This is a genomic window from Nostoc commune NIES-4072, assembly GCF_003113895.1.
In the GTDB taxonomy this organism is placed as follows: Bacteria; Cyanobacteriota; Cyanobacteriia; order Cyanobacteriales; family Nostocaceae; genus Nostoc; species Nostoc commune.
In genome coordinates this window covers 2438924-2554266 of the sequence record NZ_BDUD01000001.1, presented here as the reverse complement: position 1 = coordinate 2554266, position 115343 = coordinate 2438924, and the positions used below count along the sequence as shown (strand labels likewise).

Annotated in this window: 97 protein-coding genes and 3 pseudogenes (1 of these 100 cut by a window edge); 50 read left to right on the top strand and 50 right to left on the bottom strand. The window is 40.8% G+C overall.

Annotated elements, in window-relative coordinates:
* Both pyrG and CDC33_RS11295 read left to right on the top strand, forming a co-directional pair.
* Nucleotides 1-1297, top strand: partial view of a CTP synthase gene (pyrG, locus tag CDC33_RS11300; protein WP_109008563.1) — the 3' portion only. Its footprint begins 341 nt before the window's first position; only the last 1297 of its 1638 coding nucleotides appear in the window; the start codon falls outside the window, past its left edge; the stop codon is at nucleotides 1295-1297.
* 94 nt (nucleotides 1298-1391) lie between these two features.
* Nucleotides 1392-1814: a hypothetical protein gene (locus CDC33_RS11295; protein WP_109008562.1), complete on the top strand. Its 423-nt coding sequence runs from the start codon at nucleotides 1392-1394 to the stop codon at nucleotides 1812-1814.
* Nucleotides 1815-1823: 9 nt separating this feature from the next.
* Here CDC33_RS11295 and CDC33_RS11290 read toward each other — a convergent pair whose 3' ends face one another.
* A complete protein-coding gene (locus CDC33_RS11290; protein WP_109008561.1) occupies nucleotides 1824-2459 on the bottom strand; it encodes a type I restriction endonuclease subunit R in 636 nt (211 codons plus the stop codon).
* A 565-nt stretch (nucleotides 2460-3024) separates the two neighbouring features.
* Between CDC33_RS11290 and CDC33_RS11285 the strand changes: the two genes are divergently transcribed.
* Nucleotides 3025-4080, top strand: a complete 1056-nt coding sequence (locus CDC33_RS11285; protein ID WP_109008560.1) for an FG-GAP repeat domain-containing protein — start codon at nucleotides 3025-3027, stop codon at nucleotides 4078-4080.
* 780 nt (nucleotides 4081-4860) lie between these two features.
* Here CDC33_RS11285 and CDC33_RS11275 read toward each other — a convergent pair.
* The 3 genes from CDC33_RS11275 to CDC33_RS11265 form a co-directional block, all read right to left on the bottom strand.
* Nucleotides 4861-5763 (bottom strand): ROK family protein, encoded by a 903-nt coding sequence (locus tag CDC33_RS11275; protein ID WP_109008558.1) that lies wholly within the window; start codon nucleotides 5761-5763, stop codon nucleotides 4861-4863.
* 89 nt (nucleotides 5764-5852) lie between these two features.
* Complete coding sequence (locus CDC33_RS11270; protein ID WP_109008557.1) at nucleotides 5853-6062, bottom strand: hypothetical protein; 210 nt, start codon at nucleotides 6060-6062, stop codon at nucleotides 5853-5855.
* Nucleotides 6063-6142: 80 nt separating this feature from the next.
* Complete coding sequence (locus CDC33_RS11265) at nucleotides 6143-7039, bottom strand: ABC transporter permease (RefSeq protein ID WP_100901440.1); 897 nt, start codon at nucleotides 7037-7039, stop codon at nucleotides 6143-6145.
* A gap of 130 nt (nucleotides 7040-7169) precedes the next feature.
* Here CDC33_RS11265 and CDC33_RS11260 point away from each other — a divergent pair, with 130 nt between their 5' ends.
* Both CDC33_RS11260 and CDC33_RS41205 read left to right on the top strand, forming a co-directional pair.
* The gene (locus CDC33_RS11260) at nucleotides 7170-7571 is read left to right on the top strand and encodes a four helix bundle protein (protein ID WP_109008556.1); all 402 of its coding nucleotides are present in this window, start codon (nucleotides 7170-7172) and stop codon (nucleotides 7569-7571) included.
* The gene (locus CDC33_RS41205) at nucleotides 7564-7686 is read left to right on the top strand and encodes a hypothetical protein (protein WP_280524407.1); all 123 of its coding nucleotides are present in this window, start codon (nucleotides 7564-7566) and stop codon (nucleotides 7684-7686) included. Before CDC33_RS11260 ends, CDC33_RS41205 begins: the two co-directional genes overlap by 8 nt.
* A 110-nt stretch (nucleotides 7687-7796) precedes the next feature.
* Here the strand turns inward: CDC33_RS41205 and trxB are convergent, their stop codons facing one another.
* Nucleotides 7797-9167 (bottom strand): thioredoxin-disulfide reductase, encoded by a 1371-nt coding sequence (gene trxB / locus CDC33_RS11255; RefSeq protein WP_109008555.1) that lies wholly within the window; start codon nucleotides 9165-9167, stop codon nucleotides 7797-7799.
* A 178-nt stretch (nucleotides 9168-9345) separates the two neighbouring features.
* Between trxB and CDC33_RS11250 the strand changes: the two genes are divergently transcribed.
* The 13 genes from CDC33_RS11250 (at nucleotide 9346) to CDC33_RS11190 (ending at nucleotide 26630) form a co-directional block, all read left to right on the top strand.
* Nucleotides 9346-9912, top strand: a complete 567-nt coding sequence (locus CDC33_RS11250; RefSeq protein ID WP_109012538.1) for a Uma2 family endonuclease — start codon at nucleotides 9346-9348, stop codon at nucleotides 9910-9912.
* Nucleotides 9913-10099: 187 nt separating this feature from the next.
* Nucleotides 10100-10651 carry a type IV pilin-like G/H family protein gene (locus CDC33_RS11245; RefSeq protein ID WP_109008554.1) on the top strand — a complete coding sequence of 184 codons (552 nt, stop codon included), beginning with the start codon at nucleotides 10100-10102 and terminating at the stop codon, nucleotides 10649-10651.
* A 117-nt stretch (nucleotides 10652-10768) separates the two neighbouring features.
* Complete coding sequence (locus CDC33_RS11240; protein ID WP_109008553.1) at nucleotides 10769-12976, top strand: O-linked N-acetylglucosamine transferase, SPINDLY family protein; 2208 nt, start codon at nucleotides 10769-10771, stop codon at nucleotides 12974-12976.
* 471 nt (nucleotides 12977-13447) lie between these two features.
* Nucleotides 13448-14218 carry a glucose-1-phosphate cytidylyltransferase gene (gene rfbF, locus CDC33_RS11235; protein WP_109008552.1) on the top strand — a complete coding sequence of 257 codons (771 nt, stop codon included), beginning with the start codon at nucleotides 13448-13450 and terminating at the stop codon, nucleotides 14216-14218.
* Nucleotides 14219-14220: 2 nt separating this feature from the next.
* A complete protein-coding gene (locus CDC33_RS11230) occupies nucleotides 14221-15201 on the top strand; it encodes a GDP-mannose 4,6-dehydratase (RefSeq protein ID WP_109008551.1) in 981 nt (326 codons plus the stop codon).
* Nucleotides 15202-15207: 6 nt separating this feature from the next.
* A complete protein-coding gene (gene rfbH, locus CDC33_RS11225) occupies nucleotides 15208-16527 on the top strand; it encodes a lipopolysaccharide biosynthesis protein RfbH (protein WP_109008550.1) in 1320 nt (439 codons plus the stop codon).
* Nucleotides 16524-17570 (top strand): NAD-dependent epimerase/dehydratase family protein, encoded by a 1047-nt coding sequence (locus CDC33_RS11220; protein ID WP_109008549.1) that lies wholly within the window; start codon nucleotides 16524-16526, stop codon nucleotides 17568-17570. The genes rfbH and CDC33_RS11220 overlap by 4 nt, the downstream gene beginning before the upstream one ends.
* Nucleotides 17563-19074 carry an N-acetylneuraminate synthase family protein gene (locus CDC33_RS11215; protein WP_109008548.1) on the top strand — a complete coding sequence of 504 codons (1512 nt, stop codon included), beginning with the start codon at nucleotides 17563-17565 and terminating at the stop codon, nucleotides 19072-19074. Before CDC33_RS11220 ends, CDC33_RS11215 begins: the two co-directional genes overlap by 8 nt.
* A gap of 22 nt (nucleotides 19075-19096) precedes the next feature.
* A complete protein-coding gene (locus CDC33_RS11210) occupies nucleotides 19097-19684 on the top strand; it encodes a hypothetical protein (protein ID WP_109008547.1) in 588 nt (195 codons plus the stop codon).
* Nucleotides 19685-19689: 5 nt separating this feature from the next.
* On the top strand, nucleotides 19690-21495 hold the full coding sequence (locus CDC33_RS11205) for a thiamine pyrophosphate-binding protein (RefSeq protein ID WP_109008546.1): 1806 nt from the start codon (nucleotides 19690-19692) through the stop codon (nucleotides 21493-21495).
* 56 nt (nucleotides 21496-21551) lie between these two features.
* A complete protein-coding gene (locus CDC33_RS11200) occupies nucleotides 21552-22541 on the top strand; it encodes a radical SAM/SPASM domain-containing protein (protein ID WP_109008545.1) in 990 nt (329 codons plus the stop codon).
* A gap of 54 nt (nucleotides 22542-22595) precedes the next feature.
* Nucleotides 22596-23786 carry a class I SAM-dependent methyltransferase gene (locus tag CDC33_RS11195; protein ID WP_109008544.1) on the top strand — a complete coding sequence of 397 codons (1191 nt, stop codon included), beginning with the start codon at nucleotides 22596-22598 and terminating at the stop codon, nucleotides 23784-23786.
* A gap of 120 nt (nucleotides 23787-23906) precedes the next feature.
* Complete coding sequence (locus CDC33_RS11190; protein ID WP_109008543.1) at nucleotides 23907-26630, top strand: glycosyltransferase; 2724 nt, start codon at nucleotides 23907-23909, stop codon at nucleotides 26628-26630.
* A gap of 524 nt (nucleotides 26631-27154) precedes the next feature.
* Here CDC33_RS11190 and CDC33_RS11180 read toward each other — a convergent pair.
* The gene (locus tag CDC33_RS11180; RefSeq protein ID WP_109008541.1) at nucleotides 27155-27577 is read right to left on the bottom strand and encodes a tetratricopeptide repeat protein; all 423 of its coding nucleotides are present in this window, start codon (nucleotides 27575-27577) and stop codon (nucleotides 27155-27157) included.
* A gap of 849 nt (nucleotides 27578-28426) precedes the next feature.
* Between CDC33_RS11180 and CDC33_RS11175 the strand changes: the two genes are divergently transcribed.
* Nucleotides 28427-28645 (top strand): DUF4327 family protein, encoded by a 219-nt coding sequence (locus tag CDC33_RS11175; protein WP_012407469.1) that lies wholly within the window; start codon nucleotides 28427-28429, stop codon nucleotides 28643-28645.
* A 95-nt stretch (nucleotides 28646-28740) separates the two neighbouring features.
* Here the strand turns inward: CDC33_RS11175 and CDC33_RS11170 are convergent, their stop codons facing one another.
* Both CDC33_RS11170 and CDC33_RS11165 read right to left on the bottom strand, forming a co-directional pair.
* Complete coding sequence (locus CDC33_RS11170) at nucleotides 28741-30006, bottom strand: protein kinase domain-containing protein (protein WP_109008540.1); 1266 nt, start codon at nucleotides 30004-30006, stop codon at nucleotides 28741-28743.
* Between the two features lie 202 nt (nucleotides 30007-30208).
* Nucleotides 30209-32203, bottom strand: a complete 1995-nt coding sequence (locus tag CDC33_RS11165) for a serine/threonine phosphatase (RefSeq protein ID WP_109008539.1) — start codon at nucleotides 32201-32203, stop codon at nucleotides 30209-30211.
* Nucleotides 32204-32723: 520 nt separating this feature from the next.
* Between CDC33_RS11165 and CDC33_RS11160 the strand changes: the two genes are divergently transcribed.
* The gene (locus tag CDC33_RS11160; RefSeq protein WP_109008538.1) at nucleotides 32724-33926 is read left to right on the top strand and encodes an aminotransferase-like domain-containing protein; all 1203 of its coding nucleotides are present in this window, start codon (nucleotides 32724-32726) and stop codon (nucleotides 33924-33926) included.
* Nucleotides 33927-34483: 557 nt separating this feature from the next.
* On the opposite strand, the pseudogene CDC33_RS11150 reads toward CDC33_RS11160, so the two are convergent.
* The 4 genes and pseudogenes from CDC33_RS11150 to CDC33_RS11135 form a co-directional block, all read right to left on the bottom strand.
* Nucleotides 34484-35647, bottom strand: a pseudogene (locus tag CDC33_RS11150) (IS5 family transposase); the annotation flags it as partial.
* A gap of 254 nt (nucleotides 35648-35901) precedes the next feature.
* Entirely contained in the window at nucleotides 35902-36528 is a 627-nt protein-coding gene (locus CDC33_RS11145; RefSeq protein ID WP_109008537.1) for a J domain-containing protein, read from the bottom strand.
* A gap of 240 nt (nucleotides 36529-36768) precedes the next feature.
* Nucleotides 36769-37380, bottom strand: a complete 612-nt coding sequence (locus tag CDC33_RS11140; RefSeq protein ID WP_109008536.1) for an ATP-dependent Clp protease proteolytic subunit — start codon at nucleotides 37378-37380, stop codon at nucleotides 36769-36771.
* Nucleotides 37381-37498: 118 nt separating this feature from the next.
* A complete protein-coding gene (locus CDC33_RS11135) occupies nucleotides 37499-38161 on the bottom strand; it encodes an ATP-dependent Clp protease proteolytic subunit (RefSeq protein ID WP_109008535.1) in 663 nt (220 codons plus the stop codon).
* A gap of 238 nt (nucleotides 38162-38399) precedes the next feature.
* On the opposite strand from CDC33_RS11135, the gene CDC33_RS11130 reads away from it, so the two are divergent.
* Both CDC33_RS11130 and CDC33_RS11125 read left to right on the top strand, forming a co-directional pair.
* A complete protein-coding gene (locus CDC33_RS11130) occupies nucleotides 38400-39656 on the top strand; it encodes a vWA domain-containing protein (protein WP_109008534.1) in 1257 nt (418 codons plus the stop codon).
* Nucleotides 39653-40933, top strand: a complete 1281-nt coding sequence (locus CDC33_RS11125; protein ID WP_109008533.1) for a vWA domain-containing protein — start codon at nucleotides 39653-39655, stop codon at nucleotides 40931-40933. Before CDC33_RS11130 ends, CDC33_RS11125 begins: the two co-directional genes overlap by 4 nt.
* Nucleotides 40934-41470: 537 nt before the next feature.
* On the opposite strand, the gene CDC33_RS11120 is transcribed toward CDC33_RS11125, so the two are convergent.
* The 6 genes from CDC33_RS11120 to CDC33_RS11095 form a co-directional block, all read right to left on the bottom strand.
* Nucleotides 41471-41962: a DUF4174 domain-containing protein gene (locus CDC33_RS11120; protein ID WP_109008532.1), complete on the bottom strand. Its 492-nt coding sequence runs from the start codon at nucleotides 41960-41962 to the stop codon at nucleotides 41471-41473.
* Between the two features lie 129 nt (nucleotides 41963-42091).
* Nucleotides 42092-43813, bottom strand: coding sequence for a precorrin-3B C(17)-methyltransferase (gene cobJ / locus CDC33_RS11115; RefSeq protein ID WP_109008531.1), 1722 nt, complete (start codon nucleotides 43811-43813; stop codon nucleotides 42092-42094).
* Between the two features lie 295 nt (nucleotides 43814-44108).
* The gene (locus CDC33_RS11110; protein ID WP_109008530.1) at nucleotides 44109-45401 is read right to left on the bottom strand and encodes a DNA methyltransferase; all 1293 of its coding nucleotides are present in this window, start codon (nucleotides 45399-45401) and stop codon (nucleotides 44109-44111) included.
* Between the two features lie 123 nt (nucleotides 45402-45524).
* Complete coding sequence (locus tag CDC33_RS11105) at nucleotides 45525-45680, bottom strand: type II toxin-antitoxin system HicB family antitoxin (RefSeq protein ID WP_109008529.1); 156 nt, start codon at nucleotides 45678-45680, stop codon at nucleotides 45525-45527.
* Between the two features lie 79 nt (nucleotides 45681-45759).
* Nucleotides 45760-46149: a hypothetical protein gene (locus CDC33_RS11100; protein WP_109008528.1), complete on the bottom strand. Its 390-nt coding sequence runs from the start codon at nucleotides 46147-46149 to the stop codon at nucleotides 45760-45762.
* 40 nt (nucleotides 46150-46189) lie between these two features.
* A complete protein-coding gene (locus CDC33_RS11095) occupies nucleotides 46190-47689 on the bottom strand; it encodes an acyl--CoA ligase (protein ID WP_109008527.1) in 1500 nt (499 codons plus the stop codon).
* A 224-nt stretch (nucleotides 47690-47913) separates the two neighbouring features.
* On the opposite strand from CDC33_RS11095, the gene CDC33_RS11090 reads away from it, so the two are divergent.
* Both CDC33_RS11090 and CDC33_RS11085 read left to right on the top strand, forming a co-directional pair.
* Nucleotides 47914-48990, top strand: coding sequence for a glycosyltransferase family 4 protein (locus CDC33_RS11090; RefSeq protein ID WP_109008526.1), 1077 nt, complete (start codon nucleotides 47914-47916; stop codon nucleotides 48988-48990).
* Nucleotides 48991-49056: 66 nt separating this feature from the next.
* Nucleotides 49057-49842 carry a WecB/TagA/CpsF family glycosyltransferase gene (locus CDC33_RS11085; protein WP_181373968.1) on the top strand — a complete coding sequence of 262 codons (786 nt, stop codon included), beginning with the start codon at nucleotides 49057-49059 and terminating at the stop codon, nucleotides 49840-49842.
* 514 nt (nucleotides 49843-50356) lie between these two features.
* Here the strand turns inward: CDC33_RS11085 and nifH are convergent.
* A pseudogene (gene nifH / locus CDC33_RS11080) lies at nucleotides 50357-50756 on the bottom strand (nitrogenase reductase); the annotation flags it as partial.
* Between the two features lie 535 nt (nucleotides 50757-51291).
* On the opposite strand from nifH, the gene CDC33_RS11075 reads away from it, so the two are divergent.
* The 4 genes from CDC33_RS11075 (at nucleotide 51292) to CDC33_RS11060 (ending at nucleotide 55190) form a co-directional block, all read left to right on the top strand.
* Nucleotides 51292-51642, top strand: a complete 351-nt coding sequence (locus CDC33_RS11075; protein ID WP_109008525.1) for a hypothetical protein — start codon at nucleotides 51292-51294, stop codon at nucleotides 51640-51642.
* A 77-nt stretch (nucleotides 51643-51719) separates the two neighbouring features.
* On the top strand, nucleotides 51720-52094 hold the full coding sequence (locus CDC33_RS11070; RefSeq protein WP_109008524.1) for a hypothetical protein: 375 nt from the start codon (nucleotides 51720-51722) through the stop codon (nucleotides 52092-52094).
* A gap of 900 nt (nucleotides 52095-52994) precedes the next feature.
* Nucleotides 52995-54494 (top strand): SIMPL domain-containing protein, encoded by a 1500-nt coding sequence (locus tag CDC33_RS11065; protein WP_109008523.1) that lies wholly within the window; start codon nucleotides 52995-52997, stop codon nucleotides 54492-54494.
* 465 nt (nucleotides 54495-54959) lie between these two features.
* A complete protein-coding gene (locus CDC33_RS11060) occupies nucleotides 54960-55190 on the top strand; it encodes a DUF6737 family protein (protein WP_109008522.1) in 231 nt (76 codons plus the stop codon).
* Nucleotides 55191-55306: 116 nt separating this feature from the next.
* Here the strand turns inward: CDC33_RS11060 and CDC33_RS11055 are convergent, their stop codons facing one another.
* The 5 genes from CDC33_RS11055 to CDC33_RS11035 all read right to left on the bottom strand — a co-directional run bounded on the left by CDC33_RS11055 (nucleotide 55307) and on the right by CDC33_RS11035 (nucleotide 60656).
* A complete protein-coding gene (locus CDC33_RS11055; RefSeq protein ID WP_109008521.1) occupies nucleotides 55307-56275 on the bottom strand; it encodes a TauD/TfdA dioxygenase family protein in 969 nt (322 codons plus the stop codon).
* A gap of 284 nt (nucleotides 56276-56559) precedes the next feature.
* Entirely contained in the window at nucleotides 56560-58596 is a 2037-nt protein-coding gene (gene ligA, locus CDC33_RS11050; RefSeq protein ID WP_109008520.1) for an NAD-dependent DNA ligase LigA, read from the bottom strand.
* An 86-nt stretch (nucleotides 58597-58682) separates the two neighbouring features.
* The gene (locus CDC33_RS11045) at nucleotides 58683-59747 is read right to left on the bottom strand and encodes a vWA domain-containing protein (protein WP_109008519.1); all 1065 of its coding nucleotides are present in this window, start codon (nucleotides 59745-59747) and stop codon (nucleotides 58683-58685) included.
* A gap of 346 nt (nucleotides 59748-60093) precedes the next feature.
* Nucleotides 60094-60399 carry a type II toxin-antitoxin system RelE/ParE family toxin gene (locus CDC33_RS11040; protein ID WP_109008518.1) on the bottom strand — a complete coding sequence of 102 codons (306 nt, stop codon included), beginning with the start codon at nucleotides 60397-60399 and terminating at the stop codon, nucleotides 60094-60096.
* Nucleotides 60399-60656 carry a type II toxin-antitoxin system ParD family antitoxin gene (locus tag CDC33_RS11035; RefSeq protein WP_109008517.1) on the bottom strand — a complete coding sequence of 86 codons (258 nt, stop codon included), beginning with the start codon at nucleotides 60654-60656 and terminating at the stop codon, nucleotides 60399-60401. The genes CDC33_RS11040 and CDC33_RS11035 overlap by 1 nt, the downstream gene beginning before the upstream one ends.
* A 736-nt stretch (nucleotides 60657-61392) precedes the next feature.
* On the opposite strand from CDC33_RS11035, the gene CDC33_RS11030 reads away from it, so the two are divergent.
* The 4 genes from CDC33_RS11030 to CDC33_RS11015 all read left to right on the top strand — a co-directional run bounded on the left by CDC33_RS11030 (nucleotide 61393) and on the right by CDC33_RS11015 (nucleotide 64594).
* Nucleotides 61393-61755, top strand: a complete 363-nt coding sequence (locus CDC33_RS11030; protein ID WP_109008516.1) for a hypothetical protein — start codon at nucleotides 61393-61395, stop codon at nucleotides 61753-61755.
* A gap of 373 nt (nucleotides 61756-62128) precedes the next feature.
* Entirely contained in the window at nucleotides 62129-62572 is a 444-nt protein-coding gene (locus CDC33_RS11025) for a retroviral-like aspartic protease family protein (RefSeq protein ID WP_109008515.1), read from the top strand.
* A gap of 331 nt (nucleotides 62573-62903) precedes the next feature.
* Nucleotides 62904-63398 carry a tetratricopeptide repeat protein gene (locus tag CDC33_RS11020; RefSeq protein ID WP_244919198.1) on the top strand — a complete coding sequence of 165 codons (495 nt, stop codon included), beginning with the start codon at nucleotides 62904-62906 and terminating at the stop codon, nucleotides 63396-63398.
* A 77-nt stretch (nucleotides 63399-63475) separates the two neighbouring features.
* Nucleotides 63476-64594, top strand: a complete 1119-nt coding sequence (locus tag CDC33_RS11015) for a DUF3466 family protein (RefSeq protein WP_181373965.1) — start codon at nucleotides 63476-63478, stop codon at nucleotides 64592-64594.
* Between the two features lie 127 nt (nucleotides 64595-64721).
* Here the strand turns inward: CDC33_RS11015 and CDC33_RS11010 are convergent, their stop codons facing one another.
* The 4 genes from CDC33_RS11010 to CDC33_RS10995 form a co-directional block, all read right to left on the bottom strand.
* Nucleotides 64722-65417, bottom strand: coding sequence for a class I SAM-dependent methyltransferase (locus CDC33_RS11010; protein WP_109008512.1), 696 nt, complete (start codon nucleotides 65415-65417; stop codon nucleotides 64722-64724).
* A gap of 224 nt (nucleotides 65418-65641) precedes the next feature.
* Nucleotides 65642-66748, bottom strand: a complete 1107-nt coding sequence (locus tag CDC33_RS11005; RefSeq protein ID WP_109012536.1) for an iron-containing redox enzyme family protein — start codon at nucleotides 66746-66748, stop codon at nucleotides 65642-65644.
* Nucleotides 66749-67029: 281 nt separating this feature from the next.
* Complete coding sequence (locus CDC33_RS11000) at nucleotides 67030-68865, bottom strand: peptidoglycan D,D-transpeptidase FtsI family protein (RefSeq protein ID WP_109008511.1); 1836 nt, start codon at nucleotides 68863-68865, stop codon at nucleotides 67030-67032.
* Between the two features lie 149 nt (nucleotides 68866-69014).
* Nucleotides 69015-69716, bottom strand: coding sequence for a hypothetical protein (locus tag CDC33_RS10995; protein ID WP_109008510.1), 702 nt, complete (start codon nucleotides 69714-69716; stop codon nucleotides 69015-69017).
* Between the two features lie 497 nt (nucleotides 69717-70213).
* Between CDC33_RS10995 and CDC33_RS10985 the strand changes: the two genes are divergently transcribed.
* The 4 genes and pseudogenes from CDC33_RS10985 to CDC33_RS40330 form a co-directional block, all read left to right on the top strand.
* Nucleotides 70214-70462, top strand: coding sequence for a hypothetical protein (locus tag CDC33_RS10985; protein WP_109008508.1), 249 nt, complete (start codon nucleotides 70214-70216; stop codon nucleotides 70460-70462).
* 798 nt (nucleotides 70463-71260) lie between these two features.
* Nucleotides 71261-71593, top strand: a complete 333-nt coding sequence (locus CDC33_RS10980) for a hypothetical protein (RefSeq protein ID WP_109008507.1) — start codon at nucleotides 71261-71263, stop codon at nucleotides 71591-71593.
* A 200-nt stretch (nucleotides 71594-71793) separates the two neighbouring features.
* Entirely contained in the window at nucleotides 71794-74085 is a 2292-nt protein-coding gene (gene glgB, locus CDC33_RS10975) for a 1,4-alpha-glucan branching enzyme (protein WP_109008506.1), read from the top strand.
* Nucleotides 74086-74342: 257 nt separating this feature from the next.
* Nucleotides 74343-74573, top strand: a pseudogene (locus tag CDC33_RS40330) (protein kinase domain-containing protein); the annotation flags it as partial.
* A gap of 57 nt (nucleotides 74574-74630) precedes the next feature.
* Here the strand turns inward: CDC33_RS40330 and CDC33_RS10965 are convergent.
* Entirely contained in the window at nucleotides 74631-75155 is a 525-nt protein-coding gene (locus tag CDC33_RS10965; protein WP_109008505.1) for a cysteine hydrolase family protein, read from the bottom strand.
* A gap of 102 nt (nucleotides 75156-75257) precedes the next feature.
* Between CDC33_RS10965 and CDC33_RS10960 the strand changes: the two genes are divergently transcribed.
* From CDC33_RS10960 to CDC33_RS10950, 3 genes are all read left to right on the top strand, one after another.
* Nucleotides 75258-76325 (top strand): mevalonate kinase family protein, encoded by a 1068-nt coding sequence (locus CDC33_RS10960; RefSeq protein ID WP_109008504.1) that lies wholly within the window; start codon nucleotides 75258-75260, stop codon nucleotides 76323-76325.
* A 359-nt stretch (nucleotides 76326-76684) separates the two neighbouring features.
* A complete protein-coding gene (locus CDC33_RS10955; RefSeq protein ID WP_109008503.1) occupies nucleotides 76685-77161 on the top strand; it encodes a hypothetical protein in 477 nt (158 codons plus the stop codon).
* Between the two features lie 246 nt (nucleotides 77162-77407).
* Nucleotides 77408-78097, top strand: coding sequence for a hypothetical protein (locus CDC33_RS10950; protein ID WP_219930011.1), 690 nt, complete (start codon nucleotides 77408-77410; stop codon nucleotides 78095-78097).
* A gap of 283 nt (nucleotides 78098-78380) precedes the next feature.
* Here CDC33_RS10950 and CDC33_RS10940 read toward each other — a convergent pair whose 3' ends face one another.
* The 6 genes from CDC33_RS10940 to CDC33_RS10915 form a co-directional block, all read right to left on the bottom strand.
* The gene (locus CDC33_RS10940) at nucleotides 78381-78743 is read right to left on the bottom strand and encodes a CpeR family transcriptional regulator (protein WP_109008501.1); all 363 of its coding nucleotides are present in this window, start codon (nucleotides 78741-78743) and stop codon (nucleotides 78381-78383) included.
* Nucleotides 78721-79344, bottom strand: a complete 624-nt coding sequence (locus CDC33_RS10935) for a chromophore lyase CpcT/CpeT (RefSeq protein ID WP_109008500.1) — start codon at nucleotides 79342-79344, stop codon at nucleotides 78721-78723. The genes CDC33_RS10940 and CDC33_RS10935 overlap by 23 nt, the downstream gene beginning before the upstream one ends.
* 238 nt (nucleotides 79345-79582) lie before the next feature.
* Complete coding sequence (locus tag CDC33_RS10930; protein ID WP_109008499.1) at nucleotides 79583-80113, bottom strand: phycobiliprotein lyase; 531 nt, start codon at nucleotides 80111-80113, stop codon at nucleotides 79583-79585.
* Nucleotides 80114-80231: 118 nt separating this feature from the next.
* Nucleotides 80232-80990 carry a phycobilisome rod-core linker polypeptide gene (locus tag CDC33_RS10925; RefSeq protein WP_109008498.1) on the bottom strand — a complete coding sequence of 253 codons (759 nt, stop codon included), beginning with the start codon at nucleotides 80988-80990 and terminating at the stop codon, nucleotides 80232-80234.
* 281 nt (nucleotides 80991-81271) lie between these two features.
* Nucleotides 81272-82021 carry a phycobilisome rod-core linker polypeptide gene (locus CDC33_RS10920; RefSeq protein WP_109008497.1) on the bottom strand — a complete coding sequence of 250 codons (750 nt, stop codon included), beginning with the start codon at nucleotides 82019-82021 and terminating at the stop codon, nucleotides 81272-81274.
* A 40-nt stretch (nucleotides 82022-82061) separates the two neighbouring features.
* Complete coding sequence (locus CDC33_RS10915) at nucleotides 82062-82922, bottom strand: phycobilisome linker polypeptide (RefSeq protein WP_109008496.1); 861 nt, start codon at nucleotides 82920-82922, stop codon at nucleotides 82062-82064.
* Nucleotides 82923-83476: 554 nt separating this feature from the next.
* Here CDC33_RS10915 and gloA2 point away from each other — a divergent pair.
* From gloA2 to CDC33_RS10900, 3 genes are all read left to right on the top strand, one after another.
* Complete coding sequence (gene gloA2, locus CDC33_RS10910) at nucleotides 83477-83872, top strand: SMU1112c/YaeR family gloxylase I-like metalloprotein (RefSeq protein WP_109008495.1); 396 nt, start codon at nucleotides 83477-83479, stop codon at nucleotides 83870-83872.
* A gap of 358 nt (nucleotides 83873-84230) precedes the next feature.
* Nucleotides 84231-84446: a hypothetical protein gene (locus CDC33_RS10905; RefSeq protein ID WP_109008494.1), complete on the top strand. Its 216-nt coding sequence runs from the start codon at nucleotides 84231-84233 to the stop codon at nucleotides 84444-84446.
* Between the two features lie 177 nt (nucleotides 84447-84623).
* Complete coding sequence (locus CDC33_RS10900; protein ID WP_501193669.1) at nucleotides 84624-84815, top strand: Rpn/YhgA-type helix-turn-helix domain-containing protein; 192 nt, start codon at nucleotides 84624-84626, stop codon at nucleotides 84813-84815.
* A gap of 64 nt (nucleotides 84816-84879) precedes the next feature.
* On the opposite strand, the gene CDC33_RS10895 is transcribed toward CDC33_RS10900, so the two are convergent.
* Nucleotides 84880-85956, bottom strand: coding sequence for a PIN/TRAM domain-containing protein (locus CDC33_RS10895; RefSeq protein ID WP_109008493.1), 1077 nt, complete (start codon nucleotides 85954-85956; stop codon nucleotides 84880-84882).
* A 390-nt stretch (nucleotides 85957-86346) separates the two neighbouring features.
* On the opposite strand from CDC33_RS10895, the gene hemW reads away from it, so the two are divergent.
* Nucleotides 86347-87528, top strand: a complete 1182-nt coding sequence (gene hemW, locus CDC33_RS10890; protein ID WP_109008492.1) for a radical SAM family heme chaperone HemW — start codon at nucleotides 86347-86349, stop codon at nucleotides 87526-87528.
* A gap of 51 nt (nucleotides 87529-87579) precedes the next feature.
* A complete protein-coding gene (locus CDC33_RS10885; RefSeq protein ID WP_109008491.1) occupies nucleotides 87580-88467 on the top strand; it encodes a UTP--glucose-1-phosphate uridylyltransferase in 888 nt (295 codons plus the stop codon).
* 105 nt (nucleotides 88468-88572) lie between these two features.
* Here the strand turns inward: CDC33_RS10885 and CDC33_RS10880 are convergent, their stop codons facing one another.
* Entirely contained in the window at nucleotides 88573-89970 is a 1398-nt protein-coding gene (locus CDC33_RS10880; RefSeq protein ID WP_109008490.1) for a hypothetical protein, read from the bottom strand.
* A 306-nt stretch (nucleotides 89971-90276) separates the two neighbouring features.
* Here CDC33_RS10880 and CDC33_RS10875 point away from each other — a divergent pair, with 306 nt between their 5' ends.
* The 3 genes from CDC33_RS10875 (at nucleotide 90277) to CDC33_RS10865 (ending at nucleotide 92222) form a co-directional block, all read left to right on the top strand.
* Nucleotides 90277-91401: a THUMP domain-containing class I SAM-dependent RNA methyltransferase gene (locus tag CDC33_RS10875; protein WP_109008489.1), complete on the top strand. Its 1125-nt coding sequence runs from the start codon at nucleotides 90277-90279 to the stop codon at nucleotides 91399-91401.
* A gap of 93 nt (nucleotides 91402-91494) precedes the next feature.
* Nucleotides 91495-91728, top strand: coding sequence for a UPF0175 family protein (locus CDC33_RS10870; RefSeq protein WP_109008488.1), 234 nt, complete (start codon nucleotides 91495-91497; stop codon nucleotides 91726-91728).
* Nucleotides 91729-91736: 8 nt separating this feature from the next.
* A complete protein-coding gene (locus CDC33_RS10865) occupies nucleotides 91737-92222 on the top strand; it encodes a PIN domain-containing protein (protein ID WP_109008487.1) in 486 nt (161 codons plus the stop codon).
* Nucleotides 92223-92356: 134 nt separating this feature from the next.
* Here the strand turns inward: CDC33_RS10865 and CDC33_RS10860 are convergent, their stop codons facing one another.
* The 9 genes from CDC33_RS10860 to CDC33_RS10820 all read right to left on the bottom strand — a co-directional run bounded on the left by CDC33_RS10860 (nucleotide 92357) and on the right by CDC33_RS10820 (nucleotide 106309).
* Nucleotides 92357-93976, bottom strand: a complete 1620-nt coding sequence (locus CDC33_RS10860; protein ID WP_109008486.1) for an NAD(P)/FAD-dependent oxidoreductase — start codon at nucleotides 93974-93976, stop codon at nucleotides 92357-92359.
* A gap of 656 nt (nucleotides 93977-94632) precedes the next feature.
* On the bottom strand, nucleotides 94633-95115 hold the full coding sequence (locus CDC33_RS10855; RefSeq protein WP_109008485.1) for a hypothetical protein: 483 nt from the start codon (nucleotides 95113-95115) through the stop codon (nucleotides 94633-94635).
* 232 nt (nucleotides 95116-95347) lie between these two features.
* Entirely contained in the window at nucleotides 95348-95803 is a 456-nt protein-coding gene (locus tag CDC33_RS10850; protein ID WP_109008484.1) for a CAAD domain-containing protein, read from the bottom strand.
* A gap of 634 nt (nucleotides 95804-96437) precedes the next feature.
* Nucleotides 96438-97463: a S66 peptidase family protein gene (locus tag CDC33_RS10845; RefSeq protein WP_109012535.1), complete on the bottom strand. Its 1026-nt coding sequence runs from the start codon at nucleotides 97461-97463 to the stop codon at nucleotides 96438-96440.
* Between the two features lie 418 nt (nucleotides 97464-97881).
* Nucleotides 97882-100086, bottom strand: a complete 2205-nt coding sequence (locus tag CDC33_RS10840; protein ID WP_146195802.1) for a beta strand repeat-containing protein — start codon at nucleotides 100084-100086, stop codon at nucleotides 97882-97884.
* Entirely contained in the window at nucleotides 100070-100723 is a 654-nt protein-coding gene (locus CDC33_RS10835) for a filamentous hemagglutinin N-terminal domain-containing protein (protein ID WP_369694295.1), read from the bottom strand. Before CDC33_RS10835 ends, CDC33_RS10840 begins: the two co-directional genes overlap by 17 nt.
* 221 nt (nucleotides 100724-100944) lie before the next feature.
* Nucleotides 100945-101547 carry a hypothetical protein gene (locus CDC33_RS10830; protein WP_109008482.1) on the bottom strand — a complete coding sequence of 201 codons (603 nt, stop codon included), beginning with the start codon at nucleotides 101545-101547 and terminating at the stop codon, nucleotides 100945-100947.
* 816 nt (nucleotides 101548-102363) lie between these two features.
* Nucleotides 102364-103320: a calcium-binding protein gene (locus tag CDC33_RS10825; protein WP_109008481.1), complete on the bottom strand. Its 957-nt coding sequence runs from the start codon at nucleotides 103318-103320 to the stop codon at nucleotides 102364-102366.
* A 556-nt stretch (nucleotides 103321-103876) separates the two neighbouring features.
* Nucleotides 103877-106309, bottom strand: a complete 2433-nt coding sequence (locus tag CDC33_RS10820; protein WP_109008480.1) for a dynamin family protein — start codon at nucleotides 106307-106309, stop codon at nucleotides 103877-103879.
* A gap of 135 nt (nucleotides 106310-106444) precedes the next feature.
* Between CDC33_RS10820 and CDC33_RS10815 the strand changes: the two genes are divergently transcribed.
* A complete protein-coding gene (locus CDC33_RS10815) occupies nucleotides 106445-106882 on the top strand; it encodes an HPP family protein (RefSeq protein ID WP_109008479.1) in 438 nt (145 codons plus the stop codon).
* Nucleotides 106883-107165: 283 nt separating this feature from the next.
* Here CDC33_RS10815 and sppA read toward each other — a convergent pair whose 3' ends face one another.
* From sppA to CDC33_RS10800, 3 genes are all read right to left on the bottom strand, one after another.
* The gene (gene sppA / locus CDC33_RS10810; RefSeq protein ID WP_109008478.1) at nucleotides 107166-109001 is read right to left on the bottom strand and encodes a signal peptide peptidase SppA; all 1836 of its coding nucleotides are present in this window, start codon (nucleotides 108999-109001) and stop codon (nucleotides 107166-107168) included.
* A gap of 82 nt (nucleotides 109002-109083) precedes the next feature.
* Nucleotides 109084-110133: a type 2 isopentenyl-diphosphate Delta-isomerase gene (gene fni / locus CDC33_RS10805; RefSeq protein ID WP_109008477.1), complete on the bottom strand. Its 1050-nt coding sequence runs from the start codon at nucleotides 110131-110133 to the stop codon at nucleotides 109084-109086.
* 611 nt (nucleotides 110134-110744) lie between these two features.
* On the bottom strand, nucleotides 110745-113285 hold the full coding sequence (locus tag CDC33_RS10800) for a calcium-binding protein (protein WP_109008476.1): 2541 nt from the start codon (nucleotides 113283-113285) through the stop codon (nucleotides 110745-110747).
* 459 nt (nucleotides 113286-113744) lie between these two features.
* Here CDC33_RS10800 and CDC33_RS38575 point away from each other — a divergent pair, with 459 nt between their 5' ends.
* A complete protein-coding gene (locus CDC33_RS38575; RefSeq protein ID WP_181373964.1) occupies nucleotides 113745-113990 on the top strand; it encodes a hypothetical protein in 246 nt (81 codons plus the stop codon).
* Between the two features lie 258 nt (nucleotides 113991-114248).
* Here CDC33_RS38575 and CDC33_RS38570 read toward each other — a convergent pair whose 3' ends face one another.
* Nucleotides 114249-114410: a hypothetical protein gene (locus tag CDC33_RS38570; RefSeq protein WP_181373963.1), complete on the bottom strand. Its 162-nt coding sequence runs from the start codon at nucleotides 114408-114410 to the stop codon at nucleotides 114249-114251.
* Between the two features lie 120 nt (nucleotides 114411-114530).
* Between CDC33_RS38570 and CDC33_RS10790 the strand changes: the two genes are divergently transcribed.
* A complete protein-coding gene (locus tag CDC33_RS10790) occupies nucleotides 114531-115175 on the top strand; it encodes a transposase (RefSeq protein WP_109008475.1) in 645 nt (214 codons plus the stop codon).
* Nucleotides 115176-115343 lie beyond the last annotated feature (168 nt).

The following is a 115343-nucleotide window of genomic DNA, read 5'->3' as shown; positions in this document are numbered from 1 at the left end:
TATCCCTCATATTACTAATGAAATAAAAGAACGGATTCTGCGAGTTGCCAAAAGTACAAATCCATCTGTCGTAATTACAGAAATTGGCGGTACGGTGGGAGATATTGAATCACTGCCGTTTTTGGAAGCAATTCGCCAGTTCCGCAAAGAGGTAGGAAGGCAAAATGTGCTGTATATGCACGTAACGCTAGTACCGTGGATTGCTTCTGCGGGTGAAATGAAAACGAAGCCAACACAGCATTCAGTTAAAGAACTCAGATCCATTGGCATTCAACCAGATATTTTAGTTTGTCGGAGCGATCGCCCCTTACCCAAGGGATTAAAACAGAAATTGTCTGGATTTTGCGATGTGCCGGAAGAATGCGTCATCACCTCCCAAGATGCCAAAAGTATCTATGAAGTGCCCCTGAATCTAGAACGGGAAGGAATGGCAGAACAAGTGCTGAACTTGCTGCAAATGGAACAGCGTAAACCAGATTTGACGCAGTGGCAAACCTTGGTACAACGGTTACATAGTCCCAAGCATGAGCTAGAAATTGCCATTGTCGGTAAATATGTGCAGTTAAGTGATGCTTACCTATCTGTAGTAGAAGCATTAAACCATGCGGCAATTTCCACTTATGGCAAACTGCGCCTGCGTTGGATAAATTCAGAAAATTTGGAAACCCAACCGCCCGAAACTTATCTTGAAGGTGTCGATGGCATAGTTGTGCCAGGAGGTTTTGGGGTTCGGGGGGTGGATGGTAAAATTGCCGCCATTAAATACGCCCGCGATCGCCAAATTCCCTTTTTGGGTTTATGCCTGGGGATGCAATGTTCTGTAATAGAATGGGCCCGGCACGTAGGGGGATTAACAGGTGCTAATAGTGCTGAATTTGACCCTCATACATCCGATCCGGTAATTAATTTATTGCCAGGACAGCAGGAAGTAGTCGATTTAGGGGGTACAATGCGCTTAGGGCTATATCCTTGTCGTGTTCTTCCTGATACACTAGCTTTCAAGCTTTATCAAGAAGATGTGATTTATGAACGACATCGACATCGGTATGAGTTCAACAATTCTTACCGCGATTTGTTGTTAAAGTCTGGCTATGTAATCAGTGGTACTTCTCCTGATGGACTCTTAGTTGAAATTGTGGAATTACCCAAGCACCCATTCTTTCTTGCTTGCCAATTTCATCCAGAATTTCAATCGCGCCCCAGTAGCCCTCATCCTTTATTTAAAGGATTTATTCAAGCAGCGATCGCTCTTTCTCTTTCAACTTTAGGTACACCAACACCATTGGAGGTTTCATAACAATTCATAATTAATTGCAACATTAACTTAAGGCTACAGTAGATTTGGATATACAGGGTGCATCATTTGTAAATTTCGGACTTGGGGAGATGTTGTGGCGTACTGGGTGAAAATCCTTTACGAAAGGAGAGAATATGTAGTTAATTTTGAACGTGTCCATGCTTTTTGTTATGAACTGAACGGTAGGGTTACTTTTTGGTTACCCGATAGTGCCATACCGATAGTGATTAACCCGCAAAGTAACTTGGAAGATTATCAAAAAATTCTCTATTATTTAGAATGTGTGATTGGATTGGAATTAGATCATGCCCACTGGGTAAAAATCTATTACGATAAAAACGAATATGTAATTAATCTCAACTGCATCAGTTCTTTTTGTCATGAACCGAATGGCAGGATAACTTTTTGGTTGCCAGATGGCACTATCCCCATCATCATCAACCCTGTGAGTAATCCTGAATCTTATGAAAAAGTTGTAAAATACGTTAAGAAAGCAACTGGATATTCTTTGTCTTAGTATTACAAATTACGAATTACGAATTACGAATAATTCTCCAACGCGCTTCAATACACTGAGTACTTGCTGTAGTTCTGCATCACGTTCAATTGATAGCGCATCAGATCGGGCATACCAAGGATGTTCTTGTTGAATCAATTTGACAAAAACAAATTCCCTACCGTTGATTAGTAAACCAAAAGTTGGTTGTGCAGGATTTGGACAATCAAGCATATAAGTGAGTGCTTGAGGTAGGGCTGTCATCACATCAAATTTACTGCTTTTAGATTCGATGATAAGTACCCAAAAACGTTTTTGGATAACAAGAACATCAATGTTTCCTTTAACGATAAAACTTTCGTCTTCAGCAGAAATCTCAACAGAAGTCTCGGTTTCGATTTCAAAAGGAAGTTGATAAAACCCAGCTAAATCGAGTAAAGGAGATAGCACTACCATTTTTACCGTCTCTTCTGACATCAGACGGTGCTTACTCAAATTTAAATAGTTACTTTTTACTCGTGCGATCGCTTGCTTTTGGGCATCAGTCAGAGTGGGTAAATTTTCTGTCCATTCTGGAAAAAAGTTGGTGTCTGTGGCTAGTTGCAAACCAAATTTTTCTTCTAAGTCGTAAAGACTGATGTCTCTAGCTGGGATTGTTTGAACCATAATTTTAAATCGTGAATATTGTTTAATCGCAAAAATCAAAGAACATAGGCTCTTCGTACTTGTTATGCTAAATTACTTTGATAAAACCCTAAAAACCTTATTTTTCAAGATAATTAACATTTTATGATTTACTCAATGATTTTAGCTTTTAACCTTATTTTTTAAGTCAATTGTTGATGTTTAACTAATAATTTGGCATAACTGGTACTGAAGAACCAGAATATATCCTTAAAAAGGAGCGATCGCTTTTACAAAAATGCTCTTTACATCCTGACTAGCGATCGCACAAACCCCTATTTTATCGTCAGTTTCCGAAAATTTGTAATCTACTGAATGTAAAAGTTTGTAACCGATTGCATAATCCCTAAAACTCAGCTGTAGTTCTATATATAGGACTCCTATTTGATTTTTGAAATAGACGTAGGGTGTATTAAGAAAACGTAATGCACTTTAAACATACTTAGACAGACTTTTTTAAAAATCAAATGGATTGCTATAGCTTTATCTTGCAATATTACTATGTGCAAGTTTGGTATTGGTAGTGTCTTAATTAAGAAAAACAGCTATGCAACAGAAAATTGACTTTAATGGCGACGGTTTAAGCGATTTTATCCGCCAAGAAAAAGGTACATGGGTCGATGGTGTTCGTGATGCTGAAGTCTATCTGTCTAGAGGAGACGGTACTTTTAATCCGGGACTAGCGTTGACGGATACCTCAGCAGTCAACGGCAACTTTGTGAATCTGATTGCAGGAGACTACAATGGCGACGGCTTAAGCGACTTTATCCGCCAAGAAAAAGGTACATGGGTCGATGGTGTTCGTGATGCTGAAGTCTATCTGTCTAGAGGAGACGGTACTTTTAATCCGGGGCTAGCGTTGACGGATGCCTCTGCGGTGAACGGGAATTTTGTGAATCTAATTGCAGGAGATTACAATGGCGACGGTTTCAGCGACTTCATCCGCCAAGAAAAAGGTGCATGGGTCGATGGTGTTCGTGATGCTGAAGTCTATCTGTCCAGAGGAGACGGTACTTTTAATCCGGGGCTAGCGTTGACGGATACCTCAGCAGTCAACGGGAACTTTGTGAATCTAATTGCAGGAGACTACAATGGCGATGGTTTTAGCGACTTCATCCGCCAAGAAAAAGGTGCATGGGTCGATGGTGTTCGTGATGCTGAAGTCTATCTGTCCAGAGGAGACGGTACTTTTAATTCAGGCATAGCGTTGACGGATGCCTCAGCAGTGAACGGGAACTTTGTGAATCTGATTGCAGGAGACTACAATGGCGATGGTTTCAGCGACTTCATCCGCCAAGAAAAAGGTGCATGGGTCGATGGTGTTCGTGATGCTGAAGTCTATCTGTCCAGAGGAGACGGTACTTTTAATCCGGGGCTAGCGTTGACGGATGCCTCAGCAGTCAACGGCAACTTTGTGAATCTGATTGCAGGAGATTACAATGGCGACGGCTTAAGCGACTTCATCCGCCAAGAAAAAGGTGCATGGGTCGATGGTGTTCGTGATGCTGAAGTCTATTTGGCAAGAGGAAACGGCATCTTTGATTCAGGCATAGCGTTGACGGATGCCTCAGCCGTGAACGGGAACTTTGTCAATCTCGTATAGGGGCTAAACCTAGAGAAACTGTTATCTAGTGCCAAGTAGCCTAAAAGTGTTGCTCTGAATGGCTTTTGGTAGTATGCACTACACAAGTTGAGAACTTTTTCACAAGTTCGGGCTGGGGCAATACGGTTCGGTTAAGATCCCTCCGCCTACTGCGAACCCGATAAATTAGGGATAAAAGAGGGTTAGAAGTAAGCCTTTTTAACGAGAGTCGGGGGATCTTCAAAATATGAAAACGTTAACCGAAGCGTATTGCGGGATGGGGGAACGTAGCTGAAAGCCACATTCAACACAATAAAGTTGCCTTACACTCCCCCGACGGATGAGATGTGGGGCAACTTTAGGGGCTTCCAAATAAAAAATATCCCAAAACTCACGCAAAAATTTTCTATATTTCTCCTATCTCTGTATTCTCTGAGCCTAATAAGGTTAGTTTATTTGGATAATTTATTTCTTGGAAATTCCTTATTGTTAGGACTTACGCAAAAACCCTTTCAAACTCTCATTCTTGCGTGACGCATCATTTGCTTAGGGACTTCCAGAAATTAAATTATTCAATTTTCTGAGCGAAGATGATTGTCAGATTCTTCCTCCCCTGCTTCCCCTGCTTCCCCTGCCTCCCCTGCTCACCAAAGCGATTGTATATTTTTTTAGTTGGAAGTCCCTTAAAGTCGGGGAACCGCAAGGGTGCACTGGCTTCTCTGCGCCTTCTGTGGTAGCCTGCGGCAAGCCGCTTTGCGTCTACGTTTTCCGTTACCCGTGCGTAAGTCCTAATTGTTTTAGCTAAAATTCCGAATAGTGTTCCCATGCCAACTTTGCCGCACCCACTATCCCTGCAAAATTACCTAACTCTGCTGGCAATATTTGTAAACCCACGCGTGATAAAGGCTGAACTCGCTTCTCAATTTCTGCCTTCACTGCTGGTATAAAAAATTCAAAGCTGCCACTTATACCGCCACCAATAACGATCGCTTGCGGTGTGAGTACATAAATTAAACTCGTCAAACCAATCCCCAAATACTTACCATATTCTTGCCAAAAAGTCAATGCTGCGGTATCTCCTTGTTGGGCAAGAAAACCCAATTCGACGGGTTCCTTGAGAGTGCGACGGCGAATTGCAGTAGCACAAGCATATTGTTCTAAAGAGCCTTGATTGCCACTATTACAAATTGGGCCATCAGGATTTAATGAAATTAAACCCAATTCCCCGGCAGCTCCTTGATGTCCAACAAATAGTTTGCCATCAAGGATAATTGCGCCACCAACCCCAGTACCTAAAGTTAGCAGAATCAGATTTTGAAAATGGCGACCGGCTCCCAGCCAAGCTTCTCCTAAAAGAGCGCAATTAGCATCATTAGCGATCGCAGTCGGTTTGCCAGTTTTTGCTTCTAACCAGTCTGCTAAAGGCACATCGACCCATCCAGGTAAGTTAATGGCGATTTTGGCAATGCGTCTTGCTGCATCGGATGGGCCAGGAGTTCCAACACCAATAGCAACAGCTTGATTATCTGGATCAATTTGAGCGATCGCATCTACGAGCGCCGCCAAGACAGCCTCCGGTGTCGTCGGCTGGGGAGATGCCACAGTCAAAGATAAGAGACAAGTACCATCAGCTGCAAAACGCCCCAGCTTAATTGCCGTTCCCCCCACATCAATGCCAATTAGTTGAATTTTGTCATTAGTCATTAGTCATTAGTCATTAGTCATTTGTCATTGGGCATGGGGCATTGGTGAACAGTTATTCCTTATTCCCTATTATTGGGCGTGAGTTGTTTTCATCCTCGATCTGTTGGCGCAGTGTCTTTGCTTGGGAGAAGACGCGCAGCTTTCAACTCTGATTTTTGTAAATTAGCAAAAGTTGTGCTGCGGAAACTCGATTGCTCTTGCCAACCTGTAACTGGCGCACCTCTTAAGATACCAGCAAGAGCAACGGAAAGGATAAACCCGCCTGTAGCAGCAGCAATTAACGTTAAATTATCTTTCATACAAATCTCTCTATTGTTTATTTGTCCTTTGTCCTTTGTCAATTGTCCTTTGCTAATGACTAATGACTAATGACCAATGACTACTTTCGGATTCTATTTTCTCTTCGTAAACGGGGATTGACAAATTCATTTAACCCTTCACCAAGTAGTGATAACCCTACCACCATGAATGTCATGGTTAAACCAGGGAAAAGTGTAGTCCACCAAATGCCAGTAGGTAGAGCTTCTAAGGCTTGTTTTAAATCATGTCCCCATTCTGCCACTTCTTCGGGAAGTCCTAGCCCCAAAAAACCCAAACCGCCCAACACCAAAATTGCATCAGCAGCGTTGAGTGTAAATAGGACGGGTACGCTTTGAATGACGTTGAAAAATAAATAACGAGAAAGCACAACCCAAGTGGAAGCGCCCATTGCTTGAGCAGCTTCGATGAACACTTCAGTTTTCACGCTCACGGTGTGGTTGCGAACGACGCGGTAATATTGGGGAATGTAAGCAATGCTAATAGCGATCGCTGCATTTAATATTCCACGCCCCACTACAAACGCCAGTGTCACAGACAGCAGTAGTCCCGGTAGAGTGTAGATGCTATCCATAATAAACAGCAACACTTTATCCAATTTACCGCCGAGATAACCACTCAGCATCCCCAAAGGCACACCGATAATCATACTCAACGCTGTTGCCAAAATCACCACCTGCAAAGCAGCTTGAGCGCCGAACAATGTCCGGGAAAACACATCATAACCCAAACGACTAGTACCAAACCAATGTTTAGCTGAGGGTGGCTCGTGAATTGGATTAGAAAGAAAATCTTTGGGGTTTTGCAGCCATCCCCAAGCCTGGAATACGGGAGCGAAGAATGCCAGGAAGATGAAAAATAGGGTAATGGCTAACCCGATGAGCATGAGTTTTTGCGAAAGATTGAGACTGTTGCCAAACTGTAAAAATGTCGGTAGTCGCCGTTTTGTAATGGCCATAAAGCGATCGCCTGGATCAAAGCTTGATACGCTGACTATTTTACATATTAGGGTCTGGGGATTGGGAACTGGGGACTGGGTATTTGGTAAAAATGTCTCATAAAATTGAGGGACTTTAGATTGGGATGATATGCAAGATAGAGGCTTTGAGTCTTTAGACTTCTACCAAGATAGCCTCAAGCTGCTAAAAGCGGCTTATCGATTAGCAAATAGTTTGCCGGGTTGTGAGCGTTACAATTTGAGCGATCAATTACGAAGAGCAGCTTGCAGCGTTTTACTGAACATAGCTGAGGGCTATGGACGCTATCACTATTTAGATAGATTGCGTTTTATGTACATTGCTCGCGGTTCATTGACTGAAACCAAAAGCGCTTTCATTATTGCTGAGAGCTTGGGCTACTGCAATACAGAACAATTAAACTGGGTCAGTCAGCTTAAAGACCGGATTGAAAAAGGTCTTAACGGTTACTGTCGTTTTATTCGTTCCCAACAGCAGGGTAAAGAAGAGTACGGTACTCGACTGAGTGATTAGTGATTGGGGATTGGGGATTGGGGATTGGGGATTGGGGATTGGGGATTGGGATTGGGATTGGGATTGGGGATTGGGGATTGGGGATTGGGATTGGGGATTGGGTATTAGCAGTTAAAAGAATTATTTCCTAGTCCTCAGTCCCTAGTCGCCAGTCCCTAGTCGCCAGTCCCTAGTCCCCAGTCCCCAGTCCCCAGCCCCCAGTCCCCAGTCCCCAGCCCCCAATCCCTACAGATTACTTTCAATCAACTGGCGGTATTCGCTCTTTTGCTTCACACCTTTTACTTCCTGCACCAGTTCCTTATTTTTGAACAATTGAACCGTTGGTGTTCCTGTCACACCTGCATTTTCAGCAATATCTCGGTCTTTGTCGATGTCAATTTCCACAAAGTGAATAATGCTTTCAAATTCATCCACCACTTTATTTAAAATCGGCTTCAGGGTATGGCAAGGGCCACAACCAGGAGAGACGTATTTAACAAGAAGTAAGCGATCGCTTTCATGGAACAATTTCCGTAAAGCATAACCTCCCTCATGGCGCGTCGCATCCAATTTAAATCCAGCTTCTTCCTCGGCTTCAGTCTTTTTGGCTGGCTGATGTTCTAATTCATTAGCTGCTGTTTCTGGCTGTTGATGGAATTCTTGAATCAAGCCAGTGGACGACAACCAACGTTCTGCCAACATCGCCGCCATACAGCCAGTACCCGCAGCCGTAATTGCTTGCCGAAACTCATGATCTTGGACGTCGCCAGCAGCAAAAACGCCTTCTACACTGGTTTCTACAGAACCAGGTTTAGTGACAACGTAACCGACCTCATCCAGTTCTAACTGACCTTTAAATAAAGAGGTGTTGGGAGTGTGACCAATGGCGTAAAATAAACCTTTAGCGTGCAATTTGCTCTCTTCACCAGTTTTGGTATTGCGGACTTTCACTCCTTCCATGTGACCATTACCGAAGATATCCACGGCTTCTGTGTTCCAATGCACTTGGATTTTCGGGTTACTCAAAACGCGGTCTTGCATGGCTTTAGAAGCCCGCATTTTATCGGTGCGTACTAACATATTTACCTTAGAGCCGTATTTGGTGAGGTAAATTGACTCTTCCGCCGCCGAGTCACCAGCACCAATTACAGCCAATTCTGCACCGTGGAAAATTGGTGTCGCACCATCGCAAATTGCACAAGCGGAAATACCCCGACTCCAAAATTCATGTTCATTGGGTAAACCTAAACGCTTTGCAGTTGCACCCGTAGCAATAACGATGCTATTGGTTTTTATTTCCCTCTCTTGCGATCGCACTGTAAATGGACGCTGACTCAAGTCAACTGATATAACATCTTCAGTATATAGTTCAGCCCCCCAGCGCTCCGCCTGCGCTTTCATCTGATCCATCAGTTCCGGCCCGGTAATCCCTTGGGGAAACCCTGGAAAATTCTCGACTTCCGTCGTTGTCATTAATTGCCCACCAGGTAATCCCCCGGCTTGGAAACCTTCAAATACAACGGGTTTCAGGTTAGCGCGTCCAGCATAAATAGCTGCTGTGTACCCTGCTGGGCCAGAACCGATAATTACCAAGTTTTCTGTTGTTGTGTTAGCCATGAAAATATACGAACTCATAACGACTACGTTTAATATAGCATAACAAACTATGATTGGCTACGCCAGATGGTAAGCGATGTCTGCGACGGGCTATGACGCTCGCGGACTCGCTTTGCGCGTCGCTATCGGCGTCGCCAGAGGTACTTATGATATATATAAAAGTATTTTCTGTAATATTATGTGTTTCACCATTACAGACTTAGAGGAGCTACAAACCGAGCATCCAGAATGGCAAATGGAGCTGGTAGAAGGGAAAATCATAGTTATGGGGCCATCAGATTACGAGTCAGAGGAAATTGGCACTCGGTTGAGTACCTTCTTGAATATTTGGGTAATGTCGCGCAAGCTAGGGCGAGTAACTGGCTCTAGCGCAGGCTTCATATTACCTAGAATAGAAGAGGACGACTCGGAAAAAAGAAACCTTCGTGCCCCTGACGTGTCTTTTGTTCGCGCTGACCGATTGAAAAAGACCAAGCGCGACTTTGTAGAGTTAGTTCCAGACTTGATGGTTGAGATTAAATCTAAAAGCGACAGAATTAAACCACTTGAAGAGAAGATTCAGCTATTTTTGCAACTTGGGTCTGTAGTTGGCATATTGATTGACCCTGACAAATTGACAGTAACGGTTTATCGAATAAACCAAACTCCGGTGGTATTGCAGAATGGAGACATGCTTACACTACCGGACTTGCTACCAGGTTGGGAACTGGCGGTATCAGAATTGTGGCCACCTGAGTTTGAGTAAGGCATTCTCATAAACGAAATTGGGAATAAAGCCCCTGGTTTAGGCTAGGGGCTTTTAGATGCAAGGATTTTGGATTGTGTAACCGAATTTCGCCAAACTTTTTTTATCAAGGTGATAGGAAAGCGATCGCAGTTGGGTAAGTTATATCTAGAACACGCAACCACTTCCTATACCAGGGAAAACACTTATGAAAACCGAATTGAAAGCAAAGTTTCTCCAACACATCATCGGCAAAAAAAAGGAAAACGAAGGTTTCACACTTATTGAATTACTAGTAGTAATTATTATTATCGGTATTTTGTCTGCGATCGCACTACCTTCTTTCTTGAACCAAGCTAACAAAGGTAAGCAGTCAGAAGCTAAACAGTACTCAGGTTCTATGAACCGCGCTCAACAAGCATACTTTTTGGAAAATGCAGCATTCACTACTGTTATGGATCAGTTAGGGCTTGGTATTAGAACCCAGACTGAGAATTATGTTTATAGTGTGACCGGGAGTGATACTCTAGTTACCAATAATGCTTTATCTAGCAAAGCACCTCTCAAATCCTACGCAGGGGTTGTTCTTAAATCAACAGTATTATCTACCAGTGAAGCAACTACTCTAGCTGTGTTATGTCAATCAAACAATGTTGGTCAGCTAACAACTGCTGTAAATGGATCAGCGTCAACAGCGACAGCAACTTCCCCATCACTACCAACATGTCCCAGTAGTTTTGCAGAGTTGACATCGAAGTAAAAACTGGATTGATATATTTAGTTGCAAGCTTTGTAAAGTGGGTAGTTTAGACTACCCACTTTAATTTTGTTCTCAATTCTGGGAATAGTACTAGTACTATCCTGAAAATTCTTAACTATGACTTCTGTGCAAATTCCTACTGACATCACCCCATCAGAGCAGCAAGCCCAGCAATATTTTATTAAAGGTAACTATACTCAAGCTGCTAGCTACTATGAACAAGCTATCGAAACAGAGCCAGAAGTGAAATCTCACTACTGGAACTTAGGATTAATGTTGCTCTTGCAGGGACAAGAAGCAGAAGCGCAAATGACTTGGCTGCTGGGTATGGAGGAGGGAGAAGTCCAACAGGTTGAGCAATGGACTGTAGAATTGATAAAGGTTCTGCAAACCGAAGCCGAACGCAGAGAAACACTAGCAGATTATTCAGTTGCTTGGGCAATTCGCCAACATATACGAGAAATTTCTCCTATATATGTGAATAATCTTCTCTATTTGATTGAGCTATCTATCAAGCTAAAAACTTTTACTGGTGATGAATTAACTTCTCTAGAGGTAATTGAGTTAATTCAGTCAGAAGCAATTATAGATATTGAGTTATTGTTGCAAGTATTAGGGAGTATCATCAATGACGACCCTTTGCATTCCTCTGTCCTAGAGTTTGCAAAATGTTGTCTAACCCATGTTAGTGAGCCTCAATCTTTCATTAATATTTTGCTGCCAGCCGCAGTTAAAATCGCCCATTCTATGCAGCAGCCTAAGGTAGCAATATCATTGATTGAGCTATGTTTACGGCTGGAACCTGAAAATACAGAACTTCTGCGTCATCTCGCTAGTTTTTATTTAAGAGATTACAATTATTCTCAAGGAATAGAAATTGCTAAATTATGCTACTCACTTTCAAAGAGTTTAACCGATCAAGTCTTTGCTAAACACCTAATACAGCGAGGATTAATGGAAGCTCCTGCTTATTGGAACGAAGCGTGTACAGTTTCCCTAGAGCAGGAATCTTTACTAAAATCTTTAATCGAAGAACAACCTATAAATCTTGAATCAGCTAGAGTATTGCGTCTATTTAATGCTAACTATTATGCACCTTACTTACAAGATAATCCGCATAAAAATAGAGAAATTCAGAATCAAGTGGCGCAACTATGTCAGCTTAATGTGCAAGAATATGCTACAGAAAAAGTTCAGCAATATAAACAACGTATTTTACATAATAGAAATAAGCAAATAAAGATTGGCTATTTATCCCATTGTTTATCTAGGCATTCAGTTGGCTGGTTAGCTAGGTGGCTAATTCAACACCATACCCGTGAACAGTTTGATATTTATGGATATTTTATAAATTATAAACAAGTAGATGATTCATTGCAGGGATGGTATGTCCAGCAATTTAATCAAGCTTATCTAGGGGGAATTTATAGTGATGACATTGCTGAAAAAATCTACGAAGATGAAATTGATATTTTAATCGATTTGGATAGTATTACTCTAGATGTTACTTGTGAAATAATGGCGCTTAAACCTGCACCTGTACAAGTAACGTGGTTGGGTTGGGATGCTTCGGGTATACCAGCAGTTGATTACTTTATTGCTGACCCTTATGTTTTGCCCGATTCTGCTCAGGAGTACTATACAGAAAAAATCTGGCGATTACCGCAAACTTATATAGCGGTGGATGGTTTTGAAATCGGTGTACCAACTTTACGACGGGACTCTCTAGCTATTCCTAGTAATGCTGTAGTTTTTCTAAGCGCTCAAAGAGGATTTAAGCGCCATCCTGATACAGCACGGCTGCAAATGAGAATTATTAAGGAAGTTCCTAATAGCTATTTTTTAATTAAAGGGATAGCAGATTCTGAAGCTGTGCAGAAGTTTTTTATGCAGTTAGCAGAAGAAGAGGGTGTAGAGTATTCACGTCTACGATTTTTAGACTTAGATCCTTCTGAGTCTGTCCACAGAGCAAATTTAGCCATTGCTGATGTTGTATTAGATACTTTTCCCTACAACGGAGCTACGACAACGCTAGAAACACTCTGGATGGGTATCCCATTAATAACTAGAGTTGGACAGCAATTTGCCGCTCGCAATAGTTACACCATGATGATGAATGCTGGGATTACAGAAGGTATTGCTTGGACAGATGAAGAGTATGTACAGTGGGGTGTGCGTTTGGGTAAGGATGAAAAATTGCGAGAACAAATTTCTTGGAAGTTACGTCAATCAAGGCACACAGCACCGCTATGGAATGCCAAGCAGTTTACCCGTGACATGGAAAAGGCTTACGAGCAGATGTGGCAGAGGTATCTTGATATTTAATCAGCTTTTAGTGAGGGCTTGAGAAACCAGCTCTTTCAACACAAACAAATGAAATTCTTACATCCTCACCCATTTTGGGATGGGGTTTTACGCTGAATTCATAAAAGTCTGAATCTGGCTAGGTTTTAAGGCATAAAGCAGTTGAAAGCAGACATGAAAAGACAAAGAATCATCTTCAAAATTTAAGTTAAAACCCCGATTTCGGCAATACTCTAAGTACTATTGCTTATTGACAAATACTACGTGACGTTAAGCTATCACTAATCCTTCGAGGTACATTATCTGCAAGGCTTAACTCTGCAATGTTTTGTCTTCTTCTAAAGTCAGCCAAATTCTTAATTGTGCTGATATTTTCGAGCGTCTATTGCTTTTCGCTCTTATTTTATAATTTTTCGTGTCCCAGTATTTATACGGATGGCAATTGTAATTTGCCTTTATATTATGATGTCCATTGGCTAAAGAGAAAACAAAATGAAAGTTGTAATTTTAGCTGGAGGATTAGGAACTCGTCTAGCAGAAGAAACAGAAATCATCCCAAAACCAATGGTAGAAATTGGTGGTCGCCCTATACTTTGGCATATTATGAAAATCTATGCTCATTATGGGTATAAAGATTTTTACATTGCTTTGGGCTATAAAGGCGATTATATTAAACGCTATTTTTTGGAGTATTACAATCTAAATTCTAGTATGACTATTAATTTACAAAATGGTCATGTAGATATTCATAATAATGCAGCCGAGGATTGGATTCTCCATCTCATGGACACAGGGTTAGACACCATGACAGCAGGTAGAATCAAAAGATTACAGCCTTGGTTAGATAATGAAACATTTATGGTTACTTATGGTGATGGAGTTGCTAATTTAAACATTAAAGAATTATTAGAATTTCATAAATCTCATAAATGTTTAGCAACCGTAACCGCAGTCCGTCCTCCAGCCCGTTTTGGGAGTTTAAGATTTCAAGGCGATTTAGTAGATGAATTTCTAGAAAAACCTCAAATGGGAGAAGGTTGGATTAATGGAGGGTTTTTAATTTTTGAACCTAAGATTTTTGAATATTTAAAGGGCGATGATGAAATATTAGAAGTTGCCTTATTAGAAAAACTAGCTAATGAAGGACAATTAGCTGCTTATCGTCATTATGATTTCTGGCAGTGTATGGATACTTTAAGGGACAAATACAGATTAAAAGATTTATGGGACAGTGTTAATCCCCCTTGGAAAGTGTGGAATTAAGTATGAGTAATAGTTCTAATTTTTGGCAAGATAGACCAATTTTTATTACAGGTGCAACCGGATTGGTTGGTGGTTGGTTAGTTAAACATCTATTAACCGTTGGTGCGGAGATTGTTTGTTTAGTTCGAGACTGGATTCCTCAAAGTTTTTTGATACAAAGTCGAGCCTTAGAAAAAGTTAAAGTTATTAGAGGTGATATTTGTGATCAAGTTCTGTTACAAAGAATTTTAGAAGAATACGAAATTAATACGGTTATTCATTTAGCCGCTCAAACCGTCGTAGGAGTTGCTAATCGTAACCCTATTTCTACTTTTGAAACTAATATTGCTGGTACTTGGCGTTTGCTTGAAGCTTGCCGTCATAGTTCTACAGTCAAACAAATTATAGTGGCATCTTCAGATAAAGCTTATGGGGAACAGATACAGTTACCTTATGAAGAAAATGCTCCTCTAAAAGGTATACATCCCTACGATGTAAGTAAATCTTGTGCTGATTTAATTACTCAAACTTATGCCCATACTTATAATTTACCAGTAGCGATCGCCCGTTGTGGTAACTTTTATGGTGGAGGTGATTTAAACTGGAGTCGAATTGTACCAGGAACTATTAAATCTATCTTAAAAGAAAAAGCTCCTATAATCAGATCTAATGGTTGTTTTGTCAGAGATTATCTATATGTAGAAGATGGTGTTAAAGCTTATATGTTATTAGCAGAAAATTTATCACAGCACCCTGAATTGATTGGCGAAGCATTTAATTTTTCTTTAGAGATAAAATTAACAGTTTTAGACCTAGTAGAAAGAATATTAACATTGATGAACTCAGATTTGAAACCAGAAATTTTAAATCAAGCAAGTAATGAAATTAAAAATCAATATTTATCTAGTCAAAAATCGAGAAAAATATTAAATTGGTATCCCTCCTTTGATCTAGATACAGGATTAGAAAAAACCATTGATTGGTATCAACATATTTTAAAGTAAAAATGAATGGAAAAAAAACAACTATTGCGATCGCAAATTCTCCAATTAGTAGGAGAATATTACTCAGAAGCATTTCCGCAACGTGAATTTATACCAGGAGAAACACCTGTACCAGTATCAGGGAAAGTATTTGATCAACAAGAACTACAGTATTTAGTAGATTCATCTCTAGACTTTTGGTTAACAACCGGACGTTTTGCAGCCGAATTTGAGGAAAAATTTGCCCAATGGATAGGGGTTAAACACTGTTTATTAGTAAACTCAGGTTCCTCAGCTAATCTATTAGCATTAACCGCATTAACATCTCCAGAATTAGGAGAGAAAAGATTAAAACCTGGAGATGAAATAATTACTGTGGCTGCGGGGTTTCCTACCACAGTAAATCCGATTTTTCAAAATCAATTAGTCCCAGTATTTTTAGATATAGAAATTCCCTCTTATAACATAGATATCACTCAATTAGAAGCAGCATTATCAGAGCGCACTCGTGGGATAATGATCGCTCATGCATTAGGTAATCCATTTAATTTAAAGATAGTAACTGAATTTGCTCAAAAACATAATTTATGGTTAATAGAGGATAATTGTGATGCATTAGGAAGTTTATATCAAGGACAAAAAACAGGAACATTTGGACATATAGCCACAGCAAGTTTTTATCCTGCTCATCATATTACTATGGGAGAAGGGGGAGCAGTATTAACTAATGATTCTAAATTAAAAAAAATCCTAGAATCCTTGAGAGACTGGGGAAGGAGTTGTTGGTGTCCTCCTGGGGTAGATAATACTTGTAATAAAAGATTTGGTTGGCAATTAGGAGAATTACCTTTTGGGTATGATCATAAATATACTTATTCCCATATTGGCTATAACTTAAAAATGACCGATATGCAAGCTGCGGTCGGCTTGGCACAATTAGAAAAATTGCCTCAATTTGTGCATAAAAGAAGACAAAACTTTGACTTTATATATCAACAATTAGTAGATTTACAAGATGTATTAATTTTACCAAAGCCTACCGATGAATCTGAACCAAGTTGGTTTGGCTTTCTGATTTCAATCAAAGAAAATGCTGGGTTTAATCGCTATGAATTGGTGAAATATTTAGAACAAAATAAAATAACAACAAGACTATTGTTTGGAGGTAATTTAATTAAGCAGCCAGCCTATAAAGGCTTAAAGTATCGAACAGTGGGGGATTTAATAAATACTGATTATGTAATGAATAACAGTTTTTGGGTTGGAGTATATCCTGCTTTAAATGAAAATATATTTTTATATATAGTAAAACACCTATATAAATTCTGTGGACGAAAGGGAATATGACCAAAATATTAATAGAGGATTTACAACATATTCTCATCCATACAGAATTATTATGGGATGAAATGAATGAAAAGCGGATATTTATTACCGGGGGAACAGGTTTTTTTGGCTGTTGGTTGCTAGAGAGTTTTACTTATATAGTTGAGCAATTAAAATTGTCTGCTCAAGCAGTGATTCTAACAAGAAATCCAGAGAGATTCAAACAAAAATGTCCTCATTTATTTAATCACCCTGCTTTAAAATTTCATCAAGGGGATATCTGCAACTTTTCATTTCCTAAAGGAGAGTTTTCTCATTTAATTCATGCAGGAACTTCCACTAACGCTAAGTTATATCAAGCTCATCAATTAGAAATGTTCAATGAAATCATAGAAGGTACAAGAAGAACCTTAGAATTTGCGAAAGTATCAGGAGTAAAAAAATATTTATTAACTAGTTCAGGGGCAGTTTATGGCAAACAACCTAATATAATCTCTCATATTCCTGAAACCTATCAAGGTTCTCCCGATCCTTGTAATATATCATCCAGTTATGGAGAAGGGAAAAGAGCTTCTGAATTACTTTGTACACTATATCATCAGCAATATGGTATGGAAACTAAAATTGCTCGATGTTTTGCATTTATAGGAGCATATTTACCCCTTAATCTTCATTTTGCTATTGGTAATTTTATTCGAGATGCAATCGAAGGAAAAAATATTGAAATTAAAGGAGATGGAACACCCTTAAGATCGTATTTATATGCATCAGATTTGATGATTTGGTTATGGAAAATTTTATTTAAAGGTAAAAGTTGTTTTCCCTATAATGTTGGCTCAGATCAGGCAATATCCATTAGTGAATTAGCTAAGACGGTGGCGGAAGTATGTTCACCAACCACAGATATTTACATAGCTGAAGCTCCACTAGATGGTCAAATTCCTGAAAGATATATACCTTCGGTTCAAAGAGCTTATTTAGAATTAGAATTAAAGCAAAAAATTGACTTAAAAGTGTCGATAAAAAAATTTATGGATTCACAAACGGAGATAAATTATGAATAATATCGATAAGAGGCTATTGTTTATATTAGAAATAGCAAATAATCACAATGGTTCTGTAGAACATGGTTTAGAAATCATTCGTCAATTTGGCGAAATAAAAGAAAATTTTAGAGAGATATTCCAATTTGGATTTAAACTTCAATATCGTGATTTAGATACATTTATTCATCCTGATTTTCAAAACAGATTTGATTTAAAATATATTAAGCGTTTTTCCGATACAAGACTAACAGAAACAGAATTTAGATTGTTAGTAGAAGAAATGGAGAAATTAGGATTTATCAAAATTTGTACTCCCTTTGATGAAAATTCAGTTAATAAAATAGAAGATCATAATTTTGACATAATTAAAATAGCTAGTTGTTCTCTAACAGATTGGCCTTTATTAGAAAGAATAGCTCAAACTAATAAGCCCATTATTGCTTCTACAGCCGGAGTAGAGTTAGAAGCAATTGATAAGGTTGTAAGTTTCTTTTTACATCGAGAAAAAGATATATCTCTAATGCACTGTGTAGGTGAATATCCCACAAAAGATAATCATCTGCAATTGAATCAAATTGAATTATTAAAGCAACGTTATCCACAAATTAAAATAGGTTATTCTACTCACGAAGACCCTGATAATATTGAAGCAGTTAAAATCGCCATAGCTAAAGGAGCTACTATTTTTGAGAAACACGTTGGTGTAGCAACAAAAACTATATCTTTGAACAATTATTCAGCCAACACTACCCAAATAAAAAAATGGTTAGAATCAGTACAATTGGCCTTAAATATGTGCGGAGTAGTAGGTCAAAGGCAAAAATTTAGTCAAACCGAACAGTATAGTTTATTCTCTTTGAGAAGGGGAGTATTTGCTAAACATCCAATTAAAAAAGGCGAAAAAGTTGATTTAAGCAATACTTTTTTGGCAATTCCCACTATAGAAAATCAAATCACAGCTAATGATATGTCTAAATATACATATTTTTACGCTGAAGAAAATTTCCCAATAAATCAAGCAATTATGTCAGTAAATACTAGGAGAGTAGAAATTAGAGAACAAGTATACGAAATTATCCAAAAAGTCAAAAAACTGCTCAAAAAAAGTAGAGTAGTTGTACCACAACAATTAGAATTTGAAATATCTCATCATTATGGTATTGAAAAATTTTATCAATTTGGCTGTACGATCATTAATTACATCAATCGTGAATACTGTAAAAAATTAATTGTAGTTTTGCCTGGACAGAGCCATCCAGAACAATATCACAAGGTCAAAGAAGAAACATTCATTGTACAGTATGGCGATGTCAATATAATTATTAATGGCGAAGATAAAAAATGCACAGCAGGCAATATTGTAACTATAGAGAGAGGTGCTAAACACACTTTTAGTAGTGAAAATGGAGCAGTATTAGAAGAAATTTCATCAACTCATCACCAAGATGATTCTTATTATACAGATTCAAATATTGCAGCTAAAAAAGACAGAAAAACTCAACTAACTTACTGGATTAATTAGCTGATTAAAGGAAGTATTACTAATGTTAACAATAGTTTGGGACGTAGATGACGTATTAAATAATTTAATGCTGATGTGGTGGGAGCAGTCTTGGTTAGTTTCTCATCCTACTTGTACTATCAAATATACAGAATTTAATCAAAATCCACCTCATTTAATACTAGGAATTCAGAAAGAAGATTATTTAAACAGTCTAGATGATTATCGGTTATCAGGAGGAATATCTCAATTAAAACCAGAGCCAGAAGTATTAGAATGGTTCAAAAAATCGGGCAGTTATTTTCGTCATATTGCCTTAACAGCAACACCGATAAAAACAGCATCTTTGATGGCAAATTGGGTAATTAAGTATTTTGGTAAATGGATTCGGTGTTTTGCCTTTGTTCCCTCCTACCGAGTTGGTGATTTAATTCCTGAGTATGATCAAGATAAAGAATCATTTTTAACTTGGTGGAAACAGGGGCAAATAATGATTGATGATAATCCTAATCATATTCAAGCAGCCCAAAAATTAGGAATGAAGACATTTTTAATGCCTCAACCTTGGAATAACTCTACGATGACGAGAACAGAAATACTTGATTCTTTGACAAATTTGGGTAGAGATTAATAAAGATGATCAAACTTTCTGATTATGTAATTCAGTTTATTGCCAATTTGGGTGTAGAGCATATTTTTTTATTGCCCGGAGGAGGATCTATGCACCTACTAGACTCTGTAGGTAGGTGTCAACAATTAAAATATATTTGCAATCTTCATGAACAAGCTTGCGCGATCGCAGCCGAAGCGTATGGACAGTACACCAACAACTTAGGAGTAGCTTTAGTCACCACAGGGCCGGGGGGAACCAACACTCTCACTGGAGTTGCTGGAGCTTGGTTAGATTCTACACCTTGTTTATTTATATCAGGTCAAGTTAAAACTGCTGATTTAGTAGGTACGCGTGGTGTACGGCAGATGGGGTTTCAAGAGATAAATATCGTAGAGATGGTGAAACCAATTACTAAATATGCTGTAGTAGTGACAGACTCCAAAACCATCCGCTATCATCTAGAAAAAGCTGTTTACCTGGCTAAAAATGGTAGACCTGGGCCTGTGTGGATTGATATTCCCTTGGATATTCAAGCTGCCCAAATAGAAGAAACTGAATTAGTTGGCTTTGAGAAGCAGGAAGTAGAAAAGCCAATTGATCGCAGTTTACTACAACAACAGATTAGTGAAACTATTAGTCTATTAAATCAGGCAAAAAGACCCTCTATTTTAGTGGGTAATGGAGTGAGATTAGCTGGAGTAATAGAAGATTTCTTGCAGCTAATTGAGATCCTCCAAATTCCTGTTCTCACCACATGGAAAACCATTGATTTTTTGCCGGAATCTCACTGGTTATTTGTCGGTAGACCTGGAGCAATCGGACAGCGAGGAGCTAACTTTACTCAACAAAACTCTGACTTATTAATAACTATTGGAGCTAGGCTAGATTTTGGCCAAACTGCATACAATCATCAAAATTTTGCTCGAGGGGCTAAAAAAATTATTGTTGATATTGACTCTAATGAAATTAGTAAAATGATGATGTGTATTGATGTCCCTGTCTGTGCCGATGCAGGTGATTTTATTAGAGAATTTTTGCAACACAAGGGTAAAATTATCTCTCAAGATCGTAGTAGCTGGCTTAATCGTTGCAAAGATTGGCAAGCTAAATACCCTGTAATCCTTCCCGAATATTGGGAAGAGTCAGATAGAGTTAATAACTACGTTCTTATTGATGTTTTATCTGAAGAGATGTCAGAAGATGATTTATTGATTCCTGGTAGTTCGGGAGCTTGTAGTGAAATTACCATGCAAGCGTTTAGAGTTAAGCCTGGAATGCGAATTTTTAACACCGAAGGACTAGGATCTATGGGTTTTGGTATTGCATCTGCCATTGGAGGCTGTTTAGCAAGTGCAGGAAAACAAACCATTTGTATTGATGGAGATGGCGGATTTATCATGAATGTTCAGGAATTAGAAACTGCCAGGAGATTAAAATTACCTATTAAATTTTTTATTTTGAATAACGATGGATATGTTTCTATTCAAAATACTCAAAAAAATTATTTTCAAGGCAGATATATTGCTAGTAATCCTAATAGTGGGTTAACCTTGCCTGATTTTAGTAAACTTAGTGCAGCTTTTGATATTCCTTATACCAAAATAGCTAATCATGGAGAAATTAGACAAAAGATAATAGAGGTATTAAATTCATCTTCAACCTTTATTTGTGAAGTGCTTATATCACCTAATCAATTTACTGCTCCTCGTATTACTTCCATAAGCAATCCAGATGGCACAATGGTTTCTAAACCGCTTGAAGATATGTGGCCCTTTTTAGAGCGAGAGGAGTTTTTGGCTAATATGATTGTTCCTCCTATTAAGGAATAATTTTGCCATCATGTTTTATATCAATTTTTATTCCCTTGTAACTAATTAAAAAAACTATGTCATCAATAAGAGTAATAGAAAGACAATCCCTGGAATCTGTTATTCCTTTATCTTCACCCTATCTCCTTAGAATAGATCCATCTAATGTCTGTAATTTTCGATGTGAATTTTGTCCCACTGGTGATCCAGAACTTTTAAAATCAGTAAACCGCCCAAAAGGAATTATGGGCTATGATTTGTTCTGTAAAATAATTGATGATGTATCAGAATTTGAGCCAAAATTAAAAAAACTGTATTTTTACAAAGATGGCGAGCCACTTCTGAACAAAAAACTTCCTGATATGATTCGTTATGCCAAAAGTAAAGAAGTAGCAGAAGAATATTGGATAACCACAAATGGTTCATTGTTAAATCCCCATATCAATCATCAATTAATTGATACAGGCTTAAACTTAATTCGTATTTCTATAGAAGCAGTTAATAGTGAAGGTTATCAAAAAATTGCAAAAATTAAATTAGATTATGACAAATTAAAAGAAAATATCGCTCATTTGTATGCTAATCGCAAAAATTGTAAAATTCATATAAAAATTGTTGATTACGGATTATCAGACAATGAAAAAGAAAAATTTTATCATGACTTTGCAGAAATTTCTACTTCCATAAATATTGATAATTTAATGGGTTGGTCAATGTCTGAATCTAAAGATTTTACACTAGGTACTAATCCTAATAAATCTCCTGATGGTGTAGCTTTGGTATCTAAAGAAGTCTGTCCTTTTCCATTTTATACGCTTACAATTAATTTTGATGGTACTGTTTCTGTTTGTTGTGTTGATTGGTCTCATAGTACCTTAGTTGGTGATGTCAAACAGCAATCTTTAAAATCAATTTGGCTGGGAGAAGAATTATTAAAATTTAGAAAAATGCACCTTCAAAAAGAACGCCATAAAAACAAAGCTTGTGGTAACTGTCAATATATTGATACTTTGCAAGATAATCTTGATCAATATTCTGAACTAATTTTACATAAATTAACCAGCTAATGACGATTTATATAATAAATTAAAATTTAAACAAATTTATACATAATAATTAACATGATTCAAAACATCAAACGCAACTGTCCCATCTGTAATAGCCAGAATAAGAAGTTCCTGTTTAGACAAAAATTCTCTCTCTTATCTGAGGGTAGCTTATTAACAGGTTATGATGTCGTTGTATGTGAAAATTGTGGTTTCGGTTTTGCTGACGATATTCCTGAACAGACTGAATTTGATATTTATTATCAGCAAATGTCGAAATATGAATATCAAGATAGTGGCGGTAAAGAATCAGGATTTGATCTGATGCGTTTTCAGATATACGTAAAAACTATTAAACCATATCTTCTATCAACACAATCTTCAATACTTGACTTAGGTTGTGCTACTGGTCGTCTTCTATCATTGTTTAAAGAAAGTGGGTATACAAATGTCAAAGGTTTAGATCCTTCTCCTGTATGTTCTGACCTAGCTGCAAAGTTGTATAGAATTGTTGTACAAACAGGGAATCTTTGGGATATAGAAATTCCTGGAAAGCCTTTTAATTGCATTATATTGAGTGGTGTGCTCGAACATATTCGAGATATAGATAGGGCATTATCTAGACTTAGTAATATATTATCTGATGATGGAATAGTTTTTATAGATGTTCCCAATGCTAGCAAATTTTCTATGTATCAAGATGCTCCATTTCAGCAATTTAGTATGGAGCATATTAACTTTTTTTCACCATTTTCTCTGTCTAATTTAATGAAAAGTTTTGGGTTTTTGGAGTTGCTTTCGTTGAAAGAAAATTATCCTCAAAGCCCTAATACAATTTGTCCGTCAGTTTCGGGTATTTATAAAAAAATAGATAATGTTAATCCAGCTTCTATAGTTAAAGATGAACTTACAGAAATAGACTTATCCAACTATATTACCCAATCTAAAAAAATTGAAGAGCGTATCCATCAAATTATTAATGATGTCGTGGATAAAGCATCTTCTATTCTTGTGTGGGGAACTGGCACTCATACATTGAGATTGATGGGAACTAGCAGATTATCTCAAGCAAAAATTTCAGCTTTTATTGATTCTAATTATCGCTATCAAGGAAAAACAATATTTGATATTCCCATCATTTCTCCTGATGATATAAAAAATAGAGATGAACCAATTCTCATCTCATCTCGTGTGTTTCAAGAAAGTATAAAAATACAAATTAAAGATATACTCAAACTTGAGAATAACTTAATTCTACTTTACTAAAAATGATTAAATATAAATAAATTTTTGATAAATTAACTGTCAAATAATTAAATATTTATAATCTTGGTATTCTACTAATTTTGTATTTGAAAAATTTAAATAAAATAATTGAGTAAAAACATGAATCAGCCCTTATTTTCTATTATTATACCTACCAGAGAAAGACATTTAACCTTACCCTACGCAATAGACAGCGTATTAATTCAAAATTACTATAATTTTGAATTAATTATTATGGATAACTTTAGCAGCGAAGAAACCTATAAAGTTGTTCATGAATTTAAAGATGAAAGAATTAAATATTTTCGCGCTAATGAGAGACTGTCTATATCTGAAAATTGGGAATTGGGATTGTCTTACACTACTGGAGAATATATTTTTGTTTTAGGAGATGATGATGCTTTAATGCCAGATGGGCTTGAACTCGCTTCAAGGCTAATAAGTGAGTATAACGTTAATATTCTTTCTTGGTCTCGATACTCGTATGGCTGGCCCAATGCAATCGTACCTTGGATAAGAAATAGACTACAGCTAAATTTGTTATCTCATGCCGAGTTGTGGAATTCAAAAGAAAGACTGAAACAATTTTATAACTATCAGCTATCTCATGAATTTTTGCCTATGGTTTACAATTCTTTTGTCCATAGAAAAATAATAGAGCGTATTAAGTCGATTTATGGCAAATACTTTATGTCATCTACTATGGCGACAGCTCCAGATGTTTATTCTGGTCTTGTTAATGCCTATTTTACAGATAGCTATTTATATTCTTTCCGTTCTATATCTATTATTGGCAGTTCAGGATATAGTTTAGGCGCATCAGTATGTTACCAAAGTTTCAAGTCGGAACCTTTGAAAGATGCTCTCAAAGACGAAAAAGAAGATTATCGCTCAAAAGTGCATCCTATTTTAATTCCCACAACCAATCAAGAGATAGGTTTTGCACACTTACAACTTCGCACTAAAGAATTATTTTTCCCATCTGATACAGAACTTGAGGTAAATATAGAAAATTTATTAAATTTTGTAATTCAACACATTAATAGAGACCCGGGTACATATGAAATAACATTAAAAGATATTGAGGCACTAGCCCAAAAGCATGGTATTTCTGTTGCTAATTTGAACATACCTGATAAATTGACTAATTTGAATACTAATGTAGAAGGATACCAAGGACTTATTTTTACCTCAGACGGAACTTCAAGGCAATTAATTATTAACTGCGAACAAGTAGGGATATCAAATGTTGCTCAAGCAGTTAAATTGGCTCAGGGAATATTGCCTAGAATGGAAAAGATCGTAGTCTCTACTACTGATATTAATAAACTTACTAAAAAGGAGGAGTTACAACTTAAATCTCAAAAATATGAAGAAAATGAACAATCAGTGCCAAGAGTTTTGGTAGATGGGGTATTTTTTCAACTCTATAAAACCGGGATTGCAAGAGTTTGGAAATCCCTTTTGGAGCAATGGGCTAACACCAAATTTGCTGATCATATATTGGTCTTAGATCGGGCTAATACTGCACCGAAAATTAACGGTATTAATTATCGTACTATTCACGCTTACAATTATAATAATACTGAAGGCGATCGCCAGATTCTCCAGCAAATTTGCGATGAAGAAAGAGCAGAATTATTTATTTCAAGCTACTACACTACTCCTATTACTACCCCTTCTGTATTTATGGCTTATGACATGATACCAGAAGTATTAGGAGGCAACTTAAATGAACCGATGTGGAGGGAAAAACATAACGGAATTCAACACGCCTCTGCTTTTATTGCTATATCAGAAAACACAGCTAAGGACTTAAGTACATTTTTTTCAGATATACCATTAGAATCAATTACCGTTGCCCATTGTGGAGTAGATTCTCTTTTTTGCCCTGCTTCTGAAGTTGAAATAAACGCTTTTAAATATAAATATGGTATAAATAAACCCTATTTTCTATTAAGTGGCTTAGGAGGATATAAAAACGCAATTCTCTTTTTTCAAGCATTTGCCCAATTAAGCAACAAACATAATTTCGATATAGTAGCAACTGGTGCAGGTAATCAATTACCTTCTGAATGGCGACAATATACTGCGGGATGTACTTTTCACGCATTACAATTGAGTGATGAAGAATTAAGATTAGCTTATGCTGGGGCAGTGGCATTAGTTTATCCTTCTCAATATGAAGGTTTTGGAATGCCAGTAATTGAGGCAATGGCTTGTGGTTCTCCTGTAATTACTACTCCTAATGCCTCCTTACCTGAAGCCGGAGGAGATGCTGTAATTTACGTCAAAGATGATGATATTCAGGGCATGGTTGATGCTTTATGTGAAGTGCAAAAACCGAGTTGCAGAAACTTATTAATTAATGCAGGCTTAGAACAGGCGAAACATTTTTCTTGGTTCAAAATGGCAGAAATTGTAAAAATAGCCTTAATTAAAGCCTCATTTTCAGATTTGAATTTCAAAGAAACTAACATAATTGTTTTTCCAGATTGGTCAACAGATGAAGAACAATTAGGATTAGAATTGATGGATCTTATTCAATTAATCATATCCCATCCTAATCATAAGCAAATTACTCTACTGATCGATATCAATGGCATTGTACAAGAAGAAGCTGATTTATTATTGCAAAGTATAGCTATGAATCTTATGATGCAAGAAGAAATAGATATAACTGAGGAGTTGACAATTTCTTTATTAAGAGATTTGACTGATAACCGATGGCAAAGTTTAATTCCTTGTATTAATGCCAGATTTGTCTTAGAACATGAGAATAAACAGATAGTTGCCAATCAGCAAGTACGACAAATTCCTTTATGTTCTATAGAAAATATATAATATAGGAATCCGATTTGATTTCTGAAAAGATACGTAGGGTGTGTTAGCGACAGCGTAACGCACCAAACCCTTGATAATGGTGCGTTACAAACTTCGTTCTAACACAACGCCAGTTGCTACAACGGATAGCGTCGGCGGCAAGCGAGTCAGACGCTACGCACAGTCGCTTTAAGCGAAGCCATGCCGCAGGCTTTACGCTACGCTATCGAGCGTCGGGAACCTCCCAACGGGTTCACCAGTCGCCTACGGCGGGAAACCCGCCTACAGCGCTGGATTCACCGCAACGCACTGCCTCCCCTACAATACCTAATTTTGTTCAAAAATCAAATAGTAGTCCTATATTTTTATAAAAATATTATAAATAGCAGTCTTAAATAGTTGTGAAAATTCACTTTTTTCAGATACCAAACTTCTCATAAAATAAGTTGGGTATCTAACTCTTCACGAATGATTTAGGAATAGTATACTTAAATGTTTTCCTGCCAACAAGAGGACTTTTGAAACGTCCTTTTAAGTAAAGAGTATTAATTAGGTTTGGACTGATTATTTGTTTGAGAATTGCTGTTGACTTGTGCTTTTTTCAGTTGCTCTAATAAAACCTTGTAGCTCGGCCTATCAGGACGTAACTTGACTAGCCTCTCTAAACCTTGAATAGCACCCTGAATATCTTTTAACCCTAAGCGCACATTTACCAACCCTTCCAAGGCCACTACGTTCTCTGGTTCTCGTTTTAAAACCATCTCAAAACTCCGCGCCTTTTGTTCTAATGAAAAATCTGGAGATGGAACTACTGTTTTGGATGGCTCAGTTGCCTGTCTAATTAAAGGAACCGCCGAAAACACAATGGAACTTAAGAACGAGACCATAGAGATTATTGTTACTAACTTTTGTCGCCGCTTAATTTGCTTGCTGCGGTTAATTAGGTAGTCTTCCCCTGAACTAGCCATACTTCGATATATCCTGTGGTAAATACTTAGGTAATAGCATTATTGCTATTTTTAAGATACCCACTATCTCACAAAAGTTATCATTTTGGCGAGAAGCGTTTTATACAAACTTCAAATGCTGACTCTGAAGACAAGGAAGCTTTATGGTGAGCTTATGCTGTACCGACAATTTCGCTATGCGTAGTTTACCGCCGTAGGCATCGCTCTCCAAGTCTTATTTACTGGGCGGAAAATTAAGATTATATAAAGATTTGCGATTATTCAGCCTAAAGTTAGATGTTTGCGATATTGTAAATAACGTTTAAATAAATAGAAACAGTAGATATTTCTACTCAATTGCAAATTTACCTGTTAGTCAAAAACTTTCAAACTAGCCCGTGTCCTATAGTTATTCAACAAGCACACATATTTTTCGTGATTCAACAAAATAAAATTTTACCAGTCGTCCTCAGTCACACTACATAGTGCAACTTCCCAGACGACTAATTATTTTGCTCGCCGTCTACAATAGATAAAGGTTACAACGAAAAAGAAGACGGCTAAAGGTTAAAAGGAAAAGGGGAAACAAAAGCATCCTTTACCCCTTTAGCCTTTAATCCTTATCCCCTGAACCATTGCCCAGGTTCTGCAAAAAGTTTAAGGACTACTTGGTGAATTTAGAGTTTTGTGGTGGTAATTACCGTACAAAAGCGAATTTACTAGTAATTTAGTAGAGTTTGTTATGGTATAGTTAAAAAGTTAAGACTAGCTTTACCAAAATTACACCACTCTACGATCCAGCAACAATTGCAGAATGGAAAGCAGTTTTAATTAAGTATTTACCAACAAAATCTGAATTCAATCGAGGTTATGACTCAGCAAGTGATTCACCCAATGGTGAAATTGCAGCGCAATGTGCAATCACTCATAGAATCGAACATTATCAAGCCAAGCGATAGCATCTGGAAAATCGCTTTGCTCTACGGTAATGAATGGCAGCACTGGAAACAGGAACTGCTTGACTTTGGCTTTAGTATGCAAGACCCAGTTAGTGAATTGCTAGCTGTAGAGACTTGGGATGAGGAATAGGGAATGGGTACTGGGGACTGGGGACTAGGAAATAATTCTTTTAACTGCTAACACTCAGTCCCTATTCCCTAATACCCAGTCCCCAGTCCTCCTCCCTATTGGCAACCAGCTAACGCCCCAGCTAATTCCTTTGCAGTTTGATAGCGATCGCGTGGTAATGGTTCTGTAACGCGATCAATGATATCTCTTAATTGGGAACTAATGGTGGGAACTTTTGCCACATCAAATCTGAAGTTTCGCCCTCGTTGGCGGTAATACTTGAAAGGGTTTTCGCCTGTGAGCAGAAAAATCAACGTTGGCCCAATTGCATACAAATCAGATTGAGTTAAAGGTTGTCCTCGTTCTTGCTCAGGAGCGCAGTAACCTTCTGCACCAATCCGAGTACCGGGGGCTGTGCCAATTTCCTTAACTGCGCCAAAATCTAGCACCACTATGCGATTTACTGAATTTCGCACCATTAAGTTGGCGGGTTTAATATCGCGGTGAATCAGTGGCGGCTCTTGGCTATGAAGATAGTCTAAGATATCGCAGGTTTGGATCATCCAAGCGATCGCTTGGCTTGGTGTAACTGGCCCAGTAGTATAGACACGTCTCTCTAAATCTTGTCCGTGGATTAGTTCCATTGCTAAGTATTTTTTTCCGTCTTCTACAAAGAAGTCGTAATACTTGGGAATTCCTGGATGGTTAAGGGATTTGAGAGTATACGCCTCTCGCTCAAATAATTCTTGAGCTTTGGCAATTTTTACCATATCAGCATTCATTTGCTTCAACACCAGCAATTGTGGCATACCCGCAACTTGACCAGCCGCATCCCAAGCGAGATAAGTAGTACCCATACCTCCTTGTCCGAGAGTTCGCAACACTTGATAATGGCGAATTTTCTGTTGTACTGAGAGAGGTTGGCCGCAGTGGATGCAAAAGAGATTGTTTGGGGAATTGCCTTCATGGGTGCAAGTGTATCTACCTTGGGCTGAATGCAGTGTTGCAACGGCGTTTTCTTCTGTTTCTTGCAACTGTTGCGATCGCACACCACTTTCCAGTACTGTTACATCCTGAATTTGGAATTTCAGTATTGGGCCTCCCTGTGCCAGTTGCAACAATGAATTATCTGGTAACGGACTCTGAATTACAAGGACACCGTTGAGGAAAGTCCCATTAGTACCCTGACTAATCAGCCGCCAACCACCGCCATTGTCGGCAGAATCGTGTCTCAGTTCTAGATGATAACGCGAAACTAAACTATCAGTTAAAACAACATGATTATCTACCGCTCGACCAATCCGAATTATGGAAGAGTTCTCAAAGCACCACTGCTGGAGGGGCGTTTTCTGTTGCGGTTCTAACAAAGTCAGACTAACCACAATACAACCTACAAGTTAAGAGGATTAGGGATTGGGCATTGGGCATTAAACTTATCCGTAAATTAGCTTTTAAACCTTGACTTTTAACCCTTGATTTATAAGGTTTTGAGGTTAATTCGCTGACATGTCTATTGAGAATTGGTGATTGTTCTTTCTTCTTATTACCCATGCCCCATGCCCTATGCCCCATCCCCCATTTTTTTTAACTTTCCAGATTTGGGCGTACTTTTGCCCGAATAAGTATACCAGTAATATTGTCGTGACCATTGTGTTGGTTCGCTAAATCAATTAAGTCTATAACGCCCTGTTCTAAGTTAACGCCAGAACTCAGTAAGGGTTCTAAGTGAGTCTGCCAATGGGTTTCTATTAAATCATTATCTGATAGACCGTCCGATACCAATAACAGAAGAGTATCTTCATTAATCTCAAAAAAATCCACATCGGGATTAATCGAGTTTTCGTCACGAGGCCCCAAAGCTTGGGTGAGTTGGTAGGCATCTGGGCGGGCGTAAGCTATGCTTGCTTCCACTCCGCGTGTAATTTCCCGTTGCCCAACTTCGTGATCTACTGTGACTTGTTCTAGTCCCCGCTTGCGTGTCAAGCGATAGAGACGGCTATCTCCCACATGAGCAACTGCTACTTGAGTATCTTGAATTAAGAGCATTACCAGAGTTGTACCCATGCGCCCAACTCCAGAACGGGCATCTTGTTGATTGAGCTTGTAAATCGCCTCATTAGCTAAAAACACTGCCTCACGAATACTATCTTCTGTTGGCAGTTGGTTAGTAATCCAGTGTTCTTGAAAGTATTGCCTTAGGGTGTCGACTCCTAACTTACTGGCTATCTCGCCGCCAGCATGTCCACCCATCCCATCACAGAGAATATACAAACCATGCCCTTCCAAGACTCGACTTTTGGGCGACTCCAGCTTTTGAATTTTGGTTTCAATGCCAAAGTAGTCTTCATTATGATGACGTTGACGCCCTACATCTGTGCGTCCCGCATCTTCTAAGCTACTTAACTGCATCGCCAGCACAACAGTTGGCATATCATCAATTTTGCTTTCTGATTTTTCTGGCTCATCTGATTGTGGGATAATTGGCACAGCAGTATTTTTCTCCTTTATTGGGGGTAAAGTTGCGCTTGGTAGTGCTTCCAGTTCAATAGAGATTTCCTCCAAACGCGATCGCAATTGTGCCATCGTCTGAATCTTACCTATCTCTAAATCCCCCAACAGTTGGACTACAGGGCCAAATTGAGTGCGTTGAGATTGCCTAAATAGCGCTTGCCAAACCCGCCCTAAAGCTTGAATGGTTAACGGTTGCTCTGGAATAGCAGATGTTTCGCTTTCAGCATCTTCTGGCGACTCGATGACAGGCAAAGAATTGGATGATTCCACATACAACCTTTGTAGTGCCAGCGTTTGGTCTTCATCCAATCGCAAGTTCGACAAATCTAAAAGGCTCTGACGACAACCTACTGGTTCCAATAACGCCCAAAGTTGGGTCATTTCATAACACCAGTGTAAAATTTTTAACGAACTTGTGGTTTCTTCTTGCCATAAATCGAGTAAAAGCTGCCAATGTGAGCGGTCTTCGATTATGACTATCTGCATATTTCCCTGCTGCCATGCATCGTGAATCGGCGGTATCCCCGGCTGACCTTGGTATTGTAATGCAATATAAAGTTTAGCAAGATGAGGAATTCTATTTGCTTCCACTGATGGCGTTAGTAAATCTGATTGTTGACTTGCTAGTATTGCCTCAATGGGTGATATTTGATACGGCTGGCAGTCTAGAACTCTCACACCAACATCAGTAATGGTGTCAGTTTCCGTTTGAGCAGGTAGCGGATCTAACAATTGATAGCGCTCTTGAGAGTCTAAATAGGAGCCTGGTGCAATCTGAGAACTAGCGAATAGAGAAGATGAAGAAGATATTGCTCCCTCATCTCCCTCATCTCCCTTTTCTGCCACATCTTCCTCTACTCCCAAAGCTTTCGCAGTCGTTTCCTTAGCAATAATTGCCCAAAACACTGTTCCACATTCCGTGCCACAGTTATGACAACGTAGTGCATTCACAGGTACATCATCGGTACTGCATTCAGGACAGACCTTGTGGGTCAGGGACATGCCACAGCTTTGACAGAATTTATTGCTATTGGGATTTTCAAATTTACACTGAGGGCAAATCAGCATAGTGGAAGTTCCTTTATTCCCGCTCCAAGGTGCTTCTAGCCACTAAGATTCAAGGTGCCACAATTGGCTGTCCCTGACTACAGTAGACCTATAAGAGATTGTAGTTTATCAATGAATTTTGGTGGCAGTATTAATTGTGACGCAATTAGATGAATATTTAATATATTGGCAGTTAATTGCTTATAAATGGGGAGTGGGGAAGATGAGGGGGATGAGGGAGATGAGGAAGCAGGGGAGACAAGGGGACAAGGTGACAAGGTGACTTGTGAGAACTTGCAACATTGCAACAAGTCTTTCCCCTTGTCCCCAATGCCCATGTTATAAGGAAGAATACATCCGTCAGCAGCTAGAATCCACCATAAATTCTGGGTGACTAACGAAAGTTTAAGACCCCCATTTTGTTGAAAAGTGATGCTTGTTCCCACGCTACGCTAACAGATTGAAGGCTTCCTCCAATCTGACTTTTCGCTAATTGCTTTCTTGTGTGTTCTCTACTGTGACTTCCAATTTTAAACTTTTTATGGCTGCCACTACCCCTGCTTACCGAATTACTGATTTGTTCGCCGAACGGGCTAGAAACATCGCACCACCAACCTACAGTACAGAGTTAACCAAAATTACCACTGTCAGCTTTACTTACGGTCTAGCTGATCCAATTCTCTTTCCTCATGCTCACTTGGCTACTGCAAGTGCTGCTGTGCTGGCAGAAGAGGCTCCCCTCGCTCTCAATTACGGCCCACCTTCAGCTCAACTATACGAGCAAATTATCCTCCGTTTGCAGGCTAAAGGAATCACTACCGATCGCGATCGCCTAATCATTGGCTATGGTTCTGGTCAGATTTTGGGCTTGCTACCAGATGTGTTTGTCGAACCTGGTGATGTGGTAATTGTGGAAGGCCCAACCTTTCTGGGAGTAGTTGTGAGATTTGTCCAAGCTGGCGCACGCATAATTACCATTCCTGTGGATGAATTGGGGATGGATGTAGATGCCCTAGAAGTAACATTGAGCGATTTGAAGAAGCAGGGCATCCGATCCCGGTTTATTTACACCATCCCCACCTTTCACAATCCCACAGGCACTACTATGCCGTTATTTCGCCGTCAAAAATTGGTAGCATTAGCGGCTGAATATGGCGTGCTGGTGGTGGAAGACGATGCTTATAGCGATTTGCGTTTCCAAGGGGAAATTGTGCCCCCCTTGGCAACCCTCGACAAGGAAGGGTGGGTATTATATGTGAGTACCTTCTCGAAAATTATTGCGCCCGGTATCAGGTTGGGATGGGCTTGTGGCGATCCAGCGATTATTGAGCGGCTGGCAATGTTCAAAAGTGAGGGGCCGGTGGGGCCATTTGTCAGTCATGTCGTTGCCCGCTATTGTGCCACAGGCAAATTAGAGAATCACATTCAGGAGTTAATTGCCTGCTACAAGCATAAGTGCAATTTGTTGTTAGAAGCGATCGCTCAAGAGTTTCCCAGTGATGTAGTTGCAAAGCGTCCCGATGGCGGCTTCTTCGTTTGGTGTAAATTGCCCTCATACATTAGCGCCAAAGCACTTCTAATGGCTGCCAGTGAACACGGTGTCAGTTTTCTACCAGGGACTCGCTGCTACACTAATGGACAGGGGGATGATGCGATCAGGTTAGCTTTTAGCTTTCAGCCAACTCAGAATATTGTTGAGGGAATCGCTACATTAGGAGCAGTGTTGCGCGGATGGCGACACTAATTTTGGATTGAAGCTATTAATCCCAAATATACCAGTGCTTATGCTTTTGATGGAAGCGGCAAGGTTAAACGAAATAAAAATAATTATTCTCTCGCTGTTTTCAAAAGCGGTAAACAATATAATTGTGATTTGTCAGGAGCTTACAATATCGGTGCTAGGTATTGGTATTGCCTAATTATGGGTGATAAAACCTTTTCTAGAGTGTTCGTAAGCAAAAGTTCTAACGACACACTGAGAACGCCAGTAACTCTGGGAACGCTGCGTAGTCTAGTGGCTGCATAGCGAAAGAATCCCCATCTATAATCAAAGATTATAGATGGGGTGCGTTCAAGATAATCTAAGTAGGGGTTGCTGAAAAAGTATGAAAAAGCAATCTTAAGGGTTGACTAGTTATTCAAGCAAAATCAAAGATAAGCTTTTCTTGTTTATAACTAATAAAATCATAATTTTCAGTTATACGGAACTGCAAAAAAGGTGCAGTTTTCAAAAATAGACATAAAAAAGCATAAAACACCCGCGACAGGTGAGTAGAAAGATTCATCACTAGAAAAGTAAGCTCTATTCTCTCTTGTGCGATAAATTTTATCTACATGAACCGATTCTGGATAATAGCCAGTATAGTTTTTATATGCTTCTACTTGTGATTTTAAGTCTCCTGATTCATTAAAATTATCCCAACTAATATGGTCTAAAAATACATACCCATCAAAATAACTAGCTGATAATTTTGCCCCAAATTCCACGGCTTTCCCAGCTTTTCCACGGACAATTGGGCGGATATGTGGTTGGCTTAAACTAACGATTCGGTCATCAATACTCTGTTTTTTATTTTCATACAACCATAGTTGTTGACGATAAACTTCTACAACTACAAGCAACATTTTATATTGTTTAGTACTTAGTTTTTCTAGAGTTGCTCCCGATCTGATTAGCTGGTCAATATGAGATAAGTTTCTTTTGATATATTGAAGCTGCTTTTTAATCGCTTTTTTCCTATCTTTTTGGGATACACGACGTTTTTTAGCGACTTCTAAGTAGTTTTTTCTCGCTATTTCCCGATAAGTCCTTGGTTTTTTCTCTAATGTACCTTTTATCTGTTCATAAAGAAGGTCTATTATTCGTTCTGTCTGTTTTCTTGCTTGATTTAATAGCTCGAAATCTGTTGGATAGCTGATGTCTGCTGGCGCACAAGTCGCATCTAATATTAATTTTCCCCGATTTTTCGGCGTGTTATCTTCTTTTTCTAATTCTTCTATTTTTTTTTGAGTTGATTCAGTTGATTCAGTTGATTCAGTTGCTAAAGTCGAAGATGTTGTCTCTAGCATCCTTTTAACAGTTTCTTGATTTACTTTGTTTACTAAGTCTGCACTAATTCTTTCACGAAAATGGACTAGCATAGATGGATCAAATGGAGCTTCATTAATATAAGATGATATTCCTATGAAGTACTGTAGATAAGGGTTTTCTTTAATTTGTTCTACTGTTTCTCTGTCGCTTATTCCTAGTTTTTCTTTGATTATTAATGCGCCTAATGCCACCCGAAATGATTTTGCTGGCGCTCCCATCTCTGCCGAAAAAAATGAAGAATATTCCTCTTCAAATTCCGCCCACGGTATTAAATCAGCCATAATTACCCAACGATTATCTTCTGATAATTTTCCTTCAAACGGAAGTTCAAAGTTTTCTGGTGGGATTGTAGTTTGCTCCTGCTTTCGGTACATGGTTACTAATGACACACTTTAGTCCTGCTAGTCACGGTGATGCAAGGATTTTGGGTTATTTTACCCTCAACTCTTGCACCTGAATATCTTTCTTTGGTCTGATAATCTAGAGACTGTAACCTTTTCTTTTTTTTCAGCAACCCCTAAGTAAGTGGGTCAAATTCAATATAAAACCTCAACCTGCCTTCGGCTTCCCTCTCCGTGGGTTCGGAGAGGGATTGACGGTGAGGTTTAATCTTACGTTTAATTACGCTTTAAAAAATTTGTTCTAATCGTTGGAAATCTCGCTGCACTTCATACCAGAGACTTTTATTATGGGGGTCTGTCTTCAAAGCTTTTTTGAGATAAATTCTGGCTTTGAGTAGCTGGTTTTGGGAAATTAGCGCCCGTCCCCAAATTTGATAGGCGATCGCTAGCCATTGACGGACTTCTGCATCTGTTGATAAACGATCTGCTAAAGCTTCCGCCAGGGCGATCGCTTGCGGAAATCGTCTTTCTTGCAAAAATCGCTGCAATTGCTCATAAGTTTTCCACTTGAGCCGTTCTTCTATTTCCAGCACATTAGGCGGCTTTGGTTTCCCTGGTTCTTGGCTTGTCACCGTTGTTACTGGTGTTTTCTGTCTATGCGTTGCCTTAGTCTCACCACGCACACTAGATGTTGACACCTGAGTTGAATGTGCCACAGTTTCCTCTGGCAATACCACAGTCAGCAGGAGTTTGTACGCCTCTGTCAACGCAATAAACTTATCTTTGGCTTTGTTGTCATCTGGGTTGATGTCGGGATGATATTGCTGCGCCAATCGTCGGTAAGACGCTTTGATGTCAGCAAAAGAAGCTCCCGATCTCAAACCTAGTAAACGGTAGCAATCTCCAAGATCCATCTTGAGCTATGAGCTATCGAATATCCAGCAAGAGGCTATTAGCTATCTGCTTCACGCCTGAACTATTAATAATAAGGGCTAATTTGCTATTTTAAAAGTTCAATGTTTACAGTTTGTTTAAAGAAGGGCATTGGGCATTGGGCATGGGGCATGGGGCATGGGGTAAGGGGTAAGGTTAAATTTATCCCTTTCCCCTTTAACCTTTTCCCCTGTCCCTCATCTCCCCTGCCCCCTGCCTTCCTACTCCCCTGTTATTACCGAGGTTCGTTCTTCAATCACACGGTCAATTAAACCGTATTGTTTTGCTTCTTCGGCAGACATGAAAAAGTCACGATCCATATCTTTTTCAATCTTTTCTATGGTCTGACCGGTTTTATCGGCATAAATGCCATTGAGCTGGTGACGAATCCGTAGAATCTCTCTAGCTTCAATTTCGATATCGGTTGCTTGTCCACGGGTACCACCTGAAGGTTGGTGAATCATAATCCGTGAGTGAGGCAATGCTAGGCGTTTGCCCTTGGTGCCAGCCGCTAGCAGGAAAGACCCCATTGAAGCCGCTAAACCTACACAAATAGTCACTACATCTGATTTGATATGTTGCATGGTGTCAAAAATAGCCATGCCAGATGTAACCATCCCACCTGGGGAATTGATGTATAAATAAATATCTTTACCTGGATCATCGGAGTCCAGATACAGCATTACAGCAATAATCTGATTGGCAATTTCATCATCAATATCTCGCCCCAAGAATATAATCCGTTCCCGGTAAAGGCGATCGTAGATGCTAATCCAATCTGTATATTGTCCTCCGGGCATCCGGTAAGGAACTTTAGGAACGCCTATAGGCATAATTTACTCCGTTCTTAATAATTTGCGGGCGGTAGGAGAGTTAGGAGTTGAAAGTTAGGAGTTAAAAGTTAGGAGCAAGGAGTTTTCAATAACTCATAACTCATAACTCATAACTAAATTAAAGGACACTAGCAGGAAGTGGGGGATTGGCGAGTTCTTCTTTCTCAAAAACTCGGTCAATTAAACCGTATTCCTTTGCTTCGTAGGGTGTTAAATATAACAGCCGATCCATGTCTTTAGTAATTTTTTCTGGAGGCTGTCCAGTGGTGCGATGCAATATATCAACTAAGGCCCCTTTATTTACCAAAACTTCCCTGGCGCGAATTTGAATATCCGTTGCTTGACCTTGGGCGTAGCTCTTGGGCTGATGCAGGATAATCGAGGAGTGAGGCAAACTAGCGCGGCAACCTTTTGTACCAGCACTGAGTAGCATCGCTGACATACCCATTGCGGAACCAACGCAAATGGTGTGGATAGGAGGTTTGATATATTTCATGGTGTCATAAATGGCGAAGGCTTCGGTTTCAAAGCCAATGGGTTCGCCACTGTAACCGGATGTGCCGGTGGAGTTGATATAGATTTTAATCGGCTTTTCGGGGTCGTCGGATTGCAAAAACAGCAATTGGGCCACGATTAATTCTGTGACAGCAGGCACCAGAGGCATCCCAATATAGACAATTCGCTCCTTCAATAAGAGGGAAGGTAAATCTGGCGGTGGTGTCCGGTAAAAGTTATCGCCGTAATATGGGGCTTGAACAGCCTTAATTGGGGAAATGTCCATAGCAACTGATCGCCTGAAACTATGCCGTTAACTGTAATACATCCTAGCGCGATGCCAGCCTTCCTCAAGGTGCGGATTTCTCCCTAGTGCTAAAGGTGGCTTTGCATCTGCCAATGCTTGGCTTCTAAGATATTCTGATTATATTAGTGTATTTGTGTTGGATAGGTTTTCCGTAGAGTTAAAGTGTTGCTTTGAAGTTATTTTTTTAAATGTATATCCTGAATAGGGACTTTGAGTTATGAAGGTTAATTTGCAGCCTGCCTTGAATGATGGTAATTTGGACGCGAATCAACTGAATAGTCAACGTCAGTTGGGAATTTCAATTTCAGCGATAGCAGAAAATCAAGACCGCCATTTACCCCTGAATTTATGCTTAATTCTCGATCATAGTGGTTCGATGAACGGGCGATCGCTAGAAACGGTCAAAAAAGCCGCGAATCGTTTGGTAGATAGACTCAACCCTGGCGATCGCCTCAGTGTTGTAGTTTTTGATCACCGTGCCAAAGTCTTAGTACCCAATCAAAGTGTCGAAGATCCAGAAAAAATCAAACAGCAAATTAATCGCCTAGCCGCCGATGGTGGAACTGCGATTGATGAAGGACTGCGCTTAGGCATTGAGGAGTTGGCAAAGGGCAAAAAAGATACTGTTTCCCAAGCTTTTTTATTAACCGACGGTGAAAATGAACACGGTGATAATAATCGCTGTTTAAAATTCGCTCAATTGGCTGCTAGCTATAATTTGACTTTAAACACTTTGGGATTTGGTGACAATTGGAACCAAGATGTTTTAGAAAAAATTGCTGATGCTGGCTTAGGTACTTTATCTTATATTCAAAAACCCGAACAGGCAGTGGAAGAGTTTAATCGCCTGTTTAGCCGTATTCAAACCGTGGGATTGACTAATGCTTATCTGTTATTCTCCCTGATGCCCAATGTCCGGCTAGCAGAACTTAAACCTGTGGCTCAAGTTTCCCCAGACACAATTGAGTTACCACTGCAACAAGAAGCTGATGGGCGTTTTGCTGTGCGGTTGGGAGATTTAATGAAAGATGCAGAACGGGTAATCTTAGCTAATATTTATTTGGGACAATTGCCAACAGGTGAACAAGCGATCGCTAATGTGCAAGTCCGCTACGATGATCCAGCCGCCAACAAAGTAGGTTTAGTTACACCAAATATCCCAGTTTATGCTCATGTAGTGAAAAACTACCAAGCAGATCCGAATCCCCAGGTTCAACATTCTATTTTAGCATTAGCTAAGTATCGCCAAACCCAGCTAGCCGAAACGAAATTACAACAGGGCGATCGCTCTGGTGCGGCGACAATGTTACAAACGGCTGCGAAAACTGCATTGCAAATGGGAGATACTAGTGCAGCGACGGTGTTGCAAACTTCTGCCACCCAGCTACAATCTGGTGGAGATTTATCTGAAAGCGATCGCAAGAAAACCAGAATTGTCTCCAAAACAGTTTTGCAAGATACCCCTCCTCAATGAAAGTTAAATTGCTCTGGGCGTTAAATGACAATAATGTTGATGTGGCTCAAACAAATAGCCAACGTCAATTAGCAATTACAATTTCGGCAATCGCTGGTGAGTTTGACCAAAATCTGCCCCTCAATCTCTGCTTGATTTTGGATAGAAGTGGTTCCATGCATGGACAACCAATTAAAACAGTGATTCAAGCGGTGGAAGGATTAATAGATCGGTTAAAGGTTGGCGATCGCATTTCAGTTGTGGCTTTTTCCGGTTCTGCGGAAGTCATTATCCCTAACCAAACGATTGAAGACCCCGAAAGCATCAAATCTCAAATAAAAAACAAACTGACTGCTAGCGGCGGCACTGCGATCGCTGAGGGTTTAGAACTGGGAATTACAGAATTGATGAAGGGAACAAGAGGCGCTGTTTCCCAGGCGTTTCTGCTGACAGATGGGCATGGTGAAAGCGGTTTGCGGATTTGGAAGTGGGATATTGGGCGAGATGACAATAAGCGCTGTCTTCAACTGGCGCAAAAGGCTGCCAAGCTGAACCTAACTATCAACACTTTCGGATTTGGCAATAGCTGGAATCAGGATTTGCTAGAAAAAATTGCCGATGTCGGTGGTGGTACTTTAGCTCATATTGAACATCCTGAACAAGCTGTAGAGCAATTTAGCCGACTGTTTGGACGGATTCAATCGATTGGGCTAACTAATGCCTACTTGCTATTATCTCTAGTGCCTAATGTCCGATTAGCGGAATTGAAACCCATTGCCCAAGTTGCCCCAGATACAATCGAGTTACCAGTGGAACCGGAAGCTGATAGTAGCTTTGCTCTACGTTTGGGAGATTTGATGCAGGATGTAGAACGGGTAGTTTTGGCGAACATTTATTTGGGACAATTGCCAGAAGGGAAACAAGCGATCGCTCATCTGCAAATCCGTTATGATGACCCGTTAGTTAACGAACAAGGTTTACTTTCGTCCCTTGTGCCAGTGTATGCAGATGTAGTGCGGGCGTATCAACCGACATCTAATCCCCAGGTGCAGCAGTCTATTTTAGCATTAGCGAAGTATCGTCAGACCCAGTTAGCCGAAGCGAAATTGCAACAAGGCGATCGCACTGGTGCAGCTACGATGCTACAAACGGCTGCTAAAACCGCTTTACAAATAGGAGATAAAGGTGCAGCGACAGTGTTGCAAACTTCCGCTACTCGCCTGCAAGCTGGAGAAGAACTTTCAGAAGCAGACCTTAAGAAAACTAGGATTGTATCAAAGACTGTTTTACAGGAGTAGTCAAAATTCAACGTTGCTGATTAACCGGGCTTTTCATAAACTAATGCTGCTTGATAGTGCCTGCGATCGCAATTCGGGGAGATTAAACCAATTCGCAATTCGCAATGGGCTAACGCCCCGCTCCGCTAACGCAATTCGCAATTACGTTTTGTGACGGGGATTTAGACCCCGACACAAAACGTGCTGCCTATCTTGCTGGGGACTTAAACCCCCAAAGTTCGTTAAACCAATACTACCTAACAATTTTGCTTGTTCGCTGATGTTGCTTTTGGGGACACTCTCACTAGTGGTCTGTCAAATTCATTTTGACGGTTAAGCAGACGCGATAAATCGCCGTTAACTGAGTTCCCCAAAAGTTCCGAGCCATTCCTATCCCAGATTTGATCTACGAGAAGTTCAAACCCAGTTAAAATTAGCACGCTAAAACCGAATTTCTCACAAGCGAGAAAAAATCATTTACATTACGTGGATGAGAGATAATTTTTTTGATACAACAGTCGAAGAAGTAGCGAAGTCAGGTTGTATGAGCAATTCTAGTTACTTTCTGCGTCGCTCTTGCATTTCTTGCTGACGCATGGGCATAGCGTCAATTTCTTCAAAAATTGCTGTCGCCTGCACTAGTGTAGCATCACTGCGCTTAACACTACCATCTTTACCCACCAAAATCACGCGAAAATTTTCTTTGTCAACCCCAAAGGACTCGCGCAACTTGGCAGCAGAAGACTCATCTATTAGCTGTCTGTTGGCATAGCTTTCATTTGTTGCCAAAACCTGAACGAGAACTAAATCCCGATCTGCAAAACCCTTATTATGCTTTTGTAATAATTGCATTTGCTGCTGATAGATAGGGTTATCAACAGACGGTGCAAAGACCAGTAGCACACGGTTTTTCCATTTTTGGGCACTGAGGTTGAATGAAGACATTTTGATGGCATGATTGATTGAACCTTGGACAGTATCAGCTTTGCTAACTGGCGACAGGATTATACACGCTAATAGGGGAAGGGCAATTAATACTGAATTATTCACAATGAGTTGTTGTCTATTTTCTTTCCTTTCAACCTATCATTATCCCCACTTTTTCTCTATCTGTTGATGGTTTGGTATTAGGTTAATTAGGTTGGTGAGAATCGCTTTTAACAGCGTTGCTCATGCCTATTATTCGGTATAGCGACGCGGCGTATAAACCCAAATATTACCATCATGGCGTTTGATAGTTCGGGTTTTTGTGGAACCAATAAGAATAATTGTCCGCATATCAGCGCTTGCTGGTGCTAACTGGTCAAGTGTAATCACTTTTACCGCCTGTCCTGGTCTACCGAGATTTCGCGCCAACACTACTGGTGTATCCGGTGTTCTATGTCGCAGCAAAATATTTCTCGCTTCTGCCAGTTGCCAAGTACGCTCTTTGGAAACAGGATTGTAGAAAGCAATTACGAAATCAGCTTCAGCAGCAGCAGCAATTCGTTGTTCGATCGCAGACCAAGGTTTCAAGATGTCAGACAGGGAAATAGCACAAAAGTCATGTCCAAGGGGCGCACCAATGGCTGCTGCTGCTGCCTGCATGGCTGAGATGCCTGGTGCTACATGAATGTCGATAGTGTTCCATTCGGGTAAGGCATAGCGATCGCATACTTCAAAAACTGCTGTTGCCATTGCATAGATACCGGGGTCGCCAGATGAAACTACGGCTACATATCGCCCAGTTGCGGCCAAATCAAGGGCCATTTTTGCTCGTGCTTCTTCTTCGCGGTTGTCAGACTCATGCCGTTGCTTGCCATCAGCTAGAGAACCAACTAAATCTAAATAAGTTTTATAACCCACTAAGTCAGTTGCCGACTTGAGTATCTCCTTCACTTCTGGAGACATCCACTGCGATCCACCAGGCCCTGTGCCAATAATCGCTAACCGTCCGCGTGGTTGACCGATGGTGCTGGGGTCAATTGGTTGAGGGGCAATAGCGATCGCAATGTCGGGAGATGAGGAAGGTAAGGGAGATGTACCTGTGGCTGCGATCGCTACTGCTTGGGCGGGGCTATAACCTTGTGATAACAGACTTTCTAGCTGATTTGGGGTAAAAAAGCGGGCAGGCACTCCTAAGGCACTAGCTACGGCGTGGATTGCGAGATCGGCTGCGGCGGTGATGGGTGCAAATATCCCGGCGACTGATGCTTTTTCTAGTGAGGCATCAACTAGTAGCTGCTGTACTAAAGTGACTGCATCATCAATGGGGGTACTAATTGCGATCGCGATCGTTGCTGGGTGGTAGACAAGGCAGTTGGCTGTAGGAGTCACCAAACGTTCCGTAACTTGAATGGTCAAATCTCCCTGTGGATCTATGGGCAGTTTGCGATCGCTCAACCAAGGTGCTGTGCCTTCTAACTTGACTTTTGCCCCGGCTAGCAAATCTGAGATAAATTTCTTCGCATCCTCTGGGTTTGCTAAATGGTATCCGGGGGGAGGAGATAACAGCGTTGTACCCAAACGTATATCGCCTGTGGTTGTAATTGCAGGTTTGATATCAAGGGCTTCAGCAATGCGACGGGCCAAATCGTTCACCCCAGCAAGTCCGCCCAAGAGGGGGACAACAGCGCTACCATCTTCAGCCACAGCTAACACGGGTGGTTCCTGTTGTTTATCTGAGAGGATGGGGGCTAGCGTCCTAATTAAAATACCGGCGGCACAAATGCCAATTAGCGGCGTTCCTTGAGCAAATAACTCGCGCAACGTCTCGCCAAAGTTAGCAAAACTGACATCAACTCCCGATGTGCGATCGGCTAGACCGTATAGTGTCGCCCCTGGTAGGACAGTGATTATTTTACGTGCTACTGTGAGGCTATTTTGACCTAGTATTACAATGGCGGGTGCAACGTTCATCATTACTTAATTACGAATTATTTAATTAGCACTTTAAATAAATGTTCTGAGAAATTTGAGCGCTTCAATTTTATTGTTAAATATGGCGTGAATTAAATCACCATTATTATAACGAATATCAATCTCGTATTTTAATGCTGGGGCAAATGTAGGTTGATTTTCTGGATAATTATGAATATATTCAATAGCATTTTCGACAGTGGCACTTTGTTGAGATATGCCCTAAAATCTGACCCCATTTATGTGAAAATGACTCTGCCATTACATTCTTGCAAAAATAATTTGTGTTGTGATTACCCTACCCGTAAACCCACAAACAACCTTCGCAAAGAGGAACTGTATGCTTGCGATTTTTCCACTTCACATTTCGGTCACGAACTTTTTCAAAATTAAAAGATTTAAACCCTGCTGCTTGTGCTAATAAACCCATCCATTCAATCACCGGAATATAAACACCATAGGGAGCAGAATCACCAATCATAAAACAAACTGTTGCAGGACTTTTGCAGACTCTGCGAAGTGCTATCCAAACTCTAGCCATATCCAAAAAATAGCAGGCAATCATCAAATGATAATTCTTTTTACCTCCATGTAAATGTCGTTCCTGGGATAATTTGTGACAGGTTTCAATAATACTAGCTTTGATTGGATATAATTCATGAGATGCTAGAACTTCGTCGATGTTTACATTCTTATTGGTTACGTGCTGGGAACATGAACGAATTAAGTATTGCCTCACCGCACTTTGTAAATCACCCCAACCGGAAATTTCTTTCATAAAACACATTTCTAGACGTGTAGCATCTGCATAGTCATAGTTGTTAGCATACGGTGGTGATGTGATTACCAAGTTGGCAAAATTATCAGGTACACCCTGGCAAGTTCGAGCATCAGATTGAATAAGACAAGCAACAGAAGCCGCCATTTTTCCGGCAATTCTCATATCTGTAGCTATACTCTCTGCCATTAGCCCAAAAGCAGACATTGCATCTAAAGAATATTGTTTCTTTTTATTTGGTAAGATGTACTGCCAAGGTGCAGTTCCAGCATGAGAAACATGACGAAGAATTGATATAAGCGTTAACCAAGCTAACTGAGATTCAGATGAATCATCAGCAAGTTTTTCCCAAGATTGGCGCAATCTATCTAGAGACTCAAGTGAAGATATACTAAAGCATTCATGAATCAGCTTTGGGTATGTATCTATACAGGGTTGAACATTTTCGGCACGTTTTATAACTTTTTGTATATGTTCAAGATAAGCATCAGCGTCAGTTTGATATAAAAGTTTAGCTCTTGCTATACGCACAACAAAGGGATGAGCCTCAATTCCCAAACATTTAACTCCAAGCTTTTCAGATGCGAGTAAGGTTGTACCAGAACCAGAGAATGGATCTAAGACAGTAATTTCTCCTCGTTCTTTAGCTTGGCTAATTATAGTTTCAACCCATTGTGCAGAGAAACCTGCACTAAATCTAAACCAGCGATGAACTGGCAATTTCATGTTATTAATGAATGTAGATGAACTGTCTAAGGATTTGGAAGTGCAAAAAGAAAATTCTTGAAATGGCAATTCTAATTGTTGATTCATGTGGATAGTTATTATTTATGAAGCGATCGCTTGACAATAAATAGGTAAAATACGACTTTGCAATACTAGTACACAGTATTTATCGCAGTTGATTAAAATGTTCCTCTGTAATACCCAACTGCTTTAGAATTTCATTTCAAAAACATAGACAAGTTCAGCACGGGCCTCATCTGGCGTTTGTCCCAAAGCGTGACAACCGAAAATCGCTGGTACATAGGCAAAAAATGTACCATTGTTATCGGGACAGATAACAGTGGTGTAGTCTTGTAAAGACTTCATGGGGATAGGCGCGAGCTTGAGTTACAGCTTTAATTTACAGCGATCGCCTCTTTATAAAGAAATGCGATCGCTTCTTATTTCAATTAGCTTTACGCTCTTTCAGAACTTGATCTAGCAAGTTTCTAGCAGATTGTGCTTTAGTTAACGCTATTTGATGGTCATTATAAGCCCGAACAAGGCGAGAAAGACTGCTCACACCTGTCTTAAGTTGCTCAAGCTCTTCACCAGCAACCAGTTCACCATCAAGCATTCGCCCGATTAACGGTTTGATGTCGCCCACTTCCTGCCGGACTTTTTGGAGTTTTTCTAGGCTACTCAGTAAGGTTTTGAGTGAGTTCAAGATGTCGTCAATATCCTGGACATCCTCCACAGCTTCTGGTAAATCTTCAATTGTCACTGTATCTTCATCTGAGATTGTAGGCAATTCCTGTGCAGACATTTCAGTTTTAACCCCGTTTGACCGTGCCATCAAAGCTTCCTCAAGGAATTTTCCTTAGTGTATCGCTGATTTAGCAGATGTTAAGCAATTTCGCCATAGCTAACCGTTGCAGTTTCCCAGTAGCGCCACGAGGTAGTTGATCCAAAATGTGAATTTGCTTCGGAACTTTGAAGTCTGCCAACATGGTTGAACAGTGAGCTAAAAGTTCTTTTTCGCTGACTTCTTCTTTGAGGACAACAGCAGCATGGATATCTTCTCCTAAATATTTGTGGGGGACGGCAAAGGCTAAGGCTTCGGCGACGGCGGGATGGCGCAGCAAAACATCATCAACTTCTAAAGGAGAAATTTTTTCTCCACCCCGGTTAATCAATTCTTTAATGCGTCCAGTCAAGCGGAGGTAGCCGTCTGCATCCAGTGTTCCCTGATCTCCTGTGCGGAACCAACCGTTTACAAAAGCTGTAGCGTTAGCTTCCGGGTTGTTTTCGTAGCCATCTATAACATTGGGTGCTTTTACCACCACCTCGCCCAAGCTTCCCTGAGATAATAAGTTGCCTTCGGAGTCCATAATGCCGACTTCCACACCGAAGCCATAACCGACAGTACCCAGTTTCCGCACTTTTGGCGGTAGGGGGTTGGTGGTCATTAAGTGAGATGCTTCAGTCATGCTGTAAGATTCCACCACCGGAGCATTGAGAGTTGCCTCTAGCTGTTCAATGATAATCGGAGGCAAGGGAGCGCTACTAGAGCGAATGAAACGAAAGCGATTAGCTTTGACAATTTCTGTGTTGCGGCTAGCGCGAGCCAAAATTGTTTGATGCATGGTTGGCGCTGCGGAGTACCAAGTAGGTTTGTAGGTATCTACCAGTTTCCAAAACTCCAGGGCATTAAAACCATTGGGACAAATTAATGTGCCGCCCGATGCGAGAGTTGCCAGCAAACAGCCCACCAATCCGTGAATGTGGAACAGGGGCATTAGGCAAAGTGTAGTGTCGGCTGCTGTGAGTGAGTAAGCACCAATGATGTTGTTAGCTGAGGCGATTAAGTTACGATGACGAATCGGCACACGCTTCGGACGGCTGGTAGTGCCGCTAGTGTGGAGAATCATCGCCAGATCATCAGATTGAGGCAAGAGAGCTTTTAGCTGGGAGCAAGGGGGAAGTTTTTCTTTGACTAATTCAAAACTCAGTGTACCGTCAGTATTTACCTTGGCATTAATCAGCATCATGTCGGGTGTGACGGCGGCAATGGCTGCTTTTGGCGACTCAGATAGCGTAATCAGTGCTTTTGCTTGGATATCTTCGTAATAGAAGGCAAATTCTTCTTGTTTGTATTTAGGATTTAAGGGTGCAGCAGTGCCACACAGGGCAACAGCCAAAAAGGTAATAGCCATTGGTGAACCGTTAGTCATGGCAATGGCAATGCGTTCGCCTCGTTTCAATCCAAAGCTGTTGAGTTGTGATACCAGTTCAATAACATTCTCGCGCAATTGCTTATAGGTTAGCGATCGCTCAGACGGCGTAACTAGGGCTAGATGATTGTCTTCCCCCGCTAAAAGCTCAAATAAGTTCATTAGTTTTTCCGGTCTGTCAACAGATGATTAAACCAGTTTTAAGAATAAAGTACACGCCACGGGTTAACAACGTTTAACCCATTCTTGACGACATGGTAATCTTTATTACACTAAAACTGTTAATGACTATCATTGACAAATACATAACTTAATCATAGTTTAAGTAGGGTATGCTGTACGTAAATATTTGATGAATTTATCTACCCTAAATAAGCTCTTTTGTTATGAGTCCTATAAAGATTACTATGTTAGGCGAAAGCTTGGAGCGTCAAGGTGGAATAGTTTCCGTGCAAAAGCTCATCCTTGAAGAAGCTACTGAAGCTACTTCCGATATTAAATTTACACATATTACTACTTTACCGAATGGCTCTGCTCCACACAAAGTATTGGTGTTTTTGCAGGCAATAGGGCAGTTATTTTGGAATTTATTAAATAAAAAGGCTGACCTTATTCACGTTCATGTTTCAGAGAGAGGTAGCGCTTTTCGTCACTCAATCACTAGTGTCATTTGTTGGCTATTTCAAAAACCGCTAATTATTCATGCTCATAGTGCTGACTTTCATTTGTTTTACTCTGAGCTTCCTCAATTTCTTAAGCAATGGCTCAGTTGGTCTTTTAGGAAATGTACGCGTTTTATTGTTTTATCAGATAGCTGGAAAAAATTCTATATCGAAAATCTTGGTTTGAAGCCAGAGCAAGTTATTGTTCTTCCTAACGCGGTAAGAATTCCTGCCCAAATTCCACAGCATGTAGATTCCAATCAGGTATTTTTCTTATTTTTAGGGCGCATTGGTCAGCGCAAAGGTGCATTTGATTTAATTAACGCATTCGCTTCTCTACCTGCCCAAGAGAAAAGTAAAGCAAAGTTGACTATGGCAGGGGATGGAGATGTAGAAAAAGCTCGTAGTTTGATTCAAACTCTAAATCTTGTTGACCATATCACTATCCTTGACTGGGTAGACAAAGAAAAACGCGACGAGCTTTTAGCTAAAGCTGATGTATTTGTTTTACCTTCTTATAACGAAGGTTTACCGATGGCACTACTAGAAGCAATGAGTTGGGGTTTAGCTGTCATAACTACTAAAGTAGGAGGGATACCCGAAGTAGTTACTCAAAACCAGAATGGTTTATTACTTAATCCAGGTGACATTCAACAGTTGTCTGAGGCAATGCAATCTTTGATTGCAGATAAGAATTTGAGAATATCTCTAGGAAATAATGCCCGGATAAGTGTTAAACACTTGGATATCAACGATTATCTTGCATCCTTGAAATACATTTATGCATCAGTCGTAGGTTGAGAGCCATATTCTGATGATCATTGATTAACCATAAGCTTGTGTAAAGTAGACAAGGAGGAAATAACAATGGAAACAATGGATACGAAAACTTTCCCTGAAATCAAGTTGTTTGATACAAGATTCCATAAAGTTAAAGTACAAGAATTAATCGATTATTTAGTAGAATCAGTCAAAAAACCAAAAAAAACAATTGTCGAAAATGTGAATATTAGAGCTATGAATTTTGCTTATGAAAAATCTTGGTATCGAGATTTTTTAAATAATGCAGATTTAGTATTTTGCGATGGATTTGGCGTATTGTTAGCGGCTAACTTAAGCGGTTATTCGCTGGATTCTGCACATCGGATGACAGCACCAGATTATATAGAAGATTTAGCATTAAAATGTGAAAAAGAAAATGTTTCTTTGTTTTTATTAGCTGGAAAACCCGGCGTAGTGGACGAAGCAATTACAAAGTTAGTATCAATTGCACCTAATCTCCGGATAGACGGACATCATGGTTACTTTGAAAAATCAGGAAAGGAGAATGATTTAATAATAGAAAAAATCAATAACTTTCGACCAGATATTTTATATATTGGTTTTGGTATGCCATTACAGGAGCGGTGGATTTTAGATAACTTCAATAAAATTGAAGCTCGTGTATTTTTACCTTTAGGCGCGTGTCTAGATTTTTATACTAACTCTACATATCGTGGCCCCGAGTGGCTGACGAATAATGGTTTTGAGTGGTTAACACGCTTAATTACTGAACCTACTCGTCTCTGGGATCGTTATATCATAGGTAATCCATTGTTTTTTTATCGTCTATTTAAGCAAAAAATCGCTCAAAAATTGGTAGCAAATCGCTAAGAGGTTGTTTGAAAATTCTGGCGTTGCTGATCGCGCTATGAAAACAATTGTGCGTTGTAGTGAAAATCCTTGTAGAAACGTAAAATTTTACTTCTCTACATCCAAGTTCATACCTCGATTCAGCAAGGCCAAAATTTCTATTATCGGTATAAAAAGGTTTTAGATTCCTCTAAATCTACGCCAGTTATTCATGGCGGAATGGCAGACAAAACCTTTTTTAGAGTGTTCGTCGGCAAAAGCTTCAACGGCATACTGAGAACGCCAGTAACTCTAGGAACGTTGAGAAGTCTTAAGGCTTCTTAGGGAAATAATCACCAACTAAAACCGAAAGCTTTAGTTGGTGATGCGTTCAAAAACCCATTTTCTACTGACAAAGACCCTACACGTAGAAAGCTTTACAGCAGTTTTCATTTATTTCAACCACATGTATCATAGGGGCACAGCATTGCTGTGCCTATAGGGCGTAGTCTATTTACCTGAAAATAGCTTTAAAAGTCGGGGTACAGAACTGGACTTACTTTTTCTCGCTACCAGCAACGATTTCGACGTTTCCTTTTGCAAGTGCTTCTAGTGCTTCGCCTTGAGCATCTTCTTGTCTCTTTTCACCATCTGCTTGAGCGATCGCAGCGTTAGTCAGTTTTGCTGCATTTATCTTCACTTTCGAGGATACCAAATTCAATCAATAAATCTTCTAGCTCGTCCATCTCAATGGGTGTAGGAACAGCAAAAAATTGATTGTTGATAATCTTGTCGGCTAATGTCCGGTATTCATTAGCTTGTCCGCTATCAGGTGCATACTCGTTAACAGTCATCCGGCGCAATTCTGCGTGTTGCACAATGTTGTCACGCGGCACGAAGTGAATCATCTGGGTACTCAATCTGGCCGCAAGTGTGCTAATCAATTCGTCGGCTTTAATCTCTCAGTTTCAAAAAGCCGTAGCGGATTTAACTAAATCTACCAAGGCAAAGGCACAATCTTTGAATGTATAGCATTTTTGTTCAAAGACATTTTGTGCGATGGCGTACCCGCTTTTTCCCGTGGCGATCGCACTCTTGATTCCCTCTAAAATCAGAATATCATAAATCTTGCCAATTTTCTTACGATGGACAAGAATTTTTGCTCTAATTTATCTGGCACTTGCACAAGAGTTATTCTGGGTGCTTAATTCTTTTTTCAGTAACTTCACTTTATACCAATTAATTTGGTTGAAAGCAGCGATTGATACAGTTTTAGTAATCGCTTTCAGCTTTGATGCTTGATAGGAAAGTAACAAAAACCGTAGAAAACTTACCAACAAATTCTGCCGCATGGGTAAATTTTACCCTAACTAAAAATTGTTAATTTTACTTAAATAAAAATGCAGACAGCATTAGCAGTGCTACGTCACCTTTACTGTGCATAAATGAGATGAAACTACAGTTTTTAGCAAAATAATAATGGAGAGAGTAATGATTACCGAAGAAGACTTAGCCCAACAATTTACCCTTATTATTGAGCAAGCTCACCCAAGAGCGTGGAAATTACTAAGCCAGTGCTATATAAAAGTGCTAAATTCTAAATCAAAAGGAGCATATATTCCTCATGCCAAATATATAAGAATTTACTGTCCTGACAGACTAATTGCTGCTATAGTGGCAGAAAAAAACTTACTGATAGAAGTAGCAGAATATCTGGGTCTAGTTGAAGTTGTTTGTGTGAATGCTACAAATCTGTTATCCGATCCCAAATCGCAGATTAAGAAGGTTTATCCTCAATTATGGTTAGATTTGCAGTGGATTGTTACGCAAAATAAAGAATGATAAAAACTGGGATTTTGGATAAAATTAATCTTGCCTAATCCTCAGCTTGCGAATTTCTTAAAACCTCCAAAAATTTTATGAATCAGCCCTACCCATCTCCAGATGATTTGCCTTCTAATCTGACAATTCAATTGAGTGAAATACTGTTTAGACAACTCGAAGAAGCGACTAAGAAAAACTTTTTCTTGGCGAGCGATCGCATCACACGCATTTTGTTGTCAAGTTGCCATTGGTATTTCAAAATTAATAGTGGGATTCTAATGTTAATTATGATTTGCCCTGATATAGAAACTTATCAGAACATCATGAGCACTGTTCCCCAATTCACCGACATGTTAAAAAGATTTACTAACAGAGGTCGAATTACTGTTAGCCCTCCATCTGACAAAGGTATACCGTGGGTACTCAGCATAGATGAAATCTTGCCTGAAGAAGACTCACCCACTACCTGATAAATATATTTTAGGACTTACGCACTGTACAAAATAACTATCTTGTGCATCAACCTAAATACGTTGTTTCGGGCTTTTATCAATCACCTTTGATTGAGTGCGTAGGCGTAGCCCGCCGCAGGCATCGCTAAAATCTCATTGAAAAATCTAGCTATCAGCCTTGAAAACTCTACCTGTTATTTTGGCTTTTCTGTCAATGCGTAAGTTCTATATTTATGGAAAATAATTCACTGGGTTTTGGCGTACCAGATGGTAAAAGTGCCTTAATTGCTACAATTATGGCCCTTTTAGATTCAACAAATTTGTTACGTAATCACGACTTACGCAGTACAATTATTTCGTTGAGTTGGTCATAGCCCATAGGGAATGGGGCATCGGTGAATTTTCCATGCCCAATACTTCGACTTACCTCGGCTCCGCTCGGCACGAGTCGCTCAGTACAAGTGCCCGATGACCAATGCCCAGCCCAAACCCTAGATTTTTCGTTACTAATGCGTAAGTCCTAGTAATATTAAGTCGCAGATGGCATTATAAAGATTGCATTCACTACTTGACATATCAACACTGCGTTTTCTACCGCCTTTTCTAGTGTCTGTCCCATTAATTTTGCGGGGCTACTAGATCCCCGACTTCTTCAAGAAGTCGGGGATATTAACACCACTAACCTCTCAAAAATTTTGGGACAGACTACTAGCTACTGGAATCAGTCTCGATAGCAATTACCACTGCGGCGATGAAAGTTAATTAGGTACGGTGGATTCATGGCTCTCGTTACGCTGTTATCTTTAAGTATTTTTTCCACTGACAGGATATCGGTGAGTGAGCTTTCTTACTCTTGAGACATCCTCTAAGATTAAAACATCAGCAGGTTTCAAACATCATTTAAGCAAGGAAAATAAGATGGCTAACACAAATAATCTCACAGTTGCGAGTGAGCAGGCTCTTGTGATCATCCCTTCCCTGACTGGTAGCACTAATCCAAACACTTCTCAGATATTGGAAGTTACTGGTCAAGGAGAAGTCAACGTTCCCACTACCTTAACTGAGGTGCAATTGGGGATTCAAGTTGAGGGAAAAACCGCAACCGAAGTTCAAGAAGAAGTTGCTCGACGTTCAACAGCAGTAGTTGATGCGCTGAAAAAGCTTGGGGCGCAAGAACTTCAAACTACATCTATTCAACTAAACCCCGTCTTTAGCTTTGAAAATAATACTCAAACCTTAATCGGCTTTAGAGGAGTCAACACACTTCAGTTTGAGTTACCAACAGATAGATCTGGAGGAGCAATTGACACAGCTATCCAAGCAGGCGCGAATCTAATACAGAATATAAGCTTCACTGCCTCAGACGAAGCATTGCAGCAGGCACGCTTGCAGGTTCTTAGCGAAGCTGTCAAAGACGCCCAAGCTCAGGCTGGGGCTGTTTTCAGTACCTTGCAGTTAACCCCCGGAAAGATTATTGACATTGATATTAACTCAGCTCCCAATCCTAGTCCATCTCCTTTGGTGTTTGAAGCAGCAAATAGGGCGTCTTTTGCACCAGATACTACAACTCCTATAATTGGTAGCCCTCAGACGATAGAAGCTAGCGTTTCTCTAGATATCGGTTATTCTCCGAATTCAGCAGGCACTCTCGCTTCGGCTACTGATAATCTCACTGGTGCGATTAAGCAGGCTCTTGGGATTATCGATCCCCTGACTGGTAGCACTAATCCAAACACTTCTCAGATATTGGAAGTTACTGGTCAAGGAAGGGTCACTGTTCCCACTACCTTAACTGAGGTGCAATTGGGGATTCAAGTAGAGGGAAAAACCGCAACCGAAGTTCAAGAAGAAGTTGCTCAACGTTCAACAGCAGTAGTTGATGCGCTGCAAAAGCTGGGGGCGCAAGAACTTCAAACTACATCTATTCAACTAAACCCCGTCTTTAGCTTTGAAAATAATACTCAAACCCTAACTGGCTTTAGAGGACTCAACACACTTCAGTTTGAGTTACCAACAGATAGAGCTGGAGGAGCAATTGACACAGCTGTTCAAGCAGGCGCGAATCTAATACAGAATATAAGCTTCACTGCCTCAGACGAAGCATTGCAGCAGGCACGCTTGCAGGTTCTTAGCGAAGCGGTTAAAGACGCCCAAGCTCAGGCTAATGCAGTTTTTAATACCTTGCAATTAACCCCTGGAAAGATTATTGACATTGATATTAACTCAGCTCCCAATCCTAGCCCATCTCCTTTGGAGTTTAATCTAGTAGCAGATAGAGCTTTTGCAGGAGGTAGTACAACTCCTTTAATCGGTGGCCCTCAGACGATAGAAGCTAGTGTTTCTCTAGATATCGCTTATTCTTCAGCTCCAGCAGGTAATCTTAATCTAGCTCTTTATGGATTGCAGCAATCTACTTAATCAAGACTTACGCAACTGTCAAACAACTAGTACTGCAAGGCGGAAGTTAAAAAGCTTTCATTTTGGGCTTTCTGGCTGTAATAAAACGGTAGGTTTATTTCCGCCGACCTGTACTAGGCGATAAACATAAGAATATTTCGGAGGTTTTACTCTAATTAGGAATGAGGATTTATTAATTTCCAAATTTCCTGCATATAGGAAATTTGTTCCCTCCCCAATACATACGGGGAGGGTTAAGGTGGGGTGACGCCGATGGTGATGGGAAGCCAGAGAACTGAATATCACGTCATTACAAGGGTTTCACGTTAAGTTGACACCTATGGTCGATGCGTTGCCATTGCAGGGCATTGCCAAATTTAATTCGCTACGAATTAATGAAATGCTGTACTTATACCGTTTCACTTTAAGATTGATAAAGATGGCAAGTTGTTCTGAAAAATTTGGAGCGTTACTAAAATAAAACCAATGTCTGAACAAAAGCCCATAAGCCCGTGGAACTACAAACCTTGGTGGTGTCAGCCTTGGTCTATAGTTCTCACAGGTGTAACTCTGATTGGTGGTAGCTGGTTACTATTTAAAACTATCTGGCTAACAGTTCTCGTCTCTATCCCTGTAATGATATGGATGGGATTTTTTGTGTTGTTTTGGCCACAACTAATGATTCGCAGTGGGATTTTGGAGTCGTATAAGGACTAATACCAATTCTGTAAAATAAATTATCCCAAATTCATTTATACGTTTGTAGGGCAGCACAGTTGTGCTGCCCTACGATGGGGTGTTTTTTTATTGGAAGTCCCTTAGCACTCTTTAGCTTACGAAAGCACTGGTTCTGCTTCCAGCTTCTCAGATTTGTTCTTCAAGACCGTTGGTAATTGGCTGTTGAACGCTTCACCTTCAACCACTTGCGATCGGAAACCATCGGGCCCGACTGGAATATCACCCGTTATGGTGGTGCGATAGAGGACGCGCTCAACTTCCAGATGATCCAGATCCTGCGGGGCTAAATGTGAGGTGGCGCGATTGTCCCAGAAGGCAATGTCACCGTTGTTCCATCGGAAGCGGGTGGTGTAGGCAGGCTTGGTGATCTGATTGAAAAACAACTCAAGCAGCAGATCGCTCTCTTGCCGTGACACGTCAAGAATGTGCGAGGTGAAGCCAGGATTCACGTATAATGCTCGTTCGCCTGTCTCAGGATGAACCCTGACGACTGGGTGTATTGAAACCAGGGGATTGGCTGCAATGCGCTGGGCGATCTTGCTATTGCTGGGCAGATTCAAACGCGCATTGAAACGATGTTCGGCTTTCAATCCATCTGCTAGTGCCCGCAGGGGTGCTGATAGACCCTCGTAGGCTGCGACTAAGTTAGTCCACTGGGTGTCACCACCGAAGCTAGGAACGTTAACCGCACGCAAAATCGATGCCGCAGGGGGGTTGACAACTGCTGTCACATCGGTATGCCAACGGCTCTCGTAGCTGGAACGCCGCAGACCGTTGCGCCGTTCGTAACGGCTGCGGTCAATCGGCAGTATTTCTGAGAAGCCTTCAATTGGCTCATCTTCGTGGGGATGCGCGTAGGTAACTTCGCCAAAACGAGCGGTGAACGCAACCTGTGCAGCATGGTCGATGTTCTGGCCGCGAAAGAACACGACTTTCCACTTCAATAGTGCTTGACGAATTTCTTTGACTGCATCATCGTGCAAGGGACGCGAAAGGTCTACGCCACTGATTTCGGCACCGATGAAACCGGCTACCTGCTTGACTTCAATGTGTTTGTTGCTCATCTGAATTCTCCATAGTTTGATCTATAGGGCAGTCTTTGCACTTGTCCATTTCCTTTGGTATGTTGCTTGCACTTAATGACCACATACCAAAGGAAGCGATCGCAGCTGAAAAGTATTATACATTAAATCTATCGATTTACAGTAGTATAGAAATATCCTATTTTTAGACTTGCTCTAATTCCCTCCTAAACAAGAGAATTAGGGAGGATCAAGGCAGAAGCCAAGCTTAATAAACGTTAACAATTAATAAGTGTGACGGGTGTGACGGGTTTGCCAGATATGCATCAATCCTCAAGCATTTCTAACAACTGCGGTTCGCTTAATTGCGTAATTCCCAAGGATAGGGCTTTTTCTAATTTAGAACCTGCATCTTCTCCTACTACCAAATAATCTGTTTTTTTACTCACTGATTCAGTCACTTTCCCACCAGCTTTTTGAATCAAAGCCTTCGCTTCATCTCGCTTTAAGGTGGGCAATGTTCCTGTAATTACAAAAGTTTTACCTGCGAACTTTTGATTACCATCACCAACTGTTTTTGTTTCCTCTGTGGCTGCTAATTGCAACCCTTCTGCTTGTAAGCGTTCTATCAACTTTTGATTGGCATCAATCCGAAACCACTGGTACACAGATTGGGCAATTTCAGCACCAATACCGTAAATTCCTTCAATATCTGATTGCTTTGCTGTCGCTAACTGGTCTACAGTGAAATATTTCTGAGTCAACAATTGGGCATTGACACTGCCAACGTGACGGATACCTAAACCATACAATACCCTTGACCAAGGTTGGTTTTTCGATTGAGCGATCGCATCTACCAATTTTTCAGCCGACTTTTCCCCCATCCTTTCTAATGCACTTAATTTGCTTTTTGTCAACTCATACAAATCGGCAACGGAATGCACCAAACCTTTATCAACGAGTTGATGTACCAGTTTTTCTCCCAAGCCTTTAATATCCAAGGCATCACGACTTACCCAATGTTCAATGGAACCTTTGAGAATCGCTGCACAGGAAGCATTGACGCACCGAGTCACCGCCTCACCTGATTCTCGCACCACTGGTTGACCACAGACTGGGCAATGGGTGGGCATAACGAAAGGTTCAGTGTCAGAGGGACGGAGTTCTTTTAGTACCCTCAGCACTTCTGGGATAATTTCTCCAGCTTTGCGGACAATGACAGTATCGCCAATGCGAATGTCTAATTGAGTAATGCGATCGCTGTTATGTAAAGTAGCGCGAGAAACCGTTGTCCCCGCCAGTTGCACCGGGCGCATCTCGGCTAACGGCGTTAACGCTCCCGTTCGCCCCACATTTACAGCAATATTTTCTACACGGGTAGGGGCTTCTTCGGCTGGGTACTTTAGAGCGATCGCCCAGCGAGGGAATTTCTGGGTAAACCCTAGCTGTTCTTGAAGTTTAAAAGAATTCAGCTTTACTACTACCCCATCAGTCATGTAGGGTAAATTCAGCCGTTCCGTATCCCAGTATTCATAATATTTTGCCACTTCTGCGATCGAGGCACACAGTTTGTGGTTGGGGTTGACTCGAAAACCCATCTTTTCTAATAATTCCAATGCTTCCCATTGGGTATTGGCAATACTGGCGTCATCTCTACCAGGAATGTGCAAGGTGTAGCCAAAGAAATCTAATCGCCGTTTAGCAACAATGCGCGAGTCTAGTTGTCTGAGTGTACCAGCTGCGGCATTACGAGGATTGGCAAATAATTGCTCACCTGCTTTTTGTCTTTCCTCGTTAATTTGTTTAAATACTTCCAACGGTAAAAACGCCTCGCCGCGTACTTCCACCCTTTCTAGAATTTCTAACCCTTCAAAATTCAAACGCAAGGGAATTGAGCGAATTGTTCGTACATTTTGGGTGATATCTTCACCCGTCACTCCATCGCCCCTAGTTGCACCTCTTACTAGAATGCCATTTTGATAGGTAAGAGCCAAAGCAGAACCATCAATTTTGAGTTCACAGACATATTCCACCGAGTCTATTTTTGGTACTTGTCGCCGCCAACGCTGATCCCACCCTTGCAACTCATCGATATTAAATGCATTCTCTAGACTGTACAGGGGGATATTATGCCGCACCGAGGTAAACTGCGTTGCTGGTCTCTCACCCACGCGCACAGTTGGACTATCAGGAGTCGCCAATTCTGGATATTGAATTTCCAGTTGTTGCAATTCTCGATATAGCTGGTCATAGACTGCATCCTCCATAATTGGAGCATCTAAAACGTAATAAGCGAAGCTTGCTTGTTGCAATAACTGGCGCAGTTCTTCTGTACGTTTTACTTCCGGCTTAATCTGAGTCATTATACTTATTACAAAATACCTAGCGAATAGAATAGCCTGCATGAGCAGGCTTTGTTTGGGTAGCCGTGACTTATAGTCGTTTGGATTTAGCGATCCCAGTCTTCGACTTCATATAAAAATCGAGTTTTGCCAATCAGTTTACGATTAGCAGAGGTACTTTGGACAAACACAACATACTTTTCTAGGTTACTCGGTTTAATCCGAATCGTTGCATCCATCGGTAGACCTAACATTTCCCGTGCTGCACCTCCTTCAAATAAATCACCCGTTGTTCGATCCATTAAGATAATTTCTTTTTGAGCCTGGATAGTTTCTGTTTTTGTAAATTCGTAGAAACCTCGCCCAACTTTAAAACTCAAACCATTTTCCAATACAAAGGCTTTAATTGAAATATCTTGTTCAACCTCTAAAATCTGGAAACGCCCTGGAGAAACTGCCCGTAAATCAGCCGATTCATAATAGGATGTTGCTTCCCGGTTCATCATGGTGTTAAATATTTTATTTAACCCACGGCTCATACGTCCTTGGTCAATTACTTCTTGTTCGTAAGCTTGTAGCTGATCATTAGAAGATTGTTGGTAGCAAACTGCTAAAAACAAATCACTAATATACGAAAACTGGTCTAAGTTGATATGAAAACCCCCAGACTTTTCTGCAAGTTCTTGATAAAAAGGAGTGGCATGAGGACGATTGAGTGCTTGAACTCCATAAACTGTAATTTCTGCCTCAGCTAATTTATCTAACTCTTTGCGCCAATTCAGTTTTTTAGGATTGTGTGCTGGAGGATGGGGAATATCATCGCCAATCAAAACTAGTGATTTTGTTGCTGACTTTGACCAAGATAAAGATTGCGATTCATGTAATACCAATTCGTAACATTCTGGTGCATCTCCGCCACCAGTAGGTTCGACATTTTGCACAAAATCACAGATAGCATCAACATCACCGGATATATTAAATATTTTGGTGACATAAGTTGAACCTGCATCGCAGTAGTCACCATGAGCAATAATCCCAATTTTAATTAAGGGAATTTCGTCTATCAGTCTGGTAACGGTATTTTTGATTTTTCGCCGTACTTGAGTAAGGCAAGGGTACATACTCCCAGTTGTATCAAAACTGAAAACAATCTCAATATTATTACTTGCCATCTGCTTACCTAAATTAATATTTAATTTTTAACTTACAAAATTACAAATGGCACGCAATTATGGTTAAAAATTTTACAGGTAAGCCTCTAATTATCATTGCTCCTGATTATATTGAACCTGATTTATAGCGTTTCTCGAATGGAAGCAATACACTTTGACCTCACTTCCATTCCTCTCTCCTTTTAGGAGAGAGGCTTTGAATCTTGCTCCCCAACGCTAGCTCTTAAGAGGCTGGGGGTTAGGTCTGTATTGGACTCAAGCGAGAAGCGCTATATATTAAATTCGGGCAGTCGTTGATTAAATTCGGACAGTCGTTGATTGAATTTGGGAACTCCTTTTTGACGACTTACTCATCATCATCTTCTTCAAAAAGGCTTTGGATGTCTCTTGCTCCATGTAGAACACGAATGACTTCAATCCCTTGGTTTATAGGACGGTAAAAAATTAGATAATTACCTATCGGAAAACTCCGCAGATTTGGTGCTAAGGAATCACGCTTTCTTCCCATACCTGGGTTTGATGCCAGCATTTTGAGTTGGTTGTCAATTTTTTGTAGAAGCCGATCTGCTTTTTCAAAGCTGTCATTAGCAATAAAATTCCAAATATTCAATAAATCAGCTTGTGCTAACGGTTTTTTGAGAATTATTGCCATTATGTGGATTCTCTATGTTGCCGTTGTTGTTTTGCCAATTCAATAATTTCATCCATGTTTAGAGGTCTTGATTCTCCGCTATCAATCCCTTGCTGTATCTCCCGACGCAAATCGGCAAGGCGTATTGCTTTGAGGGCATCCTGCTCCTTGAGCAGCCGTAGACCTTCACGGATAACTTCACTAGCCGAAGTATACATACCGCTTTCAACTTTAGATTGCACCCACTTTTCCAGTTCTGGGGTCAAAGAAACGTTCATCTGCTACTTCTTGATAGACTCATAGCAATAATCTTACCGAGAATAACAAAAAATGTCCAAGTTTGTTATTACTGGATTTGATATCAGGGAGAGAAAAAAGCTTATCATACTTGACTCCAATTGTAGGGGTTAAATGAAAGGCGATCGCCCTCGGCCAAGAGTCCGCGATCGCCTTTATTATTTAAAAATATAGTATACATTTATACCTATTAATAGTTTTTTAAGTGTTTTTACATAGATTAGGCGTGAAGATGTCATTAGTCATTTGTCTTTTGTTATCACAACTGACCAAGGACGACCATAACAAAAATTTTCACAACTCAAATAAGATTGCTATAAGTTCCTATATTGAATTCGGGTAGTCGTTTATTGAATTCGGATAGTCGTTTATTGAATTCGGGTAGTCGTTTATTGAATTCGGGTAGTCGTTTATTGAATTCGGGTAGTCGTTTATTGAATTCGGGCAGTCGTTTATTGAATTCGGGTAGTCGTTTATTGAATTCGGGTAGTCGGAATTCGGGTAGTCGTTTATTGAATTCGGGCAGCCGTTTATTGAATTCGGGCGATTTACAAGAATTTACGTAAAACAATTTAATATATTTGTAGTAGATAAGTCAATTTATACTGAATAATGCGGGTGTCAAGTAACCCTAATTCTGTTTATCCTAGTGCTGTACAGTCCAGGGTAGAAGTCAGTTTTTATCCTGGCGCATTATTAATAACAGAAGGGTGATTTATGTCACGTCCAAAACGCGGGTCTAAAGTAATTGATAAAGCGCAGCGTCGGATTGCGGGTTTGAAATCGATCAATCCCACCTTAGACTTAGGGAATGGGGTAACAATTGACTCCTTTGCAGCCCTCATCAAAACAACGCAAGATAAATTGGAAGCTTATAACTCAAGCCTTTCCACCGTAGATATGACTCAGGAAGCCTTAGAAGTTACCGAAAAGTCACTGATGGAACTAACAGAACACATGTTACTCAGTGTAGCTGCAAAGTATGGCAAGAATAGCGATGAGTACAAAATGGCGGGGGGCGTTCGTCGAAGCGATCGCAAGCGTCCGGTACGAAAGCTTAGGCAAGAGGCTGTTGCTTGATAAATGTGGGTTTTACCCCACCCTAACCCTCCCTGATATATTGGGGAGGGAACTGGATTTCCTGTTTCCCCCCATATATCGCAGGGCTGTTTCATTCCCTAAAAGACCTGAATTTACAAGCGTATCAACCAAAAAATCTGGTAACTCAAAAATTTTATTTGCTCATGAGCCTAGCGATCGCACTTAAATTTACTCGTTGAATTAGTCATTTTTCGATTGCCGACTCTCTAAAATTTCTGGCTGATACTCTTGACAAAATCCTTACCTGAGCGAATGAAACAGCCCTGCATATATCGGGGGGATTAAAGGGGGTAGTAATTCGATTAAAATCACAACATACCATTTTTCAAACATCCTCTTATAGGAAAATGATATGACAAATAGCAAAAGTGAAAAAATGGGCAAAGTAACTACCACAATCACTATTACTAATCAAATTGACCAAACTCTCGCAGAAAGAGGATTTATTCCCACAAAACAAATACGCTCAATTACTTTACATGATGTTTTAGTTGACACAGGTGCAACAAGGCTGTGCTTGCCTAAAAATATTATTCTTGATTTGGGATTGCCTCTGCAAGGAGAAGTAGATGTAAAAATAGCTACAGGAGTACAAAAAGCTCGGATTTTTAAAATGTTGAATCTTTCAGTTGAGGGAAGAGAAGGGACATTCAATTGTATTGAATTACCAGAAGGTTCAGATCCGTTATTGGGATTAATACCTTTAGAAGATTTAGGATTAGAACCCGATTTACAAAATCAGAAATTGCGAGTTTTGCCAGTGGAAGGAAAAGATACTTATTTAATGGTTTTGTAATGGAAATCGTACAAAGTACCAGTAACGCCTTCTAGTTGCTTTGTTTGGTGATTTTAGCAATAGACATTATCATTCTGTAATAATTATCCCAAATGGATTCTATAACCCGGATTTCTCAAAGCCTTATAAAACCTAGATTTATGCGTTTCGCACTGTGCTAAAATTATTAACTGCGAAAAAGGCTTGAAATCGGTTCTAGTAAAGATTACAAGATAGGCGATGCCTGCGGCGGGCTACGCCTACGCAAAGCTTGTGAGAAATGCGGGTATAAACAGCCTCTTACTCAGCCAATAAGTTATAATATCAATCAAATATTGGACTTTAGGTAATAATGCCAAATCCTAGCGTGGCAAGTTTACTAGAGCAAGGACACAACCAACTTGATCGGGGAGAGTACCAAGCAGCTTTACAGATTTTTCAGCAAGCTGTTGTACTGGAACCGCAAAACCCCCAAGTAAGTTATGGGTTGGGTCTAACTTGTTATCATCTGGAACAATACCAAGAGTCCATTGGATACCTGAACCAAGCTTTGAGAATTAAGCCAAACTACATTTTGGCGCTAGTAAGGCGAGGATTAGCTTACCAAAAAATTGACCAAGCGCAGCAAGCACAAGCAGATTTGGATCGAGCGATCGCACTTACCCCTCAAGATTCAGAAGACTGGCAAGGTAAAGGAATTGCATTAGATGAATTACAACGCTACGAAGAAGCTGTTGCATCTTACGACCAAGCCATTGAATTTAAACCAGACGATGATAAAGCTTGGAACAGCCGGGGGTATGACTACCCAGATATGGCAGTTTCCCAGTCTACTGTTCAGTGGTAACTTAATAGTGGAATAAAAAATCACGGAAAAGTCAGATGCTTTTACTTAAGTGGAAATCTTGTATAACAGCAATAACCTTGACCGCAATCAGTCTTACTGCATCCAAGTCGGCATTGGCGGTATCTCTATACTCAGTTACTGACTTAGGCAGTCTTACAGGAGAAGCCTTCAGTTTCGCTACAGACATCAATGACTCAGGTGAAGTAGCCATTAATTCTTTAGGGAGTTCTTTTTTTTACAGTAATGGTTCACTTCAAAAAATTAGTCCCCTGCCTGGTGATAATCAACTTTCAGTAACTGGTATCAATAACTTGGGACAAGTAGTTGGTAATTCAGTTGCTAGTAATAACTTTACTGGAAATAACCCTTTACTATACAGCGATGGCATCACCCAACCCCTCCCTATCCGAAACGCTATTCCTTATGCCATTAATGATCGCACCCAAATAGTCGGGGGAGCGGTCGGACTTGGCCCTTTTTTATACAGTGATGGTATAGCAACTAGCATTGGAACTCCTGGTAATGTTGCGTACAGTTTAAATAACTTGGGACAAGTAGTAGGCTTTCTCAGTTCAAACACAGCTTTTCTGTACCAAAACGGCCTAACTACTAATTTGGGAACTTTGCCAGTTTACCAGTACAGCGTAGCAAATGATATTAATGACTTAGGACAAGTGGTTGGTAGTTCAGGCCTGACTGGAATAGATGATGGTCTTGCTTTTCTATACAGTTCCAGCACGGGAATCCAAGACCTGGGTAAGTTACGTCCTACAGATTTGTTCAGTGTTGCTTTGGGGATAAATAATTTGGGTGAAGTAGTCGGGTTTTCTGGCACTAATAGTAACTTTTTTGCAGCAGATGGCAATGGTTTGCGAGCTTTTCTTTATAGTGATAACACTCTGTACGACTTAAATGACTTGATTGCTCCTGGTTCAGACGCTGGCTTTACCTTGACAGTAGCATCTGCCATTAATAATAAGGGACAAATTGTTGGTCGTGGTGCAGTTAATGGTGAATTACGCGCCTTCCTCTTAACGCCAACCCCATCTGTCTCTGTACCTGAACCAACTTCAGCCTTTCCTATTTTATCGTTCGGTGCTGTTGTAATTCTATTTGCAGCACTCAAGCGCCAATCTCACCCTACTAGCAGTGCATTCATACAACAAAAACTTCAGGTAAACAAAGCAATTACTTGAGAATAGATATTGATTTAACTAATCCCGCAAGTCCCCATCTTCTCTGCGTTCGCGCAGCGTGTCGCAGACAGACGCTAACGCGAACAAGGTACTCCTAAGATGGGGATTGCATAAGCGTAATTTCTTTTCACAAACTAGTCATAACCTGAGCCAATTGATTAGATAAATCAACTACAGAATCCTGGCATTTGTTAAATAAAACGCCAGCTAGAAAATAATAATCGCCAGAATAAAATGCCATGTTCTTTTTTCGGAGTTCTTCTATGTGGTTCTTTACCTTAGGATCAGAGCTATAGTAGCCGAACTGTAAAGGTAATACCATGAAATTTTGAACACAATATCCATTTTCTTTTGCTAAGTTCAGCGTACTTGTTGGATTAGAAAAACTAGATATTAAAACCAACACATTTTCGTAACCTAACGACAAAAGATCGTTGGTAACTGTGGCTCCATCCACGCCCCCAAATAAGAGTGGCATATAAATATCATTATCTGGAGCCGGGAGATAGGGTGGATTGGCTACAAGATACTCGGCATCGGGTTGAGAAGAACTAAACAAAGATGAATTATGAATTCTATATTTATTAGTGAGATTATATTCATCGATAGTTGAATTTGCTACTTTCCATGCAGAGGTATTTAATTCAAATCCCTGAATGATGCCATCGAAGTTGTTTCTTAATAATGAATTAATTACAGGACTGCCATCTCCTGAGCCAAACTCCACAATAGATTCATAATTTTTACAATTTCTGAGAACAAAATTTTCTAAACAGTTTGAGTAAAAATTAGATTCTTCAGGACAAAAAAAGATATCTTTCATTTGACTGCACTTCAATGTGTAAGGTATAATCAATGTAATAAGAGGTTATTTAATTACCTTAATCTCAAGGAAACAAATAACCCTTCCTTTAGTAAAGAAGTCCTTACTAAAAAAATCGGATTGTAGGTAGATTAGCAATAGAATGATTTAGAAATGTGAAATTATAAACGCCAGAAAGAATCTGTCATTTTTTAATTTCTAATTTTTTTGATTTCTTAGATGAGTCAGACAGATTGTTTTGCTTGACGTATTGATCGCACAACAGCACTACCCGCGCGATCGCTCATGAGTTTCTGCTGATCGTACCCAAGCACTAATTCCCATGCATCATTGGGATATCGTTCTGCTAATGGCAAAGCCACATCATCTAACATCCAACGGCCGTGGCGTTCATCTTCTCTAATGTGTAGTTCCCAATAACCCACCGCTACTTCTGAGAGTCCAAGTCGTTGCGCCGCCACCATATAATTTTTGTAAACCGCAGGGCCAGCCACTTCAAAATAGGTCAAACCGCCGCTATAACGCAGAAAATAGCGTTTGCGCTCAGTCATCAGAAAATTATGATTGGTAGAAGCCAAAACTTCCCAAGGTACTAAATCGAAATATGCCTCTGGTTGAGTGTTCATTCCAAACTCAGCAAGCATTTGGGCAAAAAATGTGGAGTGCTTGCGAGATAAACGACCATTGCCGTACTCTTCTATTAGTACTCGCATTAGTGTACACTGCACTTCATTAGCAACACCACCCAAAATGCGGGAAAGATGACTAGCTTCAACCAAGCCATCAAAAGAACCGATCGCTAACAGGTGACGATAGCCTGATTCAGTCATTTCCTCACGAATGTAGCGGCTACTCTCCGACAAAATCGGGTCTAAATCGGCAGATGTGCGCTCAATTAGAGCTTGTTTTACATCTAATTGTTGCAGTGCAGCCACATCGAATTGTGCCAGTTCCCACTTTTGCCAAGCAGCTTCAATTAGGTCACGACATGAAGACAAGTAAAGCGATCGCTCATTGGTATAGTGATGCAAATCGTCATACCAAAACAGCTTTAGCCGATTAATTCGATAAAGTATCCGTTGTAGAAAACGGTGAGCCTGTTCATCAGAGCGATCGTTTTTATAGGCAGCGCGAATTGCCCTTGAGAGTGCCTGTTCAAACTCACTAGCTATTGCAGGTTTTACATCTAATTTATGATCCAAATCCTCCATTGCTAGCAGTTCTATAAATTGTTTCTCAGCACGGTCGTAGTTGGTAATTGTTCCTTCTTCTGTTTGCGTACTCTTTTTTGCAGCCCCAGCGTTAGGAAATATAACTAAATTGCTTTGCATGGAATCTTCGGTAGCATTGGAAAAGTGAAAAATTACTTTCACCTTTAATACTTAACTTCCCACACGAGTAGCTTTCTCTACCTCTTTCCCTGGTTATAAAGAAAAATTAAGTCTAGGGGAACAAAAAGGATTGGGGATTGGGGATTGGGGATTGGGGATTGGGGATTGGGGATTGGGGATTGGGGATTGGGGATTGGGGATTGGGCAATAGTTCTCTCCCACTGCCTCCCCTGCCCCCCCTGCTCCCTGCCCCCTGCCCCCTGCTCCCTGCTCCCTGCTCCCTACGGCGCTTCCTTCTGTTCCTCGATCGCTTTACTTGGCGGAATCTGCTCAAGAGGAATGAGTGCTTCGATTACCGACTTGACAATTGGAGCGGCGACAGTAGAACCATAAGCACTTTCTCCTTTCGGTTCATCCACTAGTGCGAACACAACATACCGAGGAGATTCCACTGGCAAAATAGCCACGAAGCTGGTCATTCTAGCACCCTTGATGTAACCACCATTAGGACTAGCTTTTTGGGCTGTACCAGTTTTACCAGCAATGCGATATCCTGGAATTTGTGCTGCCTTTCCGCTACCTTCATTAACAACAGTTTCCATCATTTCCACAACCTTTTGGGTTGTTGCGGTTGAGAAAATTTGCCGGGGGACGGTGTGAGTAGGTGAATCATGCATTTGCCCTTTGCTATCAATCAGCCCCCGAACTACATGGGGTGTGACCAATTTACCGCCATTGGCTAAAGCACCGTGCATTTGTACCAGCTGTATGGGTGTCATGGAAAAGCCTTGCCCAAAGGAAGTAGTAGCTGGTTCAATTGGCGAAGAGATAAATTCTTCTTGACTTTTAAGCCGACCACCAACTTCAAAAGGTAAATCTGTATCAACTTTTTGTCCTAGCCCCAAGCGTTCTAGCCAGTTGTAATAGATTGAAGGCTTTAAGCGTTGGATAATTTGCACCATGCCAATGTTGCTGGAATATTGCAAAATCTGAGCGATGCTGATTCGCCCATTCCCATTATTCATCGCATTTTTGATGGTGTAATTAGCTACTCGAATAGAACCGGAGTCATTAAACATATCATCTGGTTTGATGATTCCATTTTCTAGAGCGATCGCTACATTCAAAGGTTTAAAAGTCGATCCCGGTTCATAAAGATCCGCTACCGTCCAGTTTTTAAATAGTGAGATATTAGCTTTAGCGTATTCATTAGGGTTATAAGTAGGCTGAGAAACAAGGGCGAGTAAGGAACCATCTAGGGCATCCATCACAATTACTGCCCCACGTTTAGCCTGAAACTTATCCATTTGTTGTTTGAGTGCAACGCGGGCAATTCGTTGCAGACGGCTATCAATAGTGAGTTGCAGTCGCAAATCATCAAAATGCAAAAAACCTTCAGGGGCATGATCCGGCATCAAGGCCCCATTACCCGACCGACTGAGGCGCACTGTTTGCACAGGACGTTCTAGCAACTTCTCTTGAGAGTATTCCACACCTGCTTGACCACGGCGGTCAAGATTCACGTAGCCCACCACATCAGAAACTAAATCGTCTGGCGGATAATATCGGGAGTATTTTTGGGCCCACTCTAAGCCATCTAAGCGCAAAGAGCTGATGCGATCGATAGTTTCCTCCGGGAGGGCTGGGGCAAGTATAATTCCGCTTCTTTTGCTTTGAAAAGTTTTTATCAATTCAGCAGTATCTTTTGCCAATATTGGGGCAAGTTGCCCTGCCATATCTTCATTAGACTTATTAAACAGCTTGGGATGAGCGTACAAAGTATATACAGGACGGTCAATTGCCAACAGATTACTATTGCGATCTACCACCGGGCGACGGGGCATAAAAGGTCGCAAATTCACCATTTGCTGGTTTCGCGCCTGCTCTGTTAACTTTGGCCCCTTGACGATTTGTAAATTATACAATTTAACACCTAACCCCAACCCTGCTGCCATTAATACGCCCCATACTATAAACAATCGGGACTTGGTGTTGGATGTTTGGTCTTGGATATTAGAGGCAAGTGTCCCTAACAATCCTCCTTTAGAACCCTTCTGTCGCCTTTTAAATGCTGGATTCGGAAACTTTCTGTTTGTTCTGCTTGGTGATTTTTGCATTAGGTTGTCCTTTGTCATTTGTCCTTTGTCGTTTGTCCTTTGTCCTTTGTCATTTGTCCTTTGTCATTTGCCCGTTATGAATAACTAATGACCAATGACCAATGACTAATGACTAATGACCAATAACCAATGACCAATGACTCTTAACCTTAGTACCCCAGTGGCGAGAGTGTTTGCTGTTGCGTTTGGGGATTTGGCGTTGTGTTAGACGATGCTGGCTTAGGACTACGAGATGCTGGAGATAAAAAAATCATCCCTTGAGGAGTCGGCGATACCAGCCCTGCTGTTGGTTGTTCTGCTTCCTGGGCAATTTTATTTGTCAGCGTCGCGTTGGTTGTTGTTAGTAGCCGCTCATGACGTTGGAGGCTTTGCAGCCTGCGATATGACTTACTCCAAAGTTCTTGGGAATATACTGTCCAGCCATAAACAGCAAGTGTCGATGCTACTAATAAGAACGCCAAAACTGTCGAATAACGGTGAAAAGTGTACAAGCGCAGCAACCACAAAGGTGCCGCTCCAGAATTAGGTATTATGGGAAGGCGAAGAAAACCTACCCCTGGGGTTTTCTGGTTTGCACTCGCCTGCTCATTGAGATTTAGCACTTGTTGTCTACCCAACTGTTTCCCTGATTTGGGCATAACTGCTGCATTTGTGGGAGAAACCGCTAGCTTTTTCGGGGAACGCTGTCGTCTTTGAGAAGATACTAGTGCAGCTTCTTGGACAGCAGGCGTAGAAGCGTTTTGTGCTGCTGATTCTATACGTGCAGAACGTCGCCTCCCTAAAGAAAGGATAGAATCTCGCCCGAACCAAGTACCCCTTGTAGAAACAGCAGATTTACGAGCAACTACCATAAATTTTTTAGATGAGAAATACTGTACTTTAGATTGATTGTGTTAATTGTCTCTTTTTGCTTAGTTAAAATCGCCTTCTGTGCAACAAGCACACATAACAGACTACACCCTTTTAACTGTTCTGATAGATGGCTATACCAATTGCATCCTCTAGATATTGCAATTTTGCAATCAGCGATTAGCAATTGGACAGCTTGCCTTTTAGATATTGCACCTAAAGTATGGCAACGCAGGGCAGCAAGGTGCAATACTCCAGGAAAAAATAAATTTTTTGCTATGATAGCTCGGATTGCTAGAAAATTTGGTAATTTCCCTTTTGCTACTGGGTTAAGAGAAACTAATCAGATGGCTGTATGACACCTAATCAAAAAAAGAATACCCCAAAGGATTGTTTTTTTTAATATGTAATCTCGTAGCATTTAAAAAAAAGCAATAAATACGGTATCGTATTCAACAGGCGAAAAATTGTTCTAGCCACAATTGGTGAAAGAGGAGTTATGAAAACAAGAATCTTTGGTTTGGCTGTAATCTTAAGTCTGGCTACAATTCTCGGAGCTTGTGAAGGCGGCGGTGGTGATGCTGGTGGTGGCGCTGGTAATGGCGGTACTGGTACTACTAGTACTCCAGCTGCTACAGGTGAACCAACTGATGCACCTGCTGGTGGTGGGTCGTCTACACCTGCTACTACTCCCGCAGCTACTCCCACAACTACTCCCGCAGCTAGTCCCACTGCTACTCCTAAATAGGGCATCCTAAACTTTAGTTGAAATATGCATGCCCAAAACAGCTTATTAACAACGCTCGTCACCACATAGCCTGAATTAATTGGGTTAAGTAAAAACCTATATTTTTCTGTTGGTGTATCAGAGCCTAAAGTTTACTTGAATATCAGCTCAGTAGGGCAGCAAATAAAGGACACTGGTGATGAGGATTACCTCTTCAACCATGTGTCCCCCTGAAATTCTCTCCTGGTTATAAAAGCAGGGGAGCAGGGAGCAGGGGAAAAAGATGCTGGAATTGCCTACTAATACAGGGTTTCAAACACCTAAATTTATTTACGCTCAATGTTAAATAATTTATTTCGATAGCGCAGCGTTAGCGAGTCAGACGCTCCTCCGTCGCTAACGCTGCGCTACCGAGCGTTCCGGAAAGTGCCACAAAAAATAATGCATTCTTGCCTCAGCAGCCCTAAATTGATTTATGGGGTTCTCCCCCCTGCTCCCTTTCCTCTTCTGTGACAGAACCTTATTCCCAGTCGAAGGGAGTTGAGTTCTATAAATCTAAACTATTTTGTGGGCAAAGTATTTCCCTAGTTTGGTGTTTGGAATGGCTTAGACTCCTGACTTTTCAGAAGGAAAAACAATTCATTGCGATCGCTGGCAATTGCTCTTGGGCATTCCCTGTAGTCTATTCCGTATCAGAAGAGACCTGGTGATGTCCCTTGATATTGCCAGATTTTTATTGGATAAATTTGGGCATTGGGCATTGGGCATTGGGCATAGGAGAACAGATTTTCATCCGGCGTTGTGAACGGAGTTCGGAAGATGGGGAAAATTAAAACGAGAAAGGCATTAAAATTACTGAGCTTAGTTGTAATTAGTGTAACTTTAGTTATCTTAAATAGTTGTTGGAAATCAGAGGTAATAGCGTTACCACCACCAGAGGATACACCAGAAGAAATATTACGCACTAAAATTATCATAGAAGCGCGATCGCCTATTGATGGAAAATCCCTAACAGCTGCCGAATATATTCAATTACAAGCGCAGCTCCAACTTGCCCCGCCCCCAAAACTAGACCCCAAAATTCGAGAACAGATTTTCTTGCTGCGTATACGTAAAACCTTACTCCAGTTTTTCCCATTTTTAAATTTTTGATACATTCGTCATTAGTCATTAGTCATTTGTCATTCATCCTCTGTGCAATGCCCCAGTCCCTAGTCCCTAGTCCCCATTCCCCATTCCCCATTCTGATGTACGATAACGGTGGCGACAAAATTGCAAATAAATGTAAAGAATATATATAGATATTAAAAAAGTAGATTTAGTCAATCACGTTATATCACTTAGGTAGCTTCATGTCCATGACCACGATCGCCCCTGAACAGGTTAACAGCATCGTTTGGAATCAGCATAACGATCCCTTTGAAATACTAGGTTCTCATCCTATAGAACAAGACGGTAAAACTGTCTGGGCTGTGCGGGCCTACCTACCAAATGCCAGTGCAGCATGGGTGGTTCTTCCTGAACAACGGAAGGAATACCCAATGCAAACAGTGCATCATCCTCACTTTTTTGAATGCACGATTGACACTCCAGAACTGGCAAACTACCAGTTACGGATTAAAGAAGGGGAACATGAGCGTGTCACTTATGACCCTTACGCTTTCCGTTCTCCCCGCTTGACAGACTTTGATTTGCATTTGTTTAGCGAAGGCAACCATCACCGGATATACGAAAAGCTGGGAGCGCACCCCACGGAAATAGGCGGCGTTAAAGGTGTTTATTTTGCAGTTTGGGCACCCAATGCTCGCAACGTTTCATTGTTGGGAGACTTCAACCTCTGGGATGGGCGTAAACACCAGATGCGTAAAGGCCCTACCGGAGTTTGGGAATTATTTATTCCTGAAATCGGTGTGGGAGAGCATTACAAATATGAAATCAAAAATTTTGAAGGACACATTTACGAAAAATCTGATCCCTACGGTTTCCAGCAAGAACCCCGCCCGAAAACCGCATCCATTGTCACTGATTTAGATGCTTACAGTTGGAATGACGAAAGCTGGATGGAAAAGCGGCGTCACACTGACCCCCTCACCCAGCCTGTCTCAGTCTACGAAGTACATTTAGGCTCTTGGTTACATGCTTCGAGTGCAGAACCAGCTAAACTGCCAAATGGTGAAACTGAACCTGTCGTTATCGTTTCCGAACTGAAGCCCGGCGCACGTTTCCTTACCTACCGGGAACTAGCTGACCGACTCATTCCTTATGTTAAAGAATTAGGATACACCCATCTAGAATTGCTGCCCATTGCAGAGCATCCCTTTGATGGTTCTTGGGGTTATCAAGTAACTGGGTACTATGCCCCCACCTCCCGTTTTGGCACCCCCGAAGATTTCATGTATTTTGTTGACAAATGTCACCAAAATGAGATTGGGGTAATTGTGGATTGGGTTCCTGGTCACTTCCCCAAAGATGGACATGGTTTAGCTTTCTTTGATGGTAGTCACCTGTATGAACACGCTGACCCCCGCAAAGGCGAACATAAAGAATGGGGTACTTTGGTGTTCAACTATGGTCGCCATGAAGTTAGTAACTTCCTAGCAGCAAATGCCCTCTTCTGGTTTGACAAGTACCACATTGACGGGATTCGTGTTGATGCTGTTGCCTCAATGCTCTATAACGACTATTGCCGCAAACCAGGAGAATGGCTACCCAACCAGTACGGCGGCAGAGAAAACTTAGAAGCAGCAGATTTTCTGCGTCAGGTAAATCACATTATCTTTAGTTATTTTCCTGGTATTCTTTCAATTGCTGAAGAATCCACTTCTTGGCCAATGGTATCTTGGCCTACCTACACAGGCGGACTAGGCTTTAACTTGAAGTGGAATATGGGCTGGATGCACGATATGCTGGATTACTTCAGCATGGACCCTTGGTTCCGCCAGTTCCACCAAAATAATATCACCTTTAGTATGTGGTACAACCACAGCGAAAACTTTATGCTGGCTCTGTCTCACGATGAAGTGGTGCATGGTAAGAGCAATATCATCGGCAAAATGCCGGGGGATACATGGCAGAAGTTAGCTAATATCCGTTGTTTGTTTAGCTATATGTTTGCTCATCCAGGTAAGAAAACCATGTTTATGAGCATGGAGTTTGGGCAGTGGAGTGAGTGGAATGCCTGGGCTGATTTGGAGTGGCATTTATTACAGCATGAAGCGCACCAACAGTTAAAAACGTTTTTTCGAGAATTGAACCATCTCTACCGTTCTGAGCCAGTTTTGTACACCCAGGATTTTGCTGAACCTGGGTTTGAGTGGATTGACTGTAGCGATAACCGCCATAGTGTAGTTTCCTTCATTCGTCGTGACAAGGATTCTGATGATTTTGCGATCGTAGTTTGCAATTTTACACCGCAACCCCATTCTCACTACCGCATCGGTGTACCGCAAAAGGGATTTTATACTGAGTTATTCAATAGCGATGCGCGTCAGTATGGCGGCAGCAATATGGGCAACTTAGGCGGTAAGTGGACGGATGATTGGTCTTTGCACAGTCGTCCTTATTCGCTGGATTTGTGTTTACCACCTTTAGGTGTGTTGATTCTCAAGTTGGATAAGAAAAAGACTGCTGAGGCATTGCAATAACAATTAAGGGTGGGCATCTAGCCCGCCCAAGAGTAATCAAAACTTTACCCACATATCGACAGCATTGCTAGCATTGCTGTACCTTAGAGCGTAGCCTATTTACTAAAAGCGTGAATGACGATCGCACAACGTCTATTTCTCAACTAGCGATCGCTCTGCATTTACCCGTGGAATTTTATCTAGTACTCACCAAAAGCGCAATACTGAAGGCTGACAGTAGCTGTTTACTAGGTAATAATAAGTCCATCTGTAGATAATTACAACACCAGGGAATCTTTAGTGAGTTGAAAATTCGGGAATTATTGCTCGATTTATTAAATATTCTTCAATCTGTTCATCAACACAAAGTCATTCACCGAGATATTAAACCACAGAATATCATTCGTCGCAAATCCCCTCAACCGCCAAAAGGAGATTTGGTACTCATCGATTTTGGTGCGTCTAAACAGTTGAGTGAAACAGTGGTTGCTCAACAAGGAACAACTATCTTTATTGAAGCGATTAGGGACATCCACCCTCAAAATGTAAATTAGATGTGGAACAGCTTATAATATTTTTTCAAGAATCTCATCAGTCATGATAATTTGGTTTTTTCCTATATTACGTTTCAACAAAAAAATACCTGCATCATGTGCTTGCTGACCACCGTTACTAAAGCAAGCATCCTCAATAATGACTGGTTCAATACCACGCTCAAAAGAGTCAATTGCTGTTTTCAAAATACAGCTATCAGTTTCAAGCCCACAAAGATATATTTTGTTGATTCTATTAAGAAAAATAAAACTCGAAAAATTTTCCGTAAATGCTGAGTAATAATATTTTTGATAAATACCATTTATATATGGCTGAAGTTCATCAATAATATTCGTTTCTGGTTCATGTATCAACCTTGACCAATGAATTAGTTTTACATAATTACTATCAGCAGTATTAATAAATCTTGTGAATTCAACGAGTTTACCAACCACTAAAAATCGCTCAATTAGTTTAATGACATTAGGAATAATATGTCTGCATTTTTCAGACATAAAACCGTTTTGCATATCTACTACAAGAAGAATTTCATTCATTTGTGCCAGAATTTTGCTGATGTAAAGTATCAAAGTGATGAATGGCGTGTTATTGATTCAAGTTAATAAGGATAGTACCAGATTAACAACAGGAAACTTCAAATGAGAATTTTTGTTCCAGGCCGTCTTTGTTTGTTCGGAGAACACAGCGATTGGGCAGGAGAATATCGCAGGATTAATCCTCTGCTCGAAAAGGGCTACACCTTAATTGTTGGTACTAATCAAGGAATTTATGCTGATGTTTTGCCTAATTCTACTGAGTTAATTATTCGTGCTTCTCTCAATGATGGCAGAGGTTATAGGCCACTGAGATTACCTATGGAATCTAATACCCTGAAATGCATAGCGGCAAAGGGTGGTTTTTTTAGTTATGCTGCTGGTACAGCTTATCAATTTCTTACTCACTATGGTGTCGGCGGACTTGAGATTGATAATTATCTAACCGACTTACCCATCCAAAAGGGATTATCTTCGAGTGCTGCCTTTTGTGTTCTGATTGCGAGGGCTTTTAATCGTTTGTATGACTTGAAGATGACAATTCGTGAAGAAATGGAGTTTGCCTACCTGGGAGAAAGAATTACTCCTAGTCTTTGCGGTCGTATGGATCAAGCTTGTGCTTATGGAAATCGCCCAATATTGATGATATTTGATGGTGAAGAAATCGACCTGCTCGAATTAAAAGTTAGTGAGGATCTGTTTTTTCTGATTGTCGATCTCGGCGGTAGCAAAAACACACAAGAAATACTAAAAGCATTGAATCAATGTTATCCTTTTGCTACTAATGAAATTCAGAAAAATGTCCAAAAATATTTTGGTTCTATTAGCTCTGAAATTACCCAGGCAGCAGTTGAAGCAATCCAAAGAGGAGATGCCCAACTTATTGGATCTTTAATGAAAAAAGCCCAAGCTGAATTTGATCGGTACGTAGTTCCGGCTTGTCCTGATCAATTAACTGCAAAAAGGCTGCATTTGCTTCTCTATCACGAGCCACTTCAGCCTTATATCTTCGGAGGAAAAGGTGTGGGTTCTCAAGGCGATGGCACTGCACAACTGATCGTTAAAAACCAAGAGAGTCAAAGAAAAGCTATCGAAATTATTAAGCGCGATTTTCCTCAAATGCAAGCGTTACAGTTAACGATTTCAAGACTACCAACTCCTAAATTAACTTAGCTGAGGACAAAAAGCAGTATTAGGATGTTTGTCAAGCTTTTGAGAAGTAATTTGCATCAACTTGCTTCTGGTTAGCCAAGCGCCTGCTGCGGAAACTGTGGATACTAACCCTTTCAATGCCCAGCCGCGCACAGGTATCTCTGAGAAATGAGAAATCCCTCTCAAGTCATAGATGCATTCTGTGCTGTGATAGAGGATTTTCTGTTCCTACTTCAGTATCATATTTAGATAAAGGAATTGTTTGAGAAATCATAATTTTCTGGTCTCTAGCTAATTTTTAGCATATCTTGCTTAGAGACAAACAATTTTTAAGGTCATGTTGATAGTAAATAAATAATCTTATCATCACCATAGCAAACATGGATAACACAAACAAAGTTAGTAGTAATAAAAATAATTTGGATCAGCAAGAGATAGGAAATGAAACTGATATGTCTTCATCATCTAATGAACTGATACAGACAAGCAAAATAATTAATATAGATGGTCAGCGTCCAGTCGATCCAAGTAATATTGAAATAGAAAAAACAATTAATATAGATGGTCAGCGTCCAATTGGAAAGAATGAAAACGATTATGATAAAACGCTTAATATAGATGGGCAACGCCCGATTGCTAAGAGCGCTTTTCAAGAACATGAAATGCTAAATGTAGACGGTAAGCGTCCAATTGACCCTAGTGATTTAGATGTTGAGGAGATTCTTGACATAGACGGTGAACGTCCAATCACTAAAAGTAATTTTCAAGTTCAGGATACTCTAGAGATAGATGGTAGTCGCCCAATAGTTTCAGATAAGACTGCTGAAGAGCAAATACCAACCGATTATGTAGATTAAAAGCACGAATTTCATTCACATTGACTAACTGCAACGTGCAAAACTTATCCTGCTTTATATAAAGGTCAGCAGGTAAAGTATGGTTTAAATTATCAAACTGTTGATATGAAAGTGTGGAGTGGAACTGATTGGGTATGGCTTAACAATATTCAAGTCAAAAGGCATGGTTGATCTCGTCATCTAATTGATGGTAATCAGATACAATCACCTGCTCTAGTTGTTAGCAAAAACAAAAGTCAACTTTCTATGCCCGTTCAAATTAAGAAGGTTGATACAGAAGACTCTGATTTTGTATGCAGTGTTGATATGGGCATTAACAATGCTGCTACAGTCTCAATTGTTGGTAAAAACGGTACTGTAAAGGCAAGGAAGTTCATTAACCCTGCCAGAGACATAGACCGCAGAAATCAACGTAGAATGATGATTAGGAAGAAATCATCACAAACAGCTAATCTAACAAAACGAAAACTACCTACTGGTTTTTGCAAAGGACTTTACCGCAAGTCAGCCAACATCAATTTAGAAATATCTCGTAAGGTTATGAGAGACATTGTGGAGTTTGCGAAAACTCACAATGTTAAAGTAATTGTGTTTGAGAATTTATCTGGATGGAAAGCTAAGGTAGGTAAAAAGGGTTCTCTGCAAAAGCAAAAATTCCATCTTTGGTGTCACTGTAAAATAGTTGAGTTGACACAACAAAGATGGAATGAATTGGGAGGTAAAATAATTTTTATTAATTACTCTTTGGCTGTATTTAAAAATGATAAGCAGTACAACGCTGATCTCTCTGCTTCTTACAATATTGGTGCTAGATACTGGTACTCGTTAATTGTAGGAGATAAGCACTTTTCTAGAGTGTTCGTAGGCAAAAGTTCCAACGACACACTGAGAACGCCAGTAACTCTGGATACGCTGAGAAATCTTAGGGTTTCCTAGCGAAAGAATCCCCAACTATATTGCAAGCAATTAGTTGGGGTGCGTTCAAAAGTTACAAATAAAGCAAGAAAAATAGTTGATGGTGCTAAATCTTTGTGATGCAAGATCCGAGTACGAACAGACAACAAAGCGAGAATCACCACTATGCCTTGCTGCCTCAATGAGATCGGCACAAAAATCAACACCCCAGCCATTTTTTATATTTCGTATTATTAGTAACTAAAGGCGTACATAGTCCATGATTGGCGATCGCTTTTGAAGAAAACTTTGCGATTTACTGACTTTAAGCCTGCTCATCAAATCGGCTGCGAAAGCCTCCATATTTTATCCAATATTGTTTCAAATTGTGACAGGGTGTATGCAAACTGGCTCTTGCCTGATATAGAATCACTTGACGATGATCGCCCATCCAAATTTTATTACTTGGGTCAACCGAAATAATAGTGCCTCCTAACGCTCCCACACATTCGGAAAAACGCTCAATAGCACTATAATCTACGGTTTCAAAAACAAAGAAATGACCTGAACAAATTAAATGCCTGCTGCGAATCCAGCACTGCATTTTTTTCTGCGCTTCTGGGGGTAGCATATTCGCTTTAATGGCCAGATTAGGCAGGGAAAGATCATAGAATGTTTGGGACTTCATGGGCGAAACCCTCCCGCTTTTCAAACCGCAAAGCCCCAAAGGTAGATCCCCATACCTGCTCGTGTGTATTGACATCCAGCCCTCTATCTAGGCTGACCCAAGTAGTTTGTGTAATTTCAACGTAACTATCGAGATAAGTCTGGCAGCCATTTTTCTCAATTAAGCACAAGTTTCCAGACTCAACAGCGCCTATAAATCTATCTCCCTCGCGTTTAAAAATCATCGAGCAGTGATATCTGCGTGCGATACAATCTGGTGTAATGGTTTTAAGAATGCTTAACTCACGAGCTGCACCAGCATAGATAAGGGCATTTTTTAAACTGTAGTTTTCGATATAAATCTCATCGCCACGATCTACTAAGCGATGTACTCCCTGTCTATAAGGTCTCCACAAATCATAGTCATAAACCTGTTCTGAATAAAGCCCGATTCCTGAGAAAAATTCAAACGGTAATGGACGAAATAATACGTGAATATGGGCGTAATCTTTAGGATTTTCAAATGCCTGTTTATAATTGCTGAAATCCCCTGACATCCAACGAGCTAGGGTGATTAAATGGTTCGATTTACTGTCGCGGATATGTGGTGGTGAAGAATTCATAAGTAGATAAGGATAAATAAACAATACAGAGTTTGTCTTGTAAAGTTACCTCTTGGACTTTGCCCAAGACCGCACTTTCTGCAAAATTCAAAATTATGACCTTAACCTATGGCAAAAGTGTCTATTGCAAGACTAATGACATAACGAAACTAACGTGGTCAGTTCATATTGAGACTGCACGCTCTGACGTTGTATATATATGACCAGAAATGCCTAGAGAGCCATTTTTGGATCTAGTTTATTTGTGAATATTCTGGCGGATTTCGGAAGAAAAAGAAGCAGTGACAACTCCTGTACCAGCGCTGGTTTTAATTAGAGAAACCCGACAACGGACATTGGGGTTGACAAACCATATCTTTTCTTCGGCGGCGGCGCGATCGTAGGTGGTAACTAGCACGAATGTGCTGTCTTCTGTTAAGTAATAATCGCCGGCCGCTGCGATCGTTTCGGCATAGCCTTGATCGCGCAGAAGTTTACCACGATGGGGATGAGTTGGATCAGGAATAGGAACTAGGACGCAACTACCTTTGATTTCATTTTCATCCCAGTCTGATTGGCCTTCCCAACTCATCCGAAAAGGAGAAACAACTGTTTGAGGATCAATGTTATAGGTTTTACACAAGTCAATCACTGCCGGATCATCATCTAGGAGAGCAATGATATCTATCTCAGACTGTACGGCTTCAAAGTGACCGAATGCTAAATGATGGACACTGCGTTGCGATCGCCAACGCCCAATAGAATTTGCAACAAACTCCGTAATATTCATCAACTCTTTGGTTTGTATTTTTAGCTATTTGCTTTTGGATTGGAGAATCTCCCAATTTACCCCTACAAACCATCCATATACAAAATGTTAGAGGCTGGAAAATTCCCCATTGGTAGCGTTAAGCTATTTCCGTGATACTAAGAATCTTGCCTCCTGTTTTGTGGATGTTCTGAATTTTCTGGGCTAGCTGGTTGTATCCTACGTCAAAGGTTGCCATGCTTTTAGTCATCCGAACACCAAAATTGGCTTTGGAGACAGCAACACGGAACCGCTTCTCTGTATTGCTGATAGCACCCGAACCACGAGGGGGGGAAACAATTTTGGTAGCGAGGTTAGTGCCAATGTCGCTAATCAATTTTGCTGATTTGCCCAAATCATTGGCAGCAAATCCCCGCATCAATGCAAAGCTACGGTTAAAAACGATATTCTTGACCCCAGCTTGGGTACGATTACCACGGGCAAAGGGTACAATATTGTCGCCAAAACTCCTGATATATTCATTGCTATCAATGTAGGAGTTGATTTCTGCTGCGTAACCCTGAGTGTTGTAAATTTGCACATGTTCTGCCACTTCAGCCTGATCTTGCGGAGCGCGACCGAGCAAATGTTTAAAGTTTAATTCGATAAAACGATAGGGAGAAGAAGTTTCAAAAAACAACGAACGGTATAGATCAGATTGAGCCACGGCTCTGACGAAGCCAGTAACAGTGATGTCACCGTTCCGCAATTGAGACTCTGCACTGGTAAGCCGTTGGTTATCAAATATATGAGCATTGCCCAAAACTTGCCGATACACTGCTCGGATCACGCCTTGCAGATCATCCTCAGTGGCGTTAGCGCGTAATTCAACAGACTCGGCTTCTATCCAAAGTGCCATGTTATACCTCCTAAATTTAGGATTTTCCTGTGATTTTTTGAAAAATTGTAAATTAAAAAAGTTAATCATCTTGGGTGGGCAATGCCCACCCTGGAAAACGTTACCGAAGAAGAATTCAGAATTCAGGAGCCAGAATCCAGCTTGGGGATTCTGTGCGACTAAATGTATAAAAGAGGTTTAGAGCAAGCGATTTTAAACGCGTGTGATATTAAATTCTTTCCGTGACTCTTCGCCCTGATTTGACTGCTGGGGTATTCTGAATTCTGTCTTCTGACTCCTTGTTATGCCATTTCAGTAATGCTGACGATTTTGCCAGAAGTGCGATTAATCCGTTGAATTTGCGGGGTCATTTTACTAGCTGGAACAATGTACTCAGTCGTACTGATGCGGCGGGGGCTGTCGAATTTGGAACCTGTGACTACGATTTTGAAACGTTTTTCGCTACCAGAACCAATGACGGTAGACGAAGAGGCATTAATAGCATTGGCACTGTTGGTAGCCACAGCATAGACCAATTGTGCAGACTTGACTGAGCTATCAATTTGGGCAGGGCCTCTATCAATAGCAAACATTCGGTTGTAGCCTACTTGCTTGAAGTTGGCTTCGCTGCTTTTACCGCGATCGTAGGGTACTACGTTTTCGCCAAAGGCTGCTTGATATTCACTGCTATCAATGTAGGAATCAATTTCAGCATCGTAGCCCTCGGCTATAGTGCGAACAATATGCTCGGAAACTTCTCGTTGATCCTGGGGTGCGCGACCAAGCAAGTGCAGAAAGTTAAGTTCTACAAAACGGTAGGGAGCGCAAGACTCGAAGTAGCGGGTACGATAAAAATCAGACTTGGCAACGGCGCGAACAAAATCCCGCACAGTGATGGAGCGATCGCACAATTGTGATTCTGCTGTCACCAACCGCTCACTCTCCATGACATGAGGGTTGCCTAAAACTTGTTTGTAAACTGTACGGATGATAGTTTGAACTTCCTCTAAGTCACTAGCGGGCCAAAGTTCAAGAATTGTCTGGGATGCCATTGAAATTTATGCTCCTCAATTTTTAAGTTTGCACCTGAATTTATACAGCAGTGATACTTGCGATCACACCGCCCTGCTGGTGAATGCGCTGATACTCTTGAGAGAGCTTTTCGTAGGGCACCAGAAAGACTTGGTTGGAACGGCGAAACTTGGAAATACTATTGAAGGTTTTAGCACGATAACCTGTTACTTCAATCCGGTAAACTTTACCACCAGCACTAGCATCGACTCCAAGACGAGTACGGGCACCAGTGGGAGGTGGAGAGAAGGTTGCCCCAGCACTAGCAGGTGAAATTACTGCTGTGGGTGTGCTTTGAATTACTAAAGAATTTAGCTTGGGAGCCTTACCCGACAAGTCACCCTTCAAGCTACTGCTGGAAGCACCCCGCACCAACTGAAAGGTGTGAGTAAATTGCACCATACTCTGAAGAGCTTCGGTTTTGTAGCCTCGGATATAAGGCACAATGTTCTCACCAAAGGTGGACTGATATTCATCACTATCGAGATAAGAATCAATCTCAGCTTCAAACCCTTGAGTATCAAGAATGGTGCTGTGTGCCCGCATTTCTTCTAAATCTAGCGGTGGACGACCCAGCAGATGGCGGAAGTTGAGTTCGATCGCCCGGTAGCGCGCACAACTGGTGAAAAAGCGAGAACGATAGAGTTCAGATTTAGCCACTGCTCTGACAAACTCGCGGACGCTCAATTCACCTCGCTTAAATTGAGATTCGGGCACAACCAGCCGCTCACTTTCCATCACATAAGCATTGCCTAATACTTGCCGATAGACTGCCCGAATGATTGTTTCTGCTTCTTCTTGTGAGCGACCTGATACCCACTCAACGGGAGGGGTTTCATCAAATAAACTTACTCCCAGGCGTGAAGCTGGTCCAAATGGCATTAACTGTTTCTCCTGTTAACGAAAGTTTAAGAAAATTGTTTCGATTTATAAATAAATTTCAGATTGCTCATCCAGTCCAATCAAATTGCTGGATTAATTTGTTGCAACTCAAATTGCCAGCTTCTATAAGCATGGAAGTTTTGATTTCCTAAATGCTCAAGCTTTTTAGGCGTTGTATCCGCTTTGTTATGATCATTTTCTTATGAGCGCGTAACGATGAACATCAAGATTTGTAAATTTTGATGTAATGAGAGAATTTTGCACTCGGTTTGCACAAACGATTTTGATTTTAATGGGGATAGGGCATCATCGGGCAAGAAGGCAATAGGCAACTGCTCTCTGCCCTCCTGCCTTTATGTATATTTTTTTATTTGGAAGTCCCTTACCTACTCTCATCCTGGATTATAAATTTACGGACAAGTCTATTGGATACATGCACTCCTTCAGGAATTAAAAAGATTAAAGCTTAACCTATACTTGAGAAGGTGTAATGTGGTTGTGTTATTACCTACGTACACTATGTTAATAATTGTAGTAAAATAAGCAAAACAACAATGAAAACCACTGGTATTCATCATGTAGCTATTATTTGTTCTGACTACAATCGCTCCAAAAAATTTTATGTAGAAGTTTTAGGATTTCCGATTATTCAAGAGACTTTTCGCGCTGAGAGAAATTCTTATAAATTAGATTTACGAGTTGGAGAAAATGCTCAAATAGAGCTATTTTCTTTCCCAAATCCTCCAGAACGGCCGAGTAAACCAGAGGCTTGTGGTTTAAGACATCTTGCTTTTAAAGTTGATGATGTTGAGGAAACTGTTTTTTATTTAAAATCGAAAGGAATAGAGGTAGAAAATATCAGAGTTGATGAAATTACAAATAAAAAATTTACTTTTTTTAAAGACCCAGATAATTTGCCATTAGAGATTTATGAAAATTCTTATATATAAATGTTTAGATTAAAGAATTTCAGAGCTTTTTAACCTTGGTTGTGATCAAGAGTAATTTAGATGTGGCCGCCCTGCTCCTGGAAGCTTTTTAATTGTGGTATTCAACACAATAAACTACTATAGGAATCCGGTTTGATTTATGAAAATATCCGTAGGATGTGTTAGCGACAGCATAACGCATCAAACCCTTGATAATAGTGCGTTACGAACTCCGTTCTAACACACTCTACAACACCTAATTTCGTTCAAAAATCAAATAGTAATCCTATATGTTGAATAAGTTTGCTTGTCTTTGATTGGTTTGCAGTATATTATTTTTATGGCAAACGGATAACAAAGTTGTCAGGACTTTTGTAAAATGACTAAGATCAAGATTTTTGACTTACAAAACTGTGTAGAGTTATTTGATGAAGAAGCTCAAGCCATCAATGGCGGTAGCTGGGTAAGTAAGTGGTTAAGACAAAACTTGGGAATTCCGGAAACCGATTTTGATCCAACACACCCTAAAGTTGTACCTACACCAGGGCAAACAGGTGAGCCACCACAACTACCACCAGGAACCGCTTTAGCTTGAGCAATTTTGAAATAGCTAAACTGATAATCCCCATTAGTAACCTCCACTCATTTAGCATATAAGTGAGTGGATGTCATTTTTTAGCTTTGAAAGTTTTAAATCCAAAATTTTGTAGCGATTTTAGCTGGTTTAGTATTAGACAAAGAGGTTATCAGACGAGTTTTGAGGTCAGATATTATGCGCGAGTCAGTGATTTATCAAGATATTTTAGAAGAAGGCAAAGCTGAAGGCAAAGCTGAAGCTTTACTTGAAGTGGCAAGCAATCTTTTGAATACTGGTATGCCATTAGAACAGATAGCAAGGTTGACAGGGTTATCAATTGAGCAGTTACAGTATTTGCAGGTAACTGAGTCTGATGAGTCCAAATAAATAATCGGTGCAGGTTGACTGCACCGATTGCACAATTTATATTTAATTGCACCGGACATTTCCCTCACGCCAATGCGGAAGCTTGGGGTTTGGCAAAAATCATTCTTCCTGCGGTGGTTTGCAAAGCACTAGTAACTACTACTCGCAGTTCACCACCCACATAACTGCTGCCTTCTTCAACGACTACCATTGTGCCGTCATCTAGGTAGCCAATGCCTTGACTGGGTTCTTTGCCTTCCTTGAGAATTTTCAAATCCAGGTTGTCACCTGGTAAATAACTGGGACGGACGGCGTTCACTAAATCATTTACATTTAAAACAGGTACTTTCTGGACGCTAGCGACTTTAGACAAATTGTAGTCATTGGTTAACAATGTACCGTTAATTTCTTGGGCAAAGCGCACCAACTTGGCATCAACTGTAGGAATATCTTCGTAGTCAATTGTATTAATCACGATGCGATCGGGATATTCTTCTTTAATGCGGTTGAGAATTTCTAGTCCTCGTCTTCCCCGCACCCGCTTTTGGTCTTTACTAGCATCCGCTACTTGTTGGAGTTCTTGCAAGACAAACTGCGGTACAAGAATTTGCCCTTCCAAAAACCCTGTTTCTAGTAATGCTTCAATGCGACCATCGATAATGCAGCTGGTGTCTAAAACTTTAGTATTGGCGGGTTTTAGCGTACCTTCCACTACCATCGATTCGACGGTGTTGGGATTAATAAACCGTAATAACCCTCGCCCGTGGGTGTCTGCCAAATTCATGCCAGTCACGGAGAGGATAATACTACCAACAACTGCCACCAATGGCTTAATAAATCCAAAATCTGCCGGGATGGGTAGCAAAAATAGTGGGGCTAGCATCAGGTTAGCTAGTAATAGCCCAATCACTAAGCCGATCGCACGAGTTAAAATCACTTCCAGAGGCATTTCTTTGATTTGTGATTCTAGGCGACGATATGTCGTCTGAAAACTCAGCCCGATCGCACCACCAATAATAGCCGCAAAGACGGCAACAACTAAGCGTAAAGCTTCAAGATTTGTTACCTGATCTAGTGTGCCATTGGGCAGTAGTTCAATGCTGTAGAACCCTATTCCCGACGCTGCCAGAATAAATGAGAAAATAATAATGGCGTCAAGCATGGTTGTCTTGTTTTCCTGCAACTGTGTTCACCGATAAAGTTAAGTATTTTTTATTTCATCGGTAAGATAAACTCATCAATATTGACTTACACTAAGGGTTTAGTAGGGCAATATCTGCAATTATTATAACCAAAGGCTTTTATCTTCATATTTTTCATTGTTTCGTTGTAAAACGACAAAAACTTGTAAAAAAACTACTTATTTTGTAAGAATTCAGAATTTAGAATCCAGAATTAAGAAGACTTTGATACTCAAACTTAATAAGTTTAATAAAATCAAGAAGTTATTGTACGCTTGATTTTACAATTATTCTGGCTCCTGACTCCTGAATTATTACCTCATTTTCATTGTCTCTAATTCGCAGTTGGGTTAACTTAATCTTTTCTCAAAATGAGTCAAAAATTTAGTATTTCTGGAATTGCGAGTTCTGCGTATGTGCATATTCCCTTTTGCAGACGGCGGTGTTTTTATTGTGATTTTCCGGTGTCTGTTGTGGGCGATCGCTTGCGGGGCGAAACATCTGGTACTATCTCCCAATATGTTGAGGTGCTATGTCAAGAAATTGCCATTACACCAGCATTGGCTCAACCCCTGAAGACAATTTTCTTCGGCGGTGGTACTCCTTCGCTGCTATCAATAGAGCAGCTACAACGGATAGTAAAAGAACTAGAGAAGCATTTTGGTATTGCGTCTGGGGCAGAAATTTCGATGGAAATTGACCCAGCCACCTTTGATTTAGCCCATATAGCAGGCTATCGCAATGTTGGCGTGAACCGGGTAAGTTTAGGTGTACAAGCCTTTCAATCAGAATTATTGCAAAGGGCGGGGCGATCGCACTCAGTTGAAGATATTTTTGCAGCTGTGGAACTAATCCACCAAGTCGAGATTCCCGAATTTAGCTTAGACTTAATTTCTGGGTTGCCGCATCAGTCTTTGGATCAATGGCAAGATTCCCTCTTAAAAGCGATCGCACTTTTACCCACTCACATTTCTATCTACGATCTTACCATCGAACCAGGTACAGCCTTTGGTCGTTACTACAAACCTGGCGATACTCCTTTGCCTACGGATGAAGCTACAGTCAAAATGTACCAGATGGGGCAGCAGGTTTTGACTAGTGCAGGTTATGAGCATTATGAAATTTCTAATTATGCTCAACCTGGTCATCAGTGTCGGCATAATCGAGTTTATTGGGAAAACCGCCCTTACTATGGCTTTGGTATGGGTGCGGCGAGTTATGTTGACGGGAAACGCTTCACTCGTCCCCGTAAAACTAGGGAGTATTACCAGTGGGTAGAAGCTGGCGGTGTAATTGATTGTGATGTGACTTCCCCAAAGGAAGTATTGTTAGAAACGTTAATGTTGGGGTTGCGTTTGGCGGAAGGTGTGAGTTTGGCAGTGTTGGCCGAGGGGTTTGGGGAAGAGAAGGTGGAGAAAATTTGCAGGTGTTTGCGATCATATTTTGATCAAGGTTGGGTGGAAGTTGCAGAGGGAAGGTTGCGTTTGATTGATCCCCAAGGGTTTTTGTTTTCTAATGTGGTGTTAGCAGAGTTGTTTGAGAAGTTGGAGTGAGCAAGAGGCAGGGGGCAGGGGAGATTTTAAGCTGATGAGGATTGAGGATTAATGCAGAAAAATAAAGTTAGAAAAGCTGTGATTCCGGTAGCTGGTTTTGGGACTCGATTGTTTCCAGCTACTAAAGTTGTGAAAAAAGAACTTTTTCCGATTATTGATCGAGATGGTAGGGCAAAACCTGTGATTTTAGCAATTATTGAAGAAGCAATGAGTGCTGGAATTACAGAAGTGGGGATTGTGGTACAGCCGGATGACAAAGAAATATTTGAAGATTTATTGAAAAACCCACCTAAAAAAGAACTTTTAAATAAACTTTCACCGCAAAATCAAGAATATAGCCGATATATTGAAGATTTAGGTAGCAAAATTACGATTTTATTGCAAGAGGAGCAATTAGGTTATGGTCATGCGGTATTTTGTGCCAAAGATTGGGTGCAAAATGAGCCGTTTTTGCTAATGTTGGGCGACCACATTTATGCATCTGATATTGACAAATCTTGTGCTAGTCAACTTTTAAATGTTTATGAACAAGTTAATCAAAGCGTTGTTAGCTTAACTACAACGCCAGCAGAAAATCTTCATACATCTGGATGTGTAACAGGAGTTTGGCAAGAGTTAAACTCGATTCTGGAAGTTACACAACTCTATGAAAAACCTACCATTGAGTATGCACAACAATATTTACGTGTACAGGGAATGGCAGAAAATGAGTTTTTATGTATATTTGGTTTGTATTTACTAACGCCAAAAATTTTTGATTTTTTAGCAGAACACATCAACCAAAATTTCCGAGAACGAGGCGAATTTCAGTTAACATCTTGTCTTGACAGATTACGTCAGGAAGAGAGGATGACAGGATACGTTGTTAAAGGCAAGTGTTTTGATACGGGTTTGCCAGATACTTATCGTCAGACAATGATTGATTTTAAAAAATTATAGAGTAATCTTAGTTCAATTCGTTTGCCTGGGAGCATCTCACTTTTCCTTCCTTCCTTTATTTCTTGGAAGTCTCTTATGTGAAGTTGAAAATTAAGCTAACATCAATCACAAAACTATCTCAAAACTAGCGGTAGTTAGAGCCGGAAAGGAGCTAGCACCCAATTGTGCAAATTTACCCCCGGAATTTATATCAGCAAAATCATCTGCCGAACCATTAGGGTTATAAAAGATACTACCATTTGCGATATTATAAACAATTACCGCGCTACTACTTGCTGCTAAAGTATCGTTTGTCACTGTAGCAAAGTCTGCGGAATTTAATTCAGTTGGAAAGACTGAGTTACTTAGAGCGGTAAAGGTAGATTTAGATAGTTGGATCTTGTCTTGCTTAGGATTGAAGTCACCAATAATATCAACTCCGAGTTCCTTAATATCAAATTTTGATCCTGTTGCAAATGCAAACTTATCTGAACCAGCGCCTCCTTTTAAGAAGTCGTCCCCACTATCTCCCTGTAAGTAATCATTGCCTTTATTCCCAATCAAAATATCTTTTCCACTACTGCCAAAAAGAATATCATTACCCTTGCCCCCCAGAAGGTTGTCGTCACCACTACCCCCATCTATTCTGTCTGCACCATCTCCACCAACAAGGTTGTCAGAACCTGCCCCGCCATCAATGTAATGGTTGCCAATAACACCAGAAAGCGAAATACTATCATTACCGTCCCCAGCAAAAATAACCTGATCGCCAGCCAAAAAATTCCCCCAACTAAGGGTATCGTCTCCATTTGTGGTAACAACATCAGTACTTATGACATTTCTGGATAGAGCAACTGCCTCTTTTATGGCATCAGCAAAATTCTCACTTTTAGAATCAAGAGTTAGTACACCACCTCGACCAAGCTGGGTAACTAGTATCTCGTAATCGAGTGCAACATCACTCGTAGTTAGAAAAATTGGAATAATATTATTTGCTTCTAGCGCAGTTTTTACTTGTCCAATCTCTGGATAATCTTCATTAGGATCAATTACACCATCTCCATTATTGGCAATAGTATCATTTGGACGAACTGCTGCCCGATCGCCTGCAACGTGATAAACACTATCGGTGGCTATTATAACAACACGAAATGAACCCACTCTGTAACCGAGACTGCCACCGCTATCTAAAGCTGTGTACAAGAGTGCGTCTAATTGTGATTCGGAGCTATCATTGCCACCAAAAGCTTCAAGGTCAAAGATTTTGTCTTTGATTGTTGTGACATTATTTGTTAAAGCGACTTCTGGTTTATATACATAGTCAGCGTAACCCCCAAAAGGCGGTATTGGCTTATCCTTGAAGGAGGCAATACCAAATTTCAGGTCATTACCATAGATACTTGCTAACGTCGGGTTGGTTAACCGATTTACCGTCGCCGGAAGTACGGCTTTTACCCGGCCCAAATCCTTATCTGCTGACGATGTTAAGTCTTTTAGCAGAACAATATCAGATACAAAAGTCATTGTTTATCCCTCTGACGATTTTAATTAATGGGTTGTATTGCAAAATGCCTGAACACTATTTCAGCTTGATGTTATCAGGGTTAATTGAATTTAAGATAGTACTGAAAATGAAGAAATAATAATCTCTTTCCACAAAAATTTACTGTGTCCTTACTCCAGCTTGATTTCCTTTGTCTGGGGCAAGTGATGCTAAGTTACTTAAAAGGTTATAATCGCAGACTTAACGAGAGAGAATATCACCAAGATATGAGTTAAGCTAAAGTGCGTCAATGGGTCAGCAGTGAAGAGTATGTTTTGGATTAGAGGATGAATCAGTATTTTGCAACGGTTGCTCGCGGATTAGAAACCCTCGCGGCTCAAGAGTTAGAGCAGCTAGGCGCTCATTCAGTAGAGCCTGGGTTTTGCGGTGTAGCCTTTGAGGGCGATCGCACTCTACTTTATCGCGTCAATCTCTGGGCTAGGCTGCCGTTCCGAATCTTGGTGAATATCCATGAGTTTCCATGCCTTGATGCCAAGGATCTCTATCACGGTATCCAGAGTATCAATTGGCAAAACTATTTAACGCCAGACATGACTTTGGCGGTGAATGTCACAGGCAAAAATGATCGCCTCAACCACAGCCACTTCACATCTCTCCAGGTCAAAAATGCGATCGTTGACCAACAGAAAGAAAACCTGGGTGAGCGTTCAAATGTAGAGCTTCATGCCCCAGATGTGCGGGTCAATGTTCATATTGAACGTGATAATTGTACCGTTAAACTCGACAGTTCTGGAAATAGTCTGCATCGCCGAGGCTACCGTCCTGCGGTTGGAGCAGCCCCTCTAAAGGAATCTTTAGCTGCTGCCTTGATTCAACTTTCGGGTTGGGAGCCAAACCAGATGTTCTACGATCCTCTTTGTGGCTCTGGCACTTTACCTCTCGAAGCTAGCTTAAAGGCACTGAATATCGCACCAGGACTGTTTCGTGAATCCTTTGGATTTGAAAATTGGCTCGATTTTGATTTATCCCTTTTAGAAAAGCTGCTGCAAGAAGCTAAGGATAGCCAACTAGATACCCTGCCTGCACCTATTTGGGGAAGCGATCGCGATGAAAATATAATCGAGCAAGCGATTAATAATGCTCAAAACTGCGGCGTTGATAACCATGTATGGTTTTCTCAAATGGAGCTTGCTGATGTTGTTGCCCCCGCAGACAGTGGGATTTTATTCTGCAATCCACCCTATGGCGAACGGCTGGGGCGAGATAGCGATTTAGGGTCATTTTACAAACTTTTGGGCGATGTGCTAAAACAACGCTTCAAAGGCTGGACTGCCTTTGTCCTGAGTGGCAACAAGGAACTGTCCCAATCGATTGGGCTAAAATCATCCAAGCGAATTGCAGTGTACAACGGAACGTTGCCCTGTCAGTTAATGAAATATGAGTTGTATTAAGACGATTAACGGTTTGCACTATGTTGAAGGCGATCGCTCTGGGTAGCCTATTCTAACTGCTAAAATGCAAGAAACAAAGCTGGAGAAAAAGCCATGAGTCTGGCAGTTTTGGACGATATCATCGAAGCTAGTGGCTTACCAGAACGCGAATTCTTGTTGGAAATTGTGATTATGCTATTCCAACGGGACAAAATAAGCTTAGGAAAAGCTAGTGAATTGCTCGGAATGCATCGGATGCAGTTTCAAAAATTACTGGCTGATCGGGGCATTTGTGTTCATTATGATGTAGCTGAATTTCAGGAAGACCTCAAAACATTGCAGGAATAAGCTTGACGATGACTATCGTCAGTAACACTTCGCCAATCTCGAACTTAGCAAAAGTTGGGCAAATTAATCTTTTACAACAGCTATATGAAACAGTTTTGATTCCAACTGCCGTTTATGATGAACTGCTGGATGAGCGGGCTGGAGAGGATGTCATTACAGCAGTTCAATCAGCAATTTGGCTAAAAATACAAGTAGTGCAGAACCAAGAATTAGTCAGTGAGTTGCGAAATCTGATAAATTTGGGAGAGGCTGAGGCGATCGCTCTTGCTATTGAAGTGAATGCAGTCCGATTACTAATTGATGAGCGTTTGGGTAGACAAGCGGCAACAGATCGGAGATTGAGAATTACTGGGGTATTTGGTGTTCTGCTGACGGCAAAACGACAAGGGTTAATCACAGCAATTAAACCTGTGATGGATGATTTAGTTGCCAAGGCAAATTTTCGGGTCAGCAGTCAACTATATGCAGAAGTTTTAATGGCAGCGAATGAATAGATTGATGTCTATACTTTTCTATTGGCTAAATTTGATCGCATTTTCGCAAAATATTTAAGGCGAACGGACAGCTCAACCCAAAATCGGATGCAAAGACAGCGTAGTTTACCGCCGTCAGCATCGCATTCACTATTTCAGATTTTACGCTCGCAATTCCTCAAAATACTTAAAGCCACCGCCTCCGCCACCTTGATACCATCGATACCAGCAGAGAGGATTCCCCCGGCGTATCCCGCGCCTTCACCAGCCGGATAAAGACCGAGTGTATTTAAACTCTGATAATCCTCTTTGCGTTTAATCCGAATCGGTGATGAAGTGCGGGTTTCTACCCCAGTCAACACGGCATCATCCATCGCAAATCCCTTTATTTGTTTGTCAAAAGCGGGAAGTGCTTCACGGATGGCTGCGATCGCATAATCTGGTAAACTTTCACTCAAATCACCCAAATGTACCCCAGGTGTATAAGACGGCTTAACTGTGCCGAATGCTGTAGAGGGGCGATGGTTGAGAAAGTCTCCCACCAACTGCCCTGGAGCTTCATAAGTTCCACCACCCAATTCAAATGCTCGTTCTTCCAAACGCCGTTGGAAGTCAATTCCCGCTAAGGCGTTGCCCGGATAATCTTCGGGGGTGATGCCCACAACGATCGCACTATTGGCATTGCGCTCATTGCGAGAGTATTGGCTCATTCCATTGGTGACGACTCGCCCCGGCTCTGACGCGGCTGCAACCACTAAACCTCCCGGACACATACAGAAACTATAGACGGAACGACCATTTTGGCAGTGGTGAACCAGTTTGTAATCGGCAGCACCTAAAAGCTTATGACCAGCTTGAGGCCCGAAACGGCATTGGTCGATGAGAGTTTGGGGATGTTCGACCCGAAAACCAATAGAAAAAGGTTTAGGCTCTATGTAAACTCCACGATCAAATAGCATTTGGAAGGTATCACGGGCGCTATGACCCACCGCCAAAACTACATAATCGCTGGCGATATATTCCCCACTGGCGAGGGTGACTCCCCGCACCTGTCCATTTTCGATGTTGATATCTTCCACCCGACTTTGAAAGCGAATTTCACCGCCGAGAGATTCGATTTTGGCACGCATACTTTGGACGATTCCCACCAGTTTAAAAGTGCCGATATGCGGTTTGTTGATGTAGAGAATTTCCGGTGAGGCTCCCGCATTGACGAGTTCGGTTAGCACCTTGCGTCCATAATGCTGAGGATCTTTGACTTGGCTGTAGAGTTTACCATCGGAGAATGTACCCGCCCCACCTTCGCCAAACTGGGCATTAGATTCGGGGTTGAAGTCTGATTTTTTCTTCCAAAAGCCAAAAGTATCAGCAGTGCGATCGCGAACTTGTTTTCCACGTTCTAAAATGATGGGACAAAAGCCCATTTGCGCCAGCATCAAACCCGCAAATAATCCACAAGGCCCAGTACCAATGACGATGGGGCGAATCGCCAAATTGCTCGGTGGTTTTGCCACTGGGCGATAACTCATATCTGGCGTGACCATTACATGAGGATCTTTTTTCAGGCGCTTGAGTAGATGAGTTTCCTGAGTCGTTTCTACATCCAGAATATAAACAAGGGTAATCTCTCCTTTTTTACGGGCATCATAGCTACGCTTGAAGATAGAATAGCTGATCAAATCTTCGTCCGTGATTTGCAGCTTTTTAAGGATGGCAGTCTTGATCGCATCTTCAGGATGATCAAGCGGGAGCTTTACTTCAGTTAGTCGTAACATAGCGAGGAGAAATGCATACTGTCTATCAAAATATTAACAAGAGAGGCAGGAGGCAGGACGAATACTGCTTTTTGCCGAAACTTTATATAAACACAGACTTTTCACGTTATGGAAAAACCTAACCCCCATCCCGCCGCAGTTGCAACGAGTAATAATATCTAGCAAAAATTACCTCAGCACGAGTATGCGGCTTGCAATCAATACCTGTTAAGGTGTAGTTCCAATGTATTGAGCAACTTAGGCTATATAAGACTCCGGTTTTAATTTTGCAAGCCTCCTGAAACTCAAAACCCTCTTGTACAAAAATTAGAGGTAAAAATCTTTTCAATAATTAAATAGGATTTCTATATACTCGTATAAAATTTTAAAAAATACTTTTTTGAAAAAGTATAATAATGCTTGATATTATACTTATGAGTATTATAGGATTACTATTTGATTTTTGAACGAAATTAAGTATTGTAGAGTGTGTTAGAACGGAGTTCGTAACGCACTATGAACACGAGTTTGATGCCGTACTCTCCGTGCTAACACATCCTACGTATATTTTCTCCAAATCAAACCGGATTCCTATATTAACTTTAAAATCTGGAAAAAGTTTCTATAAAAAAATAGAATGACGGTTAAACGCCATCTATTTATAATCTGTACAAAAATTAATATGTCGGAACAGTACCTGCACCCAAACCCCTTAAGTCTCGCCCTGTGGGACTGTTGTTATATCCTTGAAAGTCGCGGTATTGTTGTGCTTCCTCCTCTGGAACACGAATGCCTTCTTGTGGCGGTGTTACCCAGACAGGGCGATTTTGAGCATCTCGATAGTAAACACGCCCATTCTTAGAAAGGTAGTATTTCCCCTGCGCTCCTGCTCCTTGGGCATTCTTTCGCTGATTGTAGAGGTAGTAAAGTCCAGCAGCTCCTGCCAATATTGCCACTTTTTGCCCTGTACTTAATCCCCTCCTAGCTTGGGGTTGATTTACGGGAGCGCGATTATTTAAATTTCTCCCAACAGTATCGTCAATTGGAGGTTGCGTAGCATTTTGGGAACCTCCACCGCAGCTAGAAAGCAGAGGGACTGTTAGCAATGTTGAAAGAAATACTGTTGTTGTCAGCGAAGCTAATTTATTTGTCTTGATCATACATTTTCTTTTCCGGCTAATTTAGCTGATGTGGTATAAGATAGGACTTACGCAAAAGTGCTAAAAAGCTTAATTTATCAAACCGCCTTTTCTACGAGAGGCTTCCGCCAACGCGTAGCGTCTCGTTAGAGAAGAACACCAAGAATCTACAGTTTTATACAATGGTCAAGCAAAACTTAGCTTTTTACTTGACCAAAAGTTCAGATACACTGTATCCGCCACTATACTTTAGTTAGCTTAAAGTCTGTGATTCTTCTCTGCCTAGAGTTTGTTTTTTAAGCAAGCGAATCTCTGTTGCTAATTCTTGCCGAGTTGAATCTTTGAGCAAATAGCGGAAAGCAAACCAAATTGTGTAACCAAGTCCAATTAATTGGAGAAATGGAGAAACTAAGGGAATATCATTTATGGCATTGAGTACCGCTAGAAAAATCCTTAGTGCCGTAACTGTTATCACAAGCAACGCAAAGCTGATAATCAGCAATTTATATTCTTGGTAAAAACTACCTATGTACTCAGGTATTTTTGCCAAAAATATAGAAATCTGTCTACCAATTTTTTGCCATTGTTCTTCATTTTCCGAGGCGGGCGGCAACATTGCCAAGTTTCCAGACTCTGAACCTTTAAGTGCTTCTATCTGGTTTGGGGAGGCAGTATTGACATACTGATCTTGCTGTAATTCGGTATCCATAATTATCTCCTGATTTTCTGCAATGAGAGCAGTTTTAAAGTTTACACCTTGTTATTATCAATTTTTGCAACGCTTACTTTGCAACTAGATTTATTACTCCTTAGCGGTACAGCTAAATATTTATCTGCAAATTTATTACGGACTTTAATAATATTTAGACATTTTTAAATTTCCTTCTCATCAATCTTTTGGCATAGATTTTGTCTTCTAGAAGAGTGATGGAGCAAGTATTACAACTTAAACAAATAAATATTTAATAATGTGAGGATATTTGATTTAAGTATAAGGTATTAATAAACAGGTCAAACTAGCTAGGTTTAATAGTATGTACTAATTTAGCTAAGTTTAATTTTAAAATTTACTGCTAGAAACTAGTCACAGTATTTACAAAATTTAGTTTAGATTAATTTTATAAGTAGTAATACATTAATACTAAAAAACTGTTTTATATCATACTTGTGGGTTATAAAAATATATTTAATTACTTTTTATAAAATGAAAGTTTAAAACCTCGCCTGCAAGTGGCGCGGAACAGTCCTTGTATCCCAAGGTAGATAGAAACCCTCTGCCCGTTGTGTCTGGCTTGATTCAATTGCGAATTGCGAATTGGTTTCATTCCAACCTCCTGCCTCATTCACACAAGGCTAACAGCTGCCTCTAACATTCGTATTGTCCCAAGTTCGGCATTTATTTCCACTTCCACACCGATTGGCAAAGTAAATTTATCCTTAATATGACCAATCATTGAACCGTACCAAGCAGGAATACCTAAAGGAAGTATGTGTTGTTGCAATACTTGCATTAATGTAAATGACGGTTCATCTCCAAGACTACATTTAGTGCATTGCCCAAAGATAAAGCCAGCAATTTGATTAAGTATCCCAGCAGTTTTTAACTGCGTCAGCATCCTATCTATACGATAAACATCTTCGCCAACTTCTTCCACAAACAGAATGCTTTTGTTCCAAGAAGGTAGGTAAGGTGAACCTACCATTGCTGATAGCACTGACAAGTTTCCACCCACAAGTTTACCCCTCGCCTTTCCCGGTGCTATGATCTCCATCCGCACTTCGCTAGGGTTGAGATTTTGCATAGCCACCGCTTCAGCATTAAATAGGATGCGCTTGAAGTAATCAACTGTAAATTGATTCCAGGTAGACGTAGCAACTGGGCCATGAAAAGTAATCATTTGACTACGGGCATTAATTGCTAACAACAGCGTTGTAATATCGCTGTAACCGATAATAATTTTCGGATGGGAGCCGATTAGCGAGTAGTTGAGTAGGGGTAAAATGCGATTACAACCCCAACCACCACGCATGGGAATAATTGCTTTAATGGTGCGATCGCTAAACATCAAGTTTACATCCTGGGCGCGATCGGCATCTTTACCTGCTAAATAGCCGTAACGGTCTAAAATATGTTTCCCCAGCTTGACTTTTAACCCTAACTGTGAAAATGATTGCTGTGCTGCTTCGATATCTTTAGCGTCAACGATACCCGCAGGGGAAATCAATCCTACGGTATCGCCCGCTTGCAGGTGCGGCGGCTTGCTGCTGGTGTTTGCAGATGGCTTACCTTGGGCGGTAAGTGGTGATATCTGGGTGGCTAGTGTAGCTAGTCCACAGGTTGTGAGAAATTGCCGACGCTTGATATTCATAACCATTGAGTCGGGAATTAGGGATTGTTTTTCTAAAAAGCTAAACCACATCTAGTTTGCATATCTAAAATTTATATAACTCTTCTGGGATGGGCAACATGAGCGCCGTAATTATGCAATTTTATTTGTGGAACAGCTTACCTAGTACCCAGTTTTGTAAAGAGTAGTTATAGCACAATACAATTCAGTTAGCGTCAAAAACCTTAAACTGCGTAGGTTGAATATATCTTTTCTAACTCCTATAAAAATGGGCGAATCACGAGTGATTACTTGAGCCTATCCCAACTATTTTAAAAATCCCTACTTATTTTCGTAAAAGTGCTTTAAAACCTTAATTTTTCGTTTTCAGTTTTTAATAAGCTTAAGCTTTATAGTAGAAATATTATTAGTGGGATAGGTTCTTGTAACTCAACAGCATTTACTGATGAGCATGAGTTGTACTGCAAGGTACAACATCTTTCTGCCACGAACCACGACCGCCAGCAGTTACATTAGCTGTAAGTACTACCTCTCCCTTTTTGTTTACCGCCCATCCAGTTGCTTCTACAATACGTTCTGGTGTGGTAGTAACTACTCTAGTAGTAACAGGTGGATTGCTGCTCCGGCGTAGCCCACGGTTCGCGTAGCGTCTCCAATTGGCATCGTTGCTAGGTTTAACCGATACCCAACCTACTTCTACTGTGCTGTTTGGGAGAATATCCTTGCTAGGATTAGGAGGTAAACCGCCACGTCCGGTAATGATAAAGCTGCTTTGAGCATAACCTGGACTATCGCAGACTTGGACTACTTCAGTTTCTACACTTATTGTAGGTAACTCAACTAAGCCTCTGTTGGGGTCGATACCAGGTGTATTAAGTTCTACAGTGCCTTGTCTACCAAATTCTGAACTAGCAGTGATGTCACTTAAGCGAGTTGGACTTTCACGAAACTTAATACCATAAATGCCATTCGCTTTTATATCCACTCTCCCACCTGCACCAGAAAAAGCATTAGCGCTGATGTCACTGTTTTCTTCGGGGATAGCAACAATAAATTTAGAGTTAATATCGATACTACCACCATCTCCACCCTGTTGTGCTGTGCCTGCACTAGTGGAAATTTTACTGCCACGGCGCAGCAGTAAGAGGTCTTTTGCTGATAGAGTAATATTTCCTCCATTACCCGACGTCGTTTGCGAGGTAATACTTCCCTGGTCAAGACTGACAGAACTTGCTTCTACTTTAGAATCACCTGCTCTTCCAAGCCCTGTGCTGTTACTGGTTATCTGTGCGCCATTTTTGATAGTCAACTGCCCAGTTTCAATCGTTAAATTCCCAGCGTCTCCCACGCCTGTGGTTTCAGTTGTCAAGAGGCTGGGCATCTGACCGTCGGCTGAAGTGCCATTTAGCTCTATAGAGTTAGAAGCATTCACCGTTACGCTTCCTCCTCGTCCCTCGCCCCCAGTACGGGCCGACACAATTGCTCCATCCAGGACTTGCAATTTCTCAGTTTTAATTGACAATTCTCCGGCAGATCCAGTACCTGTGCTTCCAACAAGCAAGCCGCTTCTGTCCTGACCATTTGCCGATGTTCTAATTAGTTGCACTGATTCGGAAGCGGTCAGACTCAACGTCCCTCCCGACTGAGCCGAGCCTAAATTGGAAGCTGAGGCTCTTGCCCCATCCCGGGCAATAAATAAGCGAGTTTCAATCGTCAAGTCTCCAGGTTTGCCAGAACCTTCCCCCAAAGCAAACAGACCACTAGGGGTCGGATTATCAGCTGATGTTGATGTTCCAATCAGTTGCACCGAATCAGAGGCTTTTACAAACAACAGTCCTCCTTCTCCCGAACTAGTATTAGCACTTGCAGTTGAGACTAGTGCCCCACCCTGAACAATCAATTGCCCAGTTTCAATGTTCACCGAACCGGCATTTCCGATACCATCAGTCTGAGTTATGATTCTGCTAAAATTCGCACCATCAGCCGATGTTCCACTCAGTTCCACCGAATCAGAGGCTCTTACAGTCACAGTCCCCCCCCGTCCGGAGTTAAAAGTACCAGCTGCTATCTCTGACCCATCTCGGATAATCAACTTCCCAGTGTCAATCGTCAAATCTCCACCAGTTCCGACACCATAAGTTTCAGCTAATAGGCGGCTTGCTCCAAGGACTTCCACCAACTCAGAGGCACGGACGGTAAGTGTCCCTCCCGGTTCGGCTCCTGGATTATTAGCTACAATCTGTGAACCATCAGCGATTCTGACACGTCTACCTTGTAGTTGGATATCGCCAGTGCCTAGTTGAGAACCGATACCTCGTCTAACACTGGTTTGGACTATAGCTCCTTTGGTGAGGGATACGTCTGCTAGCGCTACATTATCAGGAAAAATCAAAGGCAGATTTTTGTCATCTATATTCAGCCCTACCGTTCCTTCTCCTGCTAATCCTCCCAATTCGACTCGACCATTGGGAACGAACAATTTCCCCCCTTCTAAGTTTACATCACCACCTACGGGAGCAACGCGATTTTGTGAGGTGCTAAAATCTGGGACGTATATAGCTTGTTTCAGGATGCGATCGCAACTAAAAAACCAGATTTTGTTGAGAATATAGGGGTGTAATTGAGAACTAAACCCCGATCTCACTTTTTCGCGTTGCTCCCCCACCTACTAACAACAAACTTTTTTGATTGCCAGAAAGTTGCAGGCCTCTTGTAGCTCTTGTAGATTGATTGGTAATCGGTCTGGCAATTTGATTGAATAGCAAAGCTGAAGGATTGACCGTTAGGAGTGCGGGAGAATTAGGAACTGAGGCACTGAACAAGCCTTGCTCACCAAACCCGATGGCATTTGCTGTTGTTGCTAGAAAGGAACCTCCTATAGTAAGTTGGGCATTCGGGCCAAAGATAATACCATTGGGATTAATTAGAAACAGGTTAGCAGTACCTAAGACACCGAGCGTGCCGAAAATTTCGGAGCGGTTACCCCCTGTCACCCGACTAATAATATTCTTAATACCAGAAGGATTGCTGAAAGAGGCTCGTCCTCCTTCTTTAACGTTGAACTGCTCAAAACTGTGGAATAGATTGGCACCGCGACGTGTTCCACCGTCTATCAGGTCAAAGTTAGGAGAAGGTATAACAACGGAATTTGTTTCTAAGGTTTTATCGGGTACTATCTGGGCTAGGGCAGATTCGTTGGCTGCTGCGATCGCTGCAATTAAAGCCAATAAGCTTGCCAACCTCAATTGCCACCACTGATAAAATCGGCTTTGAGAAAACACTGGAAAATTCTCCTAAAAGGATATTTGTAAAGTTTTTATCAAGTTACTTGATTATTAAAAATGAAACTGAGGAAATTTTCGACAGCAAAGAAAAATAGTAGCCATACTCAATTAATACCCCGCAAGAGAAATTCTCTAAGTGGGGTTATTGTTTTTGGAGTGGCTGTAGTATCTAAAATTTGGGTTTGGTTAGGCACTACAAGACCAAGCTAATTGAAGAGTCAAGAGGTTAGACCCTTAGAGGCAAGCTCAATATCGAGACTGGGTATGAGATTAGATTTGTTCTCAAGAGTGGCGAATTGGGTTGCCTGTAAAGACAAGGCACTAGTGTTGCGGTTGTTAAACTCTTTAGTGGAAGTAGTGCCAAGCCTGATCATGGAGACAGCATCATAATTTATCTTTACACCTGTGTCTACATTATTTGTGTTTACAAGGTCACTATCGAGACTGGGTATGAAATTAGGCTTGTTCTCAAGAGTGGCGAATTGAGTTCCCTGGAAGTACAAGGCACCAGTGTTGCGATCGTACCTGAAGTTTTTATTTATATGATCTAAAGTTGTCTTTACATGCTTATAGTTGTGATTCACAGGGTCAATATTGATAATCTTACCTGAAGAGAAGTTTTTAATGATGTCAAAACCATCACTACTATAGACGAAGCACACGTCATCCAAAAAGAGCACATCAATTACATTGTTGAAGACAAACTCATCAGCACCACCAAGACCATTGAGAGTGTCATTACCTAAATCACCAAAAATAGAATCAGTTTCTGGAGTTCCAATCAGATTGTCGTCACCATCAGTACCGTTAATAGATGCCATGTCGATCACTCCTTGTCAAACTATGGTTCAGTGCAGAATTAAGTTAATTTAACGTGAGCTTCTAAGGAACAAGATTCATTATGCCTTAAGAAAAACGGCGTTGCTGAATCGAGGTATGAACCTGGATGTAGAGCAATACGCTTCGGTTAAGGCTAAAACTGTGTTACCAAAATCAATTTTTTAACGTAGACGCTGCATCGGCTTGCCGCAGGCTACCGCCAAGGCTGTGATTTTACCCCCTGCATGACCAAATTTTGAACCATAACGTGACCAAAAGTTAACGTAATTTCAAGCTTTTGAGCCAATCAATAACTTAACTTTTGAATCAAATTATGTCCGCGTGTTTTACTTGTGTTCCATAATACGACCAAAAGTTTTATTTTTAGACTTGGTAAAAAATGCCGAGCAAGACACGTTAATTTAGTGGAAAATTTTAAACTTTCGGTCAAAATATGATTCAAAAGGTCCACAATATGGTTCAAAAATATGTTTCGCCAAAAATTGAGTGATAAAGCGATCGCCTGAAATCTGAATTTTTATTTCTCTCTCATCGCGGTACGGTACAAATGAACTATTTGACTATGTTCCTTGCTGTAATTAAGTTTTGAGTTTTTTGAACTCCATTTATAGCTTTGAACTATATGTTGTCCTAGTACAGAGTGAAGTATTTCGTGACCGTTTGGCTAAATTATCGTTCAAATCACAAAGGCGCAGAGGACGCAGAGAGAAGAAAGAGATGCTTAACTGAACGGTATTGGGATGTAGAGACATAAAATTTTACGTCTCTACAGATTTAGAAGGATCTAGAACGTTTTGCTACCGAGAAGAGAACTTTTCAACAAGCTCAATGTCGAAAGTGGGTATGAAATTAGGCTTGTTCTCAAGAGTGGCGAATTGGGTTCCCTGGAAAGACAAAGCACCAGTGTTGTTGTCGTAACTGAACTCGTTAGTGGAAGTAGCACCAAACCCAATTGTAGAAATCTGAATTTTGTCGCTCTCCAAGTTGCTAAAGTCCTTGATGATGTCAATGTCTTCAGACCTGAAGTTGAAGACAAATGTATCAGCACCAGCATTACCTGTAAGTATATTGTTACCAGCACCGCCAACGAGTATGTCGCTACCAGAACCCCCATTTAAGAAGTCGTTACCAGCACCGCCTTCGAGCGTGTCATTACCAGCCTCACCAACCAAAATGTCGTAGTCCCCATAGCCAAGCAAGTAGTCATTGCCATCACCGCCAACCAAAAAGTTGTGACCAGCATTCCCCTCAATTCGATTGTCCAGGTCGTTGCCTATGCTATTAATATCGTTACTACCTGTGAGAATCAAGTTCTTTAGATTGTCACCCAAGTTATCGTTGCCATACAGTACATCGTTGCCTTTCAAACCATAAATATTCTTGTCTGCCGAGATCCTTTGGATTGTGTCAGTATCTGTGATACGGTCGATGAATTCGGTTTCCCATAAAGGAGATACGGTCATTACTTTACGGTTGTTATCTCCATGTTTACGGTTGGGATTATCAGGGTCAATATTGATAATACTCCCAATAGAAGAGTTTTTAATGATGTCAAAACCATCAGTACTATAGACGTATAAATCGGATATGTTAGAAGAACCAAAAACGAGGACATCAATTACATTATTGAAGAGAAACTTATCATCACCACCAAGACCATCGAGAGTGTCATCACCTAAATCGCCAAAAATGGAATCAGTTTCTGGAGTTCCAGTCAAATTATCGTTACCAGAGGTACCGTTAATCAGTGTCATGTCTATCACTCCTTGTCAAACTATGGTTCAGTGCAGAATTAAGTTAATTTAACGTAAGCTCACAACCAACGGCATTCGTTATCCTTTAAAAGAAACAATCTAGTTTCCTAGTAGTTCAACGGGTTAAACAAGGTACAAAAAAATTGAGGCTGTAATTAGGGTATTTAAGAGGTTATTTGAAAAGTGGTTGGCTGTAATTTCAGGCAGTTATTGATCTCCTCTAACCCCCTTAAAAAGGAGGAAGAATCAAAGTCCCCTTTTTTAATGGTATTTAGGATAATCTAGAACCTTTTGCTACGGAGAAGAGGACTTTTCAAATGCCCTCCAAAGTAGATTACCATACTTTTATATTAGTGGAATAGGTTTATACTAAACCCCTAATCCAAAACATTATCATCATTACACTCTATTGGCTTGAATTTATCTTCCATATTACTATCAAGTTATTAGATTTTACTATTTTACACAAATCTGTACATAGTGAGCGCTAAAACACCCACTACAAACTACAATTATCTCAATTAATCTGTATTAATTCATATTAAGGTTAAAGCTTTTATACCATGTCTGAAACTAAAAGCTCATTATTAGCAAACTTACTAATAGGCTCAAACGAATCACCAATTATAGGCAAAAGATTGTTATATAATTGCATTGACTGTAAACAACTATTAATATTAGAAACTGCTGAGTTATATGCTATAATATTTTCTTTAACAGCATTTAATAACTGGCGATTATTCGCAATTTTTTCTTCAGCTTCTTGTTCTAATGTTTTCTCTAAATAAGCACGCGCCTGTGGGTATTGCTGCAAAATTTCATCTGCTTGCTTATCTGCCATTGGTAATAAATGAGTTTTGAGTGTCTGATTAATGGTTTGACGAAAAGATTTACGAATAGTGTGGGACACTTTTGGCTCAAAATCTAATTTCAATAATTGTCTAATTGCTGGTTCTGCTTCCACAATACTTTCAGCGTCGTAACCTTGAGAAGTTTGTGATAAAGTTTGGCGAAATTGATATATAGAAAAAGTGCCTTCATCGTAAAATCTGGGACTTTCTCGCACAAAGCGATCGCACTCTACACTAGCTGCACTAAATAATGCTTGAGCAACTCCTTTTTCTAACATTCTGATCTCTTGTTCAATCCCACCATCATTATCTAACAAACGATACAACTGGCGATAATATTCTGACTTGCGAATCTTTTCAATCAACCTCTGGAAATAATTTGCCACTACTTGCTGAGAAGATTCAATCAAAATATCTTCTAATTGATTTGCTAAGTAATAAAATGCCTCTACTAAAATAGCAATTAAAGGTGCAGTAGCGTTACGAGGATGGCTGATAGTTGCACGTTGATAAGCAGAAGCTACAGAAAAAGTATCTAGCAATTCATCTAAACGGCGAATCATTCTTGATTGCAACTGCTTAAAATCTGCTTCAAAAGCATCGCAAGAATTATTAATTATTTGGTTAACTTCTTCTGTAATATGCTCATTAAAATCTTTACCAATTTGCTGAAGTTGCTGATTTAGGCGTTGTAACTCTTGCACCTTCATTATCTCAATTTCTTGAGGCTGACTATCTAAATTGCGTTGGACACTCTGATAATGTTTTTTTAGGTTAATACAAACATCCTCCAAATCATCAGCAAGATTTTTAAATAATTGAGGACGCTTTTCTTCGGTAAGATAACGAGTAATTGCTGTGCGAAATTCTTCAGTACCACTATCTTTAATTAGCTGTTCGATAATTTCATTTCCCCAATCTCCTAGAATTCGCACATAGTTTTGATTTGGGGTTTCAAAGCCGTTAACAGAAACACGGAATTTACTAGAAGACAGCTTTCCTGAATTTACGCAGTAGTTGTTAAAAGCATAGACAAATTGTGGTGTTTCTTCTTTACCATCTAAACCTTTAATACTTTCTGCGAAAACAGAATCTAAACCAAATCTATCTTGTTGGCTTGTCTGTTTAATCTGACTGCCATAAAATCCTAATAATCCACTCGTTTTATAAACCTTGCTTGTATTGTGAAACTGTCCACTAATTAAATCGTCTAATCGTTGCCGTAGCTGAGTATTATACCAAGTTTCATCAATGCGGTTGAAGATATAGAAAACGCGATCGCGCACTCCCCCATTCTCTCGCATTAATTCCAAAAGTTCTGTTTCTTCTTTTGTCATCTCACCCGCCGAAGCAGGTTTTAGCACACACACCACCGCCGAAGTATCAGGATGTTGAATTTTGGCATAAGTTACTTGTGCATCTTTCTCTACTGGTGCATCTATGCCGGGTGTGTCGATAATTACATTGCCATCTTGTAGCAAAGGATGATTACAGTAATATTCTATTCGCTTCAATACTGCACTATTACTACCACGACGGGCATATCCAGCCGCTTCCTTGAGGTTAGAAAAGTTAAATTGTTCCATTGAATATGTAGCATTATTAACCGTATTGATGCGATCGCGGTTTGCTATATATCCCTCTAGCAACAATATTAATGCCTTCGCCTGTTTTGCACGTTCTGATTTATTCTCACCACCCTCCTGCTGAATAATCGCTTCACAACCTTGGCGTAGCAGGTTAATTACATCAGCTTGGTTGATATTAGGTACTGTCTTAAATCCTAGTTGCTGACACAAAGAAACTGCTTGTTCCCGAATCTCTGCTTCACTTAAAAAAGTCAAAACAACACGTTCTTTATCTACTTCTGCATACTCGATTTTGCATTCTGTGCCTGTAGCGTGTCCCTCTGCGCTGTAGAGTAATTCTCTTTCTAATAGTGCATTGATTAGCATTGATTTACCTGCACTAAACGCACCCGCAAACACAATTTCAAACTTTGGAGAAATCGCTTTACTTAGAGAAGTTTGTATAGGTGTAATATCTTGGAAACGTAGCGTTGGTTCTTGCTGTAAAAGTTGTAATATAGACTCAACCTGGTCTTTCAAATTCTTACACTGAAGCGGTAAATCTGACATATTTAGCATCCTGATAATATTTATGTATATATTAGTAATATTTAATATCAGAATGGCTCAGGAAAATCACTGATAAAATTAATACTGTTTAATTGGTCTATATTACCTAAACAACTAATTAATAACTATTGACTAATGAAAATTTTTGCTATCAGATTAAAACCCCATGCAACGTCTTACCTTGCTGCAAAAACTAATTCTCCTTTGCTGATGGCTCCTTTTGGTGCTACAAGTGTCTTGATCTTTGGTGTCCCTGACAGTCCTTTGGCTCAACCTCGCAATGTCGTTGGGGGTAATCTTTTAGCTGCTATCGTAAGTCTGATAATTCTGCATTTTCTCGGTTCTTCTCCCTTGTCAATGGGAATGGCTGTTTCTAGTGCGATCGGAATCATGCAGCTTACTGGAACTCTACACCCACCTTCGGGTGCTGTTGCATTAGTTGTTATGATGACGAAACCAGATTGGCAATTTCTGCTAACACCTGCTTTTGAGGGATCGATCATTTTAGTGCTATGCGCTGTAATCTTCAATAATTTAGCGGAAGAAAGGACGTATCCGAAACACTGGTTGTAGCATTGTCTCTAACAAACCAGAGCATCCTTAAGAGAGGCAGGGGGGCAGGGAGCAGGGAGCGGGGGGAGGGAAAGTCGTAGTGAAGTGCAGAAATTGGATAATTTATTTTTGGAGTTCCTTAACCATCGGACAAAGAAAAGTAGCTTAATCGCAGTTCAATTCATTTTCGGTTGTTTTGGTTCGATTTGGATGTTTCCTCAGTATCACTTAGAGAATATTAATGACAATACCCTTACGATCGCAAGGGCATTGTTGTGATTGTTGGATAGATCAGGTAATGATATCAATCAATCTTCAAGTTGAAAGGCAAACGGGCGTAAACCCCTTGTGGATCGTTCATCTTTTGCAGAATTCCGATTTCTTGTTGCAACTTTTGGAATTCATTGATGAGGGGATTAGATTGTTGGAGTTGCGTCCCCTCAATTCCTAAAGCAGTCCGCACCTCTTCAGTTGCACGTCCAAAAAACCGTTCTCCGAAACTGTTAGTGCGAGGATATTCTTGCACTTCCCAATCTTCTCCTAGTTTTGCTTGCTTGGCAGCATAAGCGATCGCACTATTCAACCCGCCAATTTCATCAACCAAACCAATTTCCTTGGCCGCCACACCAGACCAAACCCGTCCTTGGGCAATCTCTGCTACTTTTTGTTCTGGGAGTTTCCGACCTTGAGAAACTTTATTCAGAAACATATCATAAATTCGGTTCACACTACGTTGATAAATTGCCAACTCTTGAGGCGATTTCGGACGCGAAACTGTTTGACTATCAGCATAGGTTCCAGTTTTCACCGAGTCCCAGGTGATGCCGTTATCACTCGCTAGCTTTGCACCATTGAACAGCAACCCAAATACACCGATTGAACCTGTAATGGTATTTGGTTCGGCAAAAATCCGGTTAGAGTCGCTAGCAATCCAATAACCACCAGAGGCGGCTACATCACCCATTGACACTACAACCGGTTTCGCTTCACGAGTTAATTTCACCTCTCGTTGCATGACTTCAGCTGCGGTAGCGCTACCACCAGGACTATTAATTCGTAATACAACAGCTTTTACATCTTTATCTTGTCGGAGTTTCTTGAAGATTTTAGCAAAGCGATCGCCTCCTACTTGCCCATCTTCTCCTTTACCATCGACAATCTCACCTTCAGCATAAACAACGGCAATTTCATTTTTTGAACTACGTTCTACACCCAAAGATTTGCCAGAAACTTCTGCATAACTATTCAGGGTAATTTGTCGGAATGTTTTGTCGTCTTTATCGCTATCTGTCAATTTTTTCAGGTCAGTTACCACTTCATCACGGTATTGGACTTGATCAATTAAACCGCTAGTTTTGGCTTGTGTAGCTTCGAGTAGCGCCTGACTATCTGCGATCGCTTGCAACTGCTTAGGTTCAATTTTCCGACTTGCGCCTACAGTAGTGCGCCACTCTCCCCAAACATCATCCAACAATTTTTGAGTTTGTTCGCGGTTTTCTGGACTCAACTTTTTGAGGATAAACGGTTCAACTGCGCCCTTAAATTTTCCCACCCGCACGACTTGAACACCAATGCCATATTTCTGCAATGCACCTGCTAAAAACATCGGTTGCGAACTCAAGCCGTTGATTTCCATCATTCCTAGAGGATTAAGTACAATGGAATCTGCCACTGAACTAAGGTAATATTCCTTTTCACTCCAATCACTACCATAAGCGATAATCTTTTTCCCCGCAGCGCGAAACTCCTCTAGCGCTTTCCGAATTTCTTTCAGAGAGGCATAGCCAACGTTACCAGCTTGGCTTGTGCTTGTTGCATCCAAATAGATTCCGACAATTCGCGGATCGCGCCGCGCCTTTTCCAAAGTTTCCACAACTTTGCGGAGTGCCATCCTATCGTCATCTACACCTGATAATGTGTTTTGAAACAGTTCGCCAGAACTAGGTTCGCTATCAGTGATTTTCATCGATAAGTCAAAAACCAACACTGACTTATCTTTCACATTTGGCCCAGTATCTTTAGAAGAAGTAGCAGCCAATATCAGCAAGAATAATCCAGTGGTTCCCAGACCACCGAAAATAATTAGTCCTAGTAAAGTGCCAACTAAACTAGCAAAAGTTTGTTTGATAAAATTACGCATTAGTTATTAGTTATTGGGAATTGGGAATTGGGAATTGGGCATTTACAAATGACAAAGGACAAATGACAAATGACCTATTTACCTATTCTATGCGCTGTAAACTATCAGAGTGCTTTAACTGATATAAGGTAGCGTTGCCAGTGCAGAATAATACCGTGGTGATTTCGGCAATTAATACTTCAGCCAGTTCCGCAACTGCTGTCTCTGATGTTGCTGCTGCTTGCAAAAAAGGCATGGCTAAACCAGCTATATCTGCTCCCAAGGCGATCGCAGCTGCAATATCCAGTCCATGACGCAAACCTCCCGAAGCAATTAAAGGTACATTTGGAGCGATCGCTCTAATAGTTGTAATACACTCTGCCGTCGGTAAACCCCAATCGGCAAAAGTTTTCCCTAAGCGACGTTGCAAGGGATTTTCTGCCCGTTCACTTTCTACTTTTGCCCAAGAAGTACCACCCGCACCAGCCACATCAATTGCTGCTACTCCGGCGGCGATGAGTTGGTTGGCGATCGCTGCTGAAATGCCGTTACCTACTTCCTTGGCAATTACTGGTACTGGCAATTTAAAGCATAATTTAGAAATCTTGTCAAGCAAACCCTTAAAATTAGTATCACCTTTGGGTTGAATGCACTCTTGTAGAGGGTTAATGTGTAAAATCAAGGCATCAGCCTCTAGAATGTCAACTACACGCAAACATTCATCTAAACCGTACTTATAGTTAAGTTGCACAGCGCCCAAGTTCGCAAATAGCAGAACATCGGGCGCATACTTGCGAACAGCAAAAGTATCAGCTACTTGGGGTTTTTCTACTGCTACGCGCTGGGAACCGACACCCATTGCAATTTTGTAGTGTTGGGCGACTTGGGCCAAACGTTGATTAATGATTGCGGCTTGTTCTGTTCCGCCAGTCATGGAAGAAATTAACAAGGGTGCGCCAAGGTGTTTCCCCAGGAAAGTTGTACTAATATCAATATCGCTGTGGTTGAGTTCGGGTAAGCAAGAATGGGTGAAGCGATAACGTTCCAGTCCATTGGTGATTTGGTGAGACTGAACATCTTCTTCTAAACAGATCCGAATGTGATCGGCTTTGCGATTCTGAGTTTGTGCAGAGATGTTGGTAGGGGCGTTCACTGGTGGGTATGGCTAAAAGTATTGGCTTGCGATCGCTATTGTTACATTGTCTGCAACTGTATTTGTATAACAAAAATATTTATTTTCGCTATCTTTCGGGTACGTTACGCTATTGATAACAGACTCATTCCCCCATTCTATGGGTTAATTAATATGGTTTTACAAACAGATAAGCGCTATTTTAGTCTTAGATTCTATCGATTTTCAAATTGCCTTGCGTGATATTTATGAACGGGTTAATTTTGAGTTGATTGAAGAATAAAACAAACAATTAATACAATACAGTTCAGATAAGACCAAAACACTTGTAGATACGGCGATTTATCGCGTCTCTTGTAGATACGGCGATTTATCGCGTCTCGAAAACCCAATTTTGTACAATTAGCCCTTAACTGAACCGTATTGCTATATAGTAGTCCTAAATCAGTCGTGAACAATAAGAAAGATCCCCGACTTCTCTAAGAAGTCGGGGATCTTACTCTCAATTTTTACAACTCATTAACGCCGCCCCAAAGCTTATCCCTTGATGACAAAACCTCGACAAGAATTACGTAAACAGCTGCAAACTTCTTAATTGGCAATTGTTTCGCTTTTCTTAGTACCATTTGTCTTTAGGCTACAGTGACTTCTAGCGTATAAGAACCAGGATTAAAAGAGCCAGAACTGAAAGTCCCGCCATTTTGTGGGAAATAATCAAAATCACTTACTGAAATGGAGTAAGTACCTGCCCCTAGTGAAGCGGTGATTGATTGAGAAGTACTAGAATTCTGTAAGTTCCCGGCACTATTAAATAGGCCGAGAACTGGAAAGAGACCGTTATAATTCGACGTGCTGATAGCCACAGTTCCTGGGTTAGCTAAAGAAAATGTGAAAAAGTCGAAATCAGGATTGTTCCCTGGAAGTGTTGCCAGTTGAGCAGAGGTATTAACTTCTGAACCTGATGTTAAAGTACCTAGCTGCTCAGCAGTGGCTAGTGTGTTGTTTGTTCCTTGTCGAGCATCTTCTTTTTCGTAGAACAGGAAGTCGTCACTATCAAGCCTCAAAGACGACGCTTGCACAACACCAATGAGTTCATCTAGCTCTCCCCCTGATTTGTCCAAAAATACGCTTGTATCGGCTCCCACAGTCTGCAAGCGATAGTCTCCCAGTGTTCCTTTGAGCTGGATTGTATCTTCGTTGGAGTTGAAGCCACTGATGGTAGCGTAGTCTGCCAAACCACTACTTCCACCGTTGTTATCGTCATAAAAGACATTAGTAGCATCTCCAAGTAAGAACTGATCTTCCCCAGGCCCTCCAGTTAGGATATCAATCTCCCCTAATCCAGGAGAATCAGAACCGTTAGTATCAACGCCTATGAGGACATCATTTCCAGGCCCTCCAAGGAGAGTGTCATTGCCGACCCCGCCACGGAGGGTGTCATCGCCTTCTCCCCCTTCGATTTGGTCATTGCCAGCCCCACCAAACAGGCTGTCATTCCCATCGTCGCCCAAGACGAGGTCATTACCTTCCTGACCATCAAGAAAGTCATGGCTATCCCCACCAAGCAAGGTGTCATTGCCGCCTCTGCCAAAGAGAGTATCACTGTTGCCTCCTCCAATCAGGGAGTCGTTAAAACTAGAACCAAAGACTTGCTCGATATTGAATAGGACATCATTCCCATCTCCCCCACTGGCAGTTCCAGTGCTAAGGTCAACCGTGACTCCAGCAGTGGCATTTAAATAATCAGCAGTATCAACACCAGTTCCACCAAAGAGTTGGTCATCCCCGCCTCCACCTTGAAGTTGGTCATCCCCGTCTCCACCAAGCAGAATGTCATTGCCGTTGCCGCCTAGCAGGGTATCATTGCCTTCTCTACTAATGAGAGAGTCATTCCCATCCTCACCAAGCAGAATGTCATTGCCAGCCCCACCAAGCAGGATGTCAATGCCGCTACCGCCAAGCAGGGAGTCATTGCCGTTCCCGCCATTGATAAAGTCGTCGTTAGTCCCGCCAAGGAGGGTGTCATTGCCGTTATCGCCAAAGAGGCGGTCATTACCAGCCCCACCATTGATAGAGTCATTCCCGTCCCCACCACTGAGGAAGAAGTCATTGCCAGCTCCGCCAAAGATGGTGTCATTGAACCTAGAACCAACGATTCTTTCAATCTCCAACAGGACATCATTCCTGCCCTGCCCTGTAGCGGTTCCAGTGGCAAGGTTAATCGTGACTCCGGCAGTGGCACTTAAATAATCAACAGTATCAACACCATCTCCACCCAAGAGTTGGTTATTGCCAGTCCCACCACGCAAGATGTCATCGCCAGCCCCACCACGGACAATATCGTTGCCTTCCTCGCCATCAAGCACGTCATTGCCAACTCCAGCATCAAGCAGGTCATTGCCACCTCTACCAAAGAGGGTGTCATTACCGCGCCCGCCAGTTAGGGAATCGTTGAAACCAGAACCAAAGACTTGTTCGATATTAAATAGGACATCATTCCCAGCCCCTCCACTGGCAGTTCCAGTCACTAGGTTAACGGTGACATCAGCAGTGGTATTTGAATAGTCAGCAGTATCATTGCCAGTCCCACCAAAGATTTGGTCATCCCCGTCCCCTCCTTCGAGTCGGTCATTGCCAGCCCCGCCAAGGAGAGTGTCATCGCCAGCCTGACCAATCAAGTTGTCATTGCCATTCTCGCCATCAAGCTGGTCATCGTCAGCCCCGCCATTGAGCGTGTCAACCCCTTCCCCGCCAAAGAGTTGGTCTTTACCGTCTTCTCCAGCGAGTTGGTCATTTCCGTCCCCGCCTTCGAGAAGGTCATTGCCAGCTCCAGCAAGGAAAGCATCATTACCGAACCCACCAAGCAGGGTGTCGTCACCGCCTCTGCCAAGGAGTTGATCGTCATCCTGCTCGCCATCAAGCAGGTCATTGCCAGATCCACCAAGGAGGACATCATCGCCAAACCCACCAAGCAGGGTGTTGTCGCCCTCGTCACCATTGAGAAGGTCATTGCCGTCCTCGCCATTAAGCGAGTCATTGCCAGTCCCACCCAAGAGGTCATCATTGCCGCCCCGACCAAAGAGGTTATCATCACCGCCCAGACCAAGGATAGCGTCATTCTCAAAGGTACCAATTAAAGTGTTATTCCTGTTGTCTCCAATAATGTCTGCCATATCAATCCTCTTGGTTATAAGTTTGATTCAGAGATATTCGCTGGCAGAGGTGTCATCTATGAGTAGCCCTGCCACCGGGGAGAAACCCTAGATAGGTAGTTCGAATAAATGGCGCATCTTCTACTTAGAGTGGTTTTGTAACCGCTCAATAATCCGGGGTAAATCGCTCAGTAACAAGGCTCAAATGCGTAAACTCGTTCCTGAACTGGTAGTTTGCCCCGATTTATTGAGCGGATACGTTAAAAAGTTGGTTACAATCGCTAATCAACAGCATACTTGAATAGAGAACAACTTCTTATAAGTAGCAGAAATTTACACAAATTTTTTAAAATTATACCACATAATATTCAGAGATTGCAAAAATTATTCAAAAAAATTAAAAAGTTTTAATTTGATTTTCTATTTCTACCTCCAGAATTCCCCAGATGCTTGGTGAATCATTCCATTTGGAAACTTCTAGTGAGAAAAAAGCTCAGTAATTATACGATAAAAAACTTGTGTTCTGGACGAATGGACTTGTGTTCTGAACGAATGGACTTGTGTTCTGAACGAATGGACTTGTGTTCTGAACGAATGGACTTGTGTTCTGGACGAATGGACTTGTGTTCTGGACGAATGGACTTGTGTTCTGGACGAATGGACTTGTGTTCTGGACGAATGGACTTGTGTTCTGGACGAATGGACTTGTGTTCTGAACAAACATGAGTTTGATTAACCTCTTCCTGCCTTGAACTAAAGTTCAAGTCTGTCCCCCTCCGAGTCGGAGAGGGACGGTTTTGCGTAGTAAAACCAGGGAGAGGTTTTTATTATTAGATTAATCTTAGATATAGCTACAGCCCTTCTCTGCAAGCAAAGAGGGGTTTGTAATATTATTGATCCTCAGAATGGCGATGTTTGGGTAACAGGCTCTTTTTCTGTTTTTCTTGGAAACTGCTGGCTTGTTTCAGGACTGGAATACACTAGTTAATCATCCAGATTAAAATCTCGATTGGTGAGTCTCCTTGCTGAAGGCGGTTTTCGGCATTTACGCCAATTAATAATGTTTGCAGAATTAGCAAAAAAGCGTAGGCATAGCCCGCCGCAGGCATCGTTTTTGCGATCGCCCCTTGTAGAGACGCGATTCATCGCGTTTTCTTCCTTCCCATCATTTACATAGCGCGAATAATTCCGAGTTTTTTGGGTTGGCAATTACATCAATACAAAGCAATAATTACGTAAATTTTTGTATCAATTAAAGATGTAATCATGAATAATTACGCTCCTCAACCAAAAAACAACAAACCCAAATACAAAGGTAAATATCGAATTGATTCAACCCGTTTGCCAGCATGGAGTTATGCCAGTAATGCTGGATATTTCGTTACTATTTGCACCGACGGTAAAAAATGCTTTTTTGGTGAGGTTGTACAGGGTGAAATGCAGCTATCACAAATTGGAGAAATTGCTCAGAAAGTGTGGTACGAGATTCCTAATCATTTTTCTAATTGCCAGATAGATTCGTTTTGCGTCATGCCTAATCATATTCATGGGATTTTGATTATTAATCAAATACGAGAAGAAGGCGTGATGAATCAAATACAGGAAGAAGACGCGATGAATCAAATACGAGAAGAAGGCGTGATGAATCAAATACAAGAAGAAGACGCGATGAATCGCGTCTCTACAAGGGGGGATGATCAACGGGGTGGGGTTACTGGGTTGTTTAACCCGATGTTGTCTAAAAATTCCCTTTCTAAAATTGTTAGGTGGTACAAAGGACGATGTACATTTGAAATTAATCAAATTTATGAAGGTTTTAGATGGCAAGGAAGGTTCCATGACAACATAATTCGTGATGAATTCGCCCTCGATAAAATCAGACAATATATTATCAATAACCCAATCAATTAGGAATGTGATGCCTACGGCGGGGCATAGCCCATCGCAAACAACCACCCCATTCCCCCTTGTAGAGACGCGATGAATCGCGTCTTGTACTTGTGCGTTTTGTAAATTTATCCAAATCCAGGAAATGCGATCGCCCCTAATAAAACAGATATTGTAAACAGAATGGGAATC

Excerpts from the sequence above, each read along its gene's own strand:
- CDC33_RS11290 (WP_109008561.1), bottom strand. The coding sequence starts at position 2,459 with ATGGTTCAAACAATCCCAGCTAGAGACATCAGTCTTTACGACTTAGAA.
- CDC33_RS11285 (WP_109008560.1), top strand. The coding sequence starts at position 3,025 with ATGCAACAGAAAATTGACTTTAATGGCGACGGTTTAAGCGATTTTATC.
- CDC33_RS11275 (WP_109008558.1), bottom strand. The coding sequence starts at position 5,763 with ATGACTAATGACAAAATTCAACTAATTGGCATTGATGTGGGGGGAACG.
- CDC33_RS11270 (WP_109008557.1), bottom strand. The coding sequence starts at position 6,062 with ATGAAAGATAATTTAACGTTAATTGCTGCTGCTACAGGCGGGTTTATC.
- CDC33_RS11265 (WP_100901440.1), bottom strand. The coding sequence starts at position 7,039 with ATGGCCATTACAAAACGGCGACTACCGACATTTTTACAGTTTGGCAAC.
- CDC33_RS11260 (WP_109008556.1), top strand. The coding sequence starts at position 7,170 with ATGCAAGATAGAGGCTTTGAGTCTTTAGACTTCTACCAAGATAGCCTC.
- trxB (WP_109008555.1), bottom strand. The coding sequence starts at position 9,167 with ATGGCTAACACAACAACAGAAAACTTGGTAATTATCGGTTCTGGCCCA.
- CDC33_RS11250 (WP_109012538.1), top strand. The coding sequence starts at position 9,346 with ATGTGTTTCACCATTACAGACTTAGAGGAGCTACAAACCGAGCATCCA.
- CDC33_RS11245 (WP_109008554.1), top strand. The coding sequence starts at position 10,100 with ATGAAAACCGAATTGAAAGCAAAGTTTCTCCAACACATCATCGGCAAA.
- CDC33_RS11240 (WP_109008553.1), top strand. The coding sequence starts at position 10,769 with ATGACTTCTGTGCAAATTCCTACTGACATCACCCCATCAGAGCAGCAA.
- rfbF (WP_109008552.1), top strand. The coding sequence starts at position 13,448 with ATGAAAGTTGTAATTTTAGCTGGAGGATTAGGAACTCGTCTAGCAGAA.
- CDC33_RS11230 (WP_109008551.1), top strand. The coding sequence starts at position 14,221 with ATGAGTAATAGTTCTAATTTTTGGCAAGATAGACCAATTTTTATTACA.
- rfbH (WP_109008550.1), top strand. The coding sequence starts at position 15,208 with ATGGAAAAAAAACAACTATTGCGATCGCAAATTCTCCAATTAGTAGGA.
- CDC33_RS11220 (WP_109008549.1), top strand. The coding sequence starts at position 16,524 with ATGACCAAAATATTAATAGAGGATTTACAACATATTCTCATCCATACA.
- CDC33_RS11215 (WP_109008548.1), top strand. The coding sequence starts at position 17,563 with ATGAATAATATCGATAAGAGGCTATTGTTTATATTAGAAATAGCAAAT.
- CDC33_RS11210 (WP_109008547.1), top strand. The coding sequence starts at position 19,097 with ATGTTAACAATAGTTTGGGACGTAGATGACGTATTAAATAATTTAATG.
- CDC33_RS11205 (WP_109008546.1), top strand. The coding sequence starts at position 19,690 with ATGATCAAACTTTCTGATTATGTAATTCAGTTTATTGCCAATTTGGGT.
- CDC33_RS11200 (WP_109008545.1), top strand. The coding sequence starts at position 21,552 with ATGTCATCAATAAGAGTAATAGAAAGACAATCCCTGGAATCTGTTATT.
- CDC33_RS11195 (WP_109008544.1), top strand. The coding sequence starts at position 22,596 with ATGATTCAAAACATCAAACGCAACTGTCCCATCTGTAATAGCCAGAAT.
- CDC33_RS11190 (WP_109008543.1), top strand. The coding sequence starts at position 23,907 with ATGAATCAGCCCTTATTTTCTATTATTATACCTACCAGAGAAAGACAT.
- CDC33_RS11180 (WP_109008541.1), bottom strand. The coding sequence starts at position 27,577 with ATGGCTAGTTCAGGGGAAGACTACCTAATTAACCGCAGCAAGCAAATT.
- CDC33_RS11175 (WP_012407469.1), top strand. The coding sequence starts at position 28,427 with ATGACTCAGCAAGTGATTCACCCAATGGTGAAATTGCAGCGCAATGTG.
- CDC33_RS11165 (WP_109008539.1), bottom strand. The coding sequence starts at position 32,203 with ATGCTGATTTGCCCTCAGTGTAAATTTGAAAATCCCAATAGCAATAAA.
- CDC33_RS11160 (WP_109008538.1), top strand. The coding sequence starts at position 32,724 with ATGGCTGCCACTACCCCTGCTTACCGAATTACTGATTTGTTCGCCGAA.
- CDC33_RS11145 (WP_109008537.1), bottom strand. The coding sequence starts at position 36,528 with ATGGATCTTGGAGATTGCTACCGTTTACTAGGTTTGAGATCGGGAGCT.
- CDC33_RS11140 (WP_109008536.1), bottom strand. The coding sequence starts at position 37,380 with ATGCCTATAGGCGTTCCTAAAGTTCCTTACCGGATGCCCGGAGGACAA.
- CDC33_RS11135 (WP_109008535.1), bottom strand. The coding sequence starts at position 38,161 with ATGGACATTTCCCCAATTAAGGCTGTTCAAGCCCCATATTACGGCGAT.
- CDC33_RS11130 (WP_109008534.1), top strand. The coding sequence starts at position 38,400 with ATGAAGGTTAATTTGCAGCCTGCCTTGAATGATGGTAATTTGGACGCG.
- CDC33_RS11125 (WP_109008533.1), top strand. The coding sequence starts at position 39,653 with ATGAAAGTTAAATTGCTCTGGGCGTTAAATGACAATAATGTTGATGTG.
- cobJ (WP_109008531.1), bottom strand. The coding sequence starts at position 43,813 with ATGATGAACGTTGCACCCGCCATTGTAATACTAGGTCAAAATAGCCTC.
- CDC33_RS11110 (WP_109008530.1), bottom strand. The coding sequence starts at position 45,401 with ATGAATCAACAATTAGAATTGCCATTTCAAGAATTTTCTTTTTGCACT.
- CDC33_RS11105 (WP_109008529.1), bottom strand. The coding sequence starts at position 45,680 with ATGAAGTCTTTACAAGACTACACCACTGTTATCTGTCCCGATAACAAT.
- CDC33_RS11100 (WP_109008528.1), bottom strand. The coding sequence starts at position 46,149 with ATGGCACGGTCAAACGGGGTTAAAACTGAAATGTCTGCACAGGAATTG.
- CDC33_RS11095 (WP_109008527.1), bottom strand. The coding sequence starts at position 47,689 with ATGAACTTATTTGAGCTTTTAGCGGGGGAAGACAATCATCTAGCCCTA.
- CDC33_RS11090 (WP_109008526.1), top strand. The coding sequence starts at position 47,914 with ATGAGTCCTATAAAGATTACTATGTTAGGCGAAAGCTTGGAGCGTCAA.
- CDC33_RS11085 (WP_181373968.1), top strand. The coding sequence starts at position 49,057 with ATGGAAACAATGGATACGAAAACTTTCCCTGAAATCAAGTTGTTTGAT.
- CDC33_RS11075 (WP_109008525.1), top strand. The coding sequence starts at position 51,292 with ATGATTACCGAAGAAGACTTAGCCCAACAATTTACCCTTATTATTGAG.
- CDC33_RS11070 (WP_109008524.1), top strand. The coding sequence starts at position 51,720 with ATGAATCAGCCCTACCCATCTCCAGATGATTTGCCTTCTAATCTGACA.
- CDC33_RS11065 (WP_109008523.1), top strand. The coding sequence starts at position 52,995 with ATGGCTAACACAAATAATCTCACAGTTGCGAGTGAGCAGGCTCTTGTG.
- CDC33_RS11060 (WP_109008522.1), top strand. The coding sequence starts at position 54,960 with ATGTCTGAACAAAAGCCCATAAGCCCGTGGAACTACAAACCTTGGTGG.
- CDC33_RS11055 (WP_109008521.1), bottom strand. The coding sequence starts at position 56,275 with ATGAGCAACAAACACATTGAAGTCAAGCAGGTAGCCGGTTTCATCGGT.
- ligA (WP_109008520.1), bottom strand. The coding sequence starts at position 58,596 with ATGACTCAGATTAAGCCGGAAGTAAAACGTACAGAAGAACTGCGCCAG.
- CDC33_RS11045 (WP_109008519.1), bottom strand. The coding sequence starts at position 59,747 with ATGGCAAGTAATAATATTGAGATTGTTTTCAGTTTTGATACAACTGGG.
- CDC33_RS11040 (WP_109008518.1), bottom strand. The coding sequence starts at position 60,399 with ATGGCAATAATTCTCAAAAAACCGTTAGCACAAGCTGATTTATTGAAT.
- CDC33_RS11035 (WP_109008517.1), bottom strand. The coding sequence starts at position 60,656 with ATGAACGTTTCTTTGACCCCAGAACTGGAAAAGTGGGTGCAATCTAAA.
- CDC33_RS11030 (WP_109008516.1), top strand. The coding sequence starts at position 61,393 with ATGTCACGTCCAAAACGCGGGTCTAAAGTAATTGATAAAGCGCAGCGT.
- CDC33_RS11025 (WP_109008515.1), top strand. The coding sequence starts at position 62,129 with ATGACAAATAGCAAAAGTGAAAAAATGGGCAAAGTAACTACCACAATC.
- CDC33_RS11020 (WP_244919198.1), top strand. The coding sequence starts at position 62,904 with ATGCCAAATCCTAGCGTGGCAAGTTTACTAGAGCAAGGACACAACCAA.
- CDC33_RS11010 (WP_109008512.1), bottom strand. The coding sequence starts at position 65,417 with ATGAAAGATATCTTTTTTTGTCCTGAAGAATCTAATTTTTACTCAAAC.
- CDC33_RS11005 (WP_109012536.1), bottom strand. The coding sequence starts at position 66,748 with ATGCAAAGCAATTTAGTTATATTTCCTAACGCTGGGGCTGCAAAAAAG.
- CDC33_RS11000 (WP_109008511.1), bottom strand. The coding sequence starts at position 68,865 with ATGCAAAAATCACCAAGCAGAACAAACAGAAAGTTTCCGAATCCAGCA.
- CDC33_RS10995 (WP_109008510.1), bottom strand. The coding sequence starts at position 69,716 with ATGGTAGTTGCTCGTAAATCTGCTGTTTCTACAAGGGGTACTTGGTTC.
- CDC33_RS10985 (WP_109008508.1), top strand. The coding sequence starts at position 70,214 with ATGAAAACAAGAATCTTTGGTTTGGCTGTAATCTTAAGTCTGGCTACA.
- CDC33_RS10980 (WP_109008507.1), top strand. The coding sequence starts at position 71,261 with ATGGGGAAAATTAAAACGAGAAAGGCATTAAAATTACTGAGCTTAGTT.
- glgB (WP_109008506.1), top strand. The coding sequence starts at position 71,794 with ATGTCCATGACCACGATCGCCCCTGAACAGGTTAACAGCATCGTTTGG.
- CDC33_RS10965 (WP_109008505.1), bottom strand. The coding sequence starts at position 75,155 with ATGAATGAAATTCTTCTTGTAGTAGATATGCAAAACGGTTTTATGTCT.
- CDC33_RS10960 (WP_109008504.1), top strand. The coding sequence starts at position 75,258 with ATGAGAATTTTTGTTCCAGGCCGTCTTTGTTTGTTCGGAGAACACAGC.
- CDC33_RS10955 (WP_109008503.1), top strand. The coding sequence starts at position 76,685 with ATGGATAACACAAACAAAGTTAGTAGTAATAAAAATAATTTGGATCAG.
- CDC33_RS10950 (WP_219930011.1), top strand. The coding sequence starts at position 77,408 with ATGCCCGTTCAAATTAAGAAGGTTGATACAGAAGACTCTGATTTTGTA.
- CDC33_RS10940 (WP_109008501.1), bottom strand. The coding sequence starts at position 78,743 with ATGAAGTCCCAAACATTCTATGATCTTTCCCTGCCTAATCTGGCCATT.
- CDC33_RS10935 (WP_109008500.1), bottom strand. The coding sequence starts at position 79,344 with ATGAATTCTTCACCACCACATATCCGCGACAGTAAATCGAACCATTTA.
- CDC33_RS10930 (WP_109008499.1), bottom strand. The coding sequence starts at position 80,113 with ATGAATATTACGGAGTTTGTTGCAAATTCTATTGGGCGTTGGCGATCG.
- CDC33_RS10925 (WP_109008498.1), bottom strand. The coding sequence starts at position 80,990 with ATGGCACTTTGGATAGAAGCCGAGTCTGTTGAATTACGCGCTAACGCC.
- CDC33_RS10920 (WP_109008497.1), bottom strand. The coding sequence starts at position 82,021 with ATGGCATCCCAGACAATTCTTGAACTTTGGCCCGCTAGTGACTTAGAG.
- CDC33_RS10915 (WP_109008496.1), bottom strand. The coding sequence starts at position 82,922 with ATGCCATTTGGACCAGCTTCACGCCTGGGAGTAAGTTTATTTGATGAA.
- gloA2 (WP_109008495.1), top strand. The coding sequence starts at position 83,477 with ATGAAAACCACTGGTATTCATCATGTAGCTATTATTTGTTCTGACTAC.
- CDC33_RS10905 (WP_109008494.1), top strand. The coding sequence starts at position 84,231 with ATGACTAAGATCAAGATTTTTGACTTACAAAACTGTGTAGAGTTATTT.
- CDC33_RS10900 (WP_501193669.1), top strand. The coding sequence starts at position 84,624 with ATGCGCGAGTCAGTGATTTATCAAGATATTTTAGAAGAAGGCAAAGCT.
- CDC33_RS10895 (WP_109008493.1), bottom strand. The coding sequence starts at position 85,956 with ATGCTTGACGCCATTATTATTTTCTCATTTATTCTGGCAGCGTCGGGA.
- hemW (WP_109008492.1), top strand. The coding sequence starts at position 86,347 with ATGAGTCAAAAATTTAGTATTTCTGGAATTGCGAGTTCTGCGTATGTG.
- CDC33_RS10885 (WP_109008491.1), top strand. The coding sequence starts at position 87,580 with ATGCAGAAAAATAAAGTTAGAAAAGCTGTGATTCCGGTAGCTGGTTTT.
- CDC33_RS10880 (WP_109008490.1), bottom strand. The coding sequence starts at position 89,970 with ATGACTTTTGTATCTGATATTGTTCTGCTAAAAGACTTAACATCGTCA.
- CDC33_RS10875 (WP_109008489.1), top strand. The coding sequence starts at position 90,277 with ATGAATCAGTATTTTGCAACGGTTGCTCGCGGATTAGAAACCCTCGCG.
- CDC33_RS10870 (WP_109008488.1), top strand. The coding sequence starts at position 91,495 with ATGAGTCTGGCAGTTTTGGACGATATCATCGAAGCTAGTGGCTTACCA.
- CDC33_RS10865 (WP_109008487.1), top strand. The coding sequence starts at position 91,737 with ATGACTATCGTCAGTAACACTTCGCCAATCTCGAACTTAGCAAAAGTT.
- CDC33_RS10860 (WP_109008486.1), bottom strand. The coding sequence starts at position 93,976 with ATGTTACGACTAACTGAAGTAAAGCTCCCGCTTGATCATCCTGAAGAT.
- CDC33_RS10855 (WP_109008485.1), bottom strand. The coding sequence starts at position 95,115 with ATGATCAAGACAAATAAATTAGCTTCGCTGACAACAACAGTATTTCTT.
- CDC33_RS10850 (WP_109008484.1), bottom strand. The coding sequence starts at position 95,803 with ATGGATACCGAATTACAGCAAGATCAGTATGTCAATACTGCCTCCCCA.
- CDC33_RS10845 (WP_109012535.1), bottom strand. The coding sequence starts at position 97,463 with ATGAATATCAAGCGTCGGCAATTTCTCACAACCTGTGGACTAGCTACA.
- CDC33_RS10830 (WP_109008482.1), bottom strand. The coding sequence starts at position 101,547 with ATGGCATCTATTAACGGTACTGATGGTGACGACAATCTGATTGGAACT.
- CDC33_RS10825 (WP_109008481.1), bottom strand. The coding sequence starts at position 103,320 with ATGACACTGATTAACGGTACCTCTGGTAACGATAATTTGACTGGAACT.
- CDC33_RS10820 (WP_109008480.1), bottom strand. The coding sequence starts at position 106,309 with ATGTCAGATTTACCGCTTCAGTGTAAGAATTTGAAAGACCAGGTTGAG.
- CDC33_RS10815 (WP_109008479.1), top strand. The coding sequence starts at position 106,445 with ATGAAAATTTTTGCTATCAGATTAAAACCCCATGCAACGTCTTACCTT.
- sppA (WP_109008478.1), bottom strand. The coding sequence starts at position 109,001 with ATGCGTAATTTTATCAAACAAACTTTTGCTAGTTTAGTTGGCACTTTA.
- CDC33_RS10800 (WP_109008476.1), bottom strand. The coding sequence starts at position 113,285 with ATGGCAGACATTATTGGAGACAACAGGAATAACACTTTAATTGGTACC.
- CDC33_RS38570 (WP_181373963.1), bottom strand. The coding sequence starts at position 114,410 with ATGAATCGCGTCTCTACAAGGGGCGATCGCAAAAACGATGCCTGCGGC.
- CDC33_RS10790 (WP_109008475.1), top strand. The coding sequence starts at position 114,531 with ATGAATAATTACGCTCCTCAACCAAAAAACAACAAACCCAAATACAAA.